The sequence below is a fragment of the Myxococcus sp. AM010 genome (assembly GCF_013372585.1).
Taxonomy (GTDB): Bacteria; Myxococcota; Myxococcia; order Myxococcales; family Myxococcaceae; genus Myxococcus; species Myxococcus vastator.
The window spans coordinates 115,343-217,990 of the sequence record NZ_JABXEO010000003.1; the positions used below are offsets into that span (position 1 = coordinate 115,343).

Below are 102,648 nucleotides of genomic sequence, written 5' to 3' on the forward strand. Positions count from 1 at the left end.
CCACCTTCAGGTCGTCCCGCTCCAGCCATAGCAGCGAGCGCAGCCGCTGCATGGGCGTGGGGTGGTCGCCGTGGCCGTGAGGGTCTCCGCCCCCGAGCCGCTCCAGCGGCGCGGCGGGCACCGCCACCGTCCAGTCCAGCGGTTGCGCCGGAGTCTCCGCGCCCACCGCGGCGATCAGCGCGGGCCCACCCACCCAGTCCGGGAGCGCCACGCCCCGCGCGTGGACCAGCACCTGCCCGGGCCTGCGCGCGGTGACGAGGCACCAGCCCTCCGGCCCGAGCAGGGCAACCGGTAGGGGCACCTCACCCGTCATCACCTCGCGCACGGACGCGCGCCGGGCCACCGCGCGCAGGCCCACCGCCTCGCAGGCGGATGCCAGGCGCTCGGGCCAGGCCCGCGCGGCCGCCGCGCTCTCGCCGCGCGTCCACCGCTGCACGGCCTGCGCCTCCACGGTGACGCCCGCGGGCGCGCCCAGCGCCTCCAGTACCGGCAGCAGCGCCTCCAATGAGAAGCCGTCAGGCCTCGCCACGTTCGGCTCATGGGCCTGGGGCGCCGCCACCACCTCATCCCCTTCGCGCTTCCGCGGGGCGCCTGGCGCCTGGGGCTCCGTCACTGACTGAGACATGAACCGTTTCTCTCCGTCGAAAGGATTCCTGCCGGGAAGCCTCGAAAGACCTGGGGCTCTACTCCCGAACCCCCGCCGGAGCCGGGCCCGGAGGAGGTCGCGTCCGTCCCGTCCCGGTCCGCATTTCTGGAATATAAATTCGCGACATTTGATACGCGACCGGAAATATGCGAATTTTGTGTCGCTTGTCAATCGTCGTTGATTCGAGCACTGGCGGGAGCCTCATGGACCCCTTGAAAGGGACACACCTGGAATTTCCCTCGTGGACGTTCCTCACCAACCACGCGCACGTGCTGCTGTGCATCGCGGCGGATCCGGAGGTGCGCCTGCGGGACGTGGCGTCGCGTGTGGGCATCACCGAGCGCGCGGTGCAGCGCATCGTCAGTGACCTGGAGGAAGGTGGCTACCTCCAGCGTGAGCGCGAGGGGCGGCGCAACCACTACACGGTGCGCGCCGACCTGCCCCTGCGCCACCCGGTGGAGCGGCACCGCACCGTGGCGTCGCTCATTGCGCTCGTGGAAGGCGTGGAAGGCGTGGATGACCCAGCCTCAGCCCCGCCGCGCAAGCCCGTCCGCCCGAGGCGCTGACCGGGTGGACGGGAGCCACTGGCTCGGGGACGCCCATCGCCCACGGCAACCTCCGCCAGTTGCCGTGACGGGATGCGTCTTCCGGAGAAGGTGAGCAGACGGGCGCATCCCCGCCATCGTGCGATTCGAGCAAGGAGCGCCTCCATGGAGCCTGCTTGGAGTGTTGTGCAGGCCTCCGTTGCTCGCGCGCCGTACCGCCGTGTCAGGGCGGGCAGGGCTGTGTCGCTACATCGCGACGCAGCCGTAGACCTTCTCGTAGTAGTAGGTCTTCGTGCCGTTGAGGACCGTCTCTGGTGTGCTGCATCCGCAGAGCAGCTCACCGACCTTGGTGAACTTCGCGGGCTCCGCGTAGTACGTGATGACGTAGTCCCGGCCGGTGATGTCACGACAGGGGATCGCCTGGGCCTCCGTGTCGAGCCCGGCGGCAGCCTCCTCTTCAATGCCGCCACAGCCCGTCAACAGCCCTGCCGCCAGCAGACCCGCCATGATGCCCTTACGCATGAGTTCTCCTTTTGTAGGAAAGTGATGCGTAGCCAGGATAGCTGGGGAGCCTGGCAATGACACCTGGGGGCTGGGGACTGCACGGTTCTGAACGGACAGGTGCTCCGACGGGGCCATCCGCTCGGCCGCTCCTTGCAGTCCCACTGGGGCTTGTGTTCCCGGAGGTCAGTGTCCGCTACTGAGGGACGCCCCCGGCTTGTCATGAATGCCGATGCGCCCGAGGAGCGTGGCGCTCGCATCGTTGAGTCCGATGAGCGTCACCGCCACGCCCCGGTCGCGGAACTTGAGCACCACCCGGTCCACCGCCGCCACGGCCGAGGCATCCCAGATGTGGGAGTGCGTGAGGTCGATCTCCACCGCCTTGACGGGCTCCCTGAAGTCGAAGGCGCTGGCGAAGCCCTCCACGGAGACGAAGAAGATTTCACCTGAGACGCGGTAGTGCCGCTTCTGACCGTCGGGAGTGAGCGAGCTCTCCACGCTGACGAGCTTGGCGACGGTGCGCGCGAACAGCAGCGCGCTCAGCACCACGCCCACCGCGACGCCCTTCGCCAAGTCATGCGTGAGCACGACGGTGAACACCGTCGCCACCATCACGATGGAGTCGCTCATCGGCATGCGCCGCATGGCCCCGAGCGACTTCCAGTCGAAGGTGCCGACGGAGACCATGATCATCACCGCGACGAGGACGCCCATGGGGATGCGCGCCACCCAGTCCCCCAGCACCAGGATGAGGAAGAGGAGCAGCACGCCCGCGGTGAAGGTCGAAAGCCGGCAGCGGCCACCGGAGCGCACGTTGATGACGGACTGGCCAATCATCGCGCAGCCCGCCATCGCGCCGAAGAAGCCCGCGGCGATGTTCGCGAGCCCCTGGCCGGCGGCCTCGCTGTGCTTGCAGCTGGGCGAGTCCGTCATGTCGTCCACGACGGCGGCGGTGAGCAGTGATTCGAGCAGGCCCACGAAGGTGAGGGTGAGCGCGTAGGGGAAGATGATGCGCAGGGTGTCGAGGGTGAAGGGCACCTGGGGGACGTGGAAGAAGGGCAGCGCGGTGGGCAGCGCCCCCATGTCCCCCACGGTGCGCACGGACGCGCCGCTGAGGAGGGAGATGGCGGTGATGACGACGATGGCGACCAGCGGCGACGGCACGGCCTTCGTGAGGCGTGGCAGCCCGTAGATGATGACCAGGCCCCCGGCGACCATCGCGTACATCTGCCAGTTCGCGCCGACGAACTGGGGCAGCTGGGCGAGGAAGATGAGGATGGCGAGCGCGTTGACGAAGCCGGTCATCACCGCGCGTGGGACGAACTTCATGTAGCGGCTGAGCCGCAGCAGCCGGAAGGTGAGCTGCAGCACGCCGGTGAGGATGGTGGCCGCGAAGAGGTACTCGAGGCCGTGGTTCTTGACGAGCGTGACCATCAGCAGCGCCATCGCGCCCGTGGCCGCTGAAATCATCCCGGGGCGGCCTCCGAAGAAGGCCGTCATCACCGCGATGATGAAGGAGGCATAGAGGCCCACCTTCGGGTCCACGCCCGCAATGATGGAGAAGGCGATGGCCTCTGGGATGAGCGCGAGCGCCACTACGGTCCCGGCCATCAGGTCGCCGCGAACATTGGAGAACCACTCCACTTTCAGCCGAGGAAGGTCGAGGAATCGCGAGCGGCCGTGGGGGGCCGCCTGGGAAGCTGCGGTGTTCATGGTTGAGCTGTTCTCGTGAGGAAACAGTGCCCGTGGACCCATGGGGCCCCGCGCACGCGGATGAATCGAGCAGCGCCTCGACGGACGCCGTGTGGGCGACGCCACACGCGCTCCGTCGGGACGAAGTGACAGGTCAGGGCAAAGGCCGGGCAGCCTCGCGAGCGGCAGAGCGCCGCCGTGGCAGGCCGTTTCGGTTGCTCAAAGACGCAGGGTCAGGGTGGCGTCATCGGCCCGGTCTGGCCGCTTCCGCGCCTCAGGTGCCGGCGGTCAACTTCGCTCGGCTGTTCCAGGGCGAGCCTGGGCGTCTGAGGGGAGGGGCGCATGGAGCAACGGGACAGGCAGCCCCACATGGAAGGGCTGGACGTGCCCGGCAGATCTCACATCACGCGGGAATCCGCAACCCGCCGTGCCGGATACCGCCGCGGGACGCTGCTTGCGCGGGAGGAGAGGGAGCGGGTGCGGCTCCTGGCGATGCTCGGGAGCGTCGACGTCTCGTAGCGCCTGAGCCATCCCCTCCCTGATGCCGCGCGCTTCTCGGCGCTCGGAATGGCGGTGTCATCGGCTGGACGCCACCGCGCATGGACGCGCGAAGGGGACCCGCAGCGGGCATTCTTCTCCCTCGCCTGGGAAGCGGAGTTCTCCCAGGTGGACAAGCGCCGCTCCTGGAATCCGCGTGCCAAGGGATTCGGGTGGCCCCGGCGCCTGACCGTCCCTCACTGAAGGGCTCCCTTCAGGGAGAGGTGTGCGTTTCACTTTAAAAACAGACAAGCAGACATTTTCACGGAGTGCCTTGAAGCGCACGGCAGGCGCGTGCGCGACCTGCGCCGAAGGGAGGGGCGCATGGGACTGCTCGAAAGCTGGCGAGCGCGTTGCAATGCGCCGCCGCCGCCGCCGGAATCAGCCGGCCGCTCGATTGAGCATTGTCCATGAACGCTATCAAGACTGCCGTTGCCGCCGTCACCGCTGCCGCGTCCCTCGTCGCCTTTTCGCCCGCCGAGGCCGCCACCGCCACCGCCAACCTGAACGTCACCGCCAACGTCGGAGGCGCCTGCAGCATCGGCTCCGGCCTCGGCGGCGGCACGCTGAACTTCGGCACGTACGACCCCGTCGTCACCAACTCCGCAATGGGCGTCGACCTGTTCGGTACGGGCACGCTGAGCGTGCAGTGCACCCTGCTCCGTCCCGCGATCATCACCCTGGGGCAGGGGCTGCACCCTGCCTCGGGCTCAACCGACGCTGCGCCGCTGCGCCGGATGCGCAACACGGCCTCGGCGGACTACCTCGCGTACAGCCTGTACCAGGACGTCACCCGGCTCTTCGTGTGGGGCAACACCGCCGGCACGGCCCTCGCGTTCCTCGGCACGGGCCTGCCCGTCCCCGTGCTGGTCTACGGCACGGTTCCGCGTGGCCAGAACGTCCCCTCTGGCACCTATAACGACACCGTCGTTGCCACCATTACGTTCTGATTCGGAGGGCGATAACAGACGTGAGCGTCTTCTGTCCTGGACTGTCGGCCTGAGGGTCACGACAGCACTGGAATGGGTCGCCATGGGGACCGCGAGTGCCGCCGAGCTTGATGTCGGCTCGGTCCGGCATGAACTGGATTCCGGGGCCAGGCCGAAGAAGGGCGCATGTCGCTCGCGCTGACGCAGGACCTGTTCTTCTTCCCGTCCCTGTTGACGTTGGAGCCCGGGGAGTCCGCCCCATCCGGGTGGTCAGCTCCTCGGCGCTTCGGTCACGCGGGTAGCAAGCTGGCCGAGAGGGACGCTGCTGCTTGCTGGGAAGCAGCGAAGGCACGAGCTCCGGACGGGCGAAGTCGCGCGAGCGCGCGCCCGTCGAAATCCCCAGGAGGGACAGCAACTTGGGCAATGACCCCGACAGGAATCGAACCTGTGGCCTGCGGTTTAGGAAACCGCCGCCAGGGTGCGGCGCGGTTTCCCCGGCCTTCCCCTGGCGTGCCAAGTCTTTGACTTCATTCACGGTGCAGCCCTCCTGGGTGGGGGTAGGTTTGCGCTGCTGTCCCCCGGCTTCCTCTGTGGTTACGCCACGTGGACGCCACGGGCTTAGGGCCGCTGCAGTGGCTTCGGCACCGGCCTGGACGTGCTCGGGAATGGTGGCGGCGTAGTGCATCCGCGTCGTCTCGATGTCGGCGTGCCCGAGGACGTCGGCCACCAGCCGGAGGTCCCTCGTCACCGAGTACGCGACGGTGCCCCACGTGGAGCGCAGGTGCTTGAAGCGCAGGTCCTGGGCGACGGCCTTCCAGCGCAGTCCGCGCTTGCACTCCGGACACTCCCTCTCCATGGCCTCGTGTTCCAGTTGCCCCTTCCATCCGCATGCCGTCCTGAAGCAATACGGGCGCCAGCCCTTGATGAGTCCGGCCCGGACGCAGGCGCGTGCCATGACGTCATGGACGCGCCAGTTGGGACCGTAGGGCTTGCTGGTGCCTGGCCGAGGGAAGAGGTAGGGGCCCGGCGTCGCGAGCTGCTCGGCGAGCGCGGGCACCAGCATCTCGGGGATGGGCACTCGACGCTCGCGGCCGCCCTTCGTGGTGTCGCGGCGCCCACCGCTCGTGAGGAGGATGTACCGCTCATTGAGGTGAACGTTGGCTTTGAGCATGACGCGCACCTCGCCCTTCCGAACCCCGGTGAGCAGCGCGGTCGCCACCGGCGTGCGGTGGTGTGGCTGGAGCGTGTCGAAGAGGCGGGGCAGGAAGTCAGTCGGGTACGTCCGAACCTGCCGCTTCGGCACCTTCACGGGCCCCGCTTCCTTGAAGGGGTTGGGCCCGGAGTACACGCGTGCCTTGTTGGTGAGGAACGTGATGAGCCCCTGACCGGTCATGCGGATGTGCTCCCGCATCTGCGGCGACAGGTGGGGGAGCTTCGCCAACATGGTGAGCACGTCCGCCGCGGTGATGCTGGAGGGACGGCGCTTGCCGAACGCGGCTTCGACGTACCGCAGCTTCTCCTGCAGGTTCTTCTTCGTGGCGAACTCAGGGGGAAGCGCGTCGATTCGGAGCCGGATGGCCTCGGCGATGGTTGGCTCCTCCGGGCGGTCCGGGATGACGCCCGTGCGAGCGAGCCATGCCTGCTGCTCGCGCTGGTGCGCCATCCGCTTCGCTTCCGTCTTGTTCGCCGCCGGAACGACTTCACGCCCGGGGGAGCCGTCCGGGTTCTTCCAGCCGATTCGGTAGCTCCCGGAGGGGAGCTGCTGCACCCAGGCCATCGTCAGCCGCCCCGCTGGCGCTCGTTGCGCCAGGCCGCGAGCCGCGCCGGGTCGAAGCGCAGCGCCCCGCCCACCTTGTAGCTCGGCACCTCGCCGCCAGCTGCCATCCGGTACAGCGTCTTGGGGCTGACTCCTAGAAAGCGCGCTGCGCGGTCCACTTCCCATGCATCTTCGAACTGCTGGACAGGTGAACTACCCATGTTCATGTGCATCCCCCGCTCGGGTCTTGCTGAACGACTCACGAAGTTGACTGAGAGGTGAAGCCTTGCCGCCCGCACCTCGCCCGAAGTCGATGCAACGCGTCGCATCGACTGTGCATGTAGAGCAAGGTGGGTGCCACGGAGGCGGCGCACGGTGTGGCGCCAGCGCAAAGGGGCGGGGCGTGCCGGGCGGTGGACGCGGTGTCTCGCGACTCGCACGCACGCGGAGGAAAGTGGCGCTCTATCTGCGGACCACTACGAACGCAGATAGAGCGCCGGAGAGCGCGGACTGGTGCGCCCGTACAGGCTTGAGGGCTGTGCTGACTCGAAACGGTCTCCACGAGGCCCCCAGAAGGGTAGAGGCGCTCTATCGGCGGACCTTTACAAACGCCGATAGAGCGCCGGAGGGCGCGTGTCCCAGCGCTACCTGGGTGCACAGGCCTTTTCTGGTGGTCCGCTCGCCATAGCGATGGGACCAAAGCTCTCTGTGGGGAACGGGGCGCTGGTAAAGGTCACTGCTTCAGCGTGCCGTTGGGTGCTTCAACTGCGAAAACTGTGGAAATGGGTAGCACTTCGGGGCAGGGAGCGCAAGCCTCTTACCGCGAAATCGACCGAAGGGGCTCGTTCGGCTTCCCGACCGGGCGGTAGCACTTGCCCTTGTGCTCGTACATCTTGTCGCCGCATGGAGCTGTGCGGTCGGTGGCAACCCAGCAGCCTCCATTGATGGAGACCTCGGCCTGGTCCGGGTCGCACTTCTTTGTCTTCTGGCCCTCAAAGGGCCGTGGCGGCATGTCACGCGCCAGAACGAGCGTGTCCAGGGTGGAGACGGGCACCATCCAGCCAGGGGGCTTCCCTCCGCTCCAGTCGCTGCGCTCAGTCTGGGGCGGTTGAGACGGGGGCGGCGGCACCATGTAGACGCCCACCAGGGCCGCCGCGACGAGCGCGAGGGCCACGGTGGTTGCCGAGCCGGCGCTGCGCCACGTCCGGCGAGCTGCGCGACGCACCCGGCGCAGCCAGCGGCGTGAGCGCAGCACGGGGCCACGGCGCCGCGGCGGCGAGCGCAGGTGCGCCATCGTGTCCGCGAGCGCGCTGCGCGTGCATGCCGTCTGTACCATTGCCTTCGCCGTCGCCAAGGTGCCCTCCAAGTTCCGCGCTACGTCCGCGTCGGAAGCGCCGTCAGGGGCATGGACTCGCAGGCGGACGCGCGGTGGAGCCAGCGTCGAGGCGGGGTGGGCGCTGATGTGCAGCTCCAGCCCGACGTCCGGGTGGAACTGCTGCTGCCTCTCGGTCAGCTCCAGGTCCAGGGACGGCTCACCTGACGTCGCGTGCCGCACCTGGTACATGCGCCCCAGCAGAGAGCCCCTGTACCTGCGGATGATGATGTCCAGCCTCTGGCGGAACCTCCCGTTGGTGCTGCGCGTCACGGCGCGCACCCTGTCCGACGTCCCACCCCGCCAGATATTCTCGGCCTCTCTCACGTTCGCTCCTGCTAGGTCGCCTGGAGGGCATCCCGGCGCGGCCGGATGTTACGGAATCGCCTGATGGCGTGCGCTACTTCGCGTGTCCACCACTTCTCCAGGGTATCCCGGACCCTGTTGCCGGGTCCGGACCCTTGGTGTTAGGCAGGTAGGCTCACCCAGGGGTGCCCATGGTCCGCCAGTTCGCCGTCGTTGCCGCTCTGCCGCTCCTCGTTGCATGTGAGCCAGGCGAGAGGGAAACGGGCAACCGGTCCGAGATTGGGGACATGGAGGGGGTAGGCTCTGAGGGCGTATTCGTTGGTGCCCAGGGAGGTGCCCAGTCGACTCCAGGTCCAGTCGATGTCGTCATCGACAACACCGGTTCGATGTCACGGTTGGTGCGCGTGAACGTGTCCGTCCTCGGCCCGTGGACTGGCAACAACAACGTGAGCAGGGTGATGGGGACGTGGGAAACCATTCAGACCATTGAGCCGCACACAACGCTGAATTTTCCTGCGGTGGTGAATGCCGCTGGAGGTGCGCGGGTCGTGACGAACGCGCACGTCCTGCGTGAGGTGGGCGGGCTTACCGAGTCGGGCGGGGGCTATGACTTTGCGCCTTTCTCGCCCGGCACGAAGTGCGTTGCGACCATCTCTGATGCGCAGGCGCCCAACGGCGCTCGGATGCACTGCAACCGCGCCGAGTGACTATCCCGCGCGGAAGGAGACTCCATTTAGGCTCACCCATGCAGGTGAGCCCGACGCGACGATGACGACGCCGTCTGCGGTAACCGTCACGCGTCCATACCCTGTCGAGGTGGCGACTGCGAAATCGCGGGTGGCGGGAGGTCGGCACCTCGCGGGCAGTGTGAGGGCGTTGGTTCCGATGGTGCCCCCTGTAATCGCCCCCTCAAGATGCACTCGGCCTGTGCTGTCTTTGTAATACGTCACTCGTCCTCGCCCATTGTCGGTGTAGGGCTCCCAGCTCCCGTGAACTACAGGAGGAGGGAGCGTTGGTTCCTGCACAATGTCCGCGAGGTCCACCTGTACGGAGTCGATCTGGATGGTGCCCCCAGCGACCCCCATGACAGACGACAGCCGAGCCCGAACGAAGCGTGCTGTTGCAGGCGCAGGTGCGGCGTGGACGTATCGAGCCCACGGCTCTCCGGCCGTAAACATCTTGTGGAAGTTCTCCACGGAGATGGTCGCCCCTGTCGCGTCAAGCCACTCAAGGGCCATTGTGAGCAGTGCTTCGTCTGTCCCCTTGGCGAACGCGTCAATAGAGTAGCGAAGCCCTGGCCGGACCGAGATTGCTTGCGAGACGATGACGGCATCAGTGGACTGAAGCTGGAGAGCTCTACTTCCGCTCACTGAGTCCGGTGTCGTCGCAAGGTCTGCACCCCAAATGCCCATTTCGACGCGCCAGTTGTCGGGCGGAACGGACGAGGATGCCTGAGATTCGAAGTCGTAATTCAGGGGGGCAACCCCCCACGTGACCATGGGTGCTGTGAAGCGCGGCTCGACGTACCGCGGCGACAGCGCCACCTGCTCCGAAGTGGGCCCGACGTTGCCGTGAGCGTCCCGGCCGCGCACCACCGCGTAGTGCGTCGTGCCGGGCTGGAGGTCGGCCACCTCGAAGCGCGTGGCGCTCGCCGCGGCCTTGAGCGTCGCCGCGCCCGGGGTGAAGCCAGGCGAGGTGCTGACGTGCAGCTCGTAGGAGTCCCACGCGGGGCCCGTGGGCGCGGGCTTGAAGGCGAGCGCGAAGCCGTTGACGGTGGCGGTGGGCTGCAAGTCGCTGGGCGCGTCGGGGCCCTTCATCTTCGCTGTCACCTGGATGGAGCGCTCGGCGGGGCTGCTGCCGGTTGAGGGGCGCGCGTTGCGCGCCTTCCACTCGCTGCGAGAAATCGACGGACGTCCGCGCAACTGCAGCTTCATCTTCGCGGTGCCGCTGGTGAACACGGGGTCGATGCTGACGATGGCCAGGTCAACGGCTTCGTCCAGGTGGACGTCGTCAGGCAGCACGCGCACCACGTCGTTGACCTCCAGCGCCCACACGTAGGGGACCTCCACCTCCACATCGAGGGCGGAGTCGGACAGGTCCGCGATGGCCGCGTCGGCGAGCCGCTGGGCCTCCACCTCCGTGTTGATGTTGGACGCGGAGGCCTCCGTCACCTGCATGTACCGCCGTCCGTGCTCGGCGATGGACGTAGGGTTGGTGCTCAGCACGGACTTGCGCTTGGCATTCCCCAGCGCGTCCCGGTCGTTGATGTCCGTGTAGACGACCTCCACGGCGTTGCGGATGTCGGTGAGGCGGCGCTGCACCCGGCTCAGCTCCACGTAGTCGTCTGGGCCGAAGGTCCACACGGGCTCATCCGCGAGGCGCTCCGGGCTCTGGAGGACGAGCTGCCATCCCAGCCCGTCAACGAAGCGGAGGCGCAGCTCCCAGCCGAGCTGGGCGGCCAGCTTCTGACAGGCCTCGTGGACCGTCTCGCGCTCCTGCGTGTACCGGCCCAATTGCCACATCGGGTCCACGGGCACATGCAGCCCCGGGCCGGTGCCGGTGGGCACGTTGTCGCCGATGATGGCGGTCATCACCTCCTGCACCGCGACGCCCACGGTGTTGTTCCCGTAGTCGCGCTCCGTCTCGATGAACACGTCCTGGAAGACGCCAGCGAAGTCGCGGCCGGTGAAGGACAGCTCTTCGGGGCCCGCGTCGATGTCGTCGATGCGGCCCAGGAACACCTGCTGCCAGGCGCCTGGCGTGGGCTCTTCGCTCGGCGTGGTCTGCACGTCGATGCGGAAGGTGCGCCCCTCCTTGAGCAGCGGCTCCACGAGTCCTGTGGGCCCTCGGTTGGCCGGGCTGGTGGCCACCATGGGCGACAAGCTGACGATGCCGGCGGGCCCGTTGCGTCGCACGGCAACCGTCGCCAGGCCCACCGTCTCGTCCTGCGACTCGCTCCACTGGACGCCCATCACCCAGTCGCGGCCGAGCAGCTCGCCGAGGTTCACCGCCGAGAGGGGGAAGCGCATGACGATGACGCGCACGTGGGTGATGGCGCGGCGGCTGACCAGCGCGGCCCGTTCCTGGTTCGACAACGGCCTCATGGCGACTCCATCAGCGTGAAGGTGAAGGACTCCCCGGCCACGCGAGTTGGGCCCTCCCACCACTCGATGGACTCGCCCTGCCCAGACTCACCCAGCACGAGCGTGGGCCGGTGCAAGCCTGTCCCGGTGGCGCGGTGGTACGGCAGGGGGCCAAAAGGGGCGCCTGAGTCGCGCCACGGCACCACCCACGCGTCTGGGGCGCGGTAGGGCAGGGCCACCAAGTCGCTCACCAGGAGGCCGTCGTTGGCGGGGTTGGGAAAGCCCCCGGCGACACCAGCACGGTGGTGCATGGTGAGGCTGCCGTTTTCGTCCACCTCGGCCAGCCCCACGGTGCCGGGCAGCCGAAACGGCGCCGTGCTGGCGTACCAGGGCGCAAGCCAGGAGTCGGGCACCGTGTACGGCAGGACCACCAGGTCGTCGATGAGTAGCGAGCCGCCCTCCTGGTTGAACAGGACGACGGCGCCGTCCGGCAACTGCGTGTAGTCACCGCTGGAGGAGTAGAGCACTCCCGCTGACGCTGGGTGACTGCCCACCACGCCGTCGCGGCTCAACAGCAGCCCGGCCCGGTGGATGTAGAGGTGCCAGGTGGCGTCAGTGGCGAGCCGCGCCCAGTACGCCACCGTCCACTGGGGGCCGAGCGCTGTGGGCCACGTCGCCGAGGCGCCGTCGTAGAATTCCGCGCATTGTCCGTATCGGCCGGCGCCACCTTGCCCCGCGTCTACGTCGCTGGGCGCCATGCCCCAGTTGCTGGCGAAGTCGTCGTCGAAACTCCAGGTGTGCCCCAGCGCGGGCCCCGGCGCCGCCGCGTCCCGGTACACGGTGCCGTCCGAGTGCTGGACGTAGTGGTGCCACTGCACCCCATCCACGCCCCAGACTCTGGCCCAGTAGGCCACCGTCCACTGGGGGCCAAGTTGCGTGGCCCAGGTGACGGCGGCGCCGGCGGACAGGGACAGCGCGAAGGTATCGTCGTACCGCCCCCCGCCCGGCTGCCTCCCCGGCGAACCGACCACCGACGGCCACAGCCCGCGGCTCGACGCCATGTCCTCGGTGAAGGACCAGGAGTCGCCCTCGCCGTCGATGAGGCCGCGCAGCACTGCGGCGTCGGCGAGGGGCAGCGGGCCCGTGCCCCCGTCGATGTTGAGCAGCTTCTTGCGGACGCTGCTGCGCGGGAAGCCGCTGAACGTCCGCGCCTTCTCGCCGATGAGCACCGGCGAGTAGCGCAGGGGCGTCCTCTCCGCGACGGGGACAGGGATGCCCGACAGGGCGAGGTAGGGCGGGGGCATAGGGCCTCGGCTCAGTAGCCCGACCGTCTCAAGGCCCGCTTTTCGAGGGCGCGCTGCACGCTGCGCATGCCAGCCTCGAGGGCCTCGTCGATGTCGTAGCCGATGATGTGTTGGGTGACCTGGACGTTGATTGCGTCGCCGCTGGTGCCGGCGAGCCCGGACTTGGTGTAGCTGTTGCGCGGGTCATTGGGCTGCTTCCAGTCCGGGAGCTCCTCGCCACCGCGGTTGCGGAGGATGCCGTCGCCCGGGTCCGGCCGGGGCGCGCGCGTCCCCGACTGCTGCTGGTGCGTCGGGGGTGGAGGCGTCGGCGTGGGCTCGGCGCTGGGGCCCTCCTGCGCGTCCTGGGACTCGTAGCGGCGCAGGTTGACTCGCCACGCAGCGGGGACGTTGGAGAGGGCCTCCGTGGCCTTCTGGAGCGCGGCCGTGTTGCGCAGCACCTCCGCTGTCTCCTTCGCCTTGGCCTCGGCGGACTCCCACGTCATGTCCCGCAGGGCGGCCAGCGACTCGCCCATCGCGTCCGTGTCCACCTTGAGGCGGTCCAGGCTGTTGGCGAAGTCCTTGAGGGCGTCGATTCCCAGCCACTCCACGGCCTTGCTGATGCCACGGATGACGGACTGCACGGCCCGGATGATGGTGTTCCACACCTTTCCGAGCGCCTGGGCGACGTAGAGGATGATGGTCGCTACGAACTTCAGCACCTCGAAGAGCGCCTTGAGCGCCGGCCCCGCGATGATGTTCAGCGGCGCGATGACAATCATCACCGCCTGTGCGAGCGCGCTCAGCAGCGGCGCCAGCCCCTGGAGGAGCTGCCCCAGCATCACCAACGGCGGCACCAGGGGCTCCACGAGCTCTCCGAGGGCCGTGAAGACAGGCGTCAACGTCGTCGTGAGCGCGTCGATGACGAGGAAAATGGCCCCCACCAGCGGCTGGAGAGGGGCCAGGATGGCGCCGAGGGCGTTCGCGACGCTGCCGATGACGACGGACACCATCTCCATCAGCGTCTTGAAGGAGTCGGACTGGAGCAGCAACTCGCTGATGACGGCGCCAAAGGCCCCCATGGGCCCGCCAGCCGCGAATCCGCTCGCCGCGGCATGCAAGAGGGAGGTGATTTCGCTCATCGCGCCGGCCACGCGGTTGAGCAGCTCGCGCTTCGCGGCGGCGATGGCTGCGCGGGCCTCGTCCATCCACCGGCGCATGTCCGCGGCGAGGGCGCGGAAGGAGGCCCGGCCCGCTTCGTTGGCCTCCAGGGCGGCCTCTTTGAGCGCCTCGCGCGACTCCCGCTCCATTTCGAGGTTGAGCGCGGCCTCGTCCTTGAACTGCCGCACCTCCTTCTCGAACTGCGCGAACGCGGCGGCAGCCGACGCCCCCTCGTAGTAGTCGGCGCCGGCCATTTCACGGCGCACGGCCTCGCTTTCGTCGCGCTGAAGCTGCGCGAGGCTCTTCTCGCGCCCGGACGCGCTGCCGTCGTCGGGCTGTCGGATGTTCGCCTGGCCCGAGGCGAGGCCCGGAATCATCGACTTGAGCGAGTCCAGCAGGCCGGTGAGGCCCAAGTCGTCCAGCATCTTCCGCGTGCCCGCCAGGGACTTGCCGAATCCCTCGGCGACGCCCTTGCCGACGTCGGTGGCGATGTCCGCGACCGACGCGCCCAGGCCGGAGAGTGCGTCCGCGACGGCCTGGGCACCGGCGATGGCCTTCTCTTCGAGGTAGGACGCGCCGTCCTGCAGGTCTTTCAGCAGCGACTTGCCAGTGATTTTCTGGGCGGAGTCGAGTGCCTTGTTCAGCCGCCCCATCTGTAGGCTCTTGGGGAGCGCCTTGACGAAGGGGTCCAACTTCTTCGCAGCCTCGCGAATCAGCCAGGCCATGGTCTCCAGGGACTGGAGGGCGATGGACTGGATGGTGTCCGCGAGGCCCTTGAATGTGGACGTGAGCAGTTGCCAGACGCGGGACGCCACGGCGGAAATGCTGGTGAGGATGGACATCACCGAGTCGCGGAGCCCGGTGCTGGTGTCCGTCCATGCGCCGTAGACGCTGCCGGCCAGCAGGGTGAGCCCGGCCACCGCGGCGGCGATGGCCGCTGCCGGCGCCGCCACGGCAGCCAGCGTGGGGCCGATGCTGGCGAGGAGGGTGGACTTCTGGAGCCCTCCCAACACCTTGAGGACGATGCCCACGGAGCCGGCGAGCCCCTCGATGACGCCGGCCAGCTTGCCGATGGTGCCCACCGCGAGGCCGACGCTGGCCACCCAGACGGCGATGTCCGCCCCGGTGCGCTTCATCTCGGGCGAGAGGCGCTGGAAGGTGACGACCAGGCGCTCGAAGAAGTCCGCCAGCTTGCGCACCACCGGGAGGAAGAGGTCCCCGATGTCCGCCGCGAGCGTGTACGCCAGTTCCTTGAGGCGTCCGACCTCGTCCTTGAGCCGCTCGTTGGACTGCATGGCCGCGGCCACGGCGCCAGCCATGCCCGCGGCCACCATGGCGCCGATGTTTCCGATGGGGGCGGCGGCCTTCTTGATGAGCTTGGCCGTGTCCTCCGCCGCCTTGACGAGCTGCTGGAGGGACTTGAGGGCCTCGCCGATGCTCGCCGTCGCGACGATGTAGAGGTCGCCGACCCTCAAGCCTCCGCCAGACATGCGCTACCCCTTCGGTGTGCTGGGCCTCGGGCCCACGCGGTAGATGACGGAGCGGGTCGCCTGCTGGGCGGTGGGCCGCACCGGCGAAGGGGACGGCAGTGCAGCGCCCGCCGTGGCCTCCTTCTCCTTCTCTTTGATGCTCTCGGCTTCAAGCTGTCCGTAGGCGACCAGCCCGTAGAGCTCGTCGTCGTCCCACTCGCGGACGTCGTTGGGGCGTTGGCCCAACGCTTTCGCGGCGGCGAAGACGAGCAGCTCCCGGGGGTCGCTCAGGAGTTTCCCCGGGCCTCCTCAACGTCCTGCTTGAGGCCACCCATGAAGGCCTTCTGGGCGTCGAGCGTGACGTCCTCCAGCCAGGGCGAACCGAGGATGGTCTCGACGTCGCCCGGGTCGGCCGGGTCGTAGAGGCGGAGCTTCGACTCCGGGTCGTACAGCACGCACGCCACCATGCGCGAGACGCCGCGGAGGTTGCCCTCCGTCGCATTGGCTTGGCTGCCCTCCGTCGCATTGGCATTGACCGGCATCTCGCCCGCGGCCTCGATGAGCTTGAGGACGGCAACTCGCTCCTTGTGACTGGGCCGACGCAGGTCCACCTTGTCGCCGTCCAACTCGACAGTCTTCACCAGCTTCCGAGTCTTCTGGGCGAGGCGCTGCTTGAGGGTGAGTCCTTCCATGGTGCTTCCTCCTGGGGGGGCGACGGGGTGAGGGCTCACAGCGCGCTGGGCGCGCCCTGGCCGGAGAGGGTGGCGGAGAAGGTGACGACGTCCGTGGAGGTGCGGCCCTCCTCGTAGGAGGTCACCTTCACCGGGAAACGGTCGCCCTGGCTGCCCGGCGCGGCGTCCGCGTCCTTGACGATGAGGAGCCAGACTGTCTCGTTGTTGAGAAAGGCGTCGCGGAGGAGGACGTGCGTCGGGTCCTCGGGCATGTGGTGGCCCGAGATGGGAATCTGGAAGCTCTTCGATGTCGTCATCGAGCGCTTCCAGCCGCCGTCCTGGCCCAGGTACGCGATGTCGACGCTGTCCGCGGTGTAGTTCACCGGGGCGTCCGTGACGCCGTCCATTTTGTTCGTCTCAGACGGCACCTCGACGGCGGTCGCCGCGAGGTGGATGGCGTGAATGAAGCTGATAATCGGGTCCGGCATGGTGCCTCCTCAGTGGCTGGGGAACTGCTTGGAGAGGTAGTCGGCCAGCACGCGCGCGACGCCGCGGCGCGCGGACGCGCGAGTGCGGCGGAAGGCCTTCTTCAGGAAGTGCGGCGGGGGCCGGATGATTTGGTCCCCCCAGTGAAAGCCCTCGTGGATGGGGCCCGCCGAGGGGTGCTCGTACCCAGCTGTCCACGTCACCGAGAGGCGCTGCATGTTGTACTCGGGGCCGCTGATGAACCCGGTGTCCGCGAGCGGCTTTTCCGGCACGCCGTTGGAGGTGCGCCGATGCTCGTCGCGCTCCTCCTTCGAGCGACGCGGGACGAGGAATGTGGACAAGTCCAACGTCCGGCGCACCGCGTCCCGCAGGGGGAAGTCGAGCGCGCGCAGCACCTGCTGGGGCTGCTGTCGCAGGCGCACGAGGGCAGGGGCTTTGAAGGACACCTTGACGGCCATGCCCCTGTAGAAGGGGCGCCGCTAGGCCGAGTAGCGCGCGGCGAGGTTGAAGACGAAGCGTGGAAACCCCTCGCCGTCCGGGCCCATGTAGTGGGGGCCTGCGCCCTCGCAGCGCACGTCCACGTAGCCGGGCACGCGGGCCAGGTGCAGCGCCGTCCAGCACCGCACCGCCAGCTCGCGCGTGGCCGTGTAGCTAGCCTTGGGCCCACGCACCACCACCTGGACGTCCGCCGCCAGCACGCCGCGTCCGGTGCCCAGATAGAGGCCTCCCTCGCCGCCCGTGTGGCGGACGCACACCAACTGCGGCGGGCCGCTCACGGGGAAGGGCCCGGGGTAGAGGCTGGGCGGGTTGCTGGTGGTGGATAGCTCCAGCCCGGCCGCCTCCAGGAATGCAGCCAGCTCGAGCTCCACGTCCCGAGGTGTCACAGGTAGACCTCGTAATGGTCGAGGGCGCCGGAGAGGGCGTAGCGCGGACTGCACCGCAAGGGCTCCTTCCCGGCGTTGTAGTCGTCCGGGCTGGTGCCGGGCGGGTACACCCTGTCCTCGGGCTTCACCTCCACCATGGTCCACATGACGGCCTCGGAGACGCGCTCGTCGCCGTCCGCGGTGACGAGGCGCTTGGTGGCGCCCTCGTAGCGGCACGGGTGCAGCTCCGGCTCGGAGTACTCGTGCTCGCCGCGGGCGTTGGTGACGAGGAGTCGCTCCAGCCAGAAGGACTGGCGCAAGGCGTGGCCCATGAGCATCAGCGAGGCCTCCGGTACGGGGTGAGCAGCTGCTGCGCGGGGCGCGGCAGGGCGGTGCGTCCACCGCCCTCGCTGGCGAAGTAGCTCATGGACGTGCCGCCGATATTCTCACTGGCCACGTCGCCGGGCTTCCCGTCGCGGGAGAGGGCTGTCGTCACCGCCTCCACTGCGGCGAGTTGGATGGCTGCCGGCAAGTCCACCTGCAGCGAGGAGTCCAGCGCGGCCTGGCCCGGCGTCACCCAGCCCGCGTCGTAGGTGACAACCACTTCGCCCGTGGCGCGCGCCTCCAGCGGTGTGGTGGAGACGCCCGTCGTCCAGCTCCCGGTGTAGGGCCAGCGCGAGGAGCGCGCCACCAGCCGTCCCATGAGCGCGGACTCGAGCGCGTAGGACGCGGCGTCCACCTCGACGCCGCGCACCTCCACGCGCACCACCTGACGGACGGCGCCGCCAGCAAGCCAGAGGTACGGCCCGCCCGTGCCCGCTACCGACTCCACCACGCCCAGGCGGCGGTGCAGTGGATAGCCGACGTAGGCCGCCACCGCTTCGGACGTGGCGGTGATGAAGAGGGCCAGGCGCGGGCCCTCCACCGCCGTGCGCGCGGTGAGGGGGAGCAACTCGGCCGTCAGCAAGTCTTGGGGCGCGGGCATGGCGTCTCACCTCACAGCGGCAGGCGCTGGCCGCCACCGAAGACGATGGTGGCGCCCGCCATGACGGTGGGCGAGGTGCCCGCGGTGAAGGTGACTGCCTCGACGACGCGGAGGAAGGAGTGGTCCACGTCCGCGTACTGGAGGTTGAAGTCCTTCTCGGCACAGGTGTCGGCCGCGGTGACGGTGAGGACGACGTCCGCGTTGTCCATGTCCTTGAGCGGCACCCAGCCGTCCGTGCCGGTGGGGCTCGTTTGGACGGTGTAGCTGACGCTGGTGGCGGTGGGCCCGCCGGCGACTTCGCCGACGTTGGCCACCAGCACGCCCGACTGGTAGCGGCTGACGTCCAGGGCCGCGCCATTACGCGTGCCGGCCCCCAGGTAGTCCGGGGGCAGGGCCTGGTTGGCGGCGTGGATGAGGTGGCCGATTTGCGTGTTGGAAGGGTGCATGTGTCGTGACTCCATGAGGGTGGAGGGGAACGGGCCGGCCGCGTGCTGGCGCCGGCCCGGCGCGCGTCAGTAGGTGACGCCCGTCTTCTCGGCGAAGGCCTCGGCGTGGCGCAGCAGCCAGTCCACCTGGGTGATGCCTCGCATCGTCACCATGTCGCTGCTGAAGTCCGCGCCGTCCTCGCCGACCTCCACCTCCAGCGGCACGGCCTCGCCGAGGATGAGCTGCTGCGCCAGGCCGAAGCCGATGACGCGGTCCTCGTTGAGGGTGGTGCTGCGGAAGACGGGCATGCCGTTGAGGCGCGGGTTGCGCAAGTCGCGCAGCTCCGGCCACACCCAGCCCGCCGCGTCCCGCTGCGCGCGCAGGTGGAAGTACGTCTTCGGGCTCATGTAGTAGAAGCCCGAGTTCCCCTCCAGGCCGCCCGGCACCTCGGCGCTGTCCACCGTCTCCACCAGGCCGTCCACGTCGGCAATCTTGTTGTCCAACGTGGTGCCGGCGACGGGCGTGCGGTTGGTGCTCTTCATCTGCTGGCGCAGGCCGTTGGGCTTCTTCGGGCCCTTGCCCTTGATGCCCACCTGGTCCACCTCCAGGCTGATGGCGGCGGCCATGTCCTCGCCGGCGACGGCGGTGGCGTCCATGTTGCCCAGGCGCAGCAAGTCGTTGCTGATGGGGCACAGGGCCATCAGCTTGTGGGCCCCCAGGCTGATGGCGCCGTCGGTGGGGTTGGACTTCTGGACGGGCTTGCCCTCGGCCGTCCAGTACACGGTGACGCCCTGGCCCAGGGTGCCCATGTTCAGCTTGGCGCCGTAGCCGCCGATGGTGCGGGCGCCAGCGGCCAGGAGGATGGAGCGCGGGCGCAGCACCTCCACCAGCTCCGAGCTCCACGTCTCGCGCGCCCACAGGCCGCCCTGCTCGAAGACGCCGGCGAAGAGGCCCGCCGCCTTCACGCGCTCCATGAACTTCTTCAACTCGCCCATGCCCTCGGCCTTGCCGTGCCGCTCGGCGCGGGCCAGGTAGGCGGACTTGAGGCGGTAGCCGAGCGCCGCGGCGAGGCGCTTCTCCTTCGGCACGTCGAGGAGCAGGTCCTTCGCGTGGCTGGTGACGGGCGGCTGGGCCGCGTTGGGACGGCTGGCGAGGGCGGACTCAACGCCCTTCACCACGGCGGTGTCCACGGCGCGCTGGAGGTGGGGCGGCAGGGCCGGGGCCTTCGGCTTGGGGTCAGTGGCGGACTTGGGCATGGTGGGCTCCAACTGCAAAGGGTGGGGTGCTGCGAAAGGGGGCTCAGCGAGTCAGAAGGGGCGGCGCTCAGCCCGGCAGCAGCGCGACGTAGCCGCGCAGGTCGGCAGGGGAGAGGGCCTTGGCCTGGGCGGAGGTGAAGCCGAGGTGCTTCACCACCTTGGCGCGCAGGGACTTCGCCTCCTCCTCGGGCAAGTCCTTCTCGTCCTCCGGGGTACCCTCGGACAGCTCCTGCTCTTCCTCGGACGGGGGGGCCTCGTCGGACTTCGGCTCCTCGTCCTCGGGGGCTTCGCGCTCCTCCTCCGGGGTGTCCCCGGAGAGGGCCTGCTCGTCCTCCTCGCCGTCGCGCTCCTCGTCCTCGGGAGCCTCGCGCTCTTCCTCCTCGAGGTCGTTCTCCTCCTCGTCGGGGAGCAGCTTGTGCAGCTTCTTCACCTCGGCCTTCAGCTCGGCGAGGTCGCCCTCCACCTTCAAGCGGAAGGCCAGCCCGGCGGCCCGGTACTGCTTCTCCTCGTCCTCGTCCACCGCCTCCGCGGAGCGCAGGCGCACCGCGTCCTGGTTGCCTGCGATGTTGACGATGCTGACCTCCAGCACCTCCACCAGCGGGAAGTCATAGCCGCCGTCCTTGTTCGGCACCGGCTCTGTCTCGCAGGGCACGAAGCGGATGCTGCACTGGTCCAGGGTGCCGGCCTTCACCTTGGCCGCCACCATCTTCGAGGTGTCGCAGGCCTCGTCGAAGACGGGCGCCATCACCCACTCGCCAGCCTCGCGGAAGCACCGCGCGAAGCCGATGGCCGGGCTCCAGCTGTCGTGGTTCCACAGCAGGGGGACGCGGAACTCCTCGCCCTTCGCCTTGATGGCGAGCACCCTGTCCTTGTGGCGGTCCAGGTTGGTGGAGGTGATGCGGAACACCGGGCCGGATGCGCCTTCGGTGGGCTTCGACTCCAGCAGCTTGCGGAAGCTTTTCATGCCCTGGAGAAGGGGCGGCTACACGCGGCCCTCCTCGCCCGTCCTGTCCCTGGGCGGCTCCGGGGTGGCGTTGGCGGACGCGCTCGCGGCGTTGTTGCCGCCCCCGCCCTGGCCCGGGAGTGGCGCTGGCCGCTTGCCCTCCAGCTCGGGCAGCGGCTCGAAGCCGGCGAAGGCACGCGCCTCGTTGAACTCGAAGGCCTCGGTGATGGGCGTCGTCATCGCCCTGAACACCCGCTCGAACTCCTGGGGCCGCGGGTCCTCGTAGTCGAGGATGACGTCCGCGTCGATGAGGGGCACCAGGCGGTGCTGGAACCACGACAGCAGGAACTCCAGCCGGGGCGCCACCGCGTACTCCGCGAGGTGGTACTTCGCCGCCTCGGACGTGCTGCGGTTGCTGCTGCTGGTGTCGCCCACCAGCTCGGGCGGGACGTTGTAGACGTGGCGCACGTAGGAGCGCAGGGACTTCGCCAGCTCGTCCGCCTGCAGCTCGCGGTAGTTGATGGCCACCTGGGCCAGCGAGACCCCGCCGGGGGTGAACCACACCTTGCCCGCGTTCTCCGGCCCGCGGAACTCCTCCTTGAAGCGCTTCTCCAGGTCGTCAGCGGCCTCCTGCCGCTCGAAGTCTTCGTGCTTCGAGTCGAGCCCCACCACGGCATGCGGCAGGCCCCCGCGCTCGAAGGTGCCCTTGGTGGCCTTGTCGATGGCCTCCATGGTGTCGAGCTGGTCCCCGAGGGCGGTGCCGCGTCCGACGCCGCGGCCGAGGGGGTTCTCCGGGTCCAGGTGCTTGAGCCACAGCATGTGCTCGGCGGGCACGTACCCGGAGAACTGGCCATAGGAGAGGGCGAAGTAGGGGCGGCCGGGCTGGGGTGTCATGTGGACGCAATGCGGAGGTACCGACTCCCAGCCCACCGGGCGCCCGTCCTGGCCCAGGCGCAGCCAGAGGAACGTCTCGCCCACCAGGTCGAGGTGGACTTGGAGCAGCTTGCGCAGCTCGCGGCCCGGGTACTCGGGGTGGGGGGACTCCAGCAGGCGCAGCACTTCGTGCTCGGGGAGCTCCACCAGCTCGCCGGCCTGGGTGGATTCCTCCAGCGCCTTGCGCCGCTCATGGCGAGCGGCGGACTTCCAGCGCGCGTCGTAGCACTTCACACCCCCGAAGCCCACGCGCTTGTAGGCCCTCCACTGGGGCGTCGCCACCGCATCGGCCACGGTGTCCACGACGGCGCGCAGCCAGCCATTCTCGCGGTAGGCGATGAGGACCTCCCGGCTGCCCCGACGCGGACCGAAGCTGAAGACGGGGATGGCATGGACGAGGGGGCCCCGGGTGGTGGGCAGCATGCCCAGGGCTTTCAGTGCGCGGCGAAAAAGAGCGGCCATGGCCCCAAGAAGGGGTGGCCAGCCCTATTTGGGACCGATGCGCTGGAGAAGCTCCACTGCTGTTGCCTGTGGCAGCGGCTCTGCTTGGTCAATTGCGTATCCACTTGGCTGAGAGGAAAAAATGGTGCTCGATACCTGGGCGAGAATCGCATCCTTGACCTTGGAGTCAGCGGTCGATGATGCGAGAACACTGAAGGTGTCGAGCGCGACGGAACGGTGCCTGTTGATAATGTAGTTGTGTCTGCTTGCCCTGAAGTTTCGGGCGCATAGCGAGAGCGCATAAAAAGCTATTGAGAGAATGACGAATCGGGGAATGTAGGCAAAAATCGTCAAAGGCAAGGAGCCGTCAATGAGACTGGCAGGCGGGTTTCGGCTCGCCCACCAAGCCGTGATCGATATTGTTATTGCTGCCAGGGACATGCCGCCAAACCACGCCCACGCGGCATGGCTGTGTCCTTTGGCTTCCGCTGAGAAGTGCCGAGACTGTTCGGATACGACGGCGTTGGTTGCGTAGTCCTTGAGTTGCGTGAGGATTTTGCTGCACTGTTTTTCGGTATTGTTTATTGTCTCCAATATCGCCTCCGCCTTGCCGAGTTGCTCCTTTATTGCCGGCTGAATGTGGAGCTCAAGTGCGACTGCTGGAGCAGCAACGTCGTATAGGTTTTTGTGCATGCCTCGTATCTGATTGATGAAGTTATCTCGATTATCGGGTGTCTTGCTTTGACTTTTGCTGTATTGCGATGCGTTTACGAGGATTTGAATTGCTTGCATTGAGAAGGATTGAATGCTGTCGAGGCGTGAAGGGGGTGTGTGGCTTAGGTCGGTGAGGCTTAGTGCGTCGAGGAGCTTGATGAGTGCTGCTGCGGGCTCGCGAGGAATGCTTAGGTCGTGGCGTGTGCTAGGCAGTCCGCATACATCGTCGATGGTGAGGCTCATGAGTGCGGTACGGACTCGTGTGGCAAATGCGTCGGAGGGGTGTTCGATTTGCATGGGCGTAGCGTACCGCTACTGTTCGTCGTCTGCTGAGCATCCAGCCTGTTCGGCCGTGGCATTGGCGCGCTCTGCTGCTCCCTCATTCTTTCGGCGCTTGACGACGTACTTGAAGATGGGCCAGCACATGGCGTCCACGCGGTCATCGCGCGCGTGGCCGCCTTCGGCGCCGGTGAACTTCGCGAGCTGCTCCTCGAGCTGCTTGTGCTTGCCCACCATGTGGACGAGGCCCGCCTCTGCCAGCATGGACACCGGCGCGGCGCGCTCGGCCTTCGATTGCCGGGCTCGCTCCGTCTTCACTGCCACCTTCGCAACGCCCCGGATGGTGTGCCGCACCATGGAGCCGCCCGTGTTCGTCTCGGCGAATATCCACGCGCGGGGGCGCCCGCGGCTGTCCTTCTTCGCGAAGGGCTCCCACGCGCGTAGGGCCTCCACGGCCCGCTTCGCCCATGCGCTGGGCTCCGGGCTGCGCAGTGAGAGGTCGGCCAGCACGTAGACGTGGTCCAGCCCGTCGCTCTCCTGGCGCACGCCCACCGCGACGATGCCGTGCATGTCCGCGTTCTTCTTCTCCCCGGTGGCCGGGTCCACGCTGATGACGATGAAGTCGAACTCCTTCGGGCGCTTCTTCGGGTGGACGCGCGGCGTCTCCCAGTCCACCTTCCGGAAGAGGGCCGGGTCCAAGTCAAAGGCGAGCTCGCCCAGGAACTCGCGGCGCCCCACCGTCGAGGCGGCGGCCCGCCGCGCCTGGCGGATGTAGGCCGCGTCCAGGTTGGCCGCGTTGTCGAAGGTGGAGGAGCGCGACAGCACCAGGCCCTCCCTGTCCTTGAGGATGGTGCGGAAGAGCTGCGTGGGCGCCGGCGTCGTCGTAATCACCTTGCGGCTGGAGAGGCCGAGCTGGCGCATGCGCTGGGAGGTGCCGCGGCCGACACGGCAGCACTCCTCAAAGACGCCCTCCGGGTCCTTCTCCCAGGCCACGATTTCGTCCAGCCACTCGAAGGTGTACCCGTACCCACGGAACTTGTTGGCCTTCGCGGCCGGCAGGTAGTCGGCCACCACGCCGTTGGGGAAGATGAGCTGCTTCTTGCTCTTCCTGTGCTCCGGCCGGAACCAGGGCGGCGCCAGGGTGAGGATGCCGGACGGGCCCTCAAGCTGGTTCTTTTGAATCTCCGTGTACGTGGGGCCGACGATGAGGATGCGGGCGCCCGGGTCCTGTCGGGCCTCGTCGATGACGGACGCCGCGCCAGCATGCGTCTTGCCCGCGCCGCGCCCCCCCAAGAGGAACCAGACGCGCCAGCGGGCCAGGGCCTCGTCCACCATGTGCGGCGGCTGCTGCACGGGACGCAGGGAGAAGCCCGGCTCGTAGTGGAGGGTCAGCAGCTCCGGGTTCGTCAGCTCCAGCCGCGAGGGGAAGTCGGCGACGGTGCCGAAGCGCTCGCGCAGCTTGAGGGCCAGCCGGTCCAGCTTCGAGTACCGGCCGTGCGTCTCGGGGCGGAGAATGGGGAGTTCTTTGAGCAGGTCCCCGCTCTCGGTGACGGCCTCACTCTTCATCGTCCTCTTCCTCGTCTTGCCCCTCAGTGGCCGCGTCGGCGTCAGGGGCCTCCGTGCGCGCGGCCTCGGCGAGGAAGCGCTCCAGCTTCTCGGCCAGGGCGCGCTGGGCGTCCTCCGGCGTCACCATCTCGAAGGGACCCTGCGCGTCACCCGCCCCCACGGTGCGCTCGCGCTCGGCGCGGAACTCGCGGTCCGCGACGCCCAGGCGCCACCGGATGACCTTGTCGTTCATCGTCTTGTCGGTGATGGCGTCCGTGGAAGCCTCAATGAGGCTCATCTGGTACTCGGCCTCGGCCTTCTCCACGTCCTGCACCAGCTCCGTGTAGCGGCTGCGCTTGCCGGACTCGATGGCGTCACGCCCGCGGCGCAGCCAGTTCTCCAGGTGCTTCGCACTGGTGCCAGCGAGGGCGGCTGCCATGCGGCGGGTGGCACCTCGCCGAAGCCGGGACACCACCTCCGTCTGAATGGCATACGTCAGCGTCGAGGCCGGCCCGGAGAACTTCGCGGGCCGGCCACGCTTGCGCTTCGGCGGCGTGCCGAGGGGCTTGTCTGGGTCGAAGCCGCGCGCGTGAGACATGCCCCTCAGAAGGGGCGGCTACTCGGCGCCGCAGGCGAGCTGCTTCGCGCGCTCAACGAGGGCCACCATGTGGGCGGCGGCCTTCTCCTGGTGTTCACCGGGCACGCGCGTGCCAGCCTCGCCCAGGACCTGGAGCGCCTCCGCGCAGGCTGCGATGGCGCCCGACACCTCCGACAGGGTGACGGTGTCGTGCTGGAGCTTGAGGCTCACGCGGTCCACCTTGGACTCCAGCTCATCGAGGGCCTGGTGAACGTGGCCCAGGTCGCAGGTGGCGGTGACGTGCAGGTCGCCGATGTTGATGCTCGTGGCGTCGGCTTTGTCGGCAGGCGACGCATCCCAGCCGAGGGCCTGGAGCGCCAAGCGAATGACCTCGTCAGGGCCGCCGCGCTCATGGGCCCCGCGGGCGATGGCTTCGAGCATGTAGGCGGTCCGCGTTGTGGGCGTGGCCGCGAAGAGCGCGAGGCCGGAGCCCTGGATCTGGGCGCGGAACAGCGGGTGACCACGGAGCTGCTCTTCGATGACGGAGAGGGGAGGGGTTGTCATACCCCCGGAGAAGGGGCGCCAGCGGCCCGCCATGCCACGCGAGCGCGCAGAACACCCTGCCCAGGTGCGGAGCTGGAGCGTGCACCAGCGGGCCGCCAGGAACGCGAGGGGCCCAGAAAAATGGGGGGTCTGCCCTCAGTTCCCCCTCGGAAAAATCCCGATTAATTCCGCAGCGCCAGATTGTACCGCGCCGAGCAATCACGTTTTGGGCCCACCTCCCCGGTTTCCCACCCCGGGGCACCCGTACCTACATTCACTCTCACTGTAAAACTACCTTGTCACACATGTGTGCGTGGGTGCGCTTGGCATGGCGCTTGCCCGGCCATCGGCGCCGAGCGCGCCCCTTCTCGCGGGCATGACCATCCTGCTCGCCGTCGCCGTCCTCGTCCTCGCAGTGGTGCTCTTCGTCGTCTGCCGCCGCCTCCAGGATGCCGAGTACTGGCGCGCTCACTGGCGCCGTCGACACGACGAGCGGGACGCCGAGTTGAGCGCAGCCCTGTCGGAAGGGCAGGAGTGCATGGCCAACGTGGAGCACGCGCTCCACATCCTGTGGCGCCGCGTCGAAGTCGTGACGCCAGCGGAGGGGGCGGCGGTGGCCGTGCTCCGGGCCGCCTTCCCGAGTCTGCCGGCGGCTCCCGGGCCACGCATTCCGGCGCACGTGAGCGCTGCTGTCGACGCGCTCAATACCGCCCTGGCGGCGGACCCAGCGGCCATCGTGGAGCTCCTCGCGGTGCGTGTCCCATGCAACGAGGCGCTTGCGAGCCATCCCTCCGTCCAGGTGCGCCGGGATGACACCGGGGACAGCCTTGGCGTGCTGGGGCTCCTCAACGGCTGCATCGGCACCATCCCGAGTGGGCCACGTGAAGGCTGGGGGTGGGTGACTCTCCTCATGGATGACGGCGCGCCGCTCCGCTTCGAAGTGACGGCGGCGGACGTCGGAAGCTCCGACGCTCGCCCCCTCTGCCCGACGTGCAGCGACAAGTACTGCTTGGCCCCGGGCCGGTGCGATGACCCGTCCTTCTTCTTCGGCGGGGATGCACCGTGAGGGCGAAGCGTCCTCCCCGGTGCCGCCTGTGCGGACGTCCGCTGGGGTGTGGATGCCCGCGGCTGCCGTTCCGCGCCGCCCCTTCTGAGGGCACATGAGCACCCCCACCATGGAAACCGCTGTCATCGCCCTGGCGGTGAGCCAGCTCCTCGTCCCGCTCCTCCAGGGGCTTCTCTCCCGGCGGCAGGCGAAGCACGAGGCAGCCGTGGAGCAGGTGCCGCTGCTGGTGGAGCGCCTGGGCGCGGTGGCGGACGGCGTGCGCGACATCAAGGCGGACCTTCGCCGGGTGGGGGAGCACGACTCCCTGCTCAAGCAGGTGGACCTGCGCCTCAAGGCGCTGGAGTCGTGGCAGTCGGAGGCCCGCCCCCAGCTCGCACGCGCGGCGAGCGAGGCGCACCTCCTCATGGGCGAGCGCAGCGCCCGCCAGATGCAGCACGCCGCGAACGTCGTGGCCACCCAGGACGCGGGCCGCACGCGCCCGTGAGCCGTTCACCCGCAGCACCACCGAAGGAGTGCCCCATGTCGAACGCACCAGCCCCCTCGAAGCCGTCCGCCCCTGCCTACTCTCCCGCGCCGGAGCTGGTGGCCGCCGCGGAGCGAGCCCTCGCTACCGCCAACCCCGCGCACCTCGACACGGCCGAGCGCATGTACCTGTCCTACGGCGCCGTGACGGACGGGCGCTCAGCGGTGACGGGCGCGGTGCTGCCGCCGTTCCGCGAGTGCTCCGTGCTGGTGCGTGCCGGCTGGCTCGCCGCCGCGCGCGTCTTCCCGTCCACCGCGGCGGCCTACGAGTCCTGAGCGCCGCTTCTCCCGAGGGCAACCCTTCGCCCTCGGGAGTCCCCATGTCGAGCTCGCAGCGCGCCGCCTTCGTCTCCACCGTCTTGTCGCAGATGCACGCGCCCTACAGGTGGGGCGGGAAGGGGGAGCGCGACCCTTCCACGGGCCAGCGCGTCTTTGACTGCTCCGGCTTGGTGACGTGGGCCTTGCGCGAGGTCGGCGGGCCCGACTGGCGCGCGACGCACCACACGGGCCGCCTCTGGACGGAGTGCGCTCGCCTGAAGCTGGGCGACGTGGTGCTCCCCGGCGACCTGGTGCTGTACCACCGGCTGGGCGACCCGACGACGCCGGAGCACGTGATGGTGGTTGTGGGCTTCGGCGTCGGCGTCGTGGTGGGCGCCTCCGGAGGCGGCAGCAAGACGCTCACCCTTGCGGACGCGGCCCGCGACGATGCCCGGGTGAAGGCCTTCGGCAGCCTCGACTACCGGGCCCGACGCATGGATGGCGTCTGCCGCTTGCCGTTCACCTCGTGAGGGGAGCGCCTCTTCTCCTGGGGGCTGTCAACTCGCAGTCCCCAGGAGCACCCATGAAGCACCGCAAGACGCTCATCCTCTCCGCCGCCCTCGGCATCCTCCTCACGGCCCCTGTGGCGCTGGCCCAGGCCACCGGGGCCGCGGCGGGAGGCATCCTCGACACCATCCTCGCGTCCGTCTTCACGCCCTCCGGCATCGCCACCGTGTTCGGCGTCGTCGGCACCGGCGTCGCCCTCTTCTGGGGCGGCGACTGGCTCAGCGAGCGGCGCAAGCGGCGCATCGCCCTGGCCGCGCTCCATGCCTTCAACATCGTGGAGGACATCGCCGCGGAGAACCCGGAGGACAACGGCTGGGACAAGGCCGCCCGAGGGCTCCAGGTGGCGGACGAGTGGTTCCGCGCCAACGGCTGGCGCCCGCTCAAGCCGCACGAGCAGCAGGTGGTGCAACTGAGCTTCAAGGCCCTCCACGGCGAGCAGAAGGCCGCGCAGAAGGCGTCGCAGGCCAGGGACGCGGATGCCCTGGCCGCCGCGCACGCCGTCACCAGCTCGGGCCTGGCCCCGGTGCTGGCGCGCCCTTAGACGCCCCGCGGGTGGAAGTGTCCGCGGGGCTCTCCAAGGTGCTCACCGACGTTCCGGTGAGGAGCGGTTACCTGGAGGCCCAGGCCGGCGTGTCCTCGCTCTCCGGCGCCTACGCGCGCCTGGAGGCGGGGGCACGGCTCCGGTCCAACCTCGGGCTCTTCGCGTTCGGCGAGGCCAACGCCCGCGAGCGGATGGCGGGCGCGGGCGTGAGGTGGACATTCGGTTGGTGATGTGGCGCGGCCCGCCCCGGTTGGCCAGGGCGGGCCGCGATGCGTGTCGGGCTGGGACTGTGCCGCTTGCGCGCCATCTACCGAGACGGTTTGGTCTTGCCTCCGGATTGCTTTTTTTCAGCGCGCTGCTCAGGCGAGTCACACACCAGCATTACAACCATTCTCCCGCCTCTGAGTTCGTAATTGCGCTGGCGCACCCACCACCGGGTCTTCTTCGGTGGCGCAGCCACCAACCTGTTGATGCTGACAATGATGGACTCCCCAGGGGAGGGCAGCGGGACTCCTGAGTCAAAGCTTACGGCGTGGAAGAGTGCCTTCTTCGTTCCGGTGCCTGTCGATACGTTGCAGTAGAATTCAATGAGGTGTTGCATTCTGTCTGTCCTTTCGGGGCGCTACGGCCTTACGTCATAGCCCTAACGTATCCGGCATTGAAGTTGCTGGACATGGGATGCCGCGTCGAGAAAGGACCCGTGAAGCCCTACTTCCAGAACGACCTCGTCACCCTGTACCTCGGCGACTGCCGCGACCGACTCGTGGACCTACCGTCCGCGTCCGTGGACCTGCTGCTCACGGACCCGCCCTACGGGATGGCCTACGAAGGCAAGGGGAAGACGTCCGCCGCCATCCGAGCCGATGGCTCCCGCCAGGGGATGAGGGTGCTGCGCCAGGCCCTGTCCGCGGCGAGTCATGCGCTGGCGCCTGACGCCCACGCCTACGTGTTCTGCCACTGGGAGTCGTGGCCCGACTTCTACGACGCGGTGTCGGCGCACCTGCGCATCAAGGGGGCCTTGGTGTGGTGGAAGAACCGCGGGGGCATGGGGGACTGCGCGGCCTCCTATGCCCCGGACTACGAGGTGGTGCTCCACGCCGCCGGGCCGAAGCGCCGGCCGCTGGTGGGCAAGCGCATGGGCGCCGTCCTCGCGGGCTACGCGCCGGTGCCGCCCCAGCAGCGGACGCACCCGACGGAGAAGCCTGTCGCGCTGCAGCGCCTGCTGATTGAGCGCTCTTGCCCGGCGGGCGGCCTGGTGCTGGACCCGTTCGCCGGCAGCGGCGCCACCCTCGTCGCCGCGCAGCAGCTCGGCCGCCGCGCTGTCGGCGTGGAGATCGAGGAGCGCTACTGCGAGGCCGCGGCACGTCGGCTGGAGCAGGCGCTGCGCGAGGGCACGGGGCAGGCGGCGTAGAAGTCGCTGCGCATGCTTGTACCGGTCGGCGGGATTTGTACCGACCCCGCGCTTTTGTACTGAGACGCCCCGCCCGAGAGAGTTCCCGGGCGGGGCGTCGTGCTTCGAGAACAACCCCGCCGGAGCACCATGCCCGGCGGGTGTGGTGGAGGCAGGCGAGAAGCCGCGCCTGGTGCCTGCCGCCACCACGACACCTCAGTCGTCGTGCGTGCCCAGGCCGCAGATGACCCGGTTGCCCACTCGCAGCGCGGGCCCGCCGCACCAGCACTTCCCGTCAGGGTACGTGGGCTGTGCCGGGGCAGGGGCTTCGGGCTCGCCGCGCAGTCTGCGCAGGTCGCGGGCGTAGTCGTCCCTCACGCGCTTGCGGCGGAGTTGCTCGGCAGTCTGGGCGGGCGGAATGTCTCGACGCATGCCCTGGGAGAAGGGGCGCGCGTCAGGCGGGCGGCACGAGGAAGCCCTGCACCGCGTGCTCGCGCTGCTCGTCATGGTGGGCGAGGGCGTCCCGGGCCGTGGGCAGCCAGGTGCTGCAGGTGGCGCACCAGGAGACGCGGCATCCGCCGGCCAACACGAGGGCGGCCACCTCGGGGTGAAGGACGAGCATGTCCAGCGCGCCGGAGCGGTGGGCGCGGGGGATGCCAGCGCGGACGAGCTGCGCGACGAGTGCCTCCAGGCGGGCCCAGGCCGCGCGGGAGACGTGCAGTCCCTCAAGGCGGACGGTGCTGCCGGCGGCGGCCTTGCGGCGCGCCGGGGCTGTCTTCGTCTTGTCGTGGGTGGGCACGGCGTCCTTCTACCTGCCGCGTGCGCGGCGTCCAGGTTCCGGTTTCGGCGCCTCGAATGAGGGCGCGGAACACGAACCGCCGCGCGCGCTTGCGGTATGGGCGCCCCTTCTAACGGGTGTTGGAAAGACGACGGGCCCGGCCGGTGAGGACGGCCGAGCCCGCGAGTGCCAGGGACACCGGGAAAGCGCCGCTGGGGCAACCAGTATACCGCCCCTGCGCGCGCGCGTTCGGGGATGGAGCCCGGCCGATGGACCGCCCCCTTCCAGCCTCCACACCTCAGCCACCCAGCACCACGCCACCCCTCGCGGAGGTGCGCCTCTCTCTGCCCTGGCCGCCCTCCGGAAACCGCTACTGGCGCAGCGACAGGGGCACCACGCCCCACGTCAGCGACGCGGGCAAGGCGTACAAGGCGCGGGTGAAGGCCTCCCACGTGGGCCAGCGTGCGCTGAAGGGCCGGGTGGTCCTGTCGGCCACGCTGTACCCGCCCACGCGGCAGGAGTCGGACTTGGGGAACCGGCTGAAGGTGCTCGAGGATGCGCTGGAGCTGGTGGCGTACCTCAATGACAAGCAGGTCCGGCGCTACCGGGACGTGGCCTTCGCGGACGGGGCGCACGGCAAGGCCGCCCGGGTGGAGGTGGTGCTGGAGGGCCAGGAGTGGGCGACGCCCGCGGAGGTGGAGGCCGAGCGCGTGCGGCGTGCCGAGCAGGCCCGGAAGCGGCGGGCAACGCTGGCGCGCAACCGGGCCGCGAAGAAGCTGAAGGGCCTCCGGGTGACGCCTGCCGTGCGTCGCTGGAGTGCGCCATGAAGCCCCGGGACGTGAAGCTGTCCGCCGCACTGGAGCTGGAGGCGCTGCTGTACCGGTTGCTGGAGGTGCCCGCTGGAGGCCTCGAAGCGCGGCACGTGGAGTCCCGCCTCGCCGAGCTGGTGCGGCCGCACCTGGTGCGTGTGGCCCGGCAGGTGGCGCGGACGTGGCGGGTGCCGGTGGAGGACCTGGTGCAGGAGGGGCTGCTCGCGGTGCTGAAGCGCCAGCGTGCGCACCCCTTCCGGCCGGGGGCCGCGGGGGCAGGGCGCAGCGCCTACCCCGCCTGGGCCATGCAGCTCGGGCGTCAGGCCATGCAGGCAGCGGCCCTCACCTGGGCCAGCCCCGTCCACCTGACGGACCACGCGCGCAAGGCGGTGCGGCGCGCGAAGCGCACGGCGGCGGCCGAGGGCGTGGAGGTGTCGTCCGTGCTGCGCCGCCAGGGCCTGGACGCGGAGACGGCCCGTGCCCTGGGCGAGGGGGCGGTGGCAAAGCCCCTCTCGCTGGAGGAGGTGCTGTCCTCCCGCGACGCTAGCGCCGAGTGCCGGGATGCCTCCAGCGACAGGGGGCACCGCGGGCTGGCGGCGCGCACGGAGGTGCTGCTGTCGCTGGTGGACAGCACCGCCGAGCGCCTGGCGCTGGTGGCGCAGCGCGAGCGCGTGCTGTGGGCGCTGTACCGCCTGCCTCGACTGGAGCGCCAGGTGGTGCAGGCCAGCATGGGGCTGGGGCGGCCCGAGGGCCACGAGGCCACGGAGAGGACGCTGGCCGTGGAGCTGCGCCTCACGCAGGCCCAGGTGCGGAGCCTGCGCGAGGCAGGGCTGGCGCGGCTGCGCGCGGAGCTCGGCGTCGAGGGCTCCGTGCTGGAGGCGGCCTCCCCAGCGCGTGGTGAGCTGCGCCGCCCGCGCGCGGCGGCGGCCCGCCAGGGCCGACAGGCCCCGCGTCAGGGGCCTGGGCAGATGCCGCTGCTGGCGCTGGCGGGGAGGGCATAGCCATGCCCGTCATCACCGCGAAGAAGCCGGGCACCTGCACGGCGGAGGGGTGCGGCGGGCGCATCCTCCGAGGGGAGCAGTGCTGGTACGAGGCGGCGGTGGGCATGCGCCACATCGAGGCGGCGTGCCGCGGGGCGGGCAGTGGTCGCCGGCCGAACCTCCGGGCCGGGAGGTGCCGGTGTGGCGCTCACGTGCCCCCGCGCGAGGGCAGCCTCACCCTGCGCGGGGAGAAGTCCTTCCGGGGGCGGCGCCGGAAGGTGTGGGCGGTGAGCTGCGCGCGGTGCATGTAGCTCACCGCGAGCGGGCTCTTCGATTCGGGCGGCGCCGCTGGGCGTAGAAGGCGAGGAAGGCCGGCCACCAGCCGGCCCACGTCAGCACCACGCGCAGGGCCACCACGGACAGCCACGTGCAAGCGGCGAGGATGACGAGCGTCCCCGTCATCACCACTGCCCAGGCGACGACGTGCAGGAGCTGGCTCACGCGCGCCTCTCTTCGTCGTCTTGCCACACCCTTCGCACGGCGCCGGAGTCACGGCAGCCAGGGCGCACCCGGCCGTTGGGGGCGGGCCAGTAGAGGCGCGGGAGCTCCTCGCCCGGGTGCTGCCCGCTCCGGCACTCCAACCGGCCGGCGTCGCCCGGCACCAATTCGACGCCGCACCCGGGGCAGCGACGGGGCGCCTTCACGCCGAGCCCTCCGAGCTGGTGGGCACCTGCTCGCGCCTCGCGACCTCCAGTGACCCGCGCAGGAGGTCGCGCTCGTGCCGCGCGTCGTCACGCTCGGCGCGCAGGAGGTTGGCCATCCCCTCGGCGACGTCGGCACGCTGGTCCGCCGCGTGCGTCACGGCGAACCAGGTGCGCATGGCGGTGCCGGGCAGCTCCTCCCATGGGGGGAGTGCTGCGCCGCCGAGCGCCGCACGGAACTGCTCATAGGACTGCTTGGACTGCGCCTCCTTGACGTCCACGAACCGCACGAGCTTCTCCAGGGCCTGCAACATGGGTGCATCCTCCATGCGCGCGTGGTGAGAGGGCCGAGGTGGCGCGCACACGCCGGCCGGAAGGGGAGGGGCTACGAGGCGAGGGCCGGGGCGGGCTGCGCGACGATGAAGCGGAGGGTGATGCCGAGGGAGTGGGCGCGCTCTCTGAACGCGGCCTCGTAGCCGTCCGCGGCCAGCCCCTGCATGGCGTAGATGTCGTCCAGCTCCACGAGCAGCTCGCGGCCGTCAAAGCTCACCGGCTGGGCGCGTGCGGCGGTGGTGTCGGCGCCGTACCCGAACCCCTCGCGGCGCATGACGTCCAGCACCCGCCCCCAGGCGCGGCCCGCCGGGGTGTCCGGCAGCGGCGCCGCCAGGACTTCGCCCCGCCCCACGGCGGTGTCGGCCCGGCGCGCGGCTCCTGGGGCCTGCCCTGCCTCGTTGCGGTGCTCGGGGGTGGCGTTGGCTTCCCAGCGCTTCACCAGGTCGGAGAGGGTGTCGCAGCGCTGCTTGAACTGGGCCCGGAGGCCGTGCTCCCAGCGGCGGAGGACTTCCGCCACGCCCCCGCGGGACAGCAGCTCGCGAGCGGCAGGGTCATCCCGGCCAGGGCGCCACTCGTAGGGCACGCCCTTGGCTGCCAGGCACACCCGGTTGACGCCGTCCGGGAGGGACTCCTCCCCGGTGTCTCCCGCTGAACTCCCTCGCGGAGCGCTGGCGGGAGCCTTGAGGGGCGGTGGCTGGGGGGCCTCGGTGACGCGCCCAGGCGGCGTTGTCTTCTCCGCCTTTCGTCCTGGAGACTTCGTCTCCCTTCTCTTCTCTCCCGTCTCCCCGCCGTCCTCCCGCGCGGGAGTTTGGAGGGATTCGCGCGGGAGTTTGGAGGGCTCCTCGGCGTCTGCCTGGGCCCTGCCGTCAGGCTTGGCGCGGTCGCGCACCACCTTTGCGATGTGGGCGCCCTGCTCCTCGGCCCACGAGGACACCACCAGGTCCTCGCCGTTCAGCGCCAGCAGGCCCACGGCGAGGAGCGCATCCACCAGCTTCCGGCGGCGTCCACGCCACCGCACGGCGCGCTCCACGGCCAGCGCAGCACTGGGCCCGGGGAAGCGGCCGTCCACGCGCTCCCGGCCGCAGTAGGCCCAGAGTCGATAGAGGAAGACGTCGGCCTCGGCGCCGAGTTGGGCGCAGAGGGCATGCACCGCGTACTCCTCGGGCGCAGCGCTCCGGAACTTGAACCAGGGAAGAGGGCAGGTGGCCATGGGCTATGGCTCCTCGTGGGTGTCGGACAGGGTGTGGATGGGGGGCGGCGTCAGGACGTTGGGCGGGTGGACGCAGCACGCCGGCGGCACGGGGCGGCATTGGCAGTCCGCGCGCCAGCCGTAGCCGTGGCGGCAGGTGGGCCACGGCCCGGGGTAGCGCGCGCGGATGGCAAGGCCTGCGGCGGTGGCCCCGTGGAAGGCGAGGAGGCCTTCGTCGGTGATGCTGCCGCCGAGCTGGACGGCACCGCATGCGACGCAGCTGGTGGCGCGCATCCGCTCGATGCACATGCTCACCGGCCACCTCCCATCAGCGCGAGCAGCGGAGGCACCTGCTCTTCGGCGTCCTCGGGAGGGGGGAGTCCCTCGGGGTACTCGCGCAGGAAGCGCACCCAGCGCGTCTTGGTGCCCAGCCGTGGCGTGTCACGTGGACGGGCCCGGCAGTTCCAGTCGCGGTCCTCAACAGCCTCGCGGTCGCCCCACCAGCCAGCGGCGCGCAGGCTTGCGCCGGACTCGGAGTCGAGCGTGTACGTGACGATGGCGAAGTAGCCCTTGGACTCGGCCGCGCGGGCCGCCGCGGCATAGAGCATGCTGCAGCCGTTGGGCGTGCCATCCGTGGCCAGGCGGTTGACCTCCACGATGCGGCGCTTGCAGAGGCCTCGCGCTACGGGGCGCCCCACCATGGCCACGCCACAGAGGCGCTGCCGCGCCTCGTCCCAGAGCCCATGACTCCAGCGGTGCCCGACGGCAGGGTCGTGGTGCCGGTGGTGCTCGTCGACGAACGACTGTGCCTGCTCCAGCGTCACCGGGACCAGCCGGAGCGATGAATATCGCCTGCTCACCGGGCACCTCCGGAGAAGCGGGCCAGCGGAAGCCCGTGAAATGGGTCCTCCACTGGGGCCAAGCAGTGAGGGCTGAGCCAGATGCGCTCGCGCAGCGCGTTCGCATGGTTCCCGCGCGCGGCCGCGTACCCGCCCGGGGCCTTCCACGCGACACAGCGCCAACTCGCGGGCAGCGCGTGCTCGCCCTCGTAGCCACACAGGGCGATGCGCAGGCGGGGGTTGTCCCCGTTCGCCACGGCCCACTCGCGCACGTGGTGGGCCACCTGCAGGTTCTCTTCGGCGTAGAGGGACGGGTCCCGCCCGGCGGCGTCGGAGTACGGCGGGTCGAGGAACACGCCCGTCACGCCGATGCACTCGGTCACGCTGCGGGACGTGACGCGCTGCCAGTCGCCACAGCAGACGCGCACGTAGCGCAGGCGCTCAGCCAGTGCCTGCATCCAACCGAGGATTCCGCCTTGCCTGCCGCTGGCGTGAACACCCCGCCCTGCAGCACCACGACTCCCAGAGAGGTCCGGCTTCTGGCTCCAGAGGGAGTTGCCGTGCACGCCCCGCCCGCCGCGCCCCATGCTCGGACGCTTCTCCCAGGCCGCAGACGCGCTGAGTTCTCGCGCGCGCTGTGAGTGGACGCCGCGCGCGCGCCGCCCAGCGTTCGACCTGCCTTCCCAGTTCACGGCGTTGGCCAGGGAGTTCCCTTCGCGCACGCCGAGCTGGTGGACGCCCCGGCCCGGCTTGTCGAGCATCGGGCGCTTCGCGTACTCGGCCGTGGCGATGCCGCACGTTTTCGCGCCACCGGCGGCGTCCTGGGAAGCCCAGGAGGGCTGAGCGCACCAGCCACTGCCAATCCACTGGCAGATGCCCCACACCCACCAGCCGGCGATGCGCGCGTCGAAGTACTCCGGGTCCTGCCTCATGCGCGCGCGGAAGTCGGCCTGGGCCACCAGCCAGCGGTGCCGAGCGTGCAGGTCCGCCTCGTTGACGGGCCAGTCCGCGTGGTGCGCCACCTCGTCCGGTGCGGCGGACAGGGCCCGCCAGAAGTTGGCGAGGTACGTGTCCAGGTCGTTCACGGTCTCGACGCCGGGCGCGGTCGGCCGGGCCAGCAACACCGCGAGGCTGCCGGCGAACGGCTCGACGTAGTTGGGCACGTTGCCGAATGCCTCCCACACCAGGTGGGCTGCCCTGGACTTGCCCCCGAACCATGGGAAGGGGGCTTTCATGCCACCTCCGAGGAGGCGGAGCGCCCGCTGAAGAGCCCGAACTGGACGGGGTTGGCGAGCATCGGCGGGACCGGGCGGTCGTCCACGACACGTGGCCTGCTGGGCGCGGGCGGCGGCGCTGGCGCAGGTGGCCGCTCACGACTCGGGGCCGGGTAGGGCAGCGGTGCTGGCGCCGCGTACACTTCTGGGCGCCAGATGCCGTCACAGGCGAGACGCATTCGCTCGCGCAGCTCCGGCATCAACTCCGGGTCCACTGGTGACAGGCGCTTTGCGGGCGCGGCCGGGAGCGGCTCCAGTGCCTGAATCTCCTCCAGCCACCACGCGATGGTCCCGCGGCAGTAGGGGGCGGTCCGCGGTGCCCACCAGGGGTCGCGGCCGAACGCCCGCGAGTCGTTGCCCACCGTGGACACTTCGGCCAACCGGGCCACGGCCACGTAGGCGCCGGCCGGCAGCACGTCACCTGCGGGCGCCTCCAGCCCATGCGCCTCGCGCAGCCAGCGGACGGCGTCCGCGTCGTAGTCCCGCGTCGCGTAGATGGCCAACCAACAGCCCATCAACTCGGCGGGCGGGTGCAGGGGATGCCGGCGGGGTGGGACCCCCTGGCGCGCGGGCTCGGCATCCGCGACGAACACCGACCACATGCCGTGGTGGGTGAGTGCCCATGTCCAGGGACGTTCGAGCGGAAGGTGGAACATCCCGCGCCCGGCGCGCCTGTAGCGGTACGGGCCTCCGAGGGGCATGCCGCTCACTGGGCACCACCCGCCGCTTCCTGTGCGGCGACGGTGGCGCGCTCCCGGGCAAGCCACGCCAGGCGCTCACCAATCTGGAGTCCGGCGAGCGGGTCCGTCAGCGTCCATCCCTCGCGCAGGTGTGGGCGAAGCGCATCCACGTAAGGCGCCCCGGCGAAGACGAGCAGCTCGGCCTCTTCCACGCCGATGAACCGCCATTCCAACTCGTTGATGACCAGCTCACCCCACTGCTGGCGCTCCTCCCGCGACAGGCGGAGCAGCGACAACTCGTAGGGCTCAAGACACACCTCCAGCGGCACGAGCCCGTGCTTGGCGCTCAGCACCATGACGTTCGGCCCACACCGCGCGGTGGCCACCGCCACGGCGCCACGGAAGAGGCTGCCGGTGTAGAGCTGCCCAGCGGGGGCGGCGTGCTCGAGCTTCGCCTTGCCACACCCGACGAGCCCGATTCGGAGCGGCTCGCTCATGGCCGCCTCCGGCTCAGCGTGCGGTGGATGCCGCGGGCCTGCACCTGGTCCTGGCGGCGCAGCTCCCGCGTGAGGGCGAGGGCTGCATCCTCTTCGGCCGTCTGCCGGGTGGGGGCATGCGCCTCCACTTCGACGCCGCGCGCCCGGAGGGTGACGACATGCCCGAGCGGGCCGCGTGTGGTGATGCTGGTGAAGGCGCTCAATGGACACCTCCTGCCGCTTCCACCTCGGCGAGGATGGAGGCCTTCGCGGCCTCGCAGCGCGCAGCGACTTCAGCCATGCAGGCGCGGACGAAGAGCTGGCAGTACGGAGAGCCGCCCCCATCGCGCCGCGCGCAGGCAGCCTCATCGCGGCCGGCGAGGATGCGGCTCATGTCCCGCCAGCACACCATGCAACTCCCGCGGGGCCGCTCGCGCACCAGCTCCAGGAGGGTGGCCATGGTGCGCGGGCGACGGAACACGTCGCGCTGGCGCGGCGTCAGGTGCTTCCAGCCATAGGAGCCGAACGCGCCGACAGGGGCCGGACGCTTCGCGGGGCGCTGGGGGTGGTGCAGGGCGGTGCTCATCGCGCACCGTCCTTCCCGTCGCGCGCCACCATCGGCGGCACCGTGGGCACCGGCGTTGGCGCGATGCGGGCGCGCGTGCGCGGCTCGCTAGCGCATCGCCAGCCGGGGGAGAGTTTCTCGGCACCACGGCAGGACCCAAGGCAGTCGCAGACGCGCCGGGTGTCCACAGCAGGGCGCGCTCTCTCCGGTGTGGGCGTCGGTGCTACGCCAGCCCGCGCAGCGTTGAAGGCTCCCGCCATTGCGTTGGCGCCCTCACGCCCGGCTCGCAGTGCGTCAGCCCAGCCCGCAGCGCGAGGGTCGTGCTCGTCCGGGTAGGGATTGAGCGGCGTCGCGTACAGCGTGGCTAGGAAGTCACCCACCGCCTCCAGCAGCTCCCGCACGCGGGCCTCGGCGGCGCGGAGTGATGCGCACTCAGCTTCGAGCTCTTCCACGCGGGTGTGGTACGCGCGCGCTTCGCCTTCCCATGTCTCGGCGCGTTCGTTCGCTGAATGCTCGCGGGCAGTGATGCTCGTGATGTGGGCGAGCAGGTCTCGGACGTCCTCCCACGACGCGGCGAGGAAGCGCGCGTCGGGATGGGCGATGCCCTTGATGTCGTCCCGGTACTCCACCTCGTACTCGGCGAGGTCGGACGCAGGCACCATGAAGCCGCCCGGGGGCTGGAAGCGCGGCTGGGCGGACCGCATCCCCATACGGACGAAGTCCATGACGTACCTGCGCCCGCGATTGACGGTGGCGAGGTGCAGGCGGTTGAGGTTCTTGCTGGCTCCGGGGCGCGAGAGATAGCCGAACCATGCCCACGGTCCGGGCGTCGCCGCGGCGTGGCGCGCGCGGATGGCCTCCAACTTCTCTTCCGTCAGGGGAGTGCTCATCACGCCCTCCCCATTTCGGTGAACATGATGCGGCCGGCGTCGATGCAGATGAGGAGCGCGCGCTGCTCCTCATTCAGGCCGCGAATCTGGTGTCGCACTGCATCCCGGTCCTGGCTCCAGTCCACGGGGAGGTGGAGGAGCCCGGCCGCCAGTGCGAGCGCGTGGGCGCCGTTGCGCAGATACGGGGCGAACTTGTCGCCAGAGGGCTCGTGCGAGACGCTGAAGAAGTCGGTGCCGACCCCGAGGTCGAGGCGCGCGATGACAACGCCGCGCTCCCGGAAGACGCACGGCACCGACACGGGGCCCTTGTCGGTGGAGAGGGTGACGGGGGGAAGCCCATCCTGGAACTTGAGGCTGTTGGGTGCCTTCACGGTGAGTCTCCGGTGTGGTGGTGGAAGGAGCCCCGCTGGCGCGACTGCGCCAGCGGGGCAGGGCGGCGCGTCAGTGAGTGGTGCAGGGGACACAGCGGCGGCCGCTCTCTTCGGCCTTCTCGTTCAGCACGCGGACCAGGCCGCGAGCGCCGGGTGTGCCGCCGCCCTCGTCGTCGCAGTACTTGTCGACCGCGTCGTCGAGGACGTCCTTCCAGTCCGCGCTCCAGCTCACGGCGTTGGGGCGCAGCCTGAGCCCCTGCGCGCGCTCCAACTGGTAAGCCTCGGACAGGCAGGCCCGCAGGTACTCAGCGCGCACGCAGTCCTGCTCGAAGGGCTTCATCTGCGGGAAGCCAGCTTCGTGCGCGGGGCCGGTGATGATGCGGCCGGTGTCAGAAAGCATGCTGTTCGCACAGATGTCCCATGCGTCCTTGGGAACACCGGGCGGACTTGCGAAGCCATGGGGGCGCCACGTCTTCGGAGCGGAAGAGCAGCCGACAACGACGAGACTGCACAGCAGCAGCGTGAAACGCTTCATGACGAACTCCAGGTGTTGGGGGTGGGCACTGCATGGGTCCCGGGCTTCCGAGCCGTGCCGGGTCAGGACGGCGCGACGGACCGCGTGTCAGTCCGTCGCGCTCGTCGCGCGCCCCCGCGCCTTCACCTTGTTGTCAGCCAGCTCGCGCTCACGGCGCAGCTCCGAGGCGCGCAGCAGGCCGTTGAGTGCCGTCAGCGCGCCGGTGAGGACCTCCGTGGGAATGGAGTCATCGCCGGCGAGCTGCTCCTGGAGGCTCCACTGCGCCTCCTCGAAGGCCCGGAGGATGGCCAAGTCCCTCTCCATGCCCGCGACGCGGCAGGGCATGCAGCGCGCGCGTCCGAGGGCGGCGCACACGCACGGCGGCGCATCGCCCTGGCCGAGCGCATCCAGCACGCTCCGGCAGTCCACGGCGTCCAGCACCAGGGAGAGTCCTTCGCCGTCCGCCACCTGCAGGGCGGCGTGCAGCACGGGGCCAACGGAGGCCCGCGCCGGGTCCGCTAGCGAGCGGACAACGCGCAGCGTGGCCTTGGTGTGCTTCGTCGGGGCGCTCACCGTGCACCCCCGGTCGTGCGCGTGGTCCGCCGGGGCGCGGAGTCCGTGGGCTGGGACTGCCGTCCAGCGTCCGCGACGCGGCGGACTTTCCCGAGGGCCTTGGTGAAGGCGGCCAGCAGGCCGGCCATGCCGCTCTTGGAGCACACGGTGCCGGCGCCGTAGTCCACCTCCCAGCTCTCGCATGCCTCATCGAGGCGGCGGAACGTCAGGGTGAACTCGGCCGGCAGGAGGCTCCGGCGGGGTTGCGGGGAAGAGGGGGCGCCAGTCGCAGCGGGCCGATGAACGGCATGGCCCGGCGAGAGTCTGGCTTTGGCCTTGCCGCTACGCCACGCCAGCGCCACGGCGCCATCAGCGGGAGCGGCACTTGCTCCATCCCCCGCCCGAATCCCCAGTGGGGACGGGCGGTTAGGATGTGACCCCGACAGGAATCGAACCTGTGGCCTGCGGTTTAGGAAACCGCCGCTCTATCCAACTGAGCTACGGGGTCGTGCTCTCAAGTCACTGCGCTTTCTGGAGGCGGCCCGCCAGAAAGGTCCAGCCATGTTCCCCACTGCGGGGCGCATGCACAACGGCGTGCGTTATAGCAGGCGGCCCGGCGCGCGCAACGCGCCAGCGTCACCGTTTCCAACCCGCCGCCCCCTCGGGGCCCTTCCAGGCGCCCTCAGCGCGAGGCGGGAACGTCCCGGAACCGGACCATGCGGCCCCGCTCCCCGTCCCAGACGTTGAGTCGCAGACAGGCCAGCACGTCCCTGGGGCGCAGGGTGGTGGTGCGGGGATTCTGGAGCTCCGGAATGGCGGCCATGGCCTCCGGCAGCCGGTAGAAGGGGATGCGCGGGTTGAGGTGGTGGACGTGGTGGTAGCCGATGTTGCCGGTGAACCACGCCATGACCGGGCCACAGGCCAGGTAGCTCGACGCCTCCAGGGCCGCGCTCGCGTGCGTCCAGTCCTGGTCCTCACGCAGCGCGACGTCCGGGAAGTTGTGCTGGGAGAAGAAGAGGTACGCCCCCAGCGCGTAGCCGAGGGACAGCGGCAGCGCCATCGCCGTGAGATACACACCCAGGCCCCCGAAGGAGAACACCGCCACGCTGATGGCCACGTGGAGGAGCACGGCGAAGCCCGCGCTCCAGTAGCGCAGCGGGTGCTTCACGAACGGCACGATGCACAGCCCACTCAAGAACGCGAGCGGATACGCGAAGACCATCACCAGCGGATGTCGCTCCACCACGTAGGCCAGCCGCTCCAGCGCCGTGGCCTCACGCCACTGCTGCGCCGTCCACGTCGTGAACGTCCCCGACGAGGAGGCCGCCAGCCGGGCCGTGTTCGCGTGGTGGTGGTTGTGCGTCTCGCTCCAGACGCGCGGCGGCGTCAGCAACAGCACCGCGTGGGTGTGGAACAGGGCCTTTCCCAGCCGCGAGCCCGACAGCAGCGAACCGTGCAGGTAGTCGTGGACCAGGATGAAGGAGCGGATCAACACCAGCGCTTCCACCACGCTGCCCACGACACGCAGGGGCCACCAGGAGGGGAGGGTGGCGAGCGCGATGGCGCTCAGCAGGGCCACGAAGGTGGTGCCCACTTCCCACCAACTTCGCCGCGGGTCCTGCGCGGCGAAGGGCCGCGTTCGGGCGATCAGGTTCCGCTCGGCGTCTCGGGAGAGTGAGGTGAAGGCGCTGCTGCGGGTCGCGGAGTCCATTCGGAGGTCCAGGGCTGGCACGGCGGCGGCTGCCGCCGATTCGAGTCCCTGGAACCATGCCCGCCCACTGTCATGCGACCGTCATGGCCGGTGCCTTTGGCGGACACCCCCACGGATGCTGCGATGCGTCGGAGGCCGCGCCGCCCCGTCTGGCCCATGGGGCTCGACGGGGCGCGGCTCGTCACGAGCGATGCTTGTTGGCCCGGAACTCGCTGGCCCACTGCTCGACGATGGACGCCACCTGCTCGCGCTCGGAGCGCTGCGCGGTCGGAATCACCGAGGCCTGGGCCAACTGCAGGACCGGCTGGCTGTCGCCACTGGGCGTCGGGACCACGGGGCTGACGCCCTTCTTGCGGACCCAGACGCGAGGCCCCTCGCTGGGACGCACGGGCTCCGGGGTGACGGCGGTCTCCAGCGCCTCCATGGACTCGCGGCGCTTCCGCCCCAGGATGACGTCTGGAATGCTGTTCGGCGCGGCGTCTTCCGTCCACGCGTGGTGCAGGCGGCCGGATGCCACCATGAGCCGCCGCTTCTGGTAGTGGGCCGCGCAGTAGCCCAGGCTGCGCACCGGCCGCTTGCAGCCGATGACGGCGCAGGGCCGGGCTTCCGGAGCGGCTTCTTCCTCGGGCCCCGCATCGAGGGTCGCGAGCGACGAGGCCAGGACATCCAGCGCCTCGTTCGGCAGCTCACGCCGCGGCAGGCGGCGGAGGCCGCTGGGATGAGACAGGCTCTCCGCGATGCGCAGGAGCGTGTCCGTCAACGGCGACAGTTGCCCGGCGAGCTCCTCGGCCAGCACGGTGCGGAACGCGCGTTCCAGCGGCGGCAAGGATGAGGCGGGGACGCGCGTGGTTCGCGTGGAGTGATGAGGCGGGGCGGAACGAAGGCTACGGGGTCTTGGCATGTCGATGAGTGCCTGTGGTCGCTGCCGGCTGCTTCAGGGGACCGCGGAGCGGACGGCCGTGGCGTTAGCACACCTGTGGCCGACCGCCCAGGACAGCCTGTCAAAGGGCTCGTGAGTGGATGTTACGCGGCGATAACCCAAGCGGTGCGTCCCCATGTCAACACGGCCCACGTCCATTCAATCCCGAGCCGCGCCCGCGCCTTTCAGGTATGTTGAAATCCTACCTGTCGAGGGGTCGGCATGACTTCCAGGGAGCACGCTTCTTCCTGGGCTGAAACAGGCTACTGCGGCAGGATGCGCGTGTCGTGCAACTTCACTGAGAGGATTTGCCCGTGCGAAACATCTCGGCTGTCGCGGTGTCCCTGGCTGCTGCTGGTTTCCTGGTGGCATGTGGCGAGGGCGTGGACCTGAATGAAGAGGGTGCAATCCCCACCGCCCCGGAAGCCGCGCAGGAGGCTGTCTCCGCGCCCGCCGAGGTGTCCGCGCAGGCGTGCACGACGCTGTACCGTCCCCGGGTTACCACCTACTGGACGTCCTTTCCCATTGAGCGGGAGGGGCAGGTGGGTCGGTGCACGACGGCCAGTGACTGTTCCGTGACGTGTGTGGGCGAGACGTCGCAGTACGCCATCAACGGCCAGTTCTTCTACTGCACCTACTGCCCCTGACGTGACGTCTCAGCGCTCCACGCAGGAAGCACCCGGCGCGGAGGCGCCTTCCGTCTGGCGGCAGCGCGACTCGGCCGCGCGAGCGTTCGCGGCCTCGTCGCCGCGCCCGGCGGCTTCGAGCAGCGCCGCCGCGCGGGCGTAGTGTCCAGCTGCCTGCCCCTTGGGCAGCAACTGTTCGTCCGCATGCGCGGCGGCGAGCAGGAAGGGAAGGGCGCGGTCCTCCTGCCCCGCCTCCATCCAGTGGTGCGCCAGGACGATGGCGGGCGCGCCGTCCCGCTCGAAGGCGCGCGCCAGCCGGCCGTGCAGGAAGCGAGCGGCGGAGTTGGACACGCTGGCGTGGACCGCTTCCAGGACCAGGTCGTGGGTGAAGCGCTCCGCCACGAGGAGCTGCGCGGACTCCAGCTCGGACAGCGCCGCGTGCAGCTCCGCCACGCTGACCTGGAGCACCTCGGGCGCCAATGCGGCCCGGAAGTGGAGGTCTGCTCGCGCCGCCAACTGCGCCGTGAGCCGGGCCAGGGGCGTGAGGCGCTCCAGGCGGCGTTGGATGAGCGGCCCCACTCGGCCCGGCGGTGGGAGCCTGCGCGGCCAGTCCCTGTGGAGGGCATCCGTTTCGATGAGGTGCTTCAGCGTCTCCATGATGTACAGCGGGTTGCCGCCCGTGTAGCGCGTCAGCGCCTCTGCGTGAGGTTCCGCGCCCGGAAGCTCCAGGCCCGCGAGCAGCTGCCGGACCTCTTCGAGCGCGAGCGGCCCCACCTCGATGACGCGCGCGAGCCCCGTGTCCACGAGCTTGCGTACGTTGGCTTCGGAGTAGGGCGGGAGCTCTCCCTTGCGGTAGCAGTCGATGAAGACGGGCGCGCGGGCCGGCGCTTCGTACTTCCGCTCCATCATCCGGGTCAGCGCGTACATGAACAGCTTCGCGCTGGCCTGGTCCCAGTACTGGACGTCGTCGACGACGATGACCTGGTCACCCGCGTGCAGCAGGGCCAGCGCCTCCGCGTGGGCCTCGTAGAAGCGCAGCTCGTCGGCCTCGGAGGCGAGCGGTGGCAGGGCGCTCCCATTGCCCAGCTCCGGCACGATGCGCGACAGCTCCGTGCGGACCCAATCCGGCATCACGATGTCGGGGCGCCGGGCCAGGTGGGCCCGGACCGCGCGCGTCTGGGAGGCATAGGGCACCTCCTGGTCGCCCGGGCGGGCTTCGATCCGGAACCACGCCCCCACGGACGCCGCGAACTCCTCGGCGAGGCGTGTCTTTCCGCTGCCCGCGTCTCCCACCACGAAGAGCAGCTGCCCCGCCTCCAGGCCTTCCTGGAGCTGGCGCAGGGCGTGCTGTCTGCCCGCGAGGACGGGCGGGCGCAGCACGCTCACGGGCAGGAGGGCTCGGGTGGGGTGGGGGGACGCGGTCCACGCCGCGGCCTTTTCGATGTCGCGCACCAGGGTGAGCGTCTCCTGCATGGGAGCGACGCCCAGGTCGTGAGACAGCGTGCTGCGAAGCCGGTCGAAGGCCGCGAGCGCCGCGCCCCGGTCACCCCGGAGGTAGTGCAGGCGGATGAGGTGACGGCCGGCCTGTTCGGACTCCGGCTCCTGCTGCACCCAGGCCTGGGTCAGGGCCAACGCGGCGGGCCAGTCACTCGCGTCCATGCGGCGTTGGACTTCGGCCTCGCGGGCATGGCGCACCCAGCCCTCGACGGCGGCGCGGGCCCCGTCCAGCCACCGTGACAGCTCGTCGCAGTCGTCGAAGCTCACCCCCGTCAGCAGGCCAACGTCCGTGCCCCGCAGCAGCGCCTGGAGGACATCAGGGGACAGGGGCGTGCCCGCGGCGCACTTCAGCCTCGCGAGGTCCAACGCGACGTCCGGCGACAGGCTCAGCCGTTGGGAGTCCCCGTCCACCAGGTCCGCGCCGCCGCAGCTCAGCCGGAGCCGGCGCAGCAGCTGGCGCATGTTGTTGCGCACGGCGGCGGGCGGCGAGTCCGGCCATAGCAGGTTCGACACGGCGGCCTTCGACGCGGGGCCCTCCATGCCCAGGTAGGCCAGGAGGGTGGCGGCTCGGCGGTCCAGCCTCACGCGCTGTCCGTCGGGGCCTTCCAGGTGGGCGTGGCCCAGGACCCGAGCGCTCCACCCAGGCAGCTTCACCTGGGCGACTCCGTCATGCGACTCCACTTCCGGCCTGTTCGACCCCATATCGAACATACGGAGCGGTGCCGGAAGCTGGTCTTGGGATAAAAGGTTTTCTTTGAATTGGTTGTGAGCGGTGTCGCCCGTCTCGGGGCTTGGAACGCGGGAGGCTGGCCGGTACAACACGCCCCTGGGGCCGCGGGCATGTCGTCCTGGCCCCGGCCGTCATGATCGCGAACCTCCACAACGCCGACATCCCCCAGCCCGTGCTGGACGTCATCGCGCGGCTGCGCGAACTGGGCCACGCCGTCTACCTGGTGGGCGGCTGCGTCCGGGACATGGTGCGCCAGGTCCACCCCAAGGACTTCGACGTGGCCACCAGCGCGCTGCCGCAAGAAGTCCAGGGCGCCTTCCGCAAGGTCATCCCCACGGGCATCCAGCACGGCACCGTCACCGTCCTGCAGAACGGCACGCACGTGGAGGTGACGACGTTCCGCTCGGAGGGGGACTACCTCGACGGCCGCCGGCCCAGCTCGGTGGCCTTCGAGCGCGACATCATCAAGGACCTGTCCCGGCGCGACTTCACCATCAACGCGATGGCCTACAACCCGCTGGACCGCGAGCTGGTGGACCCGTTCGGCGGACAGTCGGACCTCCAGGCGCAGCTCATCCGCTGCGTGGGCTCCGCGCTGGAGCGCTTCTCCGAGGACGGCCTGCGCCCCCTGCGCGCCGTGCGCTTCGCCGCGGTGCTCGGCTTCTCGCTCGATGCCGCGACCCGGGACGCCATCCCCGCCACGCTCAGCGTCTTCCGCAAGGTCGCGCTGGAGCGGGTGCGTGAGGAGCTGGTGAAGCTGCTCCTGTCACCCCGTGCGGAGCGCGGCCTGCAACTGCTCGCGGACACCGGGCTTTTGGACGTGTTCCTGCCGGAGCTGGCGCGCGCGGAAGCCCCGGCCGCCGCGTCCGCCCGGGCCGCGGTGCAGGCCTCGCCGCTGGAGGTGGAGGTCCGTGTCGCGGTGCTGCTGGCCGACCTGGTGGACCGCGCCCAGGCGCGCGACATTGGCCTGCGGCTGAAGTTCCCCAACAAGGTGGCGGACCTGGTGGCGCTGCTCGTTGAACACGCGAAGGCGGAGGCGCGGGTGGGGGCGCCGGACGCCGCGCTTCGCCGGCTCCTGGCCCGCCTGGGACCGCCGCGGCTTCCGTTGTGGGCAGCGGTCGTTCGTGCCCGGGTCGGGGTCCGCCAGCCGGAGGCGCTTCAGGAGGTGGAGGCGCTCATCGCTCGCGTGGAGGCGCTCGCCGCCGCGAAGCCTCCGTTGACGGCGAAGGACCTGGCGCTGACGGGAGGCGATATCATGGCCGCCCTGGGCGTGGGGCCGGCTCCCATCGTGGGCGAGGCCACCCGGTTCCTCGTCGAGTCCGTCCTGGATGAGCCGGGTTTGAACACGGCCGACGCCCTGCGGCAGCGGTTGCAGGCGTGGCACGCGCAGGCTGCTCGCTGAGCGGGCGGGCTGCGCGGCGTGACGGGTGTCGGGAAAGGACGCTCCCCGCGTCCTCCCCGCGTGCGCCCGGACGCGCGGGCGTGTAGGAAGGAGCACCATGCGAGTCGTCGTTGCGATGAGCGGCGGGGTGGATTCCTCGGCCGCTGCCGCCCTGCTCAAGGAGCAGGGCCACGAGGTCATCGGTATCACCCTGCGCGTCTGGTCCTACGAGGGCAAGGCGACGTGCGGGAGCTGCTGCAGCCCGGACGACATCGATGACGCGCGGGCCGTGGCCCAGACGCTGGGGATTCCCTTCTACGTGGCCAACGCGGAGGAGATCTTCCAGGACCGGGTCATCAACCCCTTCGTCCAGTCGTACCTGGGCGGGCGCACGCCCATCCCCTGCGTCGCCTGCAACCGGGACGTGAAGTTCAACTTCCTCCTCAAGCGCGCCCGCGCGCTCGGCGCCCGGCTGGCCACGGGGCACTACGCCCGCGTGGAGGAGGCGGACGGCCGCTTCGTCCTGCGCCGCGCCGTCGACGCCGCCAAGGACCAGAGCTACTTCCTCTTCACGCTCGGCCAGGACGAGCTGCGCGACCTCCTCTTCCCCGTGGGCGGCATGACGAAGGCGGAGGTCCGCGCCGTCGCGGAGCGGCACGGCCTGGTCACCAGCCACAAGCCGGAGAGCATGGAGATCTGCTTCGTGCCGGACGGCGACTACGCGGGCTTCGTGGAGAAGGTCGCCGGGCCGCAGCCGGCCGGAGACATCGTGGACACCGAGGGCAACGTGCTCGGCACCCACCAGGGCATCCACCGCTACACCGTGGGCCAGCGCAAGGGGCTCAACCTGGGCGGCGGCGAGGTTCGCTACGTGCACCGGCTGGAGCCGGAGACGCAGCGCGTGGTGGTGGGCCCCGCCGAGGGCACCGGCCGCGACAACTTCGGTCTGCTCCAACCCCACTGGGTGAACGGGCCGCCGCCGGCCAGTCAGCCGGTGGAGGTCCGAATCCGGCATCGCCACTCGGGCGCGCAGGGGCGGGTGCATGTCTCGCCGCACGGGCTCGTCTCCGTGAAGCTGGACGCGCCCGCGCGCGCCGTCACCCCCGGGCAGGCCGCGGTGGTCTACCATCAGGACCGCGTGCTCGGCGGTGGTTGGATTGTCTGACCCCGCGGTGCCTCGGAGGGTGCGGCACATGGCGCAGCGCCTCGTGGGATGTCTGATCGCGGTCGTCACCGTCTTCGTGGCCGCTGGCTGCAAGGAGCGCTCGGACAAACCCGTCGCGGGGCTGCTCGCCGCCGGTGCGCCGGTGCTGCGCGCGGAGGGCAAGCAGTGGCGGCCCATCGCCGTCGGCTCGCAGCTCTTGGGGCATGACGAGCTGAAGGCGACCGGCCCCGCGGTGCTGGAGTTCTTCGGCGGGGGCCTGCGCTTCCTGGAGAAGGGCGACACGCTGGAGGTGGGTGACGCGGACGAGGCGAAGCTCCATGGCGTCAACCTGCCGTCCCGCCACATTGTCGAGGGCACGCTCCAGGAGGCGCCGCGCCCGCTGCGCATCATCGCCGCGCGCTACACCCAGGTGCAGGTGACGCCCGCGAGCGCCCAGCAGGAGGACGCGTACAGCTCCAACGGCTACTTCGCCGCCTTCTTCACGCCCAACGGGCTGTCGCCCAACAAGGCCACCGACGAACCGCCGCGTGATGGCCCTCGCAAGCCGTTGCCGCCTCCGCCACTCCGCCCCCGCGTGCCCCACATCCACGCAGGCAACCTGGGCGAGGGCGGGCTGGTGGCCACCGTGGAGGACGGCTTCATCGTGGCGGAGACGGACGACCTGGCCTCCGCCGTGCTGCTGGAAGGGGGCGAGGTGCCCCTGGGCCGCACGGTGCGTCTGGTGGTGCCCGCCGGCGCGGAGGTCGTCCTTCGCACGCAGCAGGGGCGTGAAATTGAAGTCGAAGGCCCCGCGGACGTCCGGCTGCGGTGAGGGACGGGGAGGGCGGTTTGTCCTTCGGGGGCCCGCTTCGGTAGAGTCCGCGGTCGCCCAGCGGGAGGTGTGCATGACGCGCAGTGAGCTCATCGAGCGCATCGTGGAGCGTGCACCGCATGTTCCACGGCGTGAGGTAGAGGCCATCGTCCACGCCGTCTTCGAGCAGATGTCCCAGGCGCTGATCGCCGGAAGGCGAATCGAGCTGCGGGGCTTCGGCGTCTTCTGCGTCCGCGCGCGCCGGGCTCGCACGGGCCGCAACCCCAAGACGGGCCAGCGCGTGTCGGTGCCCGCGCGGCGCACGTTGTCCTTCGCCGCCGGCAAGGAGCTGCGGGAGCGGCTCAATGCCCCACCCGCCACGGCGGCTTCCCCCGCTTCGGACACACCCCCCGGCGAGGCGCTGTCGTCGCTGCCGCACGCCGCGGGGCCCCCGCTCTCCGTGCCCGTCACGGGTTGACGGTGCGGCCTGGAGTCGTTCCGCGAATTTGACCGACCCAGGGGTGGGGCGTACTTTGCCCTCCATGCCGTCGCTACAGGCCGCAACACGGATTTCGTGTGGCCGTCGCGACCGCGCCCGAGGACTTTCAAGCCATGCGTGATGCTCACCGGATGAAGGAGAAGTTCGACGTCTCGCTGGACAACCGGCAGATCGTCAGCCTGCTCATCGCCGGCATTGTCGTGATGGGCGCTGTCTTCGTGCTGGGGGTCGTCGTCGGCAAGAAGCTCGCGGGCAACGCGGATGCCGTGGCCGCGCCGGACCTGCTCTCCGCGTTGGATGCCAACGCGCAGGCGCTCCAGAATGTGCAGCAGGAGCAGCCGCTCACCTTCCCGGATGAGCTGACCCGCAAGGCCGTTGCCGAGCCGGTGGCGCCGCCGCCCCCCAAGCCCGCCGTCGCCAAGGCCCCGCCGCCGGCGGAGAAGCCGAAGCCGCCCGAGCCGAAGCCGGCCACCGCGCAGCGCCCGTCACTGGCGCCCACGCCGGACCCGGACACGGGGGAGCTGCCGCCAGAGGAGCCCGAGGCCGAGCCGGAGCGCGTCGTCGTCGCCGAGGCGCCCACGGCGCCGGTCCCCGCGAAGGCGGTCCCGGTGTCGGGCAAGGTGGAGGCGTCCGCCGTTCCCACGCGCACCACCACCACGGAGGGCGGCGGCTTGAAGGAGGCCATCGCCCGCGCCACCCAGCGGCCGGCGCAGCCCGCCTCGCCGCCCGCGCAGGCCGTGAAGGGTGGGGCGTTCACGCTCCAACTCTCAGCGTTCCAGGACCGGCAGGAAGCCGACCGCTTCGCCGCCCGGTTGCGTGATCGGGGCTATGCCCCCTATATCCTGACGGCCGAAGTGGCTGGCAAGGGGACGTGGTACCGCGTCCGCATGGGAAGCTTCGCCTCGCGGGATGCGGCCACCCGGTATCTGTCAGACTTCAAGCGTGAGACTTCGCTCGACGCATTCGTGGCCGGCACGAACTAGAGCGGGACGAGGAAGACGGAAAGCGCCATGACGACGACGAAGCGGGTGGAGAAGCCCTGGGGATATGAACTCATCTGGGCTCACACCGAACGCTACGTGGGCAAGCTGCTGCACGTGAAGCAGGGCCACAAGCTCAGCCTGCAGTTCCACAACCGCAAGGATGAGACCATCCACGTGCAGAGCGGCAAGCTGCTCTTCGTCGTCGACGAGGGCCAGGGGCTCATCGAGAAGGAGATGAACCCCGGTGAGAGCTACCACATCAAGCCGCTCACCAAGCACCGCATGGTGGCGCTGACCGACTGCGACATCCTCGAGGTCAGCACCCCGGAGCTGGACGACGTGGTCCGGCTCGAGGACGCCTACGGGCGCACCGGCACCAGCAACCCGTAGCCGCCGTCCACCGCGGCGGCCCGCCTACTCGCGGGCCGTGTTGTTCGGGTTGCGGGTCCACTTGTCCACCGCGCCGTCCCCGTCCAGGTCCTCGCCGATGCGGTCCACCTGGCCGCCCTCCCAGTACTCCCAGTAGTCGATGCGGCCGGCGCCGCGCGTGTCGCGCTCCTTGCGCACCAGCTTGCCGCCTTCGTAGTAGGTGAAGCTGTCCACGCGGCCGTCACCGTTGGTGTCGCGCTCGCGGCGCGTGTTGACGCCCTTCTCGTAGAAGTAGGTGGAGTCCACGCGGCCGTCGAAGTCCAGGTCCAGCGCCTCGCGCGCCTTGACGCCGCTCGCGTCGAAGTAGCGCGTCAGGTCCACGCGGCCGTCCCAGTTCAGGTCCAGCTCCTGGCGCACCTTCCGTCCGTCCACCGTGTAGGTCCACACGTCCGGGCGGCCGTCGCCGTTGGCGTCCTGCGGGGTGACCTCCTCGTTGGCCGCGCCTTCCGGGCGGATGGCCTCGCCGGCCTGCCGGCCCCTGGCCGCGCCGTCCTGCTCCGCCGACTTGCTGCTGGCACAGCCGGCCAGGGCACCCGAGGCCATGAAGCCCAGGAAAATCAACTGCTTGTAGCGTGGCATGGAGAACTCCCAGCGTCCGGGGCCGCCTGGCGACGTCATTCGCACGAGATGCTTTCGCGCGACACGTCATTTCATATATTTTCACATATCGCCATGGCCCGAAAGAAAGTCAGCACCACCATCTACATCACCCCGGAGCAGAACGAGCTCCTCAAGGCGCTGAACCAGAAGACGAAGGTGCCCGTGGCCGAGTACATCCGCCAAGGCATCGACCTGGTCCTGGAGAAGTACAAGGCGCAGCTGCCGGGGCAGTCGACGTTCGACGAGCTGTGAGAGAGAGGCGTGACGTGAAGAGCATGCGTGGCAAGCGGGTAGCGGTCCTGGGCGGCGCCGGCTTCGTCGGGTCGCACCTGTGTGAGCGTCTTCTGGATGACGGCGCGGCGGGGGTCATCGCCGTGGACAACCTCATCACCGGCAACGAAGAGAACCTGCGCACGCTGAACGGGCGGCCGGGCTTCTCCTTCGTGAAGGCGGACATCACCGAGCGCATCCCGGTGGAGGGGCCGCTGGACTACGTCTTCAACATGGCCTCGCCGGCCTCGCCCATCGACTACGCGCAGCTCCCGCTGGAGACGCTGCGCGTGGGCTCCATCGGCACGGAGAACGGGCTGAAGCTGGCGGAGGCGAACCAGGCGGTGTTCCTGATGGCCTCCACGTCGGAGGTGTACGGGGACCCGCTGGTGCATCCGCAGCGCGAGGACTACTGGGGCAACGTGAACCCCATCGGCCCCCGGTCCGTGTACGACGAGGCCAAGCGCTATTCGGAGGCCATCACCGCGGCCTACGGGCGCACCAAGGGCGTGCAGGTCCGCATCGTCCGCATCTTCAACACCTACGGCCCGCGCATGCGCCTCAATGACGGCCGCGTGGTGCCGGCCTTCGTGGGCCAGGCCCTCAAGGGCGAGGACTTCACCGTCTTCGGGGACGGCAGCCAGACGCGCTCGTTCTGTTACGTGAAGGACCTGGTGGACGGGCTGGTCCGGCTGATGCTGTCGGACGAGCCGAACCCGGTGAACATCGGCAACCCCCGGGAGATGACCATCCGTCAGTTCGCGGAGGCGGTGCGCACGGCGGCGGGCGGGGGGGGCACCATCATCGAGAAGCCGCTGCCCAAGGATGATCCGAAGCAGCGTCAGCCGGACATCACCCGGGCTCGGACGCTGCTGGGCTGGGAGCCGAAGGTGCCGCTGGAAGAGGGTCTTCGGGAGACCATTGCGTGGTTCCGAGAGGTTGCCGGCACGAAGCCCGCGGCATAGTTTGCCGGCGCGTCGTTGCTGCAAGCCCTGCAGGTGGGAGGTTGCGTGAAGGTCCTGGTGACAGGTGGCGCGGGCTTCATTGGCTCGCATGTGTGCGATGAGTTCCTGCGCGGTGGACACGAGGTCATCGCGTTGGATGACCTGTCCGGTGGCAAGCGGGAGAACCTGGACCCGCGCGTGCGCCTGGCGGTCCACGACATCCGCAGCCGCGAGGCGTCGGAGCTCATCAAGTCCGAGAAGCCCGACGTGCTCTGCCACCTGGCGGCGCAGATGGACGTGCGCCGCAGCGTGGATGACCCGAGCTTCGACGCGGACGTGAACATCCGCGGCATGCTCAACCTGCTGGAGGCCGCCCGCGTCTCCGGGGTGAGGAAGGTCATCTTCAGCTCCACCGGCGGCGCCATCTACGGCGAGCAGGACGTGTTCCCCGCGCCGGAGAGCCACCCCACGCGGCCCATCTCGCCCTACGGCGTCTCCAAGGCGTCCGGTGAGCTGTACCTGGGCTACTACCGGGCGCAGTACGGCCTGCCCTACGTGGCGCTCCGCTACGCCAACGTCTACGGCCCGCGGCAGAACCCGCACGGCGAGGCGGGCGTGGTGGCCATCTTCAGCCAGCGGCTCATCGCCAATCAGGGCTGCACCATCTTCGGCGAGGGCAAGCAGACCCGCGACTTCGTCTTCGGTCCGGACGTCGCCCGCGCCAACCGGCTGGCGTTCGAAAAGGACTACGTGGGCGCCATCAACATCGGCACGGGCGTGGAGACGGACATCAACCGCCTCTACGCGCTGCTGGCCGAGGCGGCGGGCTCCAGCGCCTCCGTCGCCCACGCGCCCGGCAAGCCGGGGGAGCAGCTGCGCTCCTGCATCGACCACGCGCTCGCCAGGCAGGTGCTTGGCTGGGAGCCGAGCGTCGACGTGCGCGAGGGCCTGCGCCGCACCATCGAGTACTTCCGTCAGAAGGCTGGCGCGCCCGCTCGCGCCCACGGCTGAGCGGCGTCCGGTGCCCCCGCTTCCATCCGAGGCGGGGGAGGGGGTCTCCCTCCCGCGAGCGTACCCGGGCCGGCCCTGAGGGCCGGGGACCGGGTGTGCCGGGAGGGGGCTCAGGGCTTGTTCCAGGGGCGTTCGCCCGGGACGGGCGCTGATGAATGGGGAACAAACAAGCTCCCCGGGTGGGTTGCTCATCGGGCGGACGCGTGCGCGTAGATTTTCGCGCGATTCCCTGTTACGCACGCCCGCTTCTTCCGACGAGCGCCCTGAACATGCCGGCTGAAAACGCGCACATTCGCAACTTCTGCATCATCGCCCACATCGACCATGGAAAGTCGACGCTGGCGGATCGTCTCCTCGACAAGACGGGGACCCTGACCAAGCGCGAGGCGCAAGCCCAGTTCCTCGACAACATGGACATCGAGCGCGAACGGGGCATCACCATCAAGGCCCAGTCCGTGCGGATGAACTACACCGCGAAGGACGGCAAGCAGTACGTCCTCAACCTCATCGACACGCCAGGACACGTCGACTTCGCTTACGAGGTCAGCCGCAGCCTGGCCGCGTGCGAAGGCGCGCTCCTGGTGGTGGATGCGACGCAGGGCGTGGAGGCCCAGACGCTGTCCAACGTCTACATGGCGCTGGACCACAACCTCGAAATCATCCCGGTCATCAACAAGATCGACCTGCCGAGCGCGGACGTGGACCGCACCCGCTCGGAGATTGAAGACGTCATCGGCATCGATGCGTCCGTCGCGGTGCCGTGCTCCGCCAAGGAGGGCATCGGCATCCAGGACATCCTGGAGTCCGTCGTCAAGACGGTGCCGCCGCCAAGCGGGTCCGCGGACGCGCCGCTCAAGGCGCTCATCTTCGACTCCTGGTACGACAACTACCGGGGCGTGGTGACGCTGGTGCGCGTGCTGGAAGGCACGCTCAAGCTGCGGCAGAAGATCAAGCTGTTCAGCAACAACAAGGTCTTCGAGGTCCAGGAGCTGGGCGTGTTCAGCCCGTTCTCCCGCCCGGTGACGCAGCTCATCGCGGGCGAGGTGGGCGTGCTCGTGGCCAACGTGAAGGAGCTGCAGGACGCCAAGGTCGGTGACACCGTCACCGAGGAGGCGCGTCCCACGTCCGAGCCCTTCCCTGGCTTCAAGGAAGTGAAGCCCATGGTGTTCTCCGGCATCTTCCCGGTGGACTCTGCGGACTACGAGAACCTGCGCGACGCGCTGGCGAAGCTGGTGCTCAACGACTCGGCGTTCACCTATGAGCCGGAGTCGTCCACCGCGCTGGGCTTCGGCTTCCGCTGCGGCTACCTGGGCCTGCTGCACATGGAGATCGTCCAGGAGCGCCTGGAGCGCGAGTACAACCTGAACCTCATCACCACCGCGCCCAGCGTGGTGTACCGCATCACCACCAGCAAGGGTGACACGCTGCTGGTGGACAACCCGGCCAAGCTGCCGCCGGTGCAGCACATCGAGAAGTTCGAGGAGCCCATCCTCACCTGCCACATCCACGTCCCCAACGACCACCTCGGCGCCATCCTCAAGCTGTGCCAGGAGCGCCGCGGCGTGCAGAAGGACATGAAGTACCTGGGCAGCAGCGGCCAGCGCGTGCAAGTGACGTACGAGATGCCGCTGGCGGAGGTCGTGTTCGACTTCTTCGACAAGCTCAAGAGCGTGTCGCGCGGCTACGCCAGCCTCGACTACGAGCTGGCCGGCTACATTGAATCTGACCTGGCCCGGCTGGACATCCTCATCAACGGGGACCCGGTGGACGCCCTCAGCGTCATCGTGCACCGCGAGCGCGCGTACCTGCGTGGCCGCGAGGTGTGCCAGAAGCTGAAGGAGGTCATCCCGAAGCAGATGTACGAGGTGGCCATCCAGGCGGCGATTGGCGCGAAGATCATCTCGCGTGAGACCATCTCCGCCATGCGCAAGAACGTGCTCGCCAAGTGCTACGGTGGTGACATCAGCCGCAAGCGCAAGCTCCTGGAGAAGCAGAAGGAGGGCAAGAAGCGCATGAAGCAGGTCGGAACGGTGGAGATTCCGCAGGAAGCCTTCCTCGCGGTCCTCAAGTCGGAGCAGTAGCCCATGAACGCGGCCATGCCTTCCGCCACCCCTCCCGCGAAGCTCTCCGAGGCGATGGCGGCCCGCCGCACGCCGGAGATGCTTCGCGCCCACCGTGGGCTGGTGTGGCGCGAGCGCCTCACCAGCCTCTGGGCGCCGCTGATCATCCTCGCGGTGTTGTACGTGCCGTACACGGTGCTCATCGAGTACTCGCGCGCCTCCGCCGCGTGGGCCCAGCCGGTGATGAAGGGGCTGGGGCTGCTGCTGGTCCTCTACTTCGTGGCCCTGCTGGTGTGGCGCAACGTCTCCCCCCGGGAGAAGGCGCTGCGCGGCGTGCGCCACGAGGCGAACGAGCTGCTGGAGGAGAACGAGCGCATCCTCCGCAAGCCCGGCGTGAGCGCGAAGGTGGCGGGGCCGGTGCTGGAGCGCATCGCCGAGCAGGCGCTGCGCGTGGAGCAGGCCTCCGCCGCGGGTGAGGCGGAAGCGCTGCGCACCGAGGTGAAGGGACTGGAGGCGCTGACCGCGCAGCACCTGGGCGCGTTCCGCAAGCAGTCCGCCATGGACTTCCTGGGTGGGTTCGGCAAGGCGCTGCTGGTGGCGCTGGTGTTCCGCACCTTCATCGTGGAGCCGTACCGCATCCCCTCCGGCTCCATGCTGCCCACGCTGGAGATTGGCGACCAGGTCTTCGTCAACAAGTTCATCTACGGCGTGCGCGTCCCGTTCCTCAACTTCGTGCCGTTCGTCATCGTCCGGCCGCCGGAGCGTGGGGACGTCATCGTCTTCAACAACCCGGTGAACGAGTCGGTGGACTACATCAAGCGCGTGGTCGGCGTGCCGGGCGACGTGGTGGAGTTCATCAACGGCGTCATCCACATCAACGGCCAGCCGCAGCGGCGCGAGCTCGTCGCCAACGCGTTCACCGTCCACAACATCACCGACGACGGGCGCTGGTACGACCAGCAGGAGACCCTCTACGAGGAGGACCTGTCCGGTGTGGCGCACGCCGCGCTGCAGACGCTGCCGCGCATGCCGCGCCGGGAAGGCCCCTACGAGGTCCCTCCGGGGCACGTCTTCGCCGTGGGTGACAACCGGGACAACAGCGCGGACAGCCGCCACGGCCTGGGCGTCACGGGCTACGGCAAGGCGGAGTACGTCCCCTACGGCCACATCAAGGGCAAGGCCATGGTGGTGTGGCTGTCGCTGGGCTACCACGGGCTGCTGCACGGCCTGTTCGGCGGCACGGGCCTGCGCGTGGATCGGTTCTTCGAACCGGTCCGTTGAGGCGCTCGCTGGGAGCAGGCAGGCGGCCGCGCCGCGCACGACGCTTGACGTGCCGCACGGCCCGGGGTACGCGGCGCCCCCGGCCATGAGACACCTGCTTGGAATCGAAGGCTGGCGCCGGGACGAGCTGGAGTCACTGCTCGACCGGGCGAAGGCACACCTCCCCGGCGCTCCCGACACCACCCACCTGCTTCGCGGCAAGGTGGTGGCGAACCTCTTCTTCGAGGACTCCACCCGGACCCGGACGTCGTTCCACATGGCGGCGAAGGGGTTGGGCGCCAGTGTGCTCAACTGGACGCACACCGGCTCCTCGGTGTCCAAGGGTGAGACGCTGCTGGACACCGCCCGCAACATCGAGGCGACGGGGCCGGTGGCCATCGTCATGCGTCACCGCTCGTCCGGAGCGCCGCACCTGGTGGCGAAGCACGTGAAGTGCGCCGTCATCAACGCGGGGGACGGCACGCACGAGCACCCCTCCCAGGCGCTGCTGGACGCCTTCACGCTGCGCCAGCGCTGGGGCTCGCTGGACGGGCGCACGGTGCTCATCGTGGGGGACGTGCTGCACAGCCGCGTGGCCCGCTCCAACCTGCACTGCCTCAAGGCGCTGGGCGCCCGGGTGGTGATGTGTGGACCGCCCACGCTGATGCCGCCGGGGCTGGCGTCGCTGGGCGCGGAGGTGACGCACAACCTGGACGCGGCGCTCCCGCACGCGGACGCGGTGATGTGCCTGCGCATCCAGTTGGAGCGGCAGGGGCAGGCGTTCCTGCCGTCCACGCGTGAATATGCACGGCTGTTCGGCCTCAGCGCGGCCCGCGAGGAGCGGATGAAGGCGGACGCGGTGGTGATGCATCCAGGCCCCATCAACCGGGGCGTGGAGCTGGCGCCAGCGGTGGCGGACGGGCCCCGCAGCGTCATCCTGGAGCAGGTGTCCAACGGCGTCGCCGTGCGGCGGGCCATCCTGGAGGTGTGTGCGGCATGAGCTCCACGGTGCTCTTCAGGCGGGGGCGTGTCATCGACCCGCGCAACGGAGTGGACGGCGTCCGCGACGTGCTGGTCCGCGACGGCAAGGTGGTGGAGGTGTCGGAGGCCCCGCTGCCGGTGCCCTCCAGCGCCGACGTGGTGGATGCCACCGGCAAGTGGGTGCTGCCGGGCTTCATCGACCTGCACGTCCACCTGCGCGAGCCGGGCGAGGAGGGCAAGGAGACGGTCCTCACCGGCTGCCGCGCCGCGGTGGCGGGCGGCTTCACCGCCGTGGTGGCCATGCCCAACACCAAGGTGGTCAACGACAACGCCATGGTGACGGAGCTGGTGCTGAACCGCGCCCGCGCCGCGGGCCTGTGCCACGTCTATCCCGCCGGGGCCATCACCAAGGGTCTCAAGGGCGAGGAGCTGGCGGAGATGGGCGAGCTGGTGTCCGCCGGCTGCGTGGCCATCACCGACGACGGCCGCCCGGTGATGAACGCGTCGCTGATGCGGCGCACGCTCCAGTACGCCACCCAGTTCGACGTGCCCGTCATGGTCCACGAGGAGGACCTGTCGCTGTCCGCGGGCGGCGCCATGCATGAGGGCACCACCTCCACGCGGCTGGGGCTGCGCGGCATCCCCGCTTCGGCGGAGGTGGCCATGGTGGCCAGGGATTTGGTGCTGCTGGAGGAGACGAAGGGGCGGCTGCACGTGGCGCACGTGTCCTGCGAGGGCAGCGTGCGGCTCATCCGCGAGGCGAAGCGGAGTGGCCTGCGCGTCACCTGCGAGGTGGCGCCGCACCACTTCATCCTGGATGACCGGGCGGTGGGGGACTACGACACCCACGCGAAGATGGCCCCGCCGCTGCGCGCGGACACCGACGTGCAGGCCCTGCGCGAGGCGCTGGTGGACGGGACGGTGGACGCCATCGCCACGGACCACGCGCCGCACGGGGTGCTGGACAAGCTGGTGGAGTTCGAGAAGGGCATCAACGGCATCGTGGGGCTGGAGACGGCGCTGGGGCTGACGCTGGAGCTGGTGCACGCGGGCGTGCTCACCGCGAACCGCGCGGTGGAGCTGCTGACGCACGGGCCGGCGAAGGCGTTCGGCCTGCCGGGCGGTCACCTGGCGCCTGGAGCGCCGGCGGACATCACGGTGGTGGACCCCGACGCGGAGTGGACGGTGGATGCGCACCAGTTTCATTCCCGCAGCCGGAACACACCGTTCCATGGCCGGCAGCAGAAGGGGCGCGTTATCCAGACGTGGGTCTCGGGCCACAAGGTGTTCGACACGGGCCAGGTCGGCCAGAGCAAGGAGTCGCGGTGATGACGAAGCGGGCAGTGCTCGCCCTGGCGGATGGCACCACGTTCGAAGGCCGCGCGTTTGGCGCGGTGGGCGAAACGGTGGGTGAGGTGGTGTTCAACACGACCATGTACGGCTACCAGGAGGTCCTCACGGACCCCTCGTACGTGGGCCAGATTGTCACCATGTCGTACCCGGAGATGGGCAACGTCGGCGCCAACCCGGAGGACGAGGAGGGCGCCCGGGTGCACGCGGTGGGCATGGTGGTGCGCGCCCTCAGCGAGCAGCCGTCCAACTGGCGCGCGAAGGAGTCGCTGGACGCGTACCTGAAGCGCAACGGCGTGGCCGGCATCGAGGGCATCGACACCCGCCGCCTGGTGCGTCACCTGCGCGAGCACGGCGCGCAGATGGGCGTCATCTCCAGCGAGGGCCTGTCTCTCGCGGCCCTGGTGGAGCGCGCCCGCACCGCGCGTGGCATGGAGGGCCTGGACCTGGCCACGGGCGTGTCCACGAAGGAGGCCTACACCTTCACCCAGCCCTCGCCGGACGTCTTCACCGGCCTGGGCGAGGTGCAGGCGCCAGCCGAGCCTCGCTTCGACGTGGTGGCCTACGACTACGGCCTGAAGAAGTCGATGCTGCACTTCCTGGTGGACGTGGGCTGCCGCGTGACGGTGGTGCCGGCCAACACCACGGCGGAGGAGGTGCTGGCGCGCAAGCCGAACGGCGTCTTCCTGGCCAACGGCCCTGGAGACCCGGCGGCGGTGAAGGGCGCGGACCGCACCGTGGCGGCGCTGCTGGGCAAGGTGCCGGTGTTCGGCATCTGCCTGGGGCACCAGATCATGGCGCTGGCCCTGGGGGGCCGGACGTACAAGATGAAGTTTGGCCACCGGGGCGGAAATCAGCCGGTGAAGGACCTCACGACGGGCAAGGTGGAAATCACCGCGCAGAACCACGGCTTCGCCGTGGATGACGCCAGCCTCAAGGGCCTGGCCGTCGTGACGCACATCAACCTCAACGACGGCACGGTGGAGGGCCTGGGGGTCCCGGACGCGCGGGCCTTCAGCGTGCAGTACCACCCCGAGGCCTCGCCCGGCCCCCATGACGCGCGCTATCTCTTCGGCAGGTTCGCGAAGCTGATGGCGGAGTAGGATGGCGCCACCGAATATGACCTCGTCGCTGTCACCGCTCTCCTATCAGCCGTATCTGGATCAGCTCATCGCCTTTGGCAGCGCCGAGTCGCGCAAGGAGGACCTGCTCCAGGCCAAGGCGGAGTACTTCCGTCTGACGGGCGAGGTCTTCGAGGACGACAAGCTCTTCGAGCTGCGGATGGCGTCCTTCCTGGACTACTACCTCTATGACCGCGTCTCGTCGCTGACGAACAAGACGCCGGCCACGGAGTTCTACGAGCAGCGCCTGGCCGGCTCCGCGCCCGAGGAGGCCAACGCCTTCCGGAGCTTCACGGAGACGGTCCACGGCCTCTTCGAGGTCCGCAAGCTGGGCAAGGGCGAGGTCCGTCTGCGCGAGCTGTACTCCGGCAAGGACTTCGACGTGACGGAGCGCCGCCACGTCGCGGGCCTGGAGACGGGGGACATCATCGAGGCGCGCCTCATCCCCTTCGGTGGGCACCTGCTGTTCTCCGCCGCGTTCTGCTACCACCCCCGCATGGCCGTGAAGGCCATCAAGGCGGAGGTGAAGCGCCGCAAGAAGAAGGAGCCGGACCGCACGCCCAACGAGCTGGTGTGGGAGTGCTCCCGCCGCGCGCTCAACGTGGAGCGCTACCGGCAGCTCGCCGTCGAGAAGATCTACGACTTCGAGCAGAAGGTCCTCTGAGCCCGCTGGCCGCGGCGCCCCGGTGACGGCACGTCCCGGGGCCCGTCGCTGGCTCGCTCAGACGCGGTGGATGCTCATCAGGTTGGTGTTGCCCGGGACGTTGAGCGGGACGCCGGCCACCACCACCACGGGCGTGCCGGGCGCGCAGAGCTTCTCCTTCCGGCACAGCTGCCGCACCTGGGTGAGCATGGCGTCGGTGGTGGAGACACGCGCCACCCGCAGGCCCGTCACGCCCCAGTAGAGCGCCATGCGATTCACGGCCGTCTCGCTCGGCGTGAGGGCGACGATGCGCGCGTGGGGCCGGAACTCGGAGATGATGCGCGCGGTGTGGCCGCTCTCCGTGTAGGCGACGATGGTGCCAATGCCCAGCTGCGTCGCCGCCGCCACGGCCGCCGCGGCCACGCCCGTGCCCAGATCTTCAGAGCGCTCGAAGGGGGAGGGGTGTTGGTGCTTCACCACGCCGCGCTCCGTCTCCTCCACGATGCACGCCATGGTGGACGCCGCCTCAATCGGGTACTTGCCCGCGGCCGTCTCGCCCGACAGCATGACGGCGTCCGCGCCGTCGAGGATGGCGTTGGCCACGTCGGACACCTCGGCGCGGGTGGGGCGCGCGTTGGCCACCATGCTCTCCAGCATCTCCGTGGCGACGATGACGATCCCGCCCATGCGGTTCACCGCGCTCACCATGTGCTTCTGGATGGCGGGCAGGCGCTCCAGCGGCATCTCCACGCCCAAATCGCCGCGCGCCACCATGATGCCGTCCGCTACGGCGGCGATCTCCTCCACGCGCTCCACCGCCTGGGGCTTTTCAATCTTCGCGATGAGGGGCGTCTTCAGCTTCGCCACGTGCGCGCGCGCCTTCTTGATGTCCTCGGGCGTGCGGACGAAGGACAGCGCCACGTAGTCCACGCCCACCTCCTGTCCGAAGGCCAGGTCCGCCGCGTCCTTTCGGGTAATCGTGGGCACCGACATGGGCGAGCCGGGCAGGTTGAGGCCCTTGTGATTCTTGAGCACCCCGCCCACCTCCACCCGGCACTGCACGTCCTGCCCGTGGACGCGCAGCACCCGCAGCCGCACGCGCCCGTCGTCCAGGAGGATTTCATGGCCCTTGGCCACGTCCTTCACCAGCGTCTTGATGGGGGTGGGGATGACGCCGTCCTGGCCCAGGACGTTGCGCGTCGTCACCGTGACGTCCTGGCCCTGCTTCACCAGCAGCTGCCCGCCTTCGAAGCGGCCCAGGCGAATCTTGGGCCCCTGGATGTCCTGGAGGATGGCCACCGGCGTGCCCAGGCGCTTGGCGACCTTGCGGATGATCTCCACCCGGCGTCGGTGCTCCTCGTGCGTGCCGTGTGAGAAGTTCAGCCGCGCCATGTTCATGCCCGCGCGGATCAACCCTTCGATGACCTCGGGCGTGTCCGAAGCGGGGCCCAGGGTGCAGATGATTTTCGCCTTGCGCATAGGGCCGCGCATCCTAGGCGGCCGGGGGCCCGGCTTGACAGCCTCGCGCCCGCGGGACTAACTCTTCTGCCGACGATGGCAGAGAGAGAAAGCCCGGCATCCCTGGGAGGGGGGGCCGGGCTTTCTTGCGAGTGCTTCTCGTCAGGACCTAGAGCTCGATTTCCTTGCCCGTGCCCAGCGGCGGCGTCTTGAGCATCGGGTGACCCGGCGGCAGGCCCTCCATGTCCATGTCGATGGGCGGCTCACTCGGGGCGCCCGGGGCAGGGAAGCCGGGCGCGTCCAGCGGGCCACTGCCGCCCACGCCGGGGCCTTCCTGCTGGAGCCCCTCGATTTCCTCGCGGGTGATGCCGGCCAGCGTCAGCACCTTGCGGGTGACGCGGATGCGGGCGTGGCTGGTGAGCGCCATGGCGATGGAGTCCGACGGCCGGGCGTCCAGCGTCATCTTCTTCTTGCCCTGCTCCAGGAAGACGCGGCCCGAGTAGACGTTGTCACGCAGGTCGTCGATGCGGACCTCCGTCACCTTGGCCCCCAGCTCCGTCACCACGTCGTCCAGGAGGTCCTGTGCGAGCGGCTGGGGCGGCTGGCGCTCCGCCAGCCGGAAGGCGATGGAGATGGCCGAGGCCTCGTCCACGAACACCGGGAGGACGATGCCCTTGTCCTTGGTGGCCAGGACCACGGCGTGGGCCTGGGCTTCCTCCAGTGGGACCACGTCCTGCACCTCGAGCTCGACCAACTCGGAGCAGGCCTTCGGGTCGTCTTCACCTTCGGTGACGCAGGGCTGGCCCTGTGCTCCTCCCAGGGCCGCCAGCGCTACCGGTGGGGTGAAGGCGGGAAACATCAGCAGCCCTCCGAGCGCCAGAAGCACGGCAGAGAGAGGTGCGACGAACAAAGTGGCGCGGTTGGGCGTTTTCACGCTTTTAAGCTACGCACCCGGCCATCTGCCGGGAGGGTTGCGCTCCAGGCCCGGTTACCCCCTGCTGCGTGGGGTGCTCCCCGGGCTGGAGGGCAGGCGGACAGGCTCAACGACGGTCGTCGTCGTCCTCGTCCTCGTCGTAGTCCTCCTCGTCGTCGACGTCCTCGTCCTCGTCCTCATCGAGGTCGTCGTCCTCCGAGTCGTCCTCGTCGTCGTCCTCGTCGTCTTCGTCGAGCATGTCCTCCAGGTCCTCGGACTCCAACGTCATGGACACGGCGAACCGCTTGTCGAGCGCGGCGATCTGCGCGCGCATCTCCGTGAGCGCTGCGACGAAGTCCTCCGTGAGGTTGGCGGGCGCCTTGGCGTCGCAATGCGGGCAGACGATTTTCTCAGTCCCTTCAATGAGGTCCTGAGCGTCCAGCTCGAAGCTCGCCTCGCACTTCTGGCAGGTGAAGTCGATGCTCATGGTCGAGCGCGGCATACAAAGCACTCCAACTAGCTGTCAACGTCCGAGACGTGGGGACATTGGTGCGGGGCCTTGCATCCGCTAGCGTTCAGGGCATGGACCTTCCCAAGACGGTGGTGCACGCGCTCCATGACCGGGCCGCGCAGCAGGAGCAGCGCCCGGCCCTGTGGACGCGCCGTGGGGGCGCCTATGCGCCCACCTCGTGGTTTGAATATGCGCAGCGGGTGCGGCGCTTCGCCCTGGGCCTGCATGCGCTGGGGGTGGGTGCGGGCCAGCCGGTGGGAATCCTGAGCTTCAACCGCGAGGAGTGGCACGTCGCTGACCTGGCGGCCATCGCCATGGGGGGCGTCCCTGTCGGTCTCTACACCACCAGCGCCCCGGAGCAGCTGGAGTACATCCTGGGGCACTGCGAGGCCACGCTCCTGTTGGTGGAGAACGCGCAGCACCTGCGCACCGCCCTGGCCCTGCGTGAGCGGCTGCCGAAGCTGCGCCACGTCGTCATCATCGACGCGCCCACGGTGCTCCCGGAGGGGGTGCTGCGCTACGCGGACGTCATGGCCCTGGGCACCGGCGCGGACGAGAAGCCCTACTGGGACAGCGTCCACGCCCTGAAGCCGGAGGCCATGGGCACGCTCATCTACACCTCCGGCACCACCGGCCACCCCAAGGGGGTGATGCTCAGCCACCACAACCTGGTGTGGACGGCGAAGCAGCTCTCGGACTCGGTGACGTTCGGCCGGCCTGACGCGTCCTCGCTCGTGTCGTACCTGCCGCTGTCGCACATCGCCGAGCAGATCATCTCCCTCCACAGCCCCTTGTTGAGCGCGGTGCAGGTGTACTTCGCGGCGTCGGTGGACACGATGCCGCAGAGCCTGCGGGAGGTGCGCCCCTCGTTCTTCTTCGGCGTGCCGCGCGTGTGGGAGAAGTTCAAGGCGAAGGCGGAGGAGGGATTGGCCTCGCAGCCGCCCTCGAAGCGCCGGGTGGTGGCCTGGGCCCGCCACGTCGCCTCGGAGCGGCATGCGCGGGTGATGCACCACCAGAGCGTCCCGATGACGCTGGAGGCCCAGTATCTGCTCGCCAGGAAGCTCGTCTTCGCCCCCCTGAAGGAGCGCATCGGCATGGAGCGGGTGTCCTTCTTCGCCACGGCGGCGGCGCCCATCGGTCGGGACGTGCTGGACTTCTTCGCCTCCATCGACATGGTCATCCACGAGGTGTGGGGCATGACGGAGGTGACGGGCCCTGGCACGGTGAACACCGAGTCCCACACGCGGCTGGGCTCCGTGGGCCGGGCGATGATGGGAGTGGAGCTGCGCATCGCGGACGACGGCGAGCTGCTGGTGCGCGGCGGCAACGTCTGCATGGGGTACTACAAGAACCCGGAGGCCACCGCCGAGCTGCTGGCGGACGGGTGGCTGCACTCCGGTGACGTGGGCCAGCTGGACGCGGACGGCTACGTCCAGATCACCGGCCGCAAGAAGGACATCATCGTCACCTCGGGCGGGAAGAAGACGTCGCCCTCCAACATCGAGGAGCTGCTCAAGGCCTTGCCCGGAGTGGGGCAGGCGGTGGTGCTGGGCGAGCGCCGCAACTTCCTGGTGGCCCTGTTGACGCTGGACGCGGAGAAGGCGCGGACCCTGGCCAAGGCGCAGGGGTGGCCAGAGGGCGCGGCCCAGCTCGCGGAGGACGCCCGCCTGCGTCAGTTCCTCCAGGAGCGCGTGGAGCGCGACGTGAATCCGAAGCTGTCCCGCTTCGAGACCATCAAGCGCTTCGCGGTGCTGCCCAAGGACTTCTCCGTGGAGGGCGGCGAGCTGACGCCGAAGCTGAGCGTGCGCCGCAACGTGGTGGCGGAGAAGTACGCCGGCCTCGTGGAGTCGCTCTACGACGAGTCCCCACGGGGCGGGTCGCGGACGGGCTGAGCGCGCCGTCGCCGCGGGAAAAGCGAAAGGGGCGGGGAACCTCGCGGTTCCTCGCCCCATCGTGCTTCAAGCCCACGCGAGCCGCGCGGGCCTGGCGCCAAGGACTACTTGGCGGCGCGCTGCTTCATGGGGACGTAGTCGCGGCGCGGGGAGCCCGTGAACACCTGGCGCGGCCGGGCGATCTTCTGCTCGTTGTCCGTCACCATCTCCTCCCACTGCGCGCACCAGCCCACCGTGCGGGGGATGGCGAAGAGCACCGGGAACATCTCGACCTGGAAGCCCATCGCCTCGTAGATGAGGCCCGAGTAGAAGTCGACGTTCGGGTACAGCTTCCGCTTCACGAAGTACTCGTCCTCCAGCGCGATGCGCTCCAGCTCGACGGCGATCTCCAGCAGCGGGTTCTTGCCCGTCACCTCGAAGACCTCGTCGGCCACGCGCTTGATGACCTTCGCGCGCGGGTCGTAGGACTTGTAGACGCGGTGACCGAAGCCCATCAGCTTCTTCTCACCCTCGCCGCTCTTCACCGACTTGATGAACTCCGGGATCTTGGAGATGTGGCCGATGTCGCGGAGCATGCGGAGCACCGCCTCGTTGGCGCCGCCGTGCAGCGGGCCGTAGAGGGCGCCGATGCCCGCGCTGACCGCCGAGTACGGATCCACCTCGGACGAGCCCACCGTGCGCACGGACGTGGTCGAGCAGTTCTGCTCGTGGTCCGCGTGCAGGATGAAGAGGATGTCGAGCGCGCGCTCGAGCACGGGGTGGACCTTGTAGGTCGCCGTGCCGATGCGCTTGATCATCGCCAGGAAGTTGGCGACGTAGGACAAGTCATTGTCCGGGTAGATGTACGGCAGGCCCATCGTGTGCCGGTAGGAGAACGCGGCGATGGTGGGCATCTTCGCGATGAGCCGGGTGATCTGGATGCGGCGGCTCAGCGGGTCCTTGATGTTCTTCGCGTCGGGGTAGAAGCTGGACAGCGCCGCCACCGTGGAGCTCAGCATGGACATGGGGTGCGCGTCGTAGCGGAACCCGTCCATGAAGCTCTTCACGTTCTCATGCACGTACGTGTGGTGCGTGACGAGGTGGTTGAACTGCTCCAGCTCCTTCGGCGTGGGCAGCTCACCGTTGAGCAGGAGGTAGGCGACCTCGATGAAGCTCGACTTCTCGGCGAGCTGCTCGATGGGGTAGCCCCGGTACTCGAGGATGCCCTTGTCTCCGTCAATGAAGGTGATGGCGCTCTTGCAGTTGGCGGTGTTGAGGAACGCCGGGTCGTAGCCCATCAGCCCAAAGTCATCGTCGCCCGTTTTGATCTGGCGGAGAGCATTGGTGCGAATACAGCCGTTCTCGACCGGGACCTCGTAGGTCTTCCCGGTCCGATTGTCGGTGATCGTCAGCGTGTCCTTGGCCATGGGGCGGAGATTTCACAGGGCGGAGAGTGCTTTCAACAAAAAAGAACGATAAGTCTGCTGGTCGGACACTGAGGGTCTCAGCGTGCATCAGTTATCCGAACACCCACCCCGGACAGCTGCCGCCAGAACCCAGGAAAGCTCTTTTCCACGCACTCTGGACCGGTGAGTGTCAGCGGCGCGCCGGACAGGACACACAGTGTCGCCGCTGTCATCGCGAGGCGATGGTCACCCTCGCTGCTCATCTCGAAGCCCGAGGGAGGCGTGCGGGGTGGTTGGATCAGCAGCCGCTCTCCTTGGAGCTCCGTGGTTCCGCCGAACGCCTTCACGAGCGTCCGGATACCCTCCAGGCGGTCGCTCTCCTTCACGCGGAGGATGCCCACCTCCGTGAGCGTGGAGGGCGCTGGAAGCACGCAGGCGAGCGCGGCCAGCGTGGGGAGCAGGTCCGGGCACTCCTCGCCGGAGGCGCGCAGGCCCCCTGACAGCGGGCCCTCCACCTTCAGGGTGAAGGGCGCACCGGTGGGCGCCGCGCGCAGGCCCACCTGCTCGATCAACCGCACAATGGCGTCGTCCGGGTGGGCACTGCCCGTGTCCGCGCGGACCACGGTGCCGCCCGTCTTCCAGGCCACCAGCAGCAGGTAGCCCAGGGACGACCAGTCCCCCGGAAGCGTCGGGACGGCCGCGGGCGCCGCGTACCCGGCCACGGTGTAGCTCGATGGTGAGCGCTGGATGTCGAAGCCGAAGCGCCGCAGCCACGTCAGCGTCAGCTCCAGGTAGCCCGCGCTCGTGAGGGGCCCATCAATCTCCACGCGCCAGGGGCGGCGCTCGCGCAGGTACAGCGCGGCGCAGCCCAGCAGCAGGCTGGAGGCGTACTGACTGCTCTGGGCGCCGGGCACGCGGAACACGGGGGGGACGTTCGACGTGTCATGGGGCGCGCGCAGCGCCACCGGCCAGGGTGTGCCCTCCGTGAGCGTGAGGCCCGCGGGACCCAGGGCCTCGCGCAGCGACGTGAAGAGCGGGCCGTGGGGCCGCTCGCCCAGGCGGGGCGTGCCGGTGAAGCGCGCCTGTGCGCCGGGCGTCACCGCCGCCTGGGTGGCCAGGATGCGGAAGGGCGCGCCGCCGTCCGCGCAGTCGATGTCGCGCACGGCGTCCGGCGGCAGGCGCAGGGCCTCGACGCCCCGGCGCAGCACGCGCACGTCGGCGGGCAGGTCCTCATCCGCCTCGGCCTGCACCGAGGGCAGCGGCCACGCGCCCGTGAGGTGCCCCAGCACCAATGCCCGCTGCGCGTCCGACTTGGACACGGGCGGGGTGAGGGGGGCGGCGTGCAGCGCGGAGGGGTCCACTCGGATACGGGAAGCCTTCGCCGTGCTCATGGGCGCACCCCCTTCGTCCACGCGGGCCACAAGGCGCGCCAGCTCGGTTCGTCCACGTCACGCACCTCGGTGGCGCCAATGGCCGTCAGCAGCACCATGCGCAGCTCGCCCCTGGCGCCGGCCTTCTTGTCGGCGGTGAGCAGCGCCAGCACGTCCTTGATGGGCGCGCGGCGGAGGAGGGCGGCGGCGCGCTCGCGGCCCTGGACGCCAGGGCCATTGGACAGGGCGGCCTCGACCTCGGCGGCCACGGGCTCCGGTGTCACGCCCAGGTGACGGCCCACGTCCAGGGCCAGCAGCATGCCCAGGCCCACGCCGTCACCGTGGGACAGCTTGAAGCGGGACACGCTCTCCAGCACGTGGCCGAAGGTGTGGCCGAAGTTGAGCACCCGGCGCAGCCCCGTGTGCTCGTACGGGTCCTGCGCGCAGATGCTCTCCTTGAGGGCGCGGGCGTCCTTCACCAGCTTCTCCAGCGCGGGCGGCTTGCGCACGTAGCGGCGGAAGCGCGGCGCGTCGAGGCTGACCACCATCTTCCACGCCTCCAGCGCGCCCTCGCGGCGCTGCGCATCGGAGAGCGTGTCGAAGAACTCGGGGCACACCCAGCCTTCGTCCGCGTAGTGGAAGACGCCGGCCGGGTTCTTCACCACGCGCCCGCGCACCGTCATGTCGACAGCGCCCTTGCCGCCGACGCTGCTGTCCACCGCCGCCAGCAGCGTGGTGGGGACCTGCACCAGCCGCACGCCGCGCTTGAGGAGGTGCGCGGCCACGGTGGAGACGTCACCGATGGTGCCGCCGCCCACGGCCACGAGCGTGCCGGAGCGCGGGAGGGCCAAACCGCCGGCCAGGACCTTCTCCAGGGCGGTGAACGTCTTGGCGCTCTCGCCGCCAGTGAGCTGGATGATGGCGCGGGGGCTGCGCGCCTCCAGGGTGGGGAGGAGGCTGGGGTGGAGCTTCGCGACGGTGCGGTCCACCACCGCGATGCTGCCCTCGGGAAGGTTCTTCGCGAGCCGGGCGAAGGTGCCCCAGCGGTCGGAGGGCGGACGGTAGGCCCCGGGAGGAAGAGCGCTCATAGGGCGTGCGGCCTCGCGTTCATGTGGAGGACGAGGTCGGCGATGACCAGCGACACCATGGCCTCCAGCACCGGGACGGCGCGGGGCATGATGCACGGGTCGTGACGGCCACCCTTCGCGTGCTCCTGCAGCGTGGCGGGCGGCTTGAAGAAGGTGCGGAGCTGCATCGGCTCACCGTTGGCGAGCCCGCCCTGGATGCCGCCATACGCGTCCTTCACGGCGTGGAACTGGATGCCGGGCTGGCCAATGCGCTCCAGCAAATCAGGTGGGCCCCAGACGACGCCGGTGACGGCGCCGATGCTTCCCAGCGCCTGGGCGATGCGCGCCTTGAGCTTGCCGAAGATGGGCTCGCCCAGCCCCACGGGCAGGCCCTCCACGCGCACGTCGATGGCGCCGCCCAGGCTGTCGCCCGCTTCCTTCGCGGTGAGGATGCGCTGGGACATCTCGTCGCGGACGGTGACGTCCGGGCAGCGCGTGGCGTGCGCGTCCACCTGCTCGCGGGTGAGGCCCGGCGCGGGGACGGCGGCCACCAGGTTGCCCACCTGGGACACGTAGGCAACGGTGCGGATGGAGGGCACGTCACGGGCCAGGTACGCCTCGGCGATGGCGCCGCCGATGACGCGGCAGAGCGTCTCGCGTCCGCTGGTTCGGCCGCCGCCGCGGTGGTCGCGGTGCTTGAAGCGCTCGCGCCACACGGCGTCCGCGTGGCCGGGCCGGTCCTCGGCCTTCAGCTTCTCGTAGTCCCCTGAGCGCTGGTTCGTGTTGCGCACGATGGCGGCGATGGGCGTGCCCAGCGTCTTGTCGTCGAAGACGCCGGACAGGACTTCCACCTGGTCCGGCTCGCTGCGCGCGGTGGTGAGGGTGGACTGGCCAGGGCGCCGACGGTCCAGCGCGACTTGAATCTGCTCGCGCGTCAGGGGCACACCGGCGGGGCAGCCATCCAGGATGGCGCCGAGCGCGGGGCCGTGGCTCTCTCCAAACGTCGTCAGGCGAAACAGCTCGCCGAAGGTATTCATGTCGCGGACTCCCAGAGTTGGCGCTGACGCCGGGCTTGCGCGACGAACCACGCCGCACCCAGCAGGACCGGAGTACCGCCGCGGAGGACAACCTCCGCGGCGATGCGCCGGCCCGGAGCGCCGTAGGCGATGACCGCCACACGGGCCCCGTCGAAGCGCAGGTCGTCAGGAGCGGGCACCCTATCGGGCCAGGTCCAGACGCCCGCCCCTGTGAGAGGCGCCTGGATGTCGGCGCGTCGCAAGACGCGCAAGTCACAGCTCAGCTCCGCCGCCACGGACCGGAGCGCCGACGTGGCGCCCCCATCTCCCAGGACGAAGACTTCGCGAGCCCCGAGCCGCTCGAGCACCGTGCGGGCGCCGAACGTGTCGGTATTGAAGGATTCCCACCGGTCGCCCCGGCGGACCAGCGTGTTGATGGCGTCCAGGGAGGACCCCGTGTGCTTCGCCAGCCGCAGCTTGAAGGGGCTGGTGACGGCGAAGCCTCCGTAATGCGGCAGCAGCGCGTCCACCACCGCCTCCACGGGCCCGTCCTCCGGCAGGTCGATGCGGTCGAAGGGCTGACGGTGGATGCGGGGCGAGCGCGAGTGGAGGATGGACGTCCCCAGGATGCCTAGCCGCAGCGGCGGCGCCACCGTGTACCGGTCCGCGCCGCGCAGCTCCCGCACGGCGTCATCCAGCAGCCGCTGCCCGGGCGCCGCGACCCAGGCGCCTCCCGCGGCGACGTAGTCCAACACGTTGCCCCGAGCGAGCAGCGCCCGCGTGGGCAGCGCCACCGCGCCCATGCCCAGCACCGTGACGCGCGTGGCACCGAAGCGCTCCGCCATCCGCCGCTGCGTCTCCAGCAGCGTGACGAGGTGCGCCGGGTCCGTCATCGGCTCCACGTGCTTCACCAGGGCGTCGGCGGGCAGCTCACGCTCCCACAACTGGAGCGCTTCCTCCGTGGACAGCTGCCGGCTCGCGTGGTGCGACGCGAGCAGCTTTCCCGGCGGTGCCGCCAGCGAACCCTGTTGCCCCGACGCGTCCATCAAGTCCCGGTCCACGCGCCAGGCCGCGGCCACCCAGCGGGCGGGCAGCGGCTTGCCCCGCTCGGAGACGAGCAACGGCAGCACCGCCGCCAGCGCCTCGGGGTCAATCGCGTCAGGGGCGTGCAGGTCCGTGCGGATCTCCAGGACGTCCGCCCCACGGCGCTGGCCGTCACGCGCGAAGCGGACGGCGTCTTCGCCGAGCAAGGTGGGGGGCAGGGTGACGACGCGCCGGGCGGGCGTCACAGGGGCACCTCGGGGGCAAGGCAGCCTCGGAGGAAGTCCTCCAGGGCCACGGTGGGGACGCGGGCGTGCAGCACCTCGCGCTCATGGAACACGGCGGACAATTCTTCTTCGAGCGACACGTCGGCGCGCAGCCGCGGGCGCGTCCGGTCCGTGAGCAGCCGCTCACGGTAGGTGTCGAAACACACGGGGACGACCAGGGTGAAGCGCCCGGCCAGCGCGTCCGGGTGGTGGGACAAGAAGCCCCCTCCCACGGCCACCAGGGCTCCAGCCGGCAGGTCCAGCAGGGCCTGTCGTTCGGCGGTCCGGAACGCTTGCGGCGCTTCGGCCACCCACCTGCGCAGCGGGCGGCCGTGGAGGCGCTCCAGGTGCGCGTCCAGGTCCAGCCCGGGCCGCGCGAGCATGCGGGCCACCATGGGCAACAGGCGCGACTTGCCGGCGCTCCGGTGGCCGGCGAGCACCACCGTCTGTCCGGAGACGGGGAATGGGGAGGGGCCCGGGCGGGCTACCGCCACCCTCAGTCCCGGCGCGAGCCGGGGATCCACCGAGGCGAGAATCTGTTCGACGAGGTCCCGCCGCTCCTCAGCGGACGGTGCCGACATAGATGTAGGCGGTGCCGAACGTGAGCGCATGCGCGGACTTTGCCGCGTAGGCCCCGGACTGGTCCATCAACTCCAGGAACTTGTCGCCAGCCGGGAACGCGGCGGACGTCTTGGGCAGGTACTGGTACGCGGCGCGGTTGCCCGTCAGCAGCCCACCGACGGCGGGCATCACCGTCTTGCTGTAGAAGCGGAACAGGGCCCCGAAGGCCCCCGTGGGCTGGCCGAACTCCAGCACCACGACATGGCCACCGGGCCGGACCACCCGCGCCATCTCCTTCAGGCACTTCACCGGGTCATCCACGTTGCGGATGCCGAAGGAGATGGAGGCCACGTCGAAGCTGTCTGCCGCGAAGGGCAGGTCCATCGCGTCGGCCACCTGGAAGTCCACCTGGAGGCCCGCCTTCTCCGCCTTGGCGGGGGCGCTCTCCAGCATCTCCGGGCAGAAGTCCGTGCCCACGACGCGGCCGGAGGCGCCCACCTTGCGCTTGAAGGCCAGGGCCAGGTCGCCGGTGCCCGAAGCGCAGTCGAGGACGCGGTCTCCCTCCTTCGCGGTGCTGAGCCGGACGGCCTTCCGGCGCCACAGCCGGTGGATGCCGAACGAGAGGACCTCATTCGTCACGTCGTACTTCGTGGCGATGGAAGAGAACATCTCACGGACTTCAGTACTCATCGCGCCCTCACGACCTGGGCCGGGCTCTCCGGCCGCCAAAGGTGTCGGTCCACCGCGTGTAGCACGGCTGGCAGCCGCCGCATCAACGTCTCGAAGCCTTCGGGCGTCAGGGCCTGGTGCCCATCGCACATGGCCAGCTCGGGCTTCGGGTGGACTTCAATCAACAATCCGTCCGCCCCCGCGGCCGCGGCCGCCAGCGACATGGGGAGGATGAGCGCCGGGTCCCCCGTCGCATGGGACGGGTCGACGATGACGGGCAGGTGGGAGCGCTGCTTCGCCCAGGCCACCGCCGCCAGGTCCAGCGTGTTGCGCAGCTCCGTCTCGAAGGTGCGGATGCCGCGCTCGCACAACATCACCTGCTCGTTGCCGCCGTCGAGGATGTACTCGGCGGCCAGCAGCCATTCCTGCAACGTGGCCGACAGGCCTCGTTTGAGCAGCACGGGCTTGCGCACCTTCCCCAGCGCCCGCAGCAGCGAGTAGTTCTGCATGTTGCGCGCGCCCACCTGGAGGATGTCCGTGGACTCCTCCATGAGGGGAATCTGCGCCGACTCCATCACCTCGCTGATGATGGGCATGCCGTGGCGCCGCCCGGCCTCCGCCAGGACGTGCAGGCCCGGCTCGCCCATGCCCTGAAACGCGTAGGGGCTGGTGCGAGGCTTGAATACGCCACCGCGCAGGACATGGGCGCCCGCGGCGGCCACCACCGAGGCGGCGTGCTGCACCTGCTCCGCGCCCTCCACCGCGCAGGGACCGGCCATGACGACGAACCCGGGACCTCCGACTTCCACGGGGCCCACGCGCACGCGCGTGCCTTCGGGCCGCTCCGCGCGAAGCACTCGAAGCGCGCCCGGGGCCCGTCCGGACCCGGCTGGTTCGTCTGGCCGCTTGCCTCCCACGGACCCTCTCCTTCATGGAGTTCAAGAGGTTTTGAACTCCTTGGTGCATGTATAGCCGAGATGGCTTAGAAGACAACCGAAGGTGATTGCGCCGCAATCGCCGATGAGGAACGCTGATGAAGACGCTCAATCCCGTTGAGAGCCAGCGCTGGGTGGCCGGAATGACGCCCCTTGCGGTGGTGGATCCGCTCGCGGGTGCGGACGTATTGGGCGTTCCGACCATCTATTGGGAGCGCCCGCTGGCGCAGGAGGCGGCGGCGGGGTGGGGCGAGGCCGCGGTGGTGGAGGCGCGGGACGCCTCCGACATTCCTGGCGTGCTGGCCTCGCTCGGGCGCGCGCGGGTGCGTTGGCTGGGCGAAGCCCCGGAGTCAATGCCGGGTCCCTGGTTTGGTGGCATCCGTTTTGGTGTCTCGGGCACGGTGGACGCGGCGTGGGCGTCGCACGGCGTGACGCGCTGGACGCTGCCCGAGGTGCTGGTGCTCCGCACGGCGCGCGGCGTGTGCGTGGTGGCGTTCGCGCAGGAGGGCCGAGGGGGCGAGGACCTGGTGCGCTCGCGGCTGGAGCGCGTCTGTGCCTGCTTTCCGGAGTCGTACCGGCATGCGCGCGGTGAGCCCGTGGCGCTGGAGTTGAGTGCGTCGCGGCCGGACTTCGAGGCGCGGGTGCGGCGCGCGCTGGACGCGATTGCGTCCGGGCACCTCCAGAAGGTGGTGCTGGCGCGCCCGCTGGATGCGGAAGGGGCCGCGCCCTTTGACGTGGTGGACGTGCTGGCGCGGCTGCGCGAGCAGAATCCCCGCTGCGCCACCTTCCTGTTCCGCGCGCCGGACGACACGTGCTTCCTGGGCGCCACGCCGGAGACGCTGTGCCGGGTGGACGGGCAGGTGCTGGAGACGGAGGCCCTGGCGGGCACGGCCGCGCCTGGCCAGGCGGACGGCCTGCGGGGACACGACAAGGACGTGCGCGAGCACGCGTCGGTGGTGGGCTACCTCGTCGCCGCGTTGAAGCCGCTGGCGCAGCAGGTGTCGTCGGACGCGGAGCCCGCGCTGCTGACCTTGAAGAACGTGGTGCACCTGCGGACGGGGTTTCGCGCCGAGCTTCGGCCCGGGGTGACGCCGGCGCAGGTGGTGGAGGCGCTGCATCCCACGCCGGCCGTGGGCGGCACGCCCCGTGAGCGCGCGCTGTCGTTCCTGGTGGAGCACGAAGGCCTGGACCGTGGCTGGTACGCGGGTCCGGTGGGCTGGGTGGGGCCTGGGCGGGCGCACCTGATGGTGGCGCTGCGCTCGGCGCGCGTGAAGGGCGCGAAGGCCCGGCTGTTCGTCGGCGTGGGGCTGGTGGCTGGCTCCAACGCGGACTCGGAGTGGCGGGAGACGGAGATGAAGAGCCTGGCCATGTTGCGGGCCTTGGGAGGCGGGGATGTCGTCCGACGCTAACCTCAACGTGCTGTGGGCGCGCGCGTTGCTGGAAGAGCTCGTGCGCGGTGGTGTTCGCCACGCGGTGGTGTGCCCGGGTTCCCGGTCATCGCCCCTGGCCCTGGCCTGCGCCGGGACGGAGGGGCTGCGCACGTGGTCCGTCATCGACGAGCGCAGCGCGGGCTTCTTCGCCCTGGGGCTCGCGAAGCAGTCGCGCGCGCCGGCGGTGGTGGTGGCCACCAGCGGCACCGCGGGCGCGCACTTCTTCCCGGCGGTCATCGAGGCCGCGCTGTCGCAGGTTCCCCTGGTGGTGCTGACGGCGGACCGGCCCCTGGAGCTTCAGGGCTGGGGCGCGCCGCAGACGGTGCCGCAGGCGCGCTTCTTCGGAGAGCACGCCCGCTTCTACGCGGACCTGGGGCAGCCGGAGGCGCATGACGCGGCGTTGATCCACCTGCGCGCCACCGCTGCGCGCGCGGTCGTCAGCGCGTGGCGCGCGCCGCGTGGCGCCGTGCAGCTCAACGTCCCGTTCCGCGAGCCGCTGGCCCCCATCGCCGAGCCCTTCGCCGAGGCGTCCCTGAGCGCGCTCGCGAAGTCAGGCCGCGCTGGTGCGCCGCTGACGCGCATCGTCCCGCCGGAGCCGGTGCCGGACGCGGCCACCCTGGACGAGGTTCGTCGCCGGATTGCCGCGACCCCTCGCGGCGTCATCGTGTGTGGCCCGCGCGATGAAACGGATGGCTTCGCGGCGGCCATCAGCGCGCTGTCGCAGGCCACGGGCTACCCCGTGCTGGCCGAGTCCACCTCGCAGGCGCGGTATGGCGGCGGCCCGCTCACGCTGTCCTATTACGACGCGATGTTGCGGCACGCGCCGTTCGCGAAGGCGCACCGTCCGGAGCTCGTGCTGCGCTTCGGTGGAGGGCTCACGCCGAAGGCGCCGCAGCAGTGGCTGGACGGCTCTGGCGCGGACATCGTCCTCTTCAGCGACGGGGGCGGGCTGTTCGACCCGGCGCACCGTGCGTCCACGGTGGTGGAGGGCTCGGCGGTGGCGGCCTGTGAGGCCCTGACGCGAGGGCTCGCGCGCGGCGTGGGACCGTGGGCGCGAGGCTTCCTGGCCGCGGAGCAGCGGGTACACACGGCGCTGGAGGCCGCGTTCGCGGAGCAGGCCGACATGCTCTCCGAGCCACGCATCGCTCGCGAGGTGGTGGCGGCGCTTCCCGCGGGCGCGCCGCTCTTCGTGTCCAGCAGCATGCCCATCCGCGACCTGGACGCCTTCGCCCCGGCGGGTGCGGTGCCGCTGCGGGTGCTGGCCAACCGGGGGGCCAACGGGATTGACGGCATCGTCTCCAGCGCGCTCGGCATGGCGGCGGCGGCGGGCCGACCCGCGGTGCTGCTCACGGGGGACCTGGCGTTGCTGCATGACGTGGGGGCCTTCGTCACCGCGTCGCGCACGCGGGTGCCGCTCACGGTGGTGGCGGTGAACAACGACGGGGGCGGCATCTTCTCGTTCCTCCCCATCGCCCAGGCCGCGCCTCGGGACACGTTCGAGACGCTCTTCGGTACGCCGCACGGAGTGGACCTGTCCCACGCGGCGGCGCTGGGCGGGGCCCGGTTCCATCGGCCGCGGACGCCCGTCGCGCTCAGGTCGGCCGTGCGCGAGGGCCTGGAGGGCGGGCTCCACCTGGTGGAAGTGCGCGTGGACCGCACCGCGAATGTGGATGAGCACCGGCGGCTGTTCGCTCGAATGGCGGCCTCACTGGGAGAAGGACCATGGGCGTGAAGCTGGCTTACGAGACGTGGGGTGAGGGCTCCCGTCCGCTCGTGTTGCTGCACGGCTTCACTGGCAGCCGCAGGGCCTTCGACGGGCTGCGTCCGCTCCTGGGCCGCGACCTGCGCGCGGTGGCGGTGGACCTTCCTGGCCATGGGGCCACGCCGCTGCCGGACCAGCGGGGGCGTGAGGCCTTCGTGGAGACGGTGGACGCGCTCGTCGCGCTGGTGGACTCGCTGGGCCTGGGGCCCGTGGATCTGCTGGGCTACTCGCAAGGGGCTCGCGTGGCGCTGGCGGCGGCGGTGCGCGCGCCGGACCGCTTCGGCCGGCTCATCATGGAGAGTGGTTCGCCCGGGCTGCACCGGCGCCAGGAGCGCGCGGCCCGGCGGGAGGCGGACGGACAGCTTGTGGCCTTCATCCGTTCGCGAGGCGTGGACGCCTTCGTGGAGCGCTGGGAGCAACTGCCGCTGTTCGACGGCCTGCGCCAGCTTCCGCGGGAGCGCAAGGACGCGCTGCGCTCCCAGCGCCGCGCCTGCACGGCGGAGGGGCTCGCGGGCGCGCTGGAGTGCCTGGGCCTGGGCGTTCAGCCGGACTTCTGGCCCGAGCTGCACGCCCAGCGGCTGCCCACGCTGCTGCTGACGGGCGCGTTGGATGCGAAGTTCACCCAGCTTGCCCGCCGCATGGCCACGGAGCTGCCGGTCGTCTGGCGCCACGCCTTCGAGGGCTGTGGCCACGCGCCGCACCTGGAAGCGCCGGAGGCGTATGCCCGTGAAGTCCTCGGGTTCCTCCAGACGCCCTGGTACGAGGCCCCGCAGTTCGACAGCCCCGTGGCCGTGAGCGAGGGACGGGTGACGTCGTGAGCACGTCGGTTCCGGCGTCGGGCCCGCTGTCGGTGAAGCCCCGTCCAGGGGTGAAGCACTGGGTGATGGCGGCGCGTCCCAAGACGCTGACGGCGGCGCTGGCGCCGGTGTTGGTGGGCACGGGGCTCGCGTTCGGCTCGGGCGTGGGGCGCCTGCTGCCCGCGCTGGCGGCGCTGCTGGGCGCGGTGCTCATCCAGATTGGCACCAACTTCATCAACGACTACTACGACTTCAAGAAGGGCGCCGACACACACGAGCGGCTGGGCCCTCAGCGCGTGACGCAGAGTGGCCTCATCGCGCCGGGCACCGTGCTGGCGGGTGCGGGCGTGTGCTTCGCGCTGGCCACGGCGGTGGGCCTGTACCTGGTGGCGGTGGGCGGCTGGCCCATCATCGCCATTGGCCTGGCGTCGCTGCTGTGCGGCTACGCGTACACGGGCGGCCCCTTCCCCCTGGGCTACAACGGCTTGGGAGACGTGTTCGTCTTCATCTTCTTCGGCCTGGTGGCGGTGACGGGGACCTACTACGTGCAGGCGGGGACGGTGGACCCGGCGGCGTGGTGGGCGGCGGTGCCCGTGGGCGCCAGCGGCACCATGCTCATCGTCGTCAACAACCTGCGCGACGTGACGACGGACGTGAAGGCCGGCAAGCGCACCCTGGCGGTCCGCTTCGGCACGGGCGTGGGGAAGGCGGAGTATCTCCTCCTGCTGGTGCTGTCGTACGCCACGCCCTTCGCGATGTACGCCCTGAAGCTGGCCAGCCCCTGGGTGTTCCTGTCCCTGCTGAGCCTGCCCCTGGCGGTTTCCCCGCTGCGGCGGGTGCTGAAGCAGGAGGGGGCGGCGTTGAATCCGGCCCTGGGGTCCACGGCCAGACTGCAGCTCGTGTTTGGCGTGCTGTTCGCGTTGGGCCTCTACCTGCGATGATGTGAGACCATGCGGATTGCCCAGGTTTCGCTCATTCCCCTCCGGTTGGAGCTGCGCCAGCCCCTGAAGACCTCTCAAGGGGTGCACGCGGCGCGAGAAGGCTTCCTCATCCGCCTCGTCGACGAGGAGGGGCGCGAGGGCCTGGGCGAGGCGATGCCGCTACCGGCGTTCGGCACCGAGTCGCTCGAGGACTGCGGCGTGACGCTGAACGCCTGGCTGTCCGAGCTGAAGGGCCAGTTCCTGGGTGACTCGGTCCGGGCCATCGAGGACACGTTGTCGCCGTTTCCCCCCGCCGTGGCGCGAGGCGACGGCGTGCGCATCCGGGCACGGCAGGTGACGCCAGCGGGCCCCATGCCGGCCGCGGAGCACGCGCTGGAGCTGGCGCTGCTGGACCTGCTCGCGCAACGCCAGGGTGTGCCGCTGTGCTGGCTGCTGGCGGAGGAGGCTCGGACGGAGGTGGCGGTGAACGCGCTGCTGGGCGCCGACACCCCTGAGGCCCTGGCGGAAGAGGCCCGTCATGCCGTGGCCGAGGGCTTCGGGACCTTGAAGTTGAAGGTCGCCGGCCGTCCGCTGGACGCCGACGAGGCGCGCGTGAAGGCCGTGCGCGACGCGGTGGGGCCGGACGTGAAGCTCCGCCTGGACGCGAACGGCGGCTGGTCCGAGCCCGACGCGAAGCGCGCCTTGGACCGGCTGGGCTGGTATGGCCTGGAGCTGGTGGAGCAGCCCACGCCGCCGGAGGACCTCGCGGCGCTCTGGCGCGTTCAGCGCCGCGCCCCATGCCCGGTGGCCGCGGACGAGTCCCTGGCTTCTCCCGATGCGCTCCGGGCCTTGCTGACGGTGGACCCGTTGCTGGGCGGTGGGCCAGCGGTGGGCGCGGTGGTGCTGAAGCCCATGGTGCTGGGCGGGCTGTTGCCGTGCCTCGTCGTCGCGATGCGCGCGGCGCGGCTCGGGATGCAGGCCTATGTCACCAGCTCCATGGATGGCGTGGTCGCTCGGGCTGGCGCGGCACACCTCGCGGCGGCGCTGCCCTCCGGCGCGCTGGCCTCCGGGCTCGCGGTGGGGCGCTTGCTGGTGAAGGAGCCAGAAGGACACCCGTACCATCCGCGGCGAGGCGTCATCTCCCTGTCGAGCGCCCCGGGGCTCGGTCTGAGCTCCCTGTCCTGGGTGTGACGGCCAAAGAAGCCCCAAGGTGACGGAATGCCGGTCCTGGTGTGTCCCATTCGAGAAGGCGCCCGCCGTCATCCCGAGGCGGAGGCCCTGACGTTCGCGGGCCGCTCCTGGTCCTACGGCGCGCTGGATGCGGAAGTCGCCCGGTGGGTGGCCGCACTCCAGGCGGAGGGTGTTGGAGCTTCGGACCGGGTGGCCTCGCTGGCGACGAACCACGCCGCCTCCGTGTGTCTCTTCTGGGCGCTGGGCCGGCTGCGCGCGGTGCTGGCGCCGCTCAATGCCCGGCTCACGGCCGCGGAGCTGGCGCCCATGGTGGAGGACCTCCAGCCCCGCCTGACGCTGGCGCTGGGCGCCCTGGTGGAGCGACTCCCGGGGGCGCGGCCACTCGAGTCCTTCGCGGAGGCCGCCTCCACGGACGCTTCGACGTGTCAGTCCCTGGAGTCCTCATCACCCCGGGTCGTGCTCTTCACCAGCGGGACGACGGGCCGGCCCAAGGGGGCCGTGCTGACGGAGGGCAACTTCCGGGCGTCTTCACGGGCGTCCACGGCCAACCTGGGGGCGCATCCAGCCCCGCGTTGGCTGGGCACGCTGCCGCTCTTCCATGTGGGGGGCATCGCCATGCTCACCCGCACCGCCTACGAGGGGGGCTGCCTCGTCCTGCACGAGCGCTTCGACGCCGATGCGGCCAACCAGGCCATCGACGGGGAGGGCGTGTCCCATGTGAGTCTCGTCGCCACGACGCTGGAGCGGGTGCTCGACGCGCGGGGGGGGCGGCGCATGCCGGACTCCTTCGCCCTGGCCTTGATAGGCGGAGGTCCGGTGCCCGTGCCGCTCCTCGCGCGGGCGAGCGCCGCGGGCCTGCGCGCCCTTCAGACTTACGGCCTGACGGAGGCCTGCTCACAGGTGACGACCGAGCGCCCGGACGAGGCGGACGGCCGCACCGCCGGCGTCCCGTTGCCGGGTGTCGAGGTGCGCATCGTCGGCGTGGGGGGCGAAGTCCTCGGCCCAGGGGAGGAGGGCGACATCGAGGTGCGCGCGCCCACCGTGATGGCCGGGTACTGGCGGCGTCCGGAGGCCACGCTGGAGGCGGTTCGGGACGGCTGGCTGCGCACGAAGGACGTGGGAGTGCTGGATGGGCGGGGACGGCTCACCGTGCTGTCTCGCCGCACGGACCTCATCGTCCGGGGTGGGGAGAACATCTACCCGGCGGAGGTGGAAGCGGTGCTTGTCAATCACGCCGCGGTACAGGAAGCCGCCGTGGTGGGCTTCCCGGACGGCCGCTGGGGCGAAGTGCCCGTGGCCTACATCGCGCCGCGCCCGGGACAGCCGCAACCCGGGGAAGAGGCACTGGCGGCGTGGTGCCGTCAGTCCCTGGCGGGCTTCAAGACGCCCGCGCGTTTCGTCTGGGTGGACGCGCTGCCTCGCAACGCCATGGGGAAGGTCGAGCGCACCGTCCTGAGCCGGCACGCCCGACGCTGACCCACGGAGCTCAGCACTCCGAGACGGGGTGGCCCCAGGGATTGGTCCGAGGGAACTGCCGCAGGACGGTGCTCAGTCGGCAGGTGGCCGACACGGTGGTGGCCGCCCCGGACCGACGGGAGGCCGACGCGCCCCGATGTTCGAAGGTGCCCAGTCGGGCCGCCTGCATCGCCAGTTGCTTTTCGACCTCCGGGGACCAACAGGAGAACTCAAGCCATTCCATGTGCGTGCTCCTTCGCGCCGCAGTGTTCGGACACATCCGACCTTTTCAAGTCACGAAAATCACGACGCCGCGCGTTGAAGCTGGCAATCAGTGGCGATTTCCCGACAAGGGTCGTCGTCTCAACCCGGAGACATGGTCGCCATCTTTCAAAAGCCACTCCGGGCTGTCGTATTCCCGCGTGACTGCCTGCCCTCCGAGGAGGGGCCCGCATTTCCTGCGCGGACCTGGGACGCGTGGACAGTCTTGCGCCATCCGCGCCGGGAACCCCTCGCCATTGCTGATGCGGCTGCAACCTTTCACTCCCAAGGTCAAAACTCAAACATGCAAGGATTTCCACGCCCGTCGTTGAAGAGTTGAAGAGACACCGCACGAGGGATTTTGATATCGAAACGCCTCAACGGCAGCTCAGCACGTGTTCTCGCAACGGGAGGGAGAGATGGCTCCGGAGTCCGTTGATGTCATCATCGTGGGCAGTGGTCCGGTGGGAGCGATGGCGGCGAACCTCCTGGGGCAGCAGGGGATTCGGACGCTGGTGGTGGAGCGTGAAGTCACGCCTCATGGCCAGTCCCGCGCCATCAGCGTGGATGACGAGGGCCAGCGCATCTTCCAGTCCACGGGGCTGGTGGGCGACCTGGGCGCGGGCTTCTATCCGTGCAAGCGGCTGCAGTACCTGAATGACTCGCTGCGCTCGCTGGCGGAGGTGGACTTCACGCGGTTGGACCGGCCGTTCGGCTACGTGCCCGCGGCCTTCTTCCAGCAGCCGCGCATGGAATCGGCGCTTCGCCAGGGGCTGAAGCGCTTCCCGCATGTGGACCTGTGGCTGGGCCACGAGGTGGAGTCCTTCGTCCAGGACGAAGAGGGCGTCACCGCCCGCGTGAAGGAGGTCGCGGGGGAGCGAGCCGTCAACGTGCGCGCGCGCTTCCTGCTCGCGTGCGACGGCTCGCACAGCTCCATCCGCCGGCGACTGGGCCTGACGCTCGTGGGGACGACGGCGCTGGAGCACTCGCTGGCCATCACCGTGAAGACGTCCTCACCCGAACCGGACTTCACCAGCTACCTGTGTGGCCCCGTGCGCCGGGGCTTCATCGCGCGCACCGCGCCGAACGAGATTCGCTTCGACATCATCCTGGAGCCGGATGCGGACCTGCAGGCGGCGCGCTCGCCCGAAAACGTGCGGCGGCTGATTGGCTACTACCTGGACCCGGATTCGGTGGAGCTCGAATCCGTCAAGATCTTCTCGTACCACAGCCGCATGTCCGCGCAGTGGCGGGTAGGCCGCGTGTTCCTCCTGGGCGACGCGGCGCACCTGATGCCGCCGTTCCTGGGGCAGGGGCTCTGCGCGGGTCTCCGGGACGCGGCGAACCTGACCTGGAAGCTGGGGATGGTGCTCACGGGCGCGGCGGATGCGTCGCTGCTGGACACCTACGAGGAAGAGCGGCGTGGCCACGTGTCGGAGGTGATTCGCGGCTCGGACGCCATGGGCCGGGTGATGATGTCGGGCGGGCGGGTGATGGCTCGCGTCCGCAACGCGCTCATCCAGGTGATGTACCGGCTGCCGGTGATGGGTGACTTCATCCGCGACTACAAGGTGAAGCCGGAGATGCCGCTGCGCCGGGGCTTCATGCATGGCGCCCAACGCGAGAAGGGAGACGTGCCGGAGGGCTCCTACTTCCCGCAGCCGCGCGTGGAGCGGCCCGACGGGGAGACGGCGCTGCTGGATGACTGCCTGGGCGAGGGGTTCGTGGTGCTCACGCGCCCAGGCGCCTCCCAGGAAGCGCAGCGCGAGGCACGGGCCCTGGCGGACGAGCTCGGGGCCCGCTGGTGGCGGGTGGCCGCCGCCGACCGCGCGGGGACCGGCGGGGCGGACACGCTGGTGGACCTGGACGGCCGCCTGGGCGCCTGGTTCGCGCGGTACGCGGCCGACCTCGTGGTGCTCCGGCCGGACCGCTACGTGTTCGGTATCGCGGGAGGCGGCAAGCGGGGCCACCTCCTGGGCTCGCTCAAGGGCCGCGTCCGCCCTCCCTCGCGTCCGAAAGGCGCGGAGGTCCGGCGGGCGGGCTGAGGCGCGCGGCAACGGGAAGACAACAGGCGCCCGGGCCGGGGCGCCACACGACCGTGACGTGGGGGGCGCGGGGAGGCTCAGGCCGCGGCGGCGGACTGGACCAGCTTCCCGGCACGCTCCACGCAGTCGCCCATGAAGCGCAGATAGATGTCGAGCGCGCTGGCGCCCGTCTTGGCGATGATGGGCGCCTTGTCCGGCACCTGGGCCAGGAGCTTGTCGAGCATCACCTCGTTGAGCGCGGTGTGACCCACGTCAATCTCCGTGTGCTCCTTGAGGAAGGACATGCCCTGGAGGATCTCCTCGCCACAGACCTTCTTGGCCTGCTCGATAATCACGGGGCCGAGCACCGTCGACAGGCCCTCGATCTCGTACTCGATGGCCACCTGCGCGGCGGGCATCTCGCCGGTGATGGTGTTCTCGTGAATCTCCCGGTACTCCTTCATCGCCTGCGTGGGCGGCTGGGCCAGGAGCTCCTCGACGTTCAGCTTGGGGCTGCGGCGCTCGTTCCAGCGGGCCACCAGGTGCTTGGTGTCCTCGACCATCATCAGGTGGTGGCCGGCCTCGTGCTTGGCGTGGGCGATGAGCTTCTGGCCCACGTCGTCCAGGCCCACCTTCACGGTGGCCTCACCGGCGCGGCGAATCCACCCGTCCACCGGCTCCGTCATGTAGACGCCCAGCGAGTTCCAGGTGATGAGGAAGGCCTCGAAGAGCGCGGGGTCCGCCTTGTCGTCCAGCAGCACCTTCAGCCTGGGGTCCGTCTTGATGCGCTCACGGACGGCGGTCAGGTTGGGCGTGTACAGCTCCTCCACGAGTGGCTTGCTCATGTTCGTTATCCCTGGCGAGAGTTGGGGGCGCTTCGGCGCCCGATGGACACTTCACTGATGTGTTCGAGGTAGTCGGGGATCAACTTCGCGGAGATGATCCACATGTACGGGTCCGGACCTGCATGAATCCCGGCGTCCTGTACGTACTGCCCACCGTCGTCCTCACAGAGATAGTGGAACGAGCGGCGGTGGCGGGCGGCGTACCAACGGCGTGCCGCATCCACCAAGGCGACGTAGGTGGACGGCCCCGCGTCGCTCAGGGGGAACAGCCGTGCCATGTCGAGCAGGCTGTAGAGATTGGTGCCCGGCTGGCCCAGCTCCAGGACGGCGGCGCCCAGGGCCACGCCATTGCGGCGCGCGATGAGGACTTCGCGCTCGCGCTCCAAACCGAAGGTGTTCCACTGGCCCTGGACCGCGCGCATGTCGATGCGGTCGCGCGTGAAGTCGAGCGCCTCCACGTAGCAGGACGGGCGCGAGTGGGCGATGTGGTCCGTCAACAGCGTCAGCTCGGCGGAGGTGGCGGGGCTGATGGTGATGCCCTCGTGCAGCCGGCCCGTCTGCTCGTGCGTGTAGACGTCCATCATGTGGATCTTGCGCGTGAAGGCCAGCTCCGGGTTCGCCGCCATGTGCCGCTCGCCGTAGCGGACGTGCGCGCGCGCGATCCAGGGGTTGAGGCCCTCCACGTAGGCCACGGCCCAGCGGAAGTCGGGGTCGCTCTGCGGGTGCTCGAAGCAGCGCACGTACAGGTCGTGCATGATGCGGCCCGGCTCCAGCCCCTTGAGGGCGGGCTTGCCCGGGCGCTTGGCCACCTGGTGTCCCATCCAGGTGTGCCGGTACGACTTCATGATGGACAGCGTCGCCTCGGGGCCGCGCTCGGAAGGCCACACGGCCTGGCAGAAGAGCTGCGGCACTTCCGCGGCGCGCTTGGCCATGTGGCTGAAGGCCTGCTTCAGTGCGTCGAATTCCTGAGAGGATTTGTTCGCCAGGCTGAAGAAGCCAGACAGCGTGAAGACATCCCAGAGCCCCTCTTCCTGCACGTCACTGGTGCAGGTGTTGGGGTTGGTCGTCTGGGAGACGAAGCGCACCCAGCGCGCCTCGTCGGAAGAGTAGGGTGACACGCTCAAGCCACACAGCACGGTGCCGTCGGCGCGCGCGCTGGTGACGTAGCGGATTTCACCGCGCAGGCTGATGGACTGGCCGTCCGGCGTGTGGAGCTCGAGCAGGGGCGGCAGCAGCCCCGGGAACAGCAGGTCCTCCGGGCGGCAGCGGATGCACATGCCGGAGAAGGACAGGTCCATCGCCGCGCGCTCCATCTCCCCCTGCTCGCGCCACAGCGGGTGGTGGAAGGTGACGCGCACTCCCTCGGGCGCGGGCGTGCGGCGGTGCCAACGGTGACGGATGCGGAAGAGGACGTCGGGCAGCGGCGACGTGAAGCGCTGGCCGTCCGGCGCTCCCACCTCCAGGCGCATGCGGTACGCGCTGTTGTGGCCGATGACGTCGATGTCGTAGGGCGCCTCACCCCAGTCTGTCACCGGGTCCTCGGCGTGCCACTCCAACTGCTCCGTCTCCGCGTTGTAGCGCTCCAGCACCAGGCGGACGGTGCGGCCCATGCGGCGCAGCACACCCTTGTTGCCGGCGGTGCTGATGGCCACCAGGATGGCGCGGATGCGCTCGGACTCGTCGATGGTGTCCTGCACCGGAAGGGCAGACGCGGCCGGCACCGCGACGCCCCGCTTCAGCGCATCCGCCAGCAGCGCCAGGATTTGACGGCCCTGCTCCAGCGAGACGTTCACCAGCTGCAGCCCCACCGGGGACCCGGCCGTGTCCGCGTCCGTGCGGATGAAGGCGCCCCGGATGGGGCCCAGCGTCACGCCACGGCCGGACAGATAGACAGGCAGGCCGCGCGCGTCGGAGGTGTCCACCTCACCCGTGGGCATCACCCACACCACGGTGGGGCTCAGCCGCGTCACCACGCCCATGGCGCCGTCCGGCGTACCCACGGAGCAGGTGATGGCATCCGCGCCCGTCCCGTGCAGGGAGTAGCCCGAATCATCCAGCGCGGCCTCGGCGGGCGGCAGCGGAATCACGTTGAACAGCGCGTCACGACTGCGGAACTCGACCGACCGACGGTCGGAGAGCGGGTTTCCCCCTTCCATGAACAGGCGCCCCCTTCTCCGGTGCTGAGGAACCCCAGATGCAGTCGTCGAAAGTGCAAGCACGGTTGTTCCTCCTCGCTCCAGCGGTGCTGCGTTAGGCGGCGAATCGCTATAGGTCCGCATCATACGGATTTCCGAGGAACAGTCAAATCGGATTTGTGCAGTCAGGCTGTTTTCTGGCTGGCGGAATGGACGTCCGTGGGTCGTAGGTGACAGCACCTACTTCCAAGTCTTACGAAGCGATTCACCGCGACGGCACACTCATACGGCGAAGATGCTGCGCGGCTGTAATGTCATAAGTCTGGCAGGCTGTGCGTACTTTCTCGTAGTGAAATGGCGTTCGTCAGACCGGCTCGTTAGAGTTCCCTCAGTACAGCGAGCGGGAGGTGTGAGGGATGAGTGCTGTCGTGAACGCTGTGGGAGGGACGCAGGCCTCGGAGCAACGCCAGGCGCCTGTTCACGGCCGTGCCACGGGCCTGATGCCGGTGGACTCGCCAGACGTACTCCGAGTGGATGTCACGGAGGTCGTTGGCGGCGCGGTGGAACTCCTCTCAGCCACGCGCCGCTTGCGAGGAGTCCAGGTTTCGCTGGAGCTTCCTGAGGATCCGGTCCCCGCTAATGTCAGTCACCGGCGGCTGCAGCAGGTGCTGCTGTTGTTGTTGGCGCACGCCGCGGATGCCTCGAACGGGCAGGGCGTTCGTGTGGTGGTGGACTCCGCGGACGACTTCGGGGACCTGCCGCCTCGCTTCCAGGTCCAGGTCGCGGGGGCGTCGCTGTCCGCGCGGGAGCTCCAGGCCGTCTTCCTGTCGCCCATGCTGGTGGGGCCCCTGCACCGCAAGCTGGCCCGGGCCCGTGAGCTGACGGAGTCCATGGGGGGCACCTTGGAGGTGGCCAGCAGCGCGGTCGCCGGCATCACCGTGACGGTGGAGCTGCCCGCGCCGGGGATGTCCAGCTGGTAGTCCGGGCGGGCCGTCATGCCCGCCGCTGATCCACTGAAGAGGTAGAGGAGGGCGGGCCACCAGTGCCTGGCCCTCCTTTTTCGTTGCGCCGCCGGGAGTGCCGGCCGTGTCGTTTCGTGCACGTGCGGGGACGGGCCGTTATTCCGCGCCCGGCCGCTGGCTCCGATAAGTCGTTCCGCGTCGGCCCGTGGCCAAACTCCTTGACGTCGCGGGGCGGGTTCTCGACTATCCCGCGCCGATTCTTACACGGTCACACCTTCTCAGGAGCACATCCATGGCGCCCCCGTCATCCGGAGAGAAGATCTCCCTGCAGAGCGGCAAGCTGTCCGTCCCGGACAACCCGATCATCCCCTTCATCGAGGGAGACGGCACCGGCCGCGATATCTGGCGTGCGTCCCAGGCGGTGTTCGACGCCGCGGTGGAGAAGGCCTACAAGGGCAAGAAGAAGATCGCCTGGTACGAAGTCCTGGCCGGCGAGAAGTCCTTCAAGGCGGTCAACAGCTGGCTGCCCGAAGAGACGGTCGAGGCGTTCCGCACCTATCTGGTGGGCATCAAGGGCCCCCTGACGACGCCGGTGGGCGGCGGCATCCGTTCGCTGAACGTGGCCCTGCGGCAGATGCTGGACCTGTACGTCTGCCTGCGTCCCGTGCGCTACTTCAAGGGCGTTCCCAGCCCCGTGAAGACGCCGGAGAAGGTCAACATGACCATCTTCCGTGAGAACACGGAAGACATCTACGCGGGCATCGAGTTCGAGGCCGGCACGGCCGCCGCGGAGAAGTTCCTGGGCATCCTGAAGCAGGAGTTCCCGAAGGAGTTCGGGAAGATCCGCTTCCCGGCCGACGTGGGCCTGGGCGTCAAGCCGGTGTCCCACGAGGGCAGCGACCGGCTAATCCGCGCCGCCATCCAGTACGCCGTGGACCACAAGCGCAAGAGCGTCACGCTGGTCCACAAGGGCAACATCATGAAGTTCACCGAGGGCGCCTTCCGCAAGTGGGGCTACGAGCTGGCCGCCCGGGAGTTCGGTGACAAGGTCTACACCTGGGACCAGTGGGAGGCCACCAAGGCCGCCAAGGGCGAGGACGCCGCCAACGCGGAGCAGAAGGCCGCGCTGGCCGCCGGGAAGATCCTGATCAAGGACTCCATCGCGGACATCACCCTTCAGCAGGTCCTCACCCGTCCGGACGAGTTCGACGTCATCGCCACGCTGAACCTCAACGGCGACTACCTGTCGGACGCGCTGGCGGCGCAGGTGGGCGGCATCGGCATCGCGCCGGGCGGCAACATCAACTACGTCACGGGCCACGCGGTGTTCGAGGCCACGCACGGCACGGCGCCCAAGTACGCGGATCAGGACAAGGTGAACCCGGGCTCGGTCATCCTCTCCGGTGAGATGATGTTCCGGCACCTGGGCTGGCACGAGGCGGCCGACCTGATGATCCAGGGCATGGACCGCGCCATCGCCAGCAAGACGGTGACCTACGACTTCGCCCGCCTGATGAAGCAGGAAGGGCAGAGCGGCGTCTCCGAGGTCAAGTGCTCCGAGTTCGGGCAGGCCATCATCAAGAACATGTAGTCCCCTCTGGGGACCCAGGAGAGGCGAATCCATGGCTCAGAATGGCAAGAAGAAGATCGGCCTCATCGGCGGCGGTCAGATCGGCGGCAACCTGGCGCTGCTCGCCGTGCAGAAGTCGCTCGGTGACGTGGTCCTGTACGACATCCCGGCGGCCGAGGGGCTGGTCAAGGGCAAGGCGCTGGACATCAACCAGCTGGCCGCGGTCGACGGCTACGACTGCCGCGTGAAGGGCACCACCGACTGGAAGGACGTGGCGGGCTCGGACGTGATCATCATCACGGCCGGCATGCCGCGCAAGCCGGGCATGTCCCGCGAGGACCTGCTTGAGATCAACCTGAAGATCATGACGGACGTGGCGGGCAACATCAAGCAGCACGCCCCGGGCGCCTTCGTCATCAACGTGGCCAACCCGCTGGACGCGATGGTGTTCGCGCTCCACAAGATCTCGGGTCTGCCCAAGCACATGGTCGCGGGCATGGCGGGCGTGCTGGACACCAGCCGCTTCAAGTGCTTCGTCGCCGAGGCGCTCGGCTCGTCCATCCGCGACGTGGAGGCCCTGGTGCTGGGCGGCCACGGCGACGACATGGTCCCGCTCGTCCGCCACAGCACGGTGGGCGGCGTGCCCCTGACGCAGCTGATCGCCAAGGACAAGCTGGACGCCATCATCAAGCGCACCCGTGAGGGCGGCGCGGAGCTGGTGGGCCTGTACAAGACGGGCAGCGCCTACTTCGGTCCCGCCGCTTCCGCCATCGCCATGGCGGAGAGCTTCCTGCAGGACCGCAAGCGCGTGCTGCCGGCCGCCGCCCTGCTGGAGGGCCAGTACGGCATCAGCGGCTACTTCTTCGGCGTCCCCGTGCAGATCGGCGCGGGCGGCGTGGAGAAGATCCACACCGTCGAGCTGAACGACGGTGAGAAGGCCGAGCTGGAGAAGTCCTTCCAGTCGGTCAAGAAGACGGTCGACTCCGTCAAGCTGTAGTCGCTGGACGGCCACGTGCGGCCCGCTGGGGAGACCCGGCGGGCCCTGTGTCTGATGCCGTGGATGACGCGGGCTAATTGCCCCGGACGCCATGATTGCAGCGCGTTTTCACCAAGTTAACTAGCCTGTAGAACTCGCACGGGACGTCCGGGCCCTGGCGCGCCACCTGGCGGGCCGGCTCAACCGAGCAGTGTCCGGCGTCCGGCAGTCAAGGAGACGATGATGGCAGCAGCAGCGCGGTTCACGGTGGTGGGCGGCGGTCTCGCCGGGCTGATGACGACGATCAAGCTCGCTGAGGCGGGCCACCAGGTGGATGTGCTCTCGCTCGTCCCGGTGAAGCGTTCCCACTCCGTCTGTGCCCAGGGTGGCATCAACGGCGCGGTGAACACCAAGGGCGAGGGTGACCACCCGGACATCCACGTGAAGGACACGCTGCGCGGCGGCGACTTCCTCGCGGAGCAGGTCTCCGTGAAGGGCATGTGTCATGCCGCGCCCGGCATCATCTACCTGTTGGACCGCATGGGCGTGACGTTCAACCGCACCCCGGAAGGTCTGCTGGACTTCCGCCGCTTCGGCGGCACGCTGCACCACCGCACGGCCTTCGCCGGCGCCACCACCGGCCAGCAGCTGCTCTACGCGCTGGACGAGCAGGTCCGCCGTTATGAGGCCGAGGGCAAGGTCACCAAGTACGAGTACTGGGAGTGGCTCGGCACGGTGAAGGACGACAGCGGGCGCTGCATCGGCAGCGTGGCCGTCGACCTGCGCACCATGGAGATCCGCACCTTCCCGGCGGAGGCCGTCTGCCTGGCCACGGGCGGCCCTGGCATCGTTTTCGGGCGCTCCACCAACTCCATCATCAACACCGGCACCGCCGCGGGCCGCGCCTACATGGAGGGCGCGCGCTACGCCAACGGTGAGTTCATCCAGGTGCACCCCACGTCGATTCCGGGCGAGGACAAGCTGCGCCTGATGAGCGAGTCGGTGCGCGGCGAGGGCGGCCGCGTCTGGGTGCCCCGCAAGAAGGGCGACACGCGGGCGCCGCAGCAGATCCCGGAGGCGGAGCGCTGGTACTTCCTGGAAGAGAAGTACCCCAAGTACAAGAACCTGGTGCCGCGCGACGTGGCCACCCGCGAGATCTTCATGGTCTGCCGCGAGCTGGGCATGGGCATCAACGGCCGGGACGGCGTGTACCTGGACGTCACGCACATCCCCGCGGCGGTGCTCGACGCCAAGATCAAGGGCGTCATGGAGATCTACGAGAAGTTCGTCGGTGACGACCCGCGCAAGGTGCCCATGGTCATCTTCCCGGGCATGCACTACTCCATGGGCGGCCTGTACGTGAACTTCGAGGCCGACGCGAAGACGCTGACGCCGGCCGAGGGCAGCCCCAAGAACCAGTCCACGACCATCCCCGGCCTCTACGCCGCGGGCGAGGCGGACTACGCCTTCCACGGCGCGAACCGCCTGGGCGCCAACTCGCTGCTGTCGTGCATCTACTCCGGGATGATCGGCGGCCCGGCCATGGCGTCCTTCGCCAAGAGCCAGGGCACCAGCGCCGCGGCGATGCCGGAGAAGCACTTCCAGGCCGCGAAGCAGTACTGGCAGGACCGGTTCGCCACCATGATCAAGATGAGCGGCACGGAGAACCCGTACGGGCTCGCCAAGGAGCTGGGCGACACCATGACGGAGAACTGCACCGTCGTGCGCTACAACGACCGTCTGAAGAAGACGATTGAGAAGATCCGCGAGCTCAAGGAGCGCTGGAACAACGTCAACGTGCTGGACACGGGCAACGTGGCCAACCGCGCGCTGTCGTACACCAACCAGCTGTGGAACATGTTCGAGCTGGGTGAGGTCATCGCCACCAGCGCGCTGCTCCGCGACGAGAGCCGCGGCGCCCACTACAAGCCGGACTTCTCGCTGCCCGAGCCGAAGACGAAGGACCCGACGCAGGATCCGGAGTGGATGAGCCTGTGGCGCGCGCGCCACGAGAAGTGGGCGAAGACGACCGTCGCGACGTACAGCGAGGCCGGCCCGAAGATCCACTACGAGGACATCCCCACGCCCGTGCTGGACCCCGAGCCGCGCTGGTACGCCTGAGACGGGAACCATTCAACTGATTTGGAAGTGAAGGGTCGAGCCACATGGACACTGCACAGGCATCCGCTGTCACCACCAAGACCATCACCTTCCGCATCTGGCGGCAGGATGATCCCGCGAAGCCAGGCCACTTCGATGAGTTCAAGGTCCCCTATGTGAAGGGCGCCAACGTCATCTCATGCCTGATGGAGATCCAGCGCAACCCCGTCACCGTGGAGGGCAAGCGCGTCGCCCCGGTGATCTGGGACGCCGCGTGCCTGGAGGAGATCTGCGGCAGCTGCGCCATGAACATCAACGGCCGCGTGCGCATGGCCTGCTCGGCGCTGATCGACAAGCTGGAGCAGCCGATCACGCTGGAGCCCATGAGCAAGTTCCCCGTGGTGAGGGACCTCACGGTGAACCGCGACCGCATGTTCGACGCGCTCAAGCGCATCAAGGGCTGGGTGCCCATCGACGGGACGCACAACCTGGGGCCGGGCCAGCGCCAGGCGCCCGTGGACCAGTCGGTGATGTACGTGCTGTCCACGTGCATCACCTGCGGCAGCTGCCTGGAGGCGTGCCCCCAGGTGACGCAGGAGAACGACTTCGTGGGCGCGGCGGCCATCAGCCAGGCCCGCCTGTTCAACATGAACCCCACGGGCAAGATGAACTCCGAGGAGCGCGTGCGCTCGCTCATGGGGCCCGGCGGCGTGCAGGACTGCGGCAAGGCGCAGAACTGCGTGAAGGTCTGCCCGAAGGAGATCCCGCTCGTCACGTCCATCGCGGTGATGAACCGCGAGGTGACCAAGCTCACCATCAAGGACATCTTCTTCCAGGACGAGTCCCCCAAGGGCCACGGCGGCGGTCCGGGGTAGGGCGCTCGCCCGCGACTTCCTGGCCTTCGCTGGCTTCAAGCGGCCCCGGGCCGGCGTCCACCTGAGGCGCCGGGCGGGGCCGTCGCCGTTGGGCCAGCCGCGGTGAAGGAAGGCTCATCTTCGCGGACATCCCTGATTATCTGCCATGCACCCTGTCGGACGGTGCAGGTGCACCGGGGTCAAACGGTCTTGCACTCCGTCCCTTTCTGCGCAATGAGGGCCCGGCGCTGACGCCTCTGTTCAGGCTGTCTCCCTCGTCTCCACCGGAGCCTCGATGAAGATCCACGAGTACCAGGGCAAGGAAATCTTCCGGAAGTACGGCGTGCCCACGCCGAAGGGCATCCTCGCCGTTTCCGCCAATGACGCGGAGGCCGCCGCGAAGGAGCTCGGCACCTCCGTGGTCGTCGTGAAGGCCCAGATCCACGCGGGTGGCCGCGGCAAGGGCGGCGGCGTGAAGCTGGCCAAGAGCCCCGCGGAAGCCAAGGAGCTGGCCAAGCAGATGCTTGGCATGAAGCTCAAGACCATCCAGACGGGGCCGGAAGGCCAGACGGTCCACAAGGTCTACATCGAAGAAGGCCTGGCCATTGGCCAGGAGCTGTACCTGGGCGTGACACTGGACCGCGCCACCAGCCGCATCACCTTCATGGCCTCTCGCGAGGGCGGCGTGGAGATTGAAGAGGTGGCGGAGAAGCACCCGGAGAAGATCCTCCGCGAGTCGGTGGACCCGGCCGTGGGCTTCCAGGACTTCCAGGGCCGCAAGCTGGCCTTCGGGCTGGGCCTGTCGGGCCCCACGGTGAACAAGTTCGCGCAGTTCTGCTCGGCGCTGTACCGGATGTTCATCGACACGGACGCCTCGCTCGTGGAGATCAACCCGCTGGTCATCCTGAAGGATGGCGGCGTGGTGGCGCTCGACGCGAAGGTGACCTTCGACGAGAACGCGCTCTACCGGCACAAGGACCTGCTGGAGTACCGCGACCTGGCCGAAGAGGAGCCCCGTGAGATCCAGGCCAAGGAGTGGGACCTGGCCTACATCGCGCTGGACGGCAACATCGGCTGCATGGTGAACGGCGCGGGCCTGGCCATGGCCACCATGGACACCATCAAGCTGGTGGGCGGCAGCCCGGCCAACTTCCTGGACGTGGGCGGCGGCGCCAACAAGGAGAAGGTCACCGCGGCCTTCAAGCTCATCCTGGCGGACCCGGCCGTGAAGGCGGTGCTGGTCAACATCTTCGGCGGCATCATGAAGTGCGACGTCATCGCCGAGGGCATCATCGCCGCGGCGAAGGAGGTCCAGCTCAAGGTCCCGCTCGTGGTGCGGCTGGAAGGCACCAACGTGGAGAAGGGCAAGGAGCTGCTGAGCAACTCCGGCCTCGCCATCACCCCGGCGGACAACCTGCGTCAGGCGGCGGAGAAGGCCGTCGCCGCGGCGAAGTAGTCCCGCGCACCCTTTCCTGAAAGAACGCCATGGCCATCCTCGTCAACGAAAACACGAAGGTCCTCTGCCAGGGCATCACCGGCTCGGCGGGTTCGTTCCACGCGAAGCAGATGCTCGAGTACGGCACGAAGCTCGTCGCCGGTGTGACTCCGGGCAAGGGCGGCACCACCTTCGAGGGCAAGGTCCCCGTGTTCAACACGGTGGCCGAGGCAGTGAAGGCGACGGGCGCGAACACGTCCGTGGTCTTCGTGCCGCCGCCCTTCGCCGCTGACTCCATCATGGAGGCCGCGGACGCGGGCGTGTCCCTCATCATCGCCATCACCGAGGGCATCCCCGTCAACGACATGGTGCGCGCCAAGCGCTACCTGCAGGGCAAGCCTGGCGTCCGCCTGGTGGGCCCCAACTGCCCGGGCGTCATCACCCCTGGCGCGCAGTGCAAGATCGGCATCATGCCGGGCCACATCCACAAGCCGGGCCGCATCGGCGTGGTGTCGCGCTCCGGGACGCTGACCTACGAGGCCGTGCACCAGCTCACCCAACTGGGCCTGGGCCAGTCCACCGCCGTGGGCATCGGCGGTGACCCGGTCAACGGCACGGACTTCGTGGACGTGCTGAAGCTCTTCAACGCGGACCCGGACACCGACGCCGTCATCATGATTGGCGAAATCGGCGGTGACGCCGAGGAGCAGGGCGCCGAGTACGTCGCGCGCGAGTTCACCAAGCCGATCGCCGGGTTCATCGCGGGCCAGTCCGCGCCCCCGGGCAAGCGCATGGGCCACGCTGGCGCCATCATCTCCGGCGGCAAGGGCACGGCGACCGAGAAGATCAAGGCCATGGAGGCCGCGGGCATCCTGATGGCCGCCAGCCCCGCCGAGCTGGGCACCACCCTTCAGGAGGCCCTCAAGCGGGGCGCTCCGAAGAAGCGCTAAACCCCAACGGAAACACGAGAAGGAGCCAGTCACATGGCTATCGAGCGTACGCTGTCCATCATCAAGCCGGACGGCCTGGAGAAGGGCGTCATCGGGAAGATCATCAGCCGCTTCGAGGAGAAGGGGCTGAAGCCGGTCGCCATCCGCCTGCAGCAGCTGTCCCAGGCGCAGGCCGAGGGCTTCTACGCGGTCCACAAGGCCCGGCCCTTCTTCAAGGACCTGGTGCAGTTCATGATCTCCGGCCCGGTGGTCCTGATGGTGCTGGAAGGTGAGAACGCGGTCCTGGGCAACCGGGACATCATGGGCGCCACCAACCCCGCGCAGGCGGCCGAGGGCACCATCCGCAAGGACTTCGCCACCAGCATCGACAAGAACACGGTGCACGGCTCCGACAGCCTGGAGAACGCGAAGATTGAAATCGCGTACTTCTTCCGGGAGACGGAGATCCACGCCTACCCGTACCAGAAGTAGCCAGCCGGCCCCCTGGCGGGGCCGCCGTCCCAGGCCCGGTGTCCGTGCTCCAGAAGGCGCGGGCCCGGGCCGCTGTTCTTTCTTTCAGGAGACACAGCCGGGGAGTGTCCATGGGGCGGGCAGGGGAGCATGGGCTCCTTTGACTTGCCGTGCCCAGATGTGGGAAGGGACGCCCCTGGGCCCACCGTTAAGGGCAACGACGATGTCAGAGACCTCCGCCACTTCCCTGCCAGTCACCGAGCCGCTGCCGGCTCCCGCGCCCGCCAGGCTGGTGGACGTGGCCAGCCTGTCGTTGGAGGCGCTGTCGCGCTTCGTCACCGAGGAGCTGGGTGAGCGCGCCTTCCGTGCCCCGCAGCTCTACCGCTGGCTGCACCAGCGCGGCGCCACCTCGTTCGACGAGATGACGGACCTCTCCAAGGCCCTGCGCGAGAAGCTCAAGGCACAGGCGGAGATCGTCCCCCTGGTGAAGGACTGCGAGCTGCGCAGCACGGACGGCACCATCAAGTACCGGTGGAAGACGCGGGACGGGCGCTACATCGAATCCGTCTACATGCCCACCGAGGACCGCCGGACGTTGTGTGTGTCCACCCAGGTGGGCTGCGCCATGGCCTGCGGCTTCTGCATGACGGGCACCATGGGGCTCAAGCGCAACCTGACCCCCAGCGAGATTGTCGCCCAGGTCCACGCGGTGAACCGCGAGGTCCGCAAGAACGAGGGCCACGAGACGCTGCGCCCACTCTCCAACCTGGTGTTCATGGGGATGGGCGAGCCGCTCCACAACTTCGAGAACCTCAAGACGGCGCTCGCCATCCTCCAGTCCGGGGACGGGCCCAACTTCAGCCACCGGCACATCACCGTCTCCACCGTGGGGCTGGTGCCGATGATTGAGCGCTTCGGCAAGGAGACGGACGTCAAGCTGGCCATCTCCCTCAACGCCAGCACCGACGAGCAGCGCAGCAAGACGATGCCCGTCAACCGCAAGTGGAACATCGCGGCCCTGCTGGACGCCTGCCGGAAGTTTCCGCTGCGTCAGGGCCGCCGCATCACCTTCGAGTACGTCCTCATCAAGGGCTTCAACGACGCGGACGAGGACGCGCACCGGCTCATCGACCTGCTCAAGGGCATCCCGGTGAAGGTGAACCTGATCCCCTACAACGAGAATCCCGGCCTGGGGTTCCACACCACTGGCGAGGAGCGCGCGGAGGAATTCCGCGCCATCCTCGCGGACGGCCATGTCGCCGCCTACATCCGCAGGAACCGGGGCCGGGACATCGCCGGCGCCTGCGGGCAGCTCGCCAATCGCGGCGAGACACCAGTCGGGGCCGAGAGTACGACATAAGGTCCCGAGCTTCCTTGACAATCCAGCGGGAGCGGCGTTAAGAGCGCCACCCCTTTCCTAAGACGTATCCTGTTCGTTGGAGAGCATTCAATGGCCGTAGTCCTCCGTCTTGCCCGCGCGGGCGTCAAGAAGAAGCCGTACTACCACGTGGTCGCCACCGATTCCCGCAACCCCCGGGACGGCAAGTTCATCGAGGCCGTGGGCGCGTACGATCCGAACCTGGAGCCGCCGAAGGTGGAGTTCAACGAGGAGCGCCTCAACTACTGGCTGAAGACTGGCGCGACGCCATCTGAGACTGTCGCGGACCTGATCAAGGTCGCCGGCAAGGCCAAGCCCGCTCCCGCGGTCTGAGCCACGCCCGCGTGGACGTGGAGCAGCTACTCAACTATCTGGCGCGGGCCCTGGTCGATCATCCTGACCAGGTCAGCCTGCGCATTTCCGAAGCGGAAGGGGCCCGGCTCTTCGAGCTGAAGGTCTCCGCCGAGGACGTCGGCAAGGTCATTGGCCGTGACGGGCGCACCGTGAATGCCCTCCGGACGCTGCTCAATGCCGCCGCACAGAAGTCCGGGCAGAAGGTCCGCCTGGAGATTCTCGACGACCGGCGCAATGCGGCAGGCGCTCCGGTCGCGCCGGATTCCACGCAGTGACGGCCAGTCCCCTCCTGGAGTTGGGCTACGTCTCGCGCGCTCACGGGCTGCGGGGCGAGGTCGCCATTCGCGCGTTGGATCCGGCGTCGGAGACGCTCGACACCGTCGACCGCATCTGGGTGCGGACGCGCGCCGGTGTGGAGCGGGAGATGCGGCTGGAGTCGCTCCGGCCCACGCCCAAGGAGGACATCGTGGTCCTGGAGGGCGTGGCGTCGCGGATCGACGCGGAGGCGCTCGTGGGCTCCAAGGTGTTCGTCTTCCGCGAGGACCTGGAGCCTCCCGCGGAGGGTGAGTTCTTCCAGGGTGACCTGGTGGGGCTCGACGCCGTGGACGCCAACGGGAACGCGCTGGGCCGGGTGGAGGAGATCTGGGCCACCGGCGAGGTCCCCAACCTGGTCATTCGCGCCTCCGGGCGCGAGGAGCTGGTGGTGCCCTTCGCGGACGAGTTCGTCCCCTCCGTGGACCTCGAGGCGCGGCGCATCGTCATCCATCCGCCGGAGTACGTGGATTCGGGACGCAAGGGCGACGAGTCGGGTGGAGGCCCGGAGGACGCGGAATGAGCCCACCGTATCCGGTGGAGATCCTCACGCTGTTCCCCGGCATGGTGTCCGGTTACCTGGGGGCCAGCATCCTCGGGAAGGCCCAGGAGAAGGGCCTGCTGGTCACCACCATCACCGACATCCGCGAGTACGCCGAGGGCAGGCATCGCGTCACCGACGACGCGCCCTATGGCGGCGGCGCCGGCATGGTGATGAAGCCGGAGCCCCTGGTCGCCGCGATTGAGGCGGCCAGGGCGCGGCAGCCAGGCGCCCGGGTGCTGCTCATGAGCCCCCGAGGGCCCACCTTCACCCAGGCCACGGCGCGTGAGCTGGTCCGTCACGAGGCGGGCCTCATCCTGGTCTGCGGCCGCTACGAGGGCGTGGACGAGCGGGTGATGGCGCACCTCGACGGGGAGCTGTCCATGGGTGACTTCGTCCTCACCGGCGGCGAGCTGGCGGCCATGACGGTGGTGGACGCGGTGGCGCGGCTGGTGCCCGGGGTGCTGGGCAACGTGGACTCGTCCGTCACGGAGAGCTTCGAGGAAGGCCTGCTGGAGCATCCCCAGTACACCCGTCCGCCTGTCTTCCGGGGCGTCGAGGTGCCGGCCGCTCTTCAGTCCGGCGACCATGCCCGGATTGCCCGCTGGCGCCGCTGGAAGTCGTTGGTGCTCACCCAGGCGCGCCGCCCGGACCTGTATGCCGGCGTGGAGTTGTCGAAGGCCGACCAGAAACTGCTGGCCCGGCGGGAGGAAGAGCTGTAACCCTGAGCGTTGCTAGCGGGTTGGATCATCTGGGCTTGTCCGACACCGCGCTCTCTGTTAGTACGGCCCGCTCTTCACGCGACCATCGCGTCAGTTCAAGTTTTCCGGAGTTTGTCATGCGCAACGCCGCCATTCAGCACATCGAGGCCAAGTTCCTGCGCCAGGATGTCACCGTGTTCAACACCGGTGACTCCGTGCGCGTCCACTGGAAGGTCAAGGAGGGCGAGAAGGAGCGCGTGCAGGCGTTCGAGGGCATCGTCATCCGGAAGACCAAGGGCGCCCACCGCGCCACCTTCACGGTGCGCAAGCTCTCCTTCGGCGTCGGCGTGGAGCGCGTGTTCCCGCTGCACAGCCCCCGCTACGAGAAGATCGAGGTCCTGTCGCGCGGCAAGGTGAACCGCAAGCGCCTGTTCTACCTCCGTGAGCTCAAGGGCAAGGCGGCGCGCGTCGACGTCATCGAAGAGCCGAAGCCGGCCAAGAAGGCCGCCGCGGCCTCCTGAGCGCTTCCCGCGCCTGGGCAGTGAAAAGGAGCGTCCGATCCCGGACGCTCCTTTTTTCATTCGCGCTAACATGCGCGGGCCATGCAATTCGCCGAAGTCGCCGTCCAGAACGTCCGCGGTTTCTCCCCCGCCGGTCGCTTTGCCCTGAAGGCGGGGTACCTCGTCCTCAAGCCGCCCTCGGCGGAGTCGAGCCCCTTGGCGGGCCTGTCCCTCGCGCTACTCTTCGCGGACGGGCGCGGTAGTGACGCCAGCTTCATTGCCGCCGGTGCGAAGTCGGGCAAGGCGGCCCTGACGTTCGTCGGAGTGGATGGGGTGACGTACCGCGTGCTGCGCGACCTGGGCGGCTCCGGGACGCTGCACCGGATGAACGCCACGACGCAGCAGCCGGAGCTCGTCTCGTCGGACGCGTCGGAGATCAGCCAGTTCCTTCGCGGACAGGCGGGGCTGCCGCCGAAGACCACGTTCGAGCAGGTGTACTGCCTTCAGCCCGCGCAGCTCCCCTCGCGCCGCCCGAGGAGGCCCGCTGCCGCCGCGGCGAAGGTGGACCCGAAGACGTCCGGCAGGTACCCGTCGCTCGCGTCCGCGTCCACGGTGCTGCCCGCCGAAGACATCCCCGCCGCCGAGGCGAAGCTGCGCGCGCTGGAGCAGGAGCTGGTCGCCTCCACGGAGGTAGACAGCCTTCAATTCAAGGCGGACGGCGTGGCCTCCCAGCTCTTCGACGCCGAGCAGCGGCTGAAGGGCACCGAGGGGCTCAAGGTGGCCATCTCCGAGGCCGAGGCCGCCTGGCGCGCGGCGCCGACGCCCGAGTCCCTGGGGTTGCCCCAGGACATCGTGAATCGCCTGAAGCGCCACCCCAAGGTGCTTGCCCGGCGTGATGAGGCCCTGGCGCGCCTCAACGCGGACCGGGAGAACGAGGCGGAGGCGCGTCCCGCTACGGTGCCGCCCCTGACGCGGAACACGGGGTTCTGGGCTGGCCTGGGCGCGGGCGTGCTGTTCCTGGCGCTGGCCGTGGGCCTGGGCTTCGGTGTGGACCGGACCTTCCGCTATCTGGCGCTGCTGGACATCCCGGCCTTCGGCGTCGCCGCCTTCCTGGCGCTGCGCTACGTGGATGACTTGCAGAAGGCCACGCGTCACGGCAGCAAGGAGAACCGCTTCGACATCCGGGAGAAGAAGATCCTCGAGGAGTACGAGGCGGAGGCCGCGCCGCTGCGCATGGCGCAGAAGGCGCTCGACGTGGAGGAGCTGGACGGCATCGCCCCGGCCCTGGAGCGCAAAGAGCTGCTGGGCGCGCGCGTCGCGGAGCTGCAGGACCAGTTGCAGACGATGGAGTCGGATCCGGACTATCTCGCGGCGGCAGCCCAGGTGCAGTCGCTGAAGGCGGAGGCGGAGGCGCTCAACGACGAGCTGACGCAGAAGGGCACCTACGTCCGCGACAT

108 protein-coding genes, 2 tRNA genes and 1 pseudogene (1 of these 111 running past the window's edge) are annotated in these 102,648 nt (G+C 69.6%); 52 read left to right on the top strand and 59 right to left on the bottom strand.

Annotated elements, in window-relative coordinates; all coding sequences use genetic code 11:
• A protein-coding gene (locus HV826_RS02945) for a peptidase domain-containing ABC transporter (protein ID WP_176415481.1) crosses the window boundary here: on the bottom strand, positions 1–625 show its start. It extends 1,604 nt beyond the left edge of the window; only the first 625 of its 2,229 coding nucleotides appear in the window; it begins with the start codon at positions 623–625; the stop codon falls past the left edge of the window.
• A gap of 224 nt (positions 626–849) precedes the next feature.
• Here HV826_RS02945 and HV826_RS02950 point away from each other — a divergent pair, with 224 nt between their 5' ends.
• Positions 850–1,212, top strand: coding sequence for a MarR family transcriptional regulator (locus HV826_RS02950; protein ID WP_176415482.1), 363 nt, complete (start codon positions 850–852; stop codon positions 1,210–1,212).
• Positions 1,213–1,437: 225 nt separating this feature from the next.
• Here the strand turns inward: HV826_RS02950 and HV826_RS02955 are convergent, their stop codons facing one another.
• Both HV826_RS02955 and HV826_RS02960 read right to left on the bottom strand, forming a co-directional pair.
• Positions 1,438–1,713: a hypothetical protein gene (locus tag HV826_RS02955; RefSeq protein WP_176415483.1), complete on the bottom strand. Its 276-nt coding sequence runs from the start codon at positions 1,711–1,713 to the stop codon at positions 1,438–1,440.
• Positions 1,714–1,878: 165 nt separating this feature from the next.
• The gene (locus HV826_RS02960; protein ID WP_217917056.1) at positions 1,879–3,303 is read right to left on the bottom strand and encodes a SulP family inorganic anion transporter; all 1,425 of its coding nucleotides are present in this window, start codon (positions 3,301–3,303) and stop codon (positions 1,879–1,881) included.
• A 1,028-nt stretch (positions 3,304–4,331) separates the two neighbouring features.
• Here HV826_RS02960 and pru point away from each other — a divergent pair.
• Positions 4,332–4,871, top strand: coding sequence for a fruiting body spore coat protein U (gene pru / locus HV826_RS02965; protein ID WP_176415485.1), 540 nt, complete (start codon positions 4,332–4,334; stop codon positions 4,869–4,871).
• 403 nt (positions 4,872–5,274) lie between these two features.
• Here pru and HV826_RS02970 read toward each other — a convergent pair.
• The 4 genes and pseudogenes from HV826_RS02970 to HV826_RS02985 all read right to left on the bottom strand — a co-directional run bounded on the left by HV826_RS02970 (position 5,275) and on the right by HV826_RS02985 (position 8,305).
• Positions 5,275–5,365, bottom strand: a tRNA-Arg gene (locus HV826_RS02970).
• 164 nt (positions 5,366–5,529) lie between these two features.
• A pseudogene (locus HV826_RS37970) lies at positions 5,530–6,627 on the bottom strand (tyrosine-type recombinase/integrase); the annotation flags it as partial.
• A 2-nt stretch (positions 6,628–6,629) separates the two neighbouring features.
• Positions 6,630–6,827 (bottom strand): helix-turn-helix domain-containing protein, encoded by a 198-nt coding sequence (locus HV826_RS02980; RefSeq protein ID WP_176415486.1) that lies wholly within the window; start codon positions 6,825–6,827, stop codon positions 6,630–6,632.
• A 596-nt stretch (positions 6,828–7,423) separates the two neighbouring features.
• Positions 7,424–8,305, bottom strand: a complete 882-nt coding sequence (locus HV826_RS02985) for a hypothetical protein (protein WP_176415487.1) — start codon at positions 8,303–8,305, stop codon at positions 7,424–7,426.
• A gap of 170 nt (positions 8,306–8,475) precedes the next feature.
• On the opposite strand from HV826_RS02985, the gene HV826_RS02990 reads away from it, so the two are divergent.
• Positions 8,476–8,991, top strand: a complete 516-nt coding sequence (locus HV826_RS02990; RefSeq protein ID WP_176415488.1) for a hypothetical protein — start codon at positions 8,476–8,478, stop codon at positions 8,989–8,991.
• On the opposite strand, the gene HV826_RS02995 is transcribed toward HV826_RS02990, so the two are convergent.
• The 18 genes from HV826_RS02995 to HV826_RS03080 form a co-directional block, all read right to left on the bottom strand.
• Positions 8,992–11,388, bottom strand: coding sequence for a hypothetical protein (locus tag HV826_RS02995; protein ID WP_176415489.1), 2,397 nt, complete (start codon positions 11,386–11,388; stop codon positions 8,992–8,994).
• Positions 11,385–12,671: a hypothetical protein gene (locus HV826_RS03000; protein WP_176415490.1), complete on the bottom strand. Its 1,287-nt coding sequence runs from the start codon at positions 12,669–12,671 to the stop codon at positions 11,385–11,387. Before HV826_RS03000 ends, HV826_RS02995 begins: the two co-directional genes overlap by 4 nt.
• An 11-nt stretch (positions 12,672–12,682) precedes the next feature.
• Positions 12,683–15,298, bottom strand: coding sequence for a hypothetical protein (locus tag HV826_RS03005; protein WP_176415491.1), 2,616 nt, complete (start codon positions 15,296–15,298; stop codon positions 12,683–12,685).
• Between the two features lie 3 nt (positions 15,299–15,301).
• Positions 15,302–15,523, bottom strand: a complete 222-nt coding sequence (locus HV826_RS03010) for a hypothetical protein (RefSeq protein WP_176415492.1) — start codon at positions 15,521–15,523, stop codon at positions 15,302–15,304.
• Between the two features lie 41 nt (positions 15,524–15,564).
• Positions 15,565–15,969, bottom strand: a complete 405-nt coding sequence (locus HV826_RS03015) for a hypothetical protein (protein ID WP_176415493.1) — start codon at positions 15,967–15,969, stop codon at positions 15,565–15,567.
• 35 nt (positions 15,970–16,004) lie between these two features.
• Positions 16,005–16,436, bottom strand: a complete 432-nt coding sequence (locus tag HV826_RS03020) for a phage tail tube protein (protein ID WP_176415494.1) — start codon at positions 16,434–16,436, stop codon at positions 16,005–16,007.
• A gap of 9 nt (positions 16,437–16,445) precedes the next feature.
• Positions 16,446–16,892 (bottom strand): hypothetical protein, encoded by a 447-nt coding sequence (locus HV826_RS03025; protein ID WP_176415495.1) that lies wholly within the window; start codon positions 16,890–16,892, stop codon positions 16,446–16,448.
• 21 nt (positions 16,893–16,913) lie between these two features.
• A complete protein-coding gene (locus tag HV826_RS03030; RefSeq protein WP_176415496.1) occupies positions 16,914–17,318 on the bottom strand; it encodes a hypothetical protein in 405 nt (134 codons plus the stop codon).
• Positions 17,315–17,635 carry a hypothetical protein gene (locus tag HV826_RS03035; protein WP_176415497.1) on the bottom strand — a complete coding sequence of 107 codons (321 nt, stop codon included), beginning with the start codon at positions 17,633–17,635 and terminating at the stop codon, positions 17,315–17,317. The genes HV826_RS03030 and HV826_RS03035 overlap by 4 nt, the downstream gene beginning before the upstream one ends.
• Positions 17,635–18,282, bottom strand: coding sequence for a hypothetical protein (locus tag HV826_RS03040; protein ID WP_176415498.1), 648 nt, complete (start codon positions 18,280–18,282; stop codon positions 17,635–17,637). The genes HV826_RS03035 and HV826_RS03040 overlap by 1 nt, the downstream gene beginning before the upstream one ends.
• A gap of 11 nt (positions 18,283–18,293) precedes the next feature.
• Complete coding sequence (locus HV826_RS03045; RefSeq protein WP_176415499.1) at positions 18,294–18,728, bottom strand: hypothetical protein; 435 nt, start codon at positions 18,726–18,728, stop codon at positions 18,294–18,296.
• Positions 18,729–18,794: 66 nt separating this feature from the next.
• The gene (locus HV826_RS03050; protein ID WP_176415500.1) at positions 18,795–19,964 is read right to left on the bottom strand and encodes a phage major capsid protein; all 1,170 of its coding nucleotides are present in this window, start codon (positions 19,962–19,964) and stop codon (positions 18,795–18,797) included.
• Between the two features lie 67 nt (positions 19,965–20,031).
• Complete coding sequence (locus HV826_RS03055) at positions 20,032–20,928, bottom strand: HK97 family phage prohead protease (protein ID WP_176415501.1); 897 nt, start codon at positions 20,926–20,928, stop codon at positions 20,032–20,034.
• 18 nt (positions 20,929–20,946) lie between these two features.
• Entirely contained in the window at positions 20,947–22,263 is a 1,317-nt protein-coding gene (locus HV826_RS03060) for a phage portal protein (RefSeq protein ID WP_176415502.1), read from the bottom strand.
• 63 nt (positions 22,264–22,326) lie between these two features.
• Positions 22,327–23,238, bottom strand: a complete 912-nt coding sequence (locus HV826_RS03065; protein ID WP_176415503.1) for a hypothetical protein — start codon at positions 23,236–23,238, stop codon at positions 22,327–22,329.
• Between the two features lie 69 nt (positions 23,239–23,307).
• The gene (locus HV826_RS03070) at positions 23,308–24,840 is read right to left on the bottom strand and encodes a terminase large subunit domain-containing protein (RefSeq protein ID WP_176415504.1); all 1,533 of its coding nucleotides are present in this window, start codon (positions 24,838–24,840) and stop codon (positions 23,308–23,310) included.
• On the bottom strand, positions 24,830–25,417 hold the full coding sequence (locus tag HV826_RS03075; RefSeq protein ID WP_176415505.1) for a hypothetical protein: 588 nt from the start codon (positions 25,415–25,417) through the stop codon (positions 24,830–24,832). The genes HV826_RS03070 and HV826_RS03075 overlap by 11 nt, the downstream gene beginning before the upstream one ends.
• An 18-nt stretch (positions 25,418–25,435) precedes the next feature.
• The gene (locus HV826_RS03080) at positions 25,436–25,960 is read right to left on the bottom strand and encodes a hypothetical protein (protein WP_255217016.1); all 525 of its coding nucleotides are present in this window, start codon (positions 25,958–25,960) and stop codon (positions 25,436–25,438) included.
• A gap of 355 nt (positions 25,961–26,315) precedes the next feature.
• Between HV826_RS03080 and HV826_RS36915 the strand changes: the two genes are divergently transcribed.
• From HV826_RS36915 to HV826_RS03115, 7 genes are all read left to right on the top strand, one after another.
• Positions 26,316–27,005 (top strand): hypothetical protein, encoded by a 690-nt coding sequence (locus HV826_RS36915; protein ID WP_255217017.1) that lies wholly within the window; start codon positions 26,316–26,318, stop codon positions 27,003–27,005.
• Positions 27,006–27,114: 109 nt separating this feature from the next.
• Positions 27,115–27,489, top strand: coding sequence for a hypothetical protein (locus HV826_RS03090; RefSeq protein WP_255217018.1), 375 nt, complete (start codon positions 27,115–27,117; stop codon positions 27,487–27,489).
• 35 nt (positions 27,490–27,524) lie between these two features.
• Positions 27,525–27,803: a hypothetical protein gene (locus HV826_RS03095; RefSeq protein ID WP_176415507.1), complete on the top strand. Its 279-nt coding sequence runs from the start codon at positions 27,525–27,527 to the stop codon at positions 27,801–27,803.
• A gap of 44 nt (positions 27,804–27,847) precedes the next feature.
• Positions 27,848–28,315 (top strand): NlpC/P60 family protein, encoded by a 468-nt coding sequence (locus HV826_RS03100; protein ID WP_176415508.1) that lies wholly within the window; start codon positions 27,848–27,850, stop codon positions 28,313–28,315.
• 53 nt (positions 28,316–28,368) lie between these two features.
• A complete protein-coding gene (locus HV826_RS03105; protein WP_176415509.1) occupies positions 28,369–28,893 on the top strand; it encodes a hypothetical protein in 525 nt (174 codons plus the stop codon).
• An 11-nt stretch (positions 28,894–28,904) separates the two neighbouring features.
• Entirely contained in the window at positions 28,905–29,123 is a 219-nt protein-coding gene (locus HV826_RS03110) for a hypothetical protein (protein WP_217918485.1), read from the top strand.
• A 470-nt stretch (positions 29,124–29,593) separates the two neighbouring features.
• Positions 29,594–30,304 (top strand): site-specific DNA-methyltransferase, encoded by a 711-nt coding sequence (locus HV826_RS03115; RefSeq protein ID WP_176415510.1) that lies wholly within the window; start codon positions 29,594–29,596, stop codon positions 30,302–30,304.
• A 195-nt stretch (positions 30,305–30,499) separates the two neighbouring features.
• On the opposite strand, the gene HV826_RS03120 is transcribed toward HV826_RS03115, so the two are convergent.
• On the bottom strand, positions 30,500–30,715 hold the full coding sequence (locus tag HV826_RS03120) for a hypothetical protein (protein ID WP_176415511.1): 216 nt from the start codon (positions 30,713–30,715) through the stop codon (positions 30,500–30,502).
• 22 nt (positions 30,716–30,737) lie between these two features.
• Positions 30,738–31,082 (bottom strand): hypothetical protein, encoded by a 345-nt coding sequence (locus HV826_RS03125; RefSeq protein ID WP_176415512.1) that lies wholly within the window; start codon positions 31,080–31,082, stop codon positions 30,738–30,740.
• 248 nt (positions 31,083–31,330) lie between these two features.
• Here HV826_RS03125 and HV826_RS03130 point away from each other — a divergent pair, with 248 nt between their 5' ends.
• From HV826_RS03130 to HV826_RS03140, 3 genes are read left to right on the top strand one after another with little or no spacing between them, the layout of a single operon-like run.
• Positions 31,331–31,888, top strand: coding sequence for a RusA family crossover junction endodeoxyribonuclease (locus HV826_RS03130; protein ID WP_176415513.1), 558 nt, complete (start codon positions 31,331–31,333; stop codon positions 31,886–31,888).
• Positions 31,885–32,871: a hypothetical protein gene (locus HV826_RS37825; protein ID WP_176415514.1), complete on the top strand. Its 987-nt coding sequence runs from the start codon at positions 31,885–31,887 to the stop codon at positions 32,869–32,871. Before HV826_RS03130 ends, HV826_RS37825 begins: the two co-directional genes overlap by 4 nt.
• 2 nt (positions 32,872–32,873) lie before the next feature.
• Complete coding sequence (locus tag HV826_RS03140) at positions 32,874–33,161, top strand: hypothetical protein (RefSeq protein ID WP_176415515.1); 288 nt, start codon at positions 32,874–32,876, stop codon at positions 33,159–33,161.
• Position 33,162: 1 nt separating this feature from the next.
• Here the strand turns inward: HV826_RS03140 and HV826_RS03145 are convergent, their stop codons facing one another.
• The 17 genes from HV826_RS03145 to HV826_RS03225 all read right to left on the bottom strand — a co-directional run bounded on the left by HV826_RS03145 (position 33,163) and on the right by HV826_RS03225 (position 43,741).
• Positions 33,163–33,351: a hypothetical protein gene (locus tag HV826_RS03145; protein ID WP_176415516.1), complete on the bottom strand. Its 189-nt coding sequence runs from the start codon at positions 33,349–33,351 to the stop codon at positions 33,163–33,165.
• A gap of 199 nt (positions 33,352–33,550) precedes the next feature.
• Positions 33,551–33,865 carry a hypothetical protein gene (locus tag HV826_RS03150; RefSeq protein ID WP_176415517.1) on the bottom strand — a complete coding sequence of 105 codons (315 nt, stop codon included), beginning with the start codon at positions 33,863–33,865 and terminating at the stop codon, positions 33,551–33,553.
• Between the two features lie 71 nt (positions 33,866–33,936).
• On the bottom strand, positions 33,937–35,094 hold the full coding sequence (locus HV826_RS03155; RefSeq protein ID WP_176415518.1) for a hypothetical protein: 1,158 nt from the start codon (positions 35,092–35,094) through the stop codon (positions 33,937–33,939).
• A gap of 3 nt (positions 35,095–35,097) precedes the next feature.
• The gene (locus tag HV826_RS03160; RefSeq protein WP_217918483.1) at positions 35,098–35,382 is read right to left on the bottom strand and encodes a hypothetical protein; all 285 of its coding nucleotides are present in this window, start codon (positions 35,380–35,382) and stop codon (positions 35,098–35,100) included.
• 2 nt (positions 35,383–35,384) lie between these two features.
• Positions 35,385–35,933 carry an XF1762 family protein gene (locus HV826_RS03165; RefSeq protein ID WP_176415520.1) on the bottom strand — a complete coding sequence of 183 codons (549 nt, stop codon included), beginning with the start codon at positions 35,931–35,933 and terminating at the stop codon, positions 35,385–35,387.
• Positions 35,930–37,147, bottom strand: a complete 1,218-nt coding sequence (locus tag HV826_RS03170; RefSeq protein ID WP_176415521.1) for a DNA adenine methylase — start codon at positions 37,145–37,147, stop codon at positions 35,930–35,932. The genes HV826_RS03165 and HV826_RS03170 overlap by 4 nt, the downstream gene beginning before the upstream one ends.
• On the bottom strand, positions 37,144–37,842 hold the full coding sequence (locus tag HV826_RS03175) for a hypothetical protein (protein ID WP_255217019.1): 699 nt from the start codon (positions 37,840–37,842) through the stop codon (positions 37,144–37,146). The genes HV826_RS03170 and HV826_RS03175 overlap by 4 nt, the downstream gene beginning before the upstream one ends.
• 50 nt (positions 37,843–37,892) lie before the next feature.
• On the bottom strand, positions 37,893–38,363 hold the full coding sequence (locus tag HV826_RS03180; protein WP_176415523.1) for a DUF6884 domain-containing protein: 471 nt from the start codon (positions 38,361–38,363) through the stop codon (positions 37,893–37,895).
• Positions 38,360–38,566 carry a hypothetical protein gene (locus HV826_RS03185; protein WP_176415524.1) on the bottom strand — a complete coding sequence of 69 codons (207 nt, stop codon included), beginning with the start codon at positions 38,564–38,566 and terminating at the stop codon, positions 38,360–38,362. The genes HV826_RS03180 and HV826_RS03185 overlap by 4 nt, the downstream gene beginning before the upstream one ends.
• Positions 38,563–38,928 (bottom strand): hypothetical protein, encoded by a 366-nt coding sequence (locus HV826_RS03190; protein ID WP_176415525.1) that lies wholly within the window; start codon positions 38,926–38,928, stop codon positions 38,563–38,565. Before HV826_RS03190 ends, HV826_RS03185 begins: the two co-directional genes overlap by 4 nt.
• Positions 38,925–39,797, bottom strand: coding sequence for a hypothetical protein (locus HV826_RS03195; RefSeq protein WP_176415526.1), 873 nt, complete (start codon positions 39,795–39,797; stop codon positions 38,925–38,927). Before HV826_RS03195 ends, HV826_RS03190 begins: the two co-directional genes overlap by 4 nt.
• Positions 39,797–40,168, bottom strand: coding sequence for a hypothetical protein (locus tag HV826_RS03200; RefSeq protein ID WP_176415527.1), 372 nt, complete (start codon positions 40,166–40,168; stop codon positions 39,797–39,799). Before HV826_RS03200 ends, HV826_RS03195 begins: the two co-directional genes overlap by 1 nt.
• A gap of 70 nt (positions 40,169–40,238) precedes the next feature.
• Positions 40,239–40,703: a hypothetical protein gene (locus tag HV826_RS03205; RefSeq protein ID WP_176415528.1), complete on the bottom strand. Its 465-nt coding sequence runs from the start codon at positions 40,701–40,703 to the stop codon at positions 40,239–40,241.
• 87 nt (positions 40,704–40,790) lie between these two features.
• Positions 40,791–41,255 (bottom strand): hypothetical protein, encoded by a 465-nt coding sequence (locus HV826_RS03210; RefSeq protein ID WP_176415529.1) that lies wholly within the window; start codon positions 41,253–41,255, stop codon positions 40,791–40,793.
• Between the two features lie 413 nt (positions 41,256–41,668).
• Positions 41,669–41,742: transfer RNA gene (locus HV826_RS03215), tRNA-Arg, on the bottom strand.
• Positions 41,743–41,916: 174 nt separating this feature from the next.
• Positions 41,917–42,945 carry a fatty acid desaturase gene (locus HV826_RS03220; RefSeq protein WP_176415530.1) on the bottom strand — a complete coding sequence of 343 codons (1,029 nt, stop codon included), beginning with the start codon at positions 42,943–42,945 and terminating at the stop codon, positions 41,917–41,919.
• A 181-nt stretch (positions 42,946–43,126) separates the two neighbouring features.
• Complete coding sequence (locus tag HV826_RS03225) at positions 43,127–43,741, bottom strand: cell wall protein (protein ID WP_368670827.1); 615 nt, start codon at positions 43,739–43,741, stop codon at positions 43,127–43,129.
• Positions 43,742–44,178: 437 nt separating this feature from the next.
• Here HV826_RS03225 and HV826_RS03230 point away from each other — a divergent pair, with 437 nt between their 5' ends.
• Positions 44,179–44,511: a hypothetical protein gene (locus HV826_RS03230; RefSeq protein WP_176415532.1), complete on the top strand. Its 333-nt coding sequence runs from the start codon at positions 44,179–44,181 to the stop codon at positions 44,509–44,511.
• Positions 44,512–44,520: 9 nt separating this feature from the next.
• On the opposite strand, the gene HV826_RS03235 is transcribed toward HV826_RS03230, so the two are convergent.
• Positions 44,521–46,698, bottom strand: a complete 2,178-nt coding sequence (locus HV826_RS03235) for an AAA family ATPase (protein WP_176415533.1) — start codon at positions 46,696–46,698, stop codon at positions 44,521–44,523.
• Positions 46,699–46,850: 152 nt separating this feature from the next.
• Here HV826_RS03235 and HV826_RS03240 point away from each other — a divergent pair, with 152 nt between their 5' ends.
• The 6 genes from HV826_RS03240 to HV826_RS03265 all read left to right on the top strand — a co-directional run bounded on the left by HV826_RS03240 (position 46,851) and on the right by HV826_RS03265 (position 51,925).
• Positions 46,851–48,119, top strand: coding sequence for a CCA tRNA nucleotidyltransferase (locus tag HV826_RS03240; protein WP_176415534.1), 1,269 nt, complete (start codon positions 46,851–46,853; stop codon positions 48,117–48,119).
• Between the two features lie 97 nt (positions 48,120–48,216).
• Positions 48,217–49,263 carry a tRNA 2-thiouridine(34) synthase MnmA gene (gene mnmA / locus HV826_RS03245; protein ID WP_176415535.1) on the top strand — a complete coding sequence of 349 codons (1,047 nt, stop codon included), beginning with the start codon at positions 48,217–48,219 and terminating at the stop codon, positions 49,261–49,263.
• Positions 49,264–49,291: 28 nt separating this feature from the next.
• A complete protein-coding gene (locus tag HV826_RS03250) occupies positions 49,292–50,074 on the top strand; it encodes a hypothetical protein (RefSeq protein WP_176415536.1) in 783 nt (260 codons plus the stop codon).
• 67 nt (positions 50,075–50,141) lie between these two features.
• A complete protein-coding gene (locus HV826_RS03255) occupies positions 50,142–50,531 on the top strand; it encodes an integration host factor subunit beta (RefSeq protein ID WP_368670828.1) in 390 nt (129 codons plus the stop codon).
• A 134-nt stretch (positions 50,532–50,665) separates the two neighbouring features.
• On the top strand, positions 50,666–51,535 hold the full coding sequence (locus tag HV826_RS03260; RefSeq protein ID WP_176415538.1) for an SPOR domain-containing protein: 870 nt from the start codon (positions 50,666–50,668) through the stop codon (positions 51,533–51,535).
• Between the two features lie 27 nt (positions 51,536–51,562).
• Positions 51,563–51,925, top strand: coding sequence for a cupin domain-containing protein (locus HV826_RS03265; RefSeq protein ID WP_011553533.1), 363 nt, complete (start codon positions 51,563–51,565; stop codon positions 51,923–51,925).
• Between the two features lie 24 nt (positions 51,926–51,949).
• Here HV826_RS03265 and HV826_RS03270 read toward each other — a convergent pair whose 3' ends face one another.
• Complete coding sequence (locus tag HV826_RS03270) at positions 51,950–52,543, bottom strand: hypothetical protein (protein WP_176415539.1); 594 nt, start codon at positions 52,541–52,543, stop codon at positions 51,950–51,952.
• 93 nt (positions 52,544–52,636) lie between these two features.
• Here HV826_RS03270 and HV826_RS03275 point away from each other — a divergent pair, with 93 nt between their 5' ends.
• From HV826_RS03275 to HV826_RS03315, 9 genes are all read left to right on the top strand, one after another.
• Complete coding sequence (locus HV826_RS03275; protein WP_002640579.1) at positions 52,637–52,816, top strand: ribbon-helix-helix domain-containing protein; 180 nt, start codon at positions 52,637–52,639, stop codon at positions 52,814–52,816.
• 23 nt (positions 52,817–52,839) lie between these two features.
• On the top strand, positions 52,840–53,799 hold the full coding sequence (locus tag HV826_RS03280) for a UDP-glucuronic acid decarboxylase family protein (protein WP_176415582.1): 960 nt from the start codon (positions 52,840–52,842) through the stop codon (positions 53,797–53,799).
• A 45-nt stretch (positions 53,800–53,844) separates the two neighbouring features.
• On the top strand, positions 53,845–54,789 hold the full coding sequence (locus HV826_RS03285; protein ID WP_176415540.1) for an NAD-dependent epimerase/dehydratase family protein: 945 nt from the start codon (positions 53,845–53,847) through the stop codon (positions 54,787–54,789).
• A 269-nt stretch (positions 54,790–55,058) separates the two neighbouring features.
• A complete protein-coding gene (lepA, locus tag HV826_RS03290; protein WP_176415541.1) occupies positions 55,059–56,870 on the top strand; it encodes a translation elongation factor 4 in 1,812 nt (603 codons plus the stop codon).
• Between the two features lie 3 nt (positions 56,871–56,873).
• Positions 56,874–58,130: a signal peptidase I gene (gene lepB, locus HV826_RS03295; protein ID WP_176415542.1), complete on the top strand. Its 1,257-nt coding sequence runs from the start codon at positions 56,874–56,876 to the stop codon at positions 58,128–58,130.
• An 85-nt stretch (positions 58,131–58,215) separates the two neighbouring features.
• A complete protein-coding gene (locus HV826_RS03300) occupies positions 58,216–59,109 on the top strand; it encodes an aspartate carbamoyltransferase catalytic subunit (protein ID WP_176415543.1) in 894 nt (297 codons plus the stop codon).
• Positions 59,106–60,419, top strand: a complete 1,314-nt coding sequence (locus HV826_RS03305) for a dihydroorotase (RefSeq protein WP_176415544.1) — start codon at positions 59,106–59,108, stop codon at positions 60,417–60,419. The genes HV826_RS03300 and HV826_RS03305 overlap by 4 nt, the downstream gene beginning before the upstream one ends.
• Complete coding sequence (carA, locus tag HV826_RS03310) at positions 60,419–61,543, top strand: glutamine-hydrolyzing carbamoyl-phosphate synthase small subunit (RefSeq protein WP_176415545.1); 1,125 nt, start codon at positions 60,419–60,421, stop codon at positions 61,541–61,543. Before HV826_RS03305 ends, carA begins: the two co-directional genes overlap by 1 nt.
• A 16-nt stretch (positions 61,544–61,559) precedes the next feature.
• Positions 61,560–62,225 carry a hypothetical protein gene (locus HV826_RS03315; RefSeq protein WP_176415583.1) on the top strand — a complete coding sequence of 222 codons (666 nt, stop codon included), beginning with the start codon at positions 61,560–61,562 and terminating at the stop codon, positions 62,223–62,225.
• Positions 62,226–62,282: 57 nt separating this feature from the next.
• Here HV826_RS03315 and pyk read toward each other — a convergent pair whose 3' ends face one another.
• The 3 genes from pyk to HV826_RS03330 form a co-directional block, all read right to left on the bottom strand.
• Positions 62,283–63,683, bottom strand: coding sequence for a pyruvate kinase (gene pyk, locus HV826_RS03320; protein WP_176415546.1), 1,401 nt, complete (start codon positions 63,681–63,683; stop codon positions 62,283–62,285).
• Between the two features lie 148 nt (positions 63,684–63,831).
• Positions 63,832–64,521 carry a bifunctional nuclease family protein gene (locus tag HV826_RS03325; protein ID WP_176415547.1) on the bottom strand — a complete coding sequence of 230 codons (690 nt, stop codon included), beginning with the start codon at positions 64,519–64,521 and terminating at the stop codon, positions 63,832–63,834.
• A gap of 181 nt (positions 64,522–64,702) precedes the next feature.
• Positions 64,703–65,077 (bottom strand): hypothetical protein, encoded by a 375-nt coding sequence (locus HV826_RS03330; protein ID WP_176415548.1) that lies wholly within the window; start codon positions 65,075–65,077, stop codon positions 64,703–64,705.
• Positions 65,078–65,157: 80 nt separating this feature from the next.
• Here HV826_RS03330 and HV826_RS03335 point away from each other — a divergent pair, with 80 nt between their 5' ends.
• Entirely contained in the window at positions 65,158–66,978 is a 1,821-nt protein-coding gene (locus tag HV826_RS03335; RefSeq protein WP_176415549.1) for a long-chain fatty acid--CoA ligase, read from the top strand.
• Positions 66,979–67,082: 104 nt separating this feature from the next.
• On the opposite strand, the gene HV826_RS03340 is transcribed toward HV826_RS03335, so the two are convergent.
• The 8 genes from HV826_RS03340 to aroF form a co-directional block, all read right to left on the bottom strand.
• Positions 67,083–68,384, bottom strand: coding sequence for a citrate synthase (locus tag HV826_RS03340; RefSeq protein WP_176415550.1), 1,302 nt, complete (start codon positions 68,382–68,384; stop codon positions 67,083–67,085).
• 77 nt (positions 68,385–68,461) lie between these two features.
• Positions 68,462–69,754: a 3-phosphoshikimate 1-carboxyvinyltransferase gene (locus HV826_RS03345; protein WP_176415551.1), complete on the bottom strand. Its 1,293-nt coding sequence runs from the start codon at positions 69,752–69,754 to the stop codon at positions 68,462–68,464.
• Complete coding sequence (locus tag HV826_RS03350) at positions 69,751–70,821, bottom strand: 3-dehydroquinate synthase family protein (RefSeq protein ID WP_176415552.1); 1,071 nt, start codon at positions 70,819–70,821, stop codon at positions 69,751–69,753. Before HV826_RS03350 ends, HV826_RS03345 begins: the two co-directional genes overlap by 4 nt.
• Positions 70,818–71,837, bottom strand: coding sequence for a chorismate synthase (gene aroC, locus HV826_RS03355; protein WP_176415553.1), 1,020 nt, complete (start codon positions 71,835–71,837; stop codon positions 70,818–70,820). The genes HV826_RS03350 and aroC overlap by 4 nt, the downstream gene beginning before the upstream one ends.
• Positions 71,834–73,105, bottom strand: a complete 1,272-nt coding sequence (locus HV826_RS03360) for a shikimate dehydrogenase (protein ID WP_176415554.1) — start codon at positions 73,103–73,105, stop codon at positions 71,834–71,836. The genes aroC and HV826_RS03360 overlap by 4 nt, the downstream gene beginning before the upstream one ends.
• Positions 73,102–73,704 carry a shikimate kinase gene (locus tag HV826_RS03365; protein WP_176415555.1) on the bottom strand — a complete coding sequence of 201 codons (603 nt, stop codon included), beginning with the start codon at positions 73,702–73,704 and terminating at the stop codon, positions 73,102–73,104. The genes HV826_RS03360 and HV826_RS03365 overlap by 4 nt, the downstream gene beginning before the upstream one ends.
• On the bottom strand, positions 73,685–74,374 hold the full coding sequence (ubiE, locus tag HV826_RS03370; RefSeq protein ID WP_163785450.1) for a bifunctional demethylmenaquinone methyltransferase/2-methoxy-6-polyprenyl-1,4-benzoquinol methylase UbiE: 690 nt from the start codon (positions 74,372–74,374) through the stop codon (positions 73,685–73,687). The genes HV826_RS03365 and ubiE overlap by 20 nt, the downstream gene beginning before the upstream one ends.
• Complete coding sequence (aroF, locus tag HV826_RS03375; protein WP_176415556.1) at positions 74,371–75,210, bottom strand: 3-deoxy-7-phosphoheptulonate synthase; 840 nt, start codon at positions 75,208–75,210, stop codon at positions 74,371–74,373. The genes ubiE and aroF overlap by 4 nt, the downstream gene beginning before the upstream one ends.
• A gap of 176 nt (positions 75,211–75,386) precedes the next feature.
• On the opposite strand from aroF, the gene HV826_RS03380 reads away from it, so the two are divergent.
• From HV826_RS03380 to HV826_RS03410, 7 genes are all read left to right on the top strand, one after another.
• Positions 75,387–76,697, top strand: coding sequence for an isochorismate synthase MenF (locus tag HV826_RS03380; RefSeq protein WP_176415557.1), 1,311 nt, complete (start codon positions 75,387–75,389; stop codon positions 76,695–76,697).
• Positions 76,681–78,450: a 2-succinyl-5-enolpyruvyl-6-hydroxy-3-cyclohexene-1-carboxylic-acid synthase gene (gene menD / locus HV826_RS03385; protein WP_176415558.1), complete on the top strand. Its 1,770-nt coding sequence runs from the start codon at positions 76,681–76,683 to the stop codon at positions 78,448–78,450. The genes HV826_RS03380 and menD overlap by 17 nt, the downstream gene beginning before the upstream one ends.
• The gene (gene menH / locus HV826_RS03390; RefSeq protein ID WP_176415559.1) at positions 78,441–79,298 is read left to right on the top strand and encodes a 2-succinyl-6-hydroxy-2,4-cyclohexadiene-1-carboxylate synthase; all 858 of its coding nucleotides are present in this window, start codon (positions 78,441–78,443) and stop codon (positions 79,296–79,298) included. Before menD ends, menH begins: the two co-directional genes overlap by 10 nt.
• Positions 79,295–80,218 (top strand): 1,4-dihydroxy-2-naphthoate polyprenyltransferase, encoded by a 924-nt coding sequence (locus HV826_RS03395; RefSeq protein WP_176415560.1) that lies wholly within the window; start codon positions 79,295–79,297, stop codon positions 80,216–80,218. The genes menH and HV826_RS03395 overlap by 4 nt, the downstream gene beginning before the upstream one ends.
• A 9-nt stretch (positions 80,219–80,227) precedes the next feature.
• Positions 80,228–81,388 carry an o-succinylbenzoate synthase gene (menC, locus tag HV826_RS03400; protein WP_176415561.1) on the top strand — a complete coding sequence of 387 codons (1,161 nt, stop codon included), beginning with the start codon at positions 80,228–80,230 and terminating at the stop codon, positions 81,386–81,388.
• A gap of 27 nt (positions 81,389–81,415) precedes the next feature.
• Positions 81,416–82,864, top strand: coding sequence for an o-succinylbenzoate--CoA ligase (gene menE, locus HV826_RS03405; RefSeq protein WP_176415562.1), 1,449 nt, complete (start codon positions 81,416–81,418; stop codon positions 82,862–82,864).
• Positions 82,865–83,523: 659 nt separating this feature from the next.
• Positions 83,524–85,149 (top strand): bifunctional 3-(3-hydroxy-phenyl)propionate/3-hydroxycinnamic acid hydroxylase, encoded by a 1,626-nt coding sequence (locus tag HV826_RS03410; RefSeq protein WP_176415563.1) that lies wholly within the window; start codon positions 83,524–83,526, stop codon positions 85,147–85,149.
• Positions 85,150–85,226: 77 nt separating this feature from the next.
• On the opposite strand, the gene HV826_RS03415 is transcribed toward HV826_RS03410, so the two are convergent.
• Both HV826_RS03415 and HV826_RS03420 read right to left on the bottom strand, forming a co-directional pair.
• On the bottom strand, positions 85,227–85,973 hold the full coding sequence (locus HV826_RS03415) for a hypothetical protein (RefSeq protein WP_176415564.1): 747 nt from the start codon (positions 85,971–85,973) through the stop codon (positions 85,227–85,229).
• 5 nt (positions 85,974–85,978) lie between these two features.
• Positions 85,979–88,129 (bottom strand): hypothetical protein, encoded by a 2,151-nt coding sequence (locus HV826_RS03420; RefSeq protein ID WP_255208325.1) that lies wholly within the window; start codon positions 88,127–88,129, stop codon positions 85,979–85,981.
• Positions 88,130–88,536: 407 nt separating this feature from the next.
• On the opposite strand from HV826_RS03420, the gene HV826_RS03425 reads away from it, so the two are divergent.
• The 15 genes from HV826_RS03425 to HV826_RS03495 all read left to right on the top strand — a co-directional run.
• A complete protein-coding gene (locus tag HV826_RS03425; protein WP_176415566.1) occupies positions 88,537–89,088 on the top strand; it encodes a HAMP domain-containing histidine kinase in 552 nt (183 codons plus the stop codon).
• 274 nt (positions 89,089–89,362) lie between these two features.
• Positions 89,363–90,661, top strand: coding sequence for an NADP-dependent isocitrate dehydrogenase (gene icd, locus HV826_RS03430; protein ID WP_176415567.1), 1,299 nt, complete (start codon positions 89,363–89,365; stop codon positions 90,659–90,661).
• 31 nt (positions 90,662–90,692) lie between these two features.
• Positions 90,693–91,637, top strand: a complete 945-nt coding sequence (gene mdh, locus HV826_RS03435; protein ID WP_176415568.1) for a malate dehydrogenase — start codon at positions 90,693–90,695, stop codon at positions 91,635–91,637.
• 222 nt (positions 91,638–91,859) lie between these two features.
• The gene (gene sdhA, locus HV826_RS03440) at positions 91,860–93,737 is read left to right on the top strand and encodes a succinate dehydrogenase flavoprotein subunit (protein ID WP_176415584.1); all 1,878 of its coding nucleotides are present in this window, start codon (positions 91,860–91,862) and stop codon (positions 93,735–93,737) included.
• Positions 93,738–93,781: 44 nt separating this feature from the next.
• Positions 93,782–94,591: a succinate dehydrogenase iron-sulfur subunit gene (sdhB, locus tag HV826_RS03445; RefSeq protein ID WP_176415569.1), complete on the top strand. Its 810-nt coding sequence runs from the start codon at positions 93,782–93,784 to the stop codon at positions 94,589–94,591.
• Between the two features lie 274 nt (positions 94,592–94,865).
• The gene (gene sucC, locus HV826_RS03450) at positions 94,866–96,026 is read left to right on the top strand and encodes an ADP-forming succinate--CoA ligase subunit beta (RefSeq protein WP_163782368.1); all 1,161 of its coding nucleotides are present in this window, start codon (positions 94,866–94,868) and stop codon (positions 96,024–96,026) included.
• 29 nt (positions 96,027–96,055) lie between these two features.
• A complete protein-coding gene (gene sucD / locus HV826_RS03455; RefSeq protein WP_163782367.1) occupies positions 96,056–96,955 on the top strand; it encodes a succinate--CoA ligase subunit alpha in 900 nt (299 codons plus the stop codon).
• A 33-nt stretch (positions 96,956–96,988) separates the two neighbouring features.
• Positions 96,989–97,426, top strand: a complete 438-nt coding sequence (ndk, locus tag HV826_RS03460; RefSeq protein WP_140791557.1) for a nucleoside-diphosphate kinase — start codon at positions 96,989–96,991, stop codon at positions 97,424–97,426.
• A 202-nt stretch (positions 97,427–97,628) separates the two neighbouring features.
• Positions 97,629–98,765 carry a 23S rRNA (adenine(2503)-C(2))-methyltransferase RlmN gene (gene rlmN, locus HV826_RS03465; RefSeq protein WP_176415570.1) on the top strand — a complete coding sequence of 379 codons (1,137 nt, stop codon included), beginning with the start codon at positions 97,629–97,631 and terminating at the stop codon, positions 98,763–98,765.
• A gap of 90 nt (positions 98,766–98,855) precedes the next feature.
• A complete protein-coding gene (gene rpsP, locus HV826_RS03470) occupies positions 98,856–99,116 on the top strand; it encodes a 30S ribosomal protein S16 (RefSeq protein WP_176415571.1) in 261 nt (86 codons plus the stop codon).
• Between the two features lie 11 nt (positions 99,117–99,127).
• Complete coding sequence (locus HV826_RS03475) at positions 99,128–99,412, top strand: KH domain-containing protein (protein WP_176415572.1); 285 nt, start codon at positions 99,128–99,130, stop codon at positions 99,410–99,412.
• Positions 99,409–99,972: a ribosome maturation factor RimM gene (rimM, locus tag HV826_RS03480; protein ID WP_176415573.1), complete on the top strand. Its 564-nt coding sequence runs from the start codon at positions 99,409–99,411 to the stop codon at positions 99,970–99,972. Before HV826_RS03475 ends, rimM begins: the two co-directional genes overlap by 4 nt.
• Entirely contained in the window at positions 99,969–100,712 is a 744-nt protein-coding gene (trmD, locus tag HV826_RS03485; protein ID WP_176415574.1) for a tRNA (guanosine(37)-N1)-methyltransferase TrmD, read from the top strand. The genes rimM and trmD overlap by 4 nt, the downstream gene beginning before the upstream one ends.
• 116 nt (positions 100,713–100,828) lie before the next feature.
• Positions 100,829–101,212, top strand: coding sequence for a 50S ribosomal protein L19 (gene rplS / locus HV826_RS03490; RefSeq protein ID WP_163782362.1), 384 nt, complete (start codon positions 100,829–100,831; stop codon positions 101,210–101,212).
• An 81-nt stretch (positions 101,213–101,293) separates the two neighbouring features.
• Positions 101,294–102,648: chromosome segregation protein SMC (locus HV826_RS03495; protein ID WP_176415575.1), on the top strand; the 1,355-nt coding region annotated here is incomplete at its 3' end.

Excerpts from the sequence above, each read along its gene's own strand:
- HV826_RS03325 (WP_176415547.1), bottom strand. The coding sequence starts at position 64,521 with ATGTTTCCCGCCTTCACCCCACCGGTAGCGCTGGCGGCCCTGGGAGGA.
- HV826_RS03140 (WP_176415515.1), top strand. The coding sequence starts at position 32,874 with ATGCCCGTCATCACCGCGAAGAAGCCGGGCACCTGCACGGCGGAGGGG.
- pyk (WP_176415546.1), bottom strand. The coding sequence starts at position 63,683 with ATGCGCAAGGCGAAAATCATCTGCACCCTGGGCCCCGCTTCGGACACG.
- HV826_RS03220 (WP_176415530.1), bottom strand. The coding sequence starts at position 42,945 with ATGGACTCCGCGACCCGCAGCAGCGCCTTCACCTCACTCTCCCGAGAC.
- HV826_RS03065 (WP_176415503.1), bottom strand. The coding sequence starts at position 23,238 with ATGAGCCTCACCATCGACGATGTATGCGGACTGCCTAGCACACGCCAC.
- HV826_RS03075 (WP_176415505.1), bottom strand. The coding sequence starts at position 25,417 with ATGTCTCACGCGCGCGGCTTCGACCCAGACAAGCCCCTCGGCACGCCG.
- HV826_RS03240 (WP_176415534.1), top strand. The coding sequence starts at position 46,851 with ATGATCGCGAACCTCCACAACGCCGACATCCCCCAGCCCGTGCTGGAC.
- sdhA (WP_176415584.1), top strand. The coding sequence starts at position 91,860 with ATGGCAGCAGCAGCGCGGTTCACGGTGGTGGGCGGCGGTCTCGCCGGG.
- menE (WP_176415562.1), top strand. The coding sequence starts at position 81,416 with ATGCCGGTCCTGGTGTGTCCCATTCGAGAAGGCGCCCGCCGTCATCCC.
- HV826_RS03060 (WP_176415502.1), bottom strand. The coding sequence starts at position 22,263 with ATGCTGCCCACCACCCGGGGCCCCCTCGTCCATGCCATCCCCGTCTTC.
- HV826_RS03275 (WP_002640579.1), top strand. The coding sequence starts at position 52,637 with ATGGCCCGAAAGAAAGTCAGCACCACCATCTACATCACCCCGGAGCAG.
- HV826_RS03100 (WP_176415508.1), top strand. The coding sequence starts at position 27,848 with ATGTCGAGCTCGCAGCGCGCCGCCTTCGTCTCCACCGTCTTGTCGCAG.
- HV826_RS03410 (WP_176415563.1), top strand. The coding sequence starts at position 83,524 with ATGGCTCCGGAGTCCGTTGATGTCATCATCGTGGGCAGTGGTCCGGTG.
- HV826_RS03055 (WP_176415501.1), bottom strand. The coding sequence starts at position 20,928 with ATGAAAAGCTTCCGCAAGCTGCTGGAGTCGAAGCCCACCGAAGGCGCA.
- HV826_RS03130 (WP_176415513.1), top strand. The coding sequence starts at position 31,331 with ATGGACCGCCCCCTTCCAGCCTCCACACCTCAGCCACCCAGCACCACG.
- HV826_RS03095 (WP_176415507.1), top strand. The coding sequence starts at position 27,525 with ATGTCGAACGCACCAGCCCCCTCGAAGCCGTCCGCCCCTGCCTACTCT.
- HV826_RS03195 (WP_176415526.1), bottom strand. The coding sequence starts at position 39,797 with ATGAGCACTCCCCTGACGGAAGAGAAGTTGGAGGCCATCCGCGCGCGC.
- HV826_RS03020 (WP_176415494.1), bottom strand. The coding sequence starts at position 16,436 with ATGCCGGACCCGATTATCAGCTTCATTCACGCCATCCACCTCGCGGCG.
- HV826_RS03035 (WP_176415497.1), bottom strand. The coding sequence starts at position 17,635 with ATGCTCATGGGCCACGCCTTGCGCCAGTCCTTCTGGCTGGAGCGACTC.
- ndk (WP_140791557.1), top strand. The coding sequence starts at position 96,989 with ATGGCTATCGAGCGTACGCTGTCCATCATCAAGCCGGACGGCCTGGAG.
- icd (WP_176415567.1), top strand. The coding sequence starts at position 89,363 with ATGGCGCCCCCGTCATCCGGAGAGAAGATCTCCCTGCAGAGCGGCAAG.
- HV826_RS03265 (WP_011553533.1), top strand. The coding sequence starts at position 51,563 with ATGACGACGACGAAGCGGGTGGAGAAGCCCTGGGGATATGAACTCATC.
- ubiE (WP_163785450.1), bottom strand. The coding sequence starts at position 74,374 with ATGAGTACTGAAGTCCGTGAGATGTTCTCTTCCATCGCCACGAAGTAC.
- HV826_RS02950 (WP_176415482.1), top strand. The coding sequence starts at position 850 with ATGGACCCCTTGAAAGGGACACACCTGGAATTTCCCTCGTGGACGTTC.
- mdh (WP_176415568.1), top strand. The coding sequence starts at position 90,693 with ATGGCTCAGAATGGCAAGAAGAAGATCGGCCTCATCGGCGGCGGTCAG.
- HV826_RS37825 (WP_176415514.1), top strand. The coding sequence starts at position 31,885 with ATGAAGCCCCGGGACGTGAAGCTGTCCGCCGCACTGGAGCTGGAGGCG.
- menC (WP_176415561.1), top strand. The coding sequence starts at position 80,228 with ATGCGGATTGCCCAGGTTTCGCTCATTCCCCTCCGGTTGGAGCTGCGC.
- HV826_RS03105 (WP_176415509.1), top strand. The coding sequence starts at position 28,369 with ATGAAGCACCGCAAGACGCTCATCCTCTCCGCCGCCCTCGGCATCCTC.
- HV826_RS03040 (WP_176415498.1), bottom strand. The coding sequence starts at position 18,282 with ATGCCCGCGCCCCAAGACTTGCTGACGGCCGAGTTGCTCCCCCTCACC.
- sucD (WP_163782367.1), top strand. The coding sequence starts at position 96,056 with ATGGCCATCCTCGTCAACGAAAACACGAAGGTCCTCTGCCAGGGCATC.
- HV826_RS02980 (WP_176415486.1), bottom strand. The coding sequence starts at position 6,827 with ATGGGTAGTTCACCTGTCCAGCAGTTCGAAGATGCATGGGAAGTGGAC.
- HV826_RS03090 (WP_255217018.1), top strand. The coding sequence starts at position 27,115 with ATGGAAACCGCTGTCATCGCCCTGGCGGTGAGCCAGCTCCTCGTCCCG.
- HV826_RS03300 (WP_176415543.1), top strand. The coding sequence starts at position 58,216 with ATGAGACACCTGCTTGGAATCGAAGGCTGGCGCCGGGACGAGCTGGAG.
- HV826_RS03205 (WP_176415528.1), bottom strand. The coding sequence starts at position 40,703 with ATGAAGCGTTTCACGCTGCTGCTGTGCAGTCTCGTCGTTGTCGGCTGC.
- HV826_RS03350 (WP_176415552.1), bottom strand. The coding sequence starts at position 70,821 with ATGAGCGCTCTTCCTCCCGGGGCCTACCGTCCGCCCTCCGACCGCTGG.
- lepB (WP_176415542.1), top strand. The coding sequence starts at position 56,874 with ATGAACGCGGCCATGCCTTCCGCCACCCCTCCCGCGAAGCTCTCCGAG.
- HV826_RS03260 (WP_176415538.1), top strand. The coding sequence starts at position 50,666 with ATGCGTGATGCTCACCGGATGAAGGAGAAGTTCGACGTCTCGCTGGAC.
- HV826_RS03160 (WP_217918483.1), bottom strand. The coding sequence starts at position 35,382 with ATGTGCATCGAGCGGATGCGCGCCACCAGCTGCGTCGCATGCGGTGCC.
- HV826_RS02995 (WP_176415489.1), bottom strand. The coding sequence starts at position 11,388 with ATGAGGCCGTTGTCGAACCAGGAACGGGCCGCGCTGGTCAGCCGCCGC.
- HV826_RS03280 (WP_176415582.1), top strand. The coding sequence starts at position 52,840 with ATGCGTGGCAAGCGGGTAGCGGTCCTGGGCGGCGCCGGCTTCGTCGGG.
- rplS (WP_163782362.1), top strand. The coding sequence starts at position 100,829 with ATGCGCAACGCCGCCATTCAGCACATCGAGGCCAAGTTCCTGCGCCAG.
- HV826_RS03235 (WP_176415533.1), bottom strand. The coding sequence starts at position 46,698 with ATGTTCGATATGGGGTCGAACAGGCCGGAAGTGGAGTCGCATGACGGA.
- HV826_RS03415 (WP_176415564.1), bottom strand. The coding sequence starts at position 85,973 with ATGAGCAAGCCACTCGTGGAGGAGCTGTACACGCCCAACCTGACCGCC.
- HV826_RS03380 (WP_176415557.1), top strand. The coding sequence starts at position 75,387 with ATGAAGACGCTCAATCCCGTTGAGAGCCAGCGCTGGGTGGCCGGAATG.
- aroC (WP_176415553.1), bottom strand. The coding sequence starts at position 71,837 with ATGAATACCTTCGGCGAGCTGTTTCGCCTGACGACGTTTGGAGAGAGC.
- HV826_RS02955 (WP_176415483.1), bottom strand. The coding sequence starts at position 1,713 with ATGCGTAAGGGCATCATGGCGGGTCTGCTGGCGGCAGGGCTGTTGACG.
- HV826_RS02960 (WP_217917056.1), bottom strand. The coding sequence starts at position 3,303 with ATGGCCGGGACCGTAGTGGCGCTCGCGCTCATCCCAGAGGCCATCGCC.
- HV826_RS03190 (WP_176415525.1), bottom strand. The coding sequence starts at position 38,928 with ATGAGCACCGCCCTGCACCACCCCCAGCGCCCCGCGAAGCGTCCGGCC.
- rlmN (WP_176415570.1), top strand. The coding sequence starts at position 97,629 with ATGTCAGAGACCTCCGCCACTTCCCTGCCAGTCACCGAGCCGCTGCCG.
- HV826_RS03155 (WP_176415518.1), bottom strand. The coding sequence starts at position 35,094 with ATGGCCACCTGCCCTCTTCCCTGGTTCAAGTTCCGGAGCGCTGCGCCC.
- HV826_RS36915 (WP_255217017.1), top strand. The coding sequence starts at position 26,316 with ATGACCATCCTGCTCGCCGTCGCCGTCCTCGTCCTCGCAGTGGTGCTC.
- HV826_RS03365 (WP_176415555.1), bottom strand. The coding sequence starts at position 73,704 with ATGTCGGCACCGTCCGCTGAGGAGCGGCGGGACCTCGTCGAACAGATT.
- HV826_RS03175 (WP_255217019.1), bottom strand. The coding sequence starts at position 37,842 with ATGTTCCACCTTCCGCTCGAACGTCCCTGGACATGGGCACTCACCCAC.
- HV826_RS03015 (WP_176415493.1), bottom strand. The coding sequence starts at position 15,969 with ATGGAAGGACTCACCCTCAAGCAGCGCCTCGCCCAGAAGACTCGGAAG.
- sucC (WP_163782368.1), top strand. The coding sequence starts at position 94,866 with ATGAAGATCCACGAGTACCAGGGCAAGGAAATCTTCCGGAAGTACGGC.
- rpsP (WP_176415571.1), top strand. The coding sequence starts at position 98,856 with ATGGCCGTAGTCCTCCGTCTTGCCCGCGCGGGCGTCAAGAAGAAGCCG.
- HV826_RS03045 (WP_176415499.1), bottom strand. The coding sequence starts at position 18,728 with ATGCACCCTTCCAACACGCAAATCGGCCACCTCATCCACGCCGCCAAC.
- HV826_RS03070 (WP_176415504.1), bottom strand. The coding sequence starts at position 24,840 with ATGAAGAGTGAGGCCGTCACCGAGAGCGGGGACCTGCTCAAAGAACTC.
- menH (WP_176415559.1), top strand. The coding sequence starts at position 78,441 with ATGGGCGTGAAGCTGGCTTACGAGACGTGGGGTGAGGGCTCCCGTCCG.
- HV826_RS03345 (WP_176415551.1), bottom strand. The coding sequence starts at position 69,754 with ATGAGCACGGCGAAGGCTTCCCGTATCCGAGTGGACCCCTCCGCGCTG.
- pru (WP_176415485.1), top strand. The coding sequence starts at position 4,332 with ATGAACGCTATCAAGACTGCCGTTGCCGCCGTCACCGCTGCCGCGTCC.
- HV826_RS03335 (WP_176415549.1), top strand. The coding sequence starts at position 65,158 with ATGGACCTTCCCAAGACGGTGGTGCACGCGCTCCATGACCGGGCCGCG.
- HV826_RS02990 (WP_176415488.1), top strand. The coding sequence starts at position 8,476 with ATGGTCCGCCAGTTCGCCGTCGTTGCCGCTCTGCCGCTCCTCGTTGCA.
- carA (WP_176415545.1), top strand. The coding sequence starts at position 60,419 with ATGACGAAGCGGGCAGTGCTCGCCCTGGCGGATGGCACCACGTTCGAA.
- HV826_RS03170 (WP_176415521.1), bottom strand. The coding sequence starts at position 37,147 with ATGAAAGCCCCCTTCCCATGGTTCGGGGGCAAGTCCAGGGCAGCCCAC.
- HV826_RS03050 (WP_176415500.1), bottom strand. The coding sequence starts at position 19,964 with ATGCCCAAGTCCGCCACTGACCCCAAGCCGAAGGCCCCGGCCCTGCCG.
- HV826_RS03150 (WP_176415517.1), bottom strand. The coding sequence starts at position 33,865 with ATGTTGCAGGCCCTGGAGAAGCTCGTGCGGTTCGTGGACGTCAAGGAG.
- mnmA (WP_176415535.1), top strand. The coding sequence starts at position 48,217 with ATGCGAGTCGTCGTTGCGATGAGCGGCGGGGTGGATTCCTCGGCCGCT.
- lepA (WP_176415541.1), top strand. The coding sequence starts at position 55,059 with ATGCCGGCTGAAAACGCGCACATTCGCAACTTCTGCATCATCGCCCAC.
- HV826_RS03305 (WP_176415544.1), top strand. The coding sequence starts at position 59,106 with ATGAGCTCCACGGTGCTCTTCAGGCGGGGGCGTGTCATCGACCCGCGC.
- HV826_RS03025 (WP_176415495.1), bottom strand. The coding sequence starts at position 16,892 with ATGGCCGTCAAGGTGTCCTTCAAAGCCCCTGCCCTCGTGCGCCTGCGA.
- HV826_RS03120 (WP_176415511.1), bottom strand. The coding sequence starts at position 30,715 with ATGCGTCGAGACATTCCGCCCGCCCAGACTGCCGAGCAACTCCGCCGC.
- HV826_RS03005 (WP_176415491.1), bottom strand. The coding sequence starts at position 15,298 with ATGTCTGGCGGAGGCTTGAGGGTCGGCGACCTCTACATCGTCGCGACG.
- menD (WP_176415558.1), top strand. The coding sequence starts at position 76,681 with ATGTCGTCCGACGCTAACCTCAACGTGCTGTGGGCGCGCGCGTTGCTG.
- HV826_RS03180 (WP_176415523.1), bottom strand. The coding sequence starts at position 38,363 with ATGAGCGAGCCGCTCCGAATCGGGCTCGTCGGGTGTGGCAAGGCGAAG.
- HV826_RS03330 (WP_176415548.1), bottom strand. The coding sequence starts at position 65,077 with ATGCCGCGCTCGACCATGAGCATCGACTTCACCTGCCAGAAGTGCGAG.
- trmD (WP_176415574.1), top strand. The coding sequence starts at position 99,969 with ATGAGCCCACCGTATCCGGTGGAGATCCTCACGCTGTTCCCCGGCATG.
- HV826_RS03315 (WP_176415583.1), top strand. The coding sequence starts at position 61,560 with ATGACCTCGTCGCTGTCACCGCTCTCCTATCAGCCGTATCTGGATCAG.
- HV826_RS03000 (WP_176415490.1), bottom strand. The coding sequence starts at position 12,671 with ATGCCCCCGCCCTACCTCGCCCTGTCGGGCATCCCTGTCCCCGTCGCG.
- HV826_RS03340 (WP_176415550.1), bottom strand. The coding sequence starts at position 68,384 with ATGGCCAAGGACACGCTGACGATCACCGACAATCGGACCGGGAAGACC.
- HV826_RS03080 (WP_255217016.1), bottom strand. The coding sequence starts at position 25,960 with ATGACAACCCCTCCCCTCTCCGTCATCGAAGAGCAGCTCCGTGGTCAC.
- HV826_RS03420 (WP_255208325.1), bottom strand. The coding sequence starts at position 88,129 with ATGGAAGGGGGAAACCCGCTCTCCGACCGTCGGTCGGTCGAGTTCCGC.
- HV826_RS03270 (WP_176415539.1), bottom strand. The coding sequence starts at position 52,543 with ATGCCACGCTACAAGCAGTTGATTTTCCTGGGCTTCATGGCCTCGGGT.
- HV826_RS03250 (WP_176415536.1), top strand. The coding sequence starts at position 49,292 with ATGGCGCAGCGCCTCGTGGGATGTCTGATCGCGGTCGTCACCGTCTTC.
- sdhB (WP_176415569.1), top strand. The coding sequence starts at position 93,782 with ATGGACACTGCACAGGCATCCGCTGTCACCACCAAGACCATCACCTTC.